Source organism: Candidatus Enterococcus leclercqii, assembly GCF_009933135.1.
Lineage (GTDB): Bacteria > Bacillota > Bacilli > Lactobacillales > Enterococcaceae > Enterococcus_C > Enterococcus_C leclercqii.
Map to the genome: position 1 here is coordinate 1 of NZ_MAEH01000015.1, position 115,343 is coordinate 115,343.

Annotated in this window: 94 protein-coding genes, 1 other RNA gene, 2 pseudogenes and 1 other annotated feature (1 of these 98 running past the window's edge); of the genes and pseudogenes, 17 read left to right on the forward strand and 80 right to left on the reverse strand. The window is 44.2% G+C overall.

All coding sequences use genetic code 11. The features are described 5' to 3' along the window. Window positions 1–477: 477 nt before the first annotated feature. The 6 genes from ffs to BAU14_RS09625 all read right to left on the reverse strand — a co-directional run bounded on the left by ffs (window position 478) and on the right by BAU14_RS09625 (window position 8,001). Window positions 478–562: signal recognition particle sRNA small type (ffs, locus tag BAU14_RS09600), an RNA gene on the reverse strand. Window positions 563–622: 60 nt separating this feature from the next. Then, window positions 623–1,210, reverse strand: a complete 588-nt coding sequence (gene tadA / locus BAU14_RS09605) for a tRNA adenosine(34) deaminase TadA (RefSeq protein ID WP_161899895.1) — start codon at window positions 1,208–1,210, stop codon at window positions 623–625. 267 nt (window positions 1,211–1,477) lie between these two features. Further along, the gene (gene nifJ / locus BAU14_RS09610) at window positions 1,478–5,014 is read right to left on the reverse strand and encodes a pyruvate:ferredoxin (flavodoxin) oxidoreductase (RefSeq protein ID WP_161899896.1); all 3,537 of its coding nucleotides are present in this window, start codon (window positions 5,012–5,014) and stop codon (window positions 1,478–1,480) included. 210 nt (window positions 5,015–5,224) lie between these two features. Then, a complete protein-coding gene (gene gltA / locus BAU14_RS09615; protein ID WP_161899897.1) occupies window positions 5,225–6,634 on the reverse strand; it encodes an NADPH-dependent glutamate synthase in 1,410 nt (469 codons plus the stop codon). Next, on the reverse strand, window positions 6,627–7,463 hold the full coding sequence (locus BAU14_RS09620) for a sulfide/dihydroorotate dehydrogenase-like FAD/NAD-binding protein (RefSeq protein WP_161899898.1): 837 nt from the start codon (window positions 7,461–7,463) through the stop codon (window positions 6,627–6,629). Before BAU14_RS09620 ends, gltA begins: the two co-directional genes overlap by 8 nt. An 88-nt stretch (window positions 7,464–7,551) precedes the next feature. Next, window positions 7,552–8,001, reverse strand: a complete 450-nt coding sequence (locus BAU14_RS09625) for a flavodoxin (RefSeq protein WP_161899899.1) — start codon at window positions 7,999–8,001, stop codon at window positions 7,552–7,554. Between the two features lie 381 nt (window positions 8,002–8,382). On the opposite strand from BAU14_RS09625, the gene BAU14_RS09630 reads away from it, so the two are divergent. Next, window positions 8,383–8,952, forward strand: coding sequence for an ECF transporter S component (locus BAU14_RS09630; protein ID WP_161899900.1), 570 nt, complete (start codon window positions 8,383–8,385; stop codon window positions 8,950–8,952). A gap of 184 nt (window positions 8,953–9,136) precedes the next feature. On the opposite strand, the gene BAU14_RS09635 is transcribed toward BAU14_RS09630, so the two are convergent. The 3 genes from BAU14_RS09635 to BAU14_RS09645 are packed head-to-tail and all read right to left on the reverse strand — an operon-like array spanning window position 9,137 to window position 13,324. After that, window positions 9,137–10,885: an NADH-dependent [FeFe] hydrogenase, group A6 gene (locus tag BAU14_RS09635; RefSeq protein WP_161899901.1), complete on the reverse strand. Its 1,749-nt coding sequence runs from the start codon at window positions 10,883–10,885 to the stop codon at window positions 9,137–9,139. Between the two features lie 14 nt (window positions 10,886–10,899). After that, window positions 10,900–12,780: an NADH-quinone oxidoreductase subunit NuoF gene (locus BAU14_RS09640; RefSeq protein ID WP_161899902.1), complete on the reverse strand. Its 1,881-nt coding sequence runs from the start codon at window positions 12,778–12,780 to the stop codon at window positions 10,900–10,902. 34 nt (window positions 12,781–12,814) lie between these two features. Beyond that, window positions 12,815–13,324, reverse strand: coding sequence for a complex I 24 kDa subunit family protein (locus tag BAU14_RS09645; protein WP_161899903.1), 510 nt, complete (start codon window positions 13,322–13,324; stop codon window positions 12,815–12,817). 470 nt (window positions 13,325–13,794) lie between these two features. Between BAU14_RS09645 and BAU14_RS09650 the strand changes: the two genes are divergently transcribed. From BAU14_RS09650 to BAU14_RS09660, 3 genes are all read left to right on the forward strand, one after another. Then, window positions 13,795–15,201 carry a hypothetical protein gene (locus BAU14_RS09650; RefSeq protein ID WP_161899904.1) on the forward strand — a complete coding sequence of 469 codons (1,407 nt, stop codon included), beginning with the start codon at window positions 13,795–13,797 and terminating at the stop codon, window positions 15,199–15,201. A gap of 120 nt (window positions 15,202–15,321) precedes the next feature. After that, the gene (locus tag BAU14_RS09655) at window positions 15,322–16,683 is read left to right on the forward strand and encodes an RsmF rRNA methyltransferase first C-terminal domain-containing protein (protein WP_161900032.1); all 1,362 of its coding nucleotides are present in this window, start codon (window positions 15,322–15,324) and stop codon (window positions 16,681–16,683) included. 311 nt (window positions 16,684–16,994) lie between these two features. Next, entirely contained in the window at window positions 16,995–17,330 is a 336-nt protein-coding gene (locus BAU14_RS09660; protein ID WP_161899905.1) for a hypothetical protein, read from the forward strand. A gap of 626 nt (window positions 17,331–17,956) precedes the next feature. Here BAU14_RS09660 and BAU14_RS09665 read toward each other — a convergent pair. From BAU14_RS09665 to BAU14_RS09675, 3 genes are all read right to left on the reverse strand, one after another. Then, window positions 17,957–18,598 (reverse strand): YczE/YyaS/YitT family protein, encoded by a 642-nt coding sequence (locus tag BAU14_RS09665; protein WP_161899906.1) that lies wholly within the window; start codon window positions 18,596–18,598, stop codon window positions 17,957–17,959. Between the two features lie 150 nt (window positions 18,599–18,748). Continuing rightward, window positions 18,749–19,459, reverse strand: coding sequence for a zinc metallopeptidase (locus BAU14_RS09670; protein WP_161899907.1), 711 nt, complete (start codon window positions 19,457–19,459; stop codon window positions 18,749–18,751). A 142-nt stretch (window positions 19,460–19,601) separates the two neighbouring features. Continuing rightward, entirely contained in the window at window positions 19,602–19,940 is a 339-nt protein-coding gene (locus BAU14_RS09675; protein WP_161899908.1) for a zinc ribbon domain-containing protein YjdM, read from the reverse strand. Between the two features lie 390 nt (window positions 19,941–20,330). On the opposite strand from BAU14_RS09675, the gene BAU14_RS09680 reads away from it, so the two are divergent. Both BAU14_RS09680 and BAU14_RS09685 read left to right on the forward strand, forming a co-directional pair. Beyond that, complete coding sequence (locus BAU14_RS09680) at window positions 20,331–20,753, forward strand: hypothetical protein (RefSeq protein WP_161899909.1); 423 nt, start codon at window positions 20,331–20,333, stop codon at window positions 20,751–20,753. Window positions 20,754–20,794: 41 nt separating this feature from the next. Further along, window positions 20,795–22,195: pseudogene (locus BAU14_RS09685) on the forward strand (flotillin family protein); the annotation flags it as partial. Window positions 22,196–22,388: 193 nt separating this feature from the next. Here BAU14_RS09685 and BAU14_RS09690 read toward each other — a convergent pair. From BAU14_RS09690 to BAU14_RS09730, 9 genes are all read right to left on the reverse strand, one after another. Further along, the gene (locus BAU14_RS09690) at window positions 22,389–23,045 is read right to left on the reverse strand and encodes an MIP/aquaporin family protein (protein ID WP_161899910.1); all 657 of its coding nucleotides are present in this window, start codon (window positions 23,043–23,045) and stop codon (window positions 22,389–22,391) included. Window positions 23,046–23,349: 304 nt separating this feature from the next. Beyond that, entirely contained in the window at window positions 23,350–24,360 is a 1,011-nt protein-coding gene (gene gap, locus BAU14_RS09695) for a type I glyceraldehyde-3-phosphate dehydrogenase (RefSeq protein WP_161899911.1), read from the reverse strand. Between the two features lie 528 nt (window positions 24,361–24,888). Beyond that, window positions 24,889–25,581: a Crp/Fnr family transcriptional regulator gene (locus BAU14_RS09700; RefSeq protein WP_237580443.1), complete on the reverse strand. Its 693-nt coding sequence runs from the start codon at window positions 25,579–25,581 to the stop codon at window positions 24,889–24,891. A gap of 102 nt (window positions 25,582–25,683) precedes the next feature. After that, the gene (locus tag BAU14_RS09705; protein WP_237580444.1) at window positions 25,684–26,223 is read right to left on the reverse strand and encodes a ferritin-like domain-containing protein; all 540 of its coding nucleotides are present in this window, start codon (window positions 26,221–26,223) and stop codon (window positions 25,684–25,686) included. 69 nt (window positions 26,224–26,292) lie between these two features. After that, on the reverse strand, window positions 26,293–26,520 hold the full coding sequence (locus BAU14_RS09710; protein ID WP_161899912.1) for a heavy-metal-associated domain-containing protein: 228 nt from the start codon (window positions 26,518–26,520) through the stop codon (window positions 26,293–26,295). Window positions 26,521–26,694: 174 nt separating this feature from the next. Beyond that, the gene (locus tag BAU14_RS09715) at window positions 26,695–28,605 is read right to left on the reverse strand and encodes a heavy metal translocating P-type ATPase (protein ID WP_161899913.1); all 1,911 of its coding nucleotides are present in this window, start codon (window positions 28,603–28,605) and stop codon (window positions 26,695–26,697) included. 197 nt (window positions 28,606–28,802) lie between these two features. After that, window positions 28,803–29,648 carry a hypothetical protein gene (locus BAU14_RS09720; RefSeq protein WP_161899914.1) on the reverse strand — a complete coding sequence of 282 codons (846 nt, stop codon included), beginning with the start codon at window positions 29,646–29,648 and terminating at the stop codon, window positions 28,803–28,805. Next, window positions 29,645–29,977, reverse strand: coding sequence for a PadR family transcriptional regulator (locus BAU14_RS09725; protein ID WP_161900035.1), 333 nt, complete (start codon window positions 29,975–29,977; stop codon window positions 29,645–29,647). The genes BAU14_RS09720 and BAU14_RS09725 overlap by 4 nt, the downstream gene beginning before the upstream one ends. 312 nt (window positions 29,978–30,289) lie before the next feature. Further along, entirely contained in the window at window positions 30,290–30,967 is a 678-nt protein-coding gene (locus BAU14_RS09730; RefSeq protein WP_161899915.1) for an HAD family hydrolase, read from the reverse strand. A gap of 215 nt (window positions 30,968–31,182) precedes the next feature. Between BAU14_RS09730 and BAU14_RS09735 the strand changes: the two genes are divergently transcribed. Genes BAU14_RS09735 through BAU14_RS09750 form a run of 4 tightly spaced genes read left to right on the forward strand, consistent with a single transcriptional unit; the run spans window position 31,183 to window position 33,713 of the window. After that, the gene (locus BAU14_RS09735; protein ID WP_161899916.1) at window positions 31,183–31,497 is read left to right on the forward strand and encodes a rhodanese-like domain-containing protein; all 315 of its coding nucleotides are present in this window, start codon (window positions 31,183–31,185) and stop codon (window positions 31,495–31,497) included. 2 nt (window positions 31,498–31,499) lie between these two features. Continuing rightward, window positions 31,500–33,161, forward strand: a complete 1,662-nt coding sequence (locus BAU14_RS09740) for an FAD-dependent oxidoreductase (RefSeq protein WP_161899917.1) — start codon at window positions 31,500–31,502, stop codon at window positions 33,159–33,161. Beyond that, window positions 33,154–33,453 (forward strand): rhodanese-like domain-containing protein, encoded by a 300-nt coding sequence (locus BAU14_RS09745; RefSeq protein ID WP_161899918.1) that lies wholly within the window; start codon window positions 33,154–33,156, stop codon window positions 33,451–33,453. The genes BAU14_RS09740 and BAU14_RS09745 overlap by 8 nt, the downstream gene beginning before the upstream one ends. Continuing rightward, entirely contained in the window at window positions 33,450–33,713 is a 264-nt protein-coding gene (locus BAU14_RS09750; RefSeq protein ID WP_161899919.1) for a metal-sensitive transcriptional regulator, read from the forward strand. Before BAU14_RS09745 ends, BAU14_RS09750 begins: the two co-directional genes overlap by 4 nt. Before the next feature lie 160 nt (window positions 33,714–33,873). On the opposite strand, the gene BAU14_RS09755 is transcribed toward BAU14_RS09750, so the two are convergent. The 8 genes from BAU14_RS09755 to BAU14_RS09790 all read right to left on the reverse strand — a co-directional run bounded on the left by BAU14_RS09755 (window position 33,874) and on the right by BAU14_RS09790 (window position 41,933). Beyond that, window positions 33,874–34,749, reverse strand: a complete 876-nt coding sequence (locus BAU14_RS09755; protein ID WP_161899920.1) for an AraC family transcriptional regulator — start codon at window positions 34,747–34,749, stop codon at window positions 33,874–33,876. Between the two features lie 14 nt (window positions 34,750–34,763). Next, complete coding sequence (locus BAU14_RS09760; RefSeq protein WP_161899921.1) at window positions 34,764–35,897, reverse strand: C45 family autoproteolytic acyltransferase/hydolase; 1,134 nt, start codon at window positions 35,895–35,897, stop codon at window positions 34,764–34,766. Between the two features lie 137 nt (window positions 35,898–36,034). Then, the gene (locus BAU14_RS09765; protein ID WP_202622203.1) at window positions 36,035–36,592 is read right to left on the reverse strand and encodes a GNAT family N-acetyltransferase; all 558 of its coding nucleotides are present in this window, start codon (window positions 36,590–36,592) and stop codon (window positions 36,035–36,037) included. A gap of 110 nt (window positions 36,593–36,702) precedes the next feature. After that, window positions 36,703–37,650 (reverse strand): PTS sugar transporter subunit IIB, encoded by a 948-nt coding sequence (locus tag BAU14_RS09770; RefSeq protein WP_161899922.1) that lies wholly within the window; start codon window positions 37,648–37,650, stop codon window positions 36,703–36,705. Between the two features lie 167 nt (window positions 37,651–37,817). Next, a complete protein-coding gene (locus BAU14_RS09775; RefSeq protein WP_161899923.1) occupies window positions 37,818–38,288 on the reverse strand; it encodes a GNAT family N-acetyltransferase in 471 nt (156 codons plus the stop codon). 273 nt (window positions 38,289–38,561) lie between these two features. Next, window positions 38,562–39,440, reverse strand: coding sequence for a diaminopimelate epimerase (gene dapF / locus BAU14_RS09780; RefSeq protein WP_161899924.1), 879 nt, complete (start codon window positions 39,438–39,440; stop codon window positions 38,562–38,564). Window positions 39,441–39,446: 6 nt separating this feature from the next. Further along, window positions 39,447–40,745 carry a diaminopimelate decarboxylase gene (lysA, locus tag BAU14_RS09785; protein WP_161899925.1) on the reverse strand — a complete coding sequence of 433 codons (1,299 nt, stop codon included), beginning with the start codon at window positions 40,743–40,745 and terminating at the stop codon, window positions 39,447–39,449. Window positions 40,746–40,775: 30 nt separating this feature from the next. Beyond that, entirely contained in the window at window positions 40,776–41,933 is a 1,158-nt protein-coding gene (locus tag BAU14_RS09790; RefSeq protein WP_161899926.1) for a M20 metallopeptidase family protein, read from the reverse strand. 241 nt (window positions 41,934–42,174) lie between these two features. On the opposite strand from BAU14_RS09790, the gene dapA reads away from it, so the two are divergent. From dapA to dapD, 3 genes are all read left to right on the forward strand, one after another. Next, a complete protein-coding gene (dapA, locus tag BAU14_RS09795) occupies window positions 42,175–43,056 on the forward strand; it encodes a 4-hydroxy-tetrahydrodipicolinate synthase (RefSeq protein WP_161899927.1) in 882 nt (293 codons plus the stop codon). Window positions 43,057–43,163: 107 nt separating this feature from the next. Next, complete coding sequence (gene dapB / locus BAU14_RS09800; protein WP_161899928.1) at window positions 43,164–43,922, forward strand: 4-hydroxy-tetrahydrodipicolinate reductase; 759 nt, start codon at window positions 43,164–43,166, stop codon at window positions 43,920–43,922. A gap of 42 nt (window positions 43,923–43,964) precedes the next feature. Then, window positions 43,965–44,681 (forward strand): 2,3,4,5-tetrahydropyridine-2,6-dicarboxylate N-acetyltransferase, encoded by a 717-nt coding sequence (dapD, locus tag BAU14_RS09805; protein ID WP_161900037.1) that lies wholly within the window; start codon window positions 43,965–43,967, stop codon window positions 44,679–44,681. Window positions 44,682–44,814: 133 nt separating this feature from the next. On the opposite strand, the gene BAU14_RS09810 is transcribed toward dapD, so the two are convergent. From BAU14_RS09810 to BAU14_RS09835, 6 genes are all read right to left on the reverse strand, one after another. Further along, entirely contained in the window at window positions 44,815–45,333 is a 519-nt protein-coding gene (locus BAU14_RS09810) for a GNAT family N-acetyltransferase (protein ID WP_161899929.1), read from the reverse strand. Between the two features lie 71 nt (window positions 45,334–45,404). Continuing rightward, window positions 45,405–47,360, reverse strand: coding sequence for a beta-N-acetylhexosaminidase (locus tag BAU14_RS09815; protein ID WP_161899930.1), 1,956 nt, complete (start codon window positions 47,358–47,360; stop codon window positions 45,405–45,407). Between the two features lie 434 nt (window positions 47,361–47,794). After that, a complete protein-coding gene (locus BAU14_RS09820) occupies window positions 47,795–48,301 on the reverse strand; it encodes a nucleotidyltransferase family protein (RefSeq protein ID WP_161899931.1) in 507 nt (168 codons plus the stop codon). A 195-nt stretch (window positions 48,302–48,496) separates the two neighbouring features. Continuing rightward, window positions 48,497–49,459: a DHH family phosphoesterase gene (locus tag BAU14_RS09825; protein WP_161899932.1), complete on the reverse strand. Its 963-nt coding sequence runs from the start codon at window positions 49,457–49,459 to the stop codon at window positions 48,497–48,499. Window positions 49,460–49,573: 114 nt separating this feature from the next. Then, complete coding sequence (locus tag BAU14_RS09830; protein ID WP_161899933.1) at window positions 49,574–50,905, reverse strand: DRTGG domain-containing protein; 1,332 nt, start codon at window positions 50,903–50,905, stop codon at window positions 49,574–49,576. Between the two features lie 101 nt (window positions 50,906–51,006). Further along, the gene (locus tag BAU14_RS09835) at window positions 51,007–51,690 is read right to left on the reverse strand and encodes a metal-dependent hydrolase (RefSeq protein WP_161899934.1); all 684 of its coding nucleotides are present in this window, start codon (window positions 51,688–51,690) and stop codon (window positions 51,007–51,009) included. A gap of 260 nt (window positions 51,691–51,950) precedes the next feature. Between BAU14_RS09835 and BAU14_RS09840 the strand changes: the two genes are divergently transcribed. Next, window positions 51,951–52,967 (forward strand): NADP-dependent oxidoreductase, encoded by a 1,017-nt coding sequence (locus BAU14_RS09840; protein ID WP_161899935.1) that lies wholly within the window; start codon window positions 51,951–51,953, stop codon window positions 52,965–52,967. 78 nt (window positions 52,968–53,045) lie between these two features. Here the strand turns inward: BAU14_RS09840 and BAU14_RS09845 are convergent, their stop codons facing one another. From BAU14_RS09845 to BAU14_RS09920, 16 genes are all read right to left on the reverse strand, one after another. Beyond that, window positions 53,046–53,384, reverse strand: a complete 339-nt coding sequence (locus BAU14_RS09845; protein WP_161899936.1) for an ArsR/SmtB family transcription factor — start codon at window positions 53,382–53,384, stop codon at window positions 53,046–53,048. Between the two features lie 364 nt (window positions 53,385–53,748). Then, window positions 53,749–54,942 carry a tryptophan synthase subunit beta gene (gene trpB, locus BAU14_RS09850; protein ID WP_202622204.1) on the reverse strand — a complete coding sequence of 398 codons (1,194 nt, stop codon included), beginning with the start codon at window positions 54,940–54,942 and terminating at the stop codon, window positions 53,749–53,751. Window positions 54,943–55,369: 427 nt separating this feature from the next. Beyond that, complete coding sequence (locus tag BAU14_RS09855; RefSeq protein WP_161899937.1) at window positions 55,370–56,446, reverse strand: Gfo/Idh/MocA family oxidoreductase; 1,077 nt, start codon at window positions 56,444–56,446, stop codon at window positions 55,370–55,372. Next, window positions 56,443–57,495 (reverse strand): Gfo/Idh/MocA family protein, encoded by a 1,053-nt coding sequence (locus tag BAU14_RS09860; RefSeq protein WP_161899938.1) that lies wholly within the window; start codon window positions 57,493–57,495, stop codon window positions 56,443–56,445. The genes BAU14_RS09855 and BAU14_RS09860 overlap by 4 nt, the downstream gene beginning before the upstream one ends. Window positions 57,496–57,507: 12 nt before the next feature. Then, on the reverse strand, window positions 57,508–58,170 hold the full coding sequence (locus tag BAU14_RS09865; RefSeq protein WP_161899939.1) for an aquaporin: 663 nt from the start codon (window positions 58,168–58,170) through the stop codon (window positions 57,508–57,510). Next, the gene (locus tag BAU14_RS09870) at window positions 58,167–59,798 is read right to left on the reverse strand and encodes a glycoside hydrolase family 43 protein (RefSeq protein WP_202622205.1); all 1,632 of its coding nucleotides are present in this window, start codon (window positions 59,796–59,798) and stop codon (window positions 58,167–58,169) included. Before BAU14_RS09870 ends, BAU14_RS09865 begins: the two co-directional genes overlap by 4 nt. Before the next feature lie 24 nt (window positions 59,799–59,822). Next, the gene (locus BAU14_RS09875) at window positions 59,823–63,308 is read right to left on the reverse strand and encodes a glycoside hydrolase family 2 TIM barrel-domain containing protein (protein WP_161899941.1); all 3,486 of its coding nucleotides are present in this window, start codon (window positions 63,306–63,308) and stop codon (window positions 59,823–59,825) included. A gap of 196 nt (window positions 63,309–63,504) precedes the next feature. Beyond that, complete coding sequence (locus BAU14_RS09880) at window positions 63,505–64,827, reverse strand: ABC transporter substrate-binding protein (RefSeq protein WP_161899942.1); 1,323 nt, start codon at window positions 64,825–64,827, stop codon at window positions 63,505–63,507. A gap of 19 nt (window positions 64,828–64,846) precedes the next feature. Then, entirely contained in the window at window positions 64,847–65,536 is a 690-nt protein-coding gene (locus tag BAU14_RS09885; protein ID WP_161899943.1) for a hypothetical protein, read from the reverse strand. A 15-nt stretch (window positions 65,537–65,551) separates the two neighbouring features. Next, window positions 65,552–66,436: a carbohydrate ABC transporter permease gene (locus tag BAU14_RS09890; RefSeq protein WP_161900039.1), complete on the reverse strand. Its 885-nt coding sequence runs from the start codon at window positions 66,434–66,436 to the stop codon at window positions 65,552–65,554. Continuing rightward, window positions 66,436–67,311, reverse strand: coding sequence for a carbohydrate ABC transporter permease (locus BAU14_RS09895; protein WP_161899944.1), 876 nt, complete (start codon window positions 67,309–67,311; stop codon window positions 66,436–66,438). Before BAU14_RS09895 ends, BAU14_RS09890 begins: the two co-directional genes overlap by 1 nt. A 26-nt stretch (window positions 67,312–67,337) precedes the next feature. Continuing rightward, entirely contained in the window at window positions 67,338–68,498 is a 1,161-nt protein-coding gene (locus BAU14_RS09900; RefSeq protein WP_161899945.1) for a GDSL-type esterase/lipase family protein, read from the reverse strand. Continuing rightward, window positions 68,491–70,449, reverse strand: coding sequence for an alpha-glucuronidase (locus BAU14_RS09905; protein ID WP_161899946.1), 1,959 nt, complete (start codon window positions 70,447–70,449; stop codon window positions 68,491–68,493). Before BAU14_RS09905 ends, BAU14_RS09900 begins: the two co-directional genes overlap by 8 nt. Before the next feature lie 12 nt (window positions 70,450–70,461). Further along, window positions 70,462–72,075: a glycoside hydrolase family 43 protein gene (locus BAU14_RS09910; RefSeq protein WP_161899947.1), complete on the reverse strand. Its 1,614-nt coding sequence runs from the start codon at window positions 72,073–72,075 to the stop codon at window positions 70,462–70,464. Between the two features lie 442 nt (window positions 72,076–72,517). After that, the gene (locus BAU14_RS09915; RefSeq protein ID WP_161899948.1) at window positions 72,518–73,147 is read right to left on the reverse strand and encodes a GNAT family N-acetyltransferase; all 630 of its coding nucleotides are present in this window, start codon (window positions 73,145–73,147) and stop codon (window positions 72,518–72,520) included. After that, window positions 73,144–73,590, reverse strand: a complete 447-nt coding sequence (locus tag BAU14_RS09920) for a GNAT family N-acetyltransferase (protein ID WP_161899949.1) — start codon at window positions 73,588–73,590, stop codon at window positions 73,144–73,146. The genes BAU14_RS09915 and BAU14_RS09920 overlap by 4 nt, the downstream gene beginning before the upstream one ends. A 292-nt stretch (window positions 73,591–73,882) precedes the next feature. On the opposite strand from BAU14_RS09920, the gene BAU14_RS09925 reads away from it, so the two are divergent. After that, the gene (locus tag BAU14_RS09925; protein ID WP_161899950.1) at window positions 73,883–75,283 is read left to right on the forward strand and encodes a M24 family metallopeptidase; all 1,401 of its coding nucleotides are present in this window, start codon (window positions 73,883–73,885) and stop codon (window positions 75,281–75,283) included. Window positions 75,284–75,429: 146 nt separating this feature from the next. Here the strand turns inward: BAU14_RS09925 and BAU14_RS09930 are convergent, their stop codons facing one another. The 7 genes from BAU14_RS09930 to BAU14_RS14435 all read right to left on the reverse strand — a co-directional run bounded on the left by BAU14_RS09930 (window position 75,430) and on the right by BAU14_RS14435 (window position 80,618). Next, a complete protein-coding gene (locus BAU14_RS09930) occupies window positions 75,430–75,846 on the reverse strand; it encodes a DUF1801 domain-containing protein (RefSeq protein ID WP_161899951.1) in 417 nt (138 codons plus the stop codon). Between the two features lie 162 nt (window positions 75,847–76,008). After that, window positions 76,009–76,335, reverse strand: a complete 327-nt coding sequence (locus BAU14_RS09935) for a nucleotide pyrophosphohydrolase (protein ID WP_161899952.1) — start codon at window positions 76,333–76,335, stop codon at window positions 76,009–76,011. Next, window positions 76,332–76,832, reverse strand: coding sequence for a YbaK/EbsC family protein (locus BAU14_RS09940; protein ID WP_237580445.1), 501 nt, complete (start codon window positions 76,830–76,832; stop codon window positions 76,332–76,334). Before BAU14_RS09940 ends, BAU14_RS09935 begins: the two co-directional genes overlap by 4 nt. After that, the gene (locus tag BAU14_RS09945; RefSeq protein ID WP_161899953.1) at window positions 76,825–78,264 is read right to left on the reverse strand and encodes an MFS transporter; all 1,440 of its coding nucleotides are present in this window, start codon (window positions 78,262–78,264) and stop codon (window positions 76,825–76,827) included. Before BAU14_RS09945 ends, BAU14_RS09940 begins: the two co-directional genes overlap by 8 nt. A 384-nt stretch (window positions 78,265–78,648) precedes the next feature. Beyond that, entirely contained in the window at window positions 78,649–78,834 is a 186-nt protein-coding gene (locus BAU14_RS09950; RefSeq protein WP_161899954.1) for a hypothetical protein, read from the reverse strand. 337 nt (window positions 78,835–79,171) lie between these two features. Beyond that, window positions 79,172–79,756: a hypothetical protein gene (locus BAU14_RS09955; RefSeq protein ID WP_161900041.1), complete on the reverse strand. Its 585-nt coding sequence runs from the start codon at window positions 79,754–79,756 to the stop codon at window positions 79,172–79,174. 730 nt (window positions 79,757–80,486) lie between these two features. Further along, window positions 80,487–80,618, reverse strand: coding sequence for a hypothetical protein (locus tag BAU14_RS14435; RefSeq protein ID WP_272927980.1), 132 nt, complete (start codon window positions 80,616–80,618; stop codon window positions 80,487–80,489). Between the two features lie 452 nt (window positions 80,619–81,070). On the opposite strand from BAU14_RS14435, the gene BAU14_RS09960 reads away from it, so the two are divergent. After that, a complete protein-coding gene (locus tag BAU14_RS09960; protein WP_161899955.1) occupies window positions 81,071–82,558 on the forward strand; it encodes a helix-turn-helix domain-containing protein in 1,488 nt (495 codons plus the stop codon). 501 nt (window positions 82,559–83,059) lie between these two features. On the opposite strand, the gene BAU14_RS09965 is transcribed toward BAU14_RS09960, so the two are convergent. The 16 genes from BAU14_RS09965 to BAU14_RS10040 form a co-directional block, all read right to left on the reverse strand. Next, window positions 83,060–89,944 (reverse strand): Cna B-type domain-containing protein, encoded by a 6,885-nt coding sequence (locus tag BAU14_RS09965; RefSeq protein WP_161899956.1) that lies wholly within the window; start codon window positions 89,942–89,944, stop codon window positions 83,060–83,062. A 587-nt stretch (window positions 89,945–90,531) separates the two neighbouring features. After that, window positions 90,532–91,383 carry a transporter substrate-binding domain-containing protein gene (locus BAU14_RS09970; protein ID WP_161899957.1) on the reverse strand — a complete coding sequence of 284 codons (852 nt, stop codon included), beginning with the start codon at window positions 91,381–91,383 and terminating at the stop codon, window positions 90,532–90,534. A 17-nt stretch (window positions 91,384–91,400) separates the two neighbouring features. Beyond that, complete coding sequence (locus tag BAU14_RS09975) at window positions 91,401–92,144, reverse strand: amino acid ABC transporter ATP-binding protein (RefSeq protein ID WP_161899958.1); 744 nt, start codon at window positions 92,142–92,144, stop codon at window positions 91,401–91,403. 2 nt (window positions 92,145–92,146) lie between these two features. Next, window positions 92,147–92,818: an amino acid ABC transporter permease gene (locus BAU14_RS09980; protein ID WP_161899959.1), complete on the reverse strand. Its 672-nt coding sequence runs from the start codon at window positions 92,816–92,818 to the stop codon at window positions 92,147–92,149. Next, window positions 92,790–93,458 (reverse strand): amino acid ABC transporter permease, encoded by a 669-nt coding sequence (locus BAU14_RS09985; RefSeq protein WP_161899960.1) that lies wholly within the window; start codon window positions 93,456–93,458, stop codon window positions 92,790–92,792. Before BAU14_RS09985 ends, BAU14_RS09980 begins: the two co-directional genes overlap by 29 nt. Window positions 93,459–93,641: 183 nt before the next feature. Further along, window positions 93,642–93,878, reverse strand: a binding site (T-box leader). Window positions 93,879–94,167: 289 nt separating this feature from the next. Then, window positions 94,168–95,118, reverse strand: coding sequence for a D-2-hydroxyacid dehydrogenase (locus BAU14_RS09990; RefSeq protein ID WP_161899961.1), 951 nt, complete (start codon window positions 95,116–95,118; stop codon window positions 94,168–94,170). Between the two features lie 31 nt (window positions 95,119–95,149). Beyond that, window positions 95,150–96,565 (reverse strand): NADP-dependent phosphogluconate dehydrogenase, encoded by a 1,416-nt coding sequence (gene gndA, locus BAU14_RS09995; RefSeq protein ID WP_161899962.1) that lies wholly within the window; start codon window positions 96,563–96,565, stop codon window positions 95,150–95,152. Between the two features lie 5 nt (window positions 96,566–96,570). Further along, window positions 96,571–97,293: an HAD family hydrolase gene (locus tag BAU14_RS10000; protein WP_161899963.1), complete on the reverse strand. Its 723-nt coding sequence runs from the start codon at window positions 97,291–97,293 to the stop codon at window positions 96,571–96,573. Between the two features lie 139 nt (window positions 97,294–97,432). Beyond that, on the reverse strand, window positions 97,433–98,068 hold the full coding sequence (locus BAU14_RS10005) for a bifunctional 4-hydroxy-2-oxoglutarate aldolase/2-dehydro-3-deoxy-phosphogluconate aldolase (protein WP_161900042.1): 636 nt from the start codon (window positions 98,066–98,068) through the stop codon (window positions 97,433–97,435). A gap of 22 nt (window positions 98,069–98,090) precedes the next feature. Next, the gene (gene uxuA / locus BAU14_RS10010; protein ID WP_161899964.1) at window positions 98,091–99,164 is read right to left on the reverse strand and encodes a mannonate dehydratase; all 1,074 of its coding nucleotides are present in this window, start codon (window positions 99,162–99,164) and stop codon (window positions 98,091–98,093) included. Window positions 99,165–99,182: 18 nt separating this feature from the next. Next, on the reverse strand, window positions 99,183–99,629 hold the full coding sequence (locus BAU14_RS10015) for a PTS sugar transporter subunit IIA (protein WP_161899965.1): 447 nt from the start codon (window positions 99,627–99,629) through the stop codon (window positions 99,183–99,185). Between the two features lie 28 nt (window positions 99,630–99,657). Further along, window positions 99,658–100,518, reverse strand: coding sequence for a hypothetical protein (locus BAU14_RS10020; protein ID WP_161899966.1), 861 nt, complete (start codon window positions 100,516–100,518; stop codon window positions 99,658–99,660). An 81-nt stretch (window positions 100,519–100,599) separates the two neighbouring features. Then, window positions 100,600–101,106, reverse strand: coding sequence for a PTS system mannose/fructose/N-acetylgalactosamine-transporter subunit IIB (locus tag BAU14_RS10025; RefSeq protein WP_161899967.1), 507 nt, complete (start codon window positions 101,104–101,106; stop codon window positions 100,600–100,602). A gap of 30 nt (window positions 101,107–101,136) precedes the next feature. Then, window positions 101,137–101,991 carry a PTS system mannose/fructose/sorbose family transporter subunit IID gene (locus tag BAU14_RS10030; protein ID WP_161899968.1) on the reverse strand — a complete coding sequence of 285 codons (855 nt, stop codon included), beginning with the start codon at window positions 101,989–101,991 and terminating at the stop codon, window positions 101,137–101,139. Between the two features lie 18 nt (window positions 101,992–102,009). Then, on the reverse strand, window positions 102,010–102,852 hold the full coding sequence (locus BAU14_RS10035) for a PTS mannose/fructose/sorbose/N-acetylgalactosamine transporter subunit IIC (protein WP_161899969.1): 843 nt from the start codon (window positions 102,850–102,852) through the stop codon (window positions 102,010–102,012). Window positions 102,853–103,046: 194 nt separating this feature from the next. Beyond that, on the reverse strand, window positions 103,047–104,054 hold the full coding sequence (locus BAU14_RS10040; RefSeq protein WP_161899970.1) for a D-isomer specific 2-hydroxyacid dehydrogenase family protein: 1,008 nt from the start codon (window positions 104,052–104,054) through the stop codon (window positions 103,047–103,049). Window positions 104,055–104,313: 259 nt separating this feature from the next. Between BAU14_RS10040 and BAU14_RS10045 the strand changes: the two genes are divergently transcribed. Then, window positions 104,314–105,165 (forward strand): MurR/RpiR family transcriptional regulator, encoded by an 852-nt coding sequence (locus BAU14_RS10045; RefSeq protein WP_161899971.1) that lies wholly within the window; start codon window positions 104,314–104,316, stop codon window positions 105,163–105,165. A gap of 707 nt (window positions 105,166–105,872) precedes the next feature. On the opposite strand, the gene BAU14_RS14360 is transcribed toward BAU14_RS10045, so the two are convergent. The 6 genes and pseudogenes from BAU14_RS14360 to BAU14_RS10070 all read right to left on the reverse strand — a co-directional run. Then, window positions 105,873–107,372, reverse strand: coding sequence for an LPXTG cell wall anchor domain-containing protein (locus BAU14_RS14360; RefSeq protein WP_272927985.1), 1,500 nt, complete (start codon window positions 107,370–107,372; stop codon window positions 105,873–105,875). Next, window positions 107,349–111,533, reverse strand: a pseudogene (locus tag BAU14_RS10050) (Ig-like domain-containing protein); the annotation flags it as partial. The gene BAU14_RS14360 and the pseudogene BAU14_RS10050, both read right to left, overlap by 24 nt. A 13-nt stretch (window positions 111,534–111,546) precedes the next feature. Then, on the reverse strand, window positions 111,547–112,512 hold the full coding sequence (locus tag BAU14_RS10055) for a hypothetical protein (RefSeq protein WP_161899973.1): 966 nt from the start codon (window positions 112,510–112,512) through the stop codon (window positions 111,547–111,549). 552 nt (window positions 112,513–113,064) lie between these two features. Beyond that, window positions 113,065–114,066: a siderophore ABC transporter substrate-binding protein gene (locus BAU14_RS10060; RefSeq protein ID WP_161899974.1), complete on the reverse strand. Its 1,002-nt coding sequence runs from the start codon at window positions 114,064–114,066 to the stop codon at window positions 113,065–113,067. Between the two features lie 36 nt (window positions 114,067–114,102). Then, on the reverse strand, window positions 114,103–114,861 hold the full coding sequence (locus tag BAU14_RS10065) for an ABC transporter ATP-binding protein (protein WP_161899975.1): 759 nt from the start codon (window positions 114,859–114,861) through the stop codon (window positions 114,103–114,105). Window positions 114,862–114,970: 109 nt separating this feature from the next. Continuing rightward, on the reverse strand, window positions 114,971–115,343 hold the 3' end of the coding sequence (locus tag BAU14_RS10070) for an iron chelate uptake ABC transporter family permease subunit (RefSeq protein ID WP_237580450.1). The gene runs 587 nt beyond the window's last position; the window shows 373 of its 960 coding nt (coding positions 588–960); its start codon lies beyond the right edge, outside the window; its stop codon occupies window positions 114,971–114,973.

Genomic DNA, 115,343 nt, shown 5'->3' on the forward strand with positions numbered 1-115,343 from the left:
TTCGCCGTCAACTTTTAAATCATATCACGTTGCTTTTTAAAAGTCAAACACTTTTTTGAAAAAGTTTTTTCGCGACTGGCGCGACTTTTTCAAAAACAGGTTGTGCTTTCAAGCGGCAACTTCGTTAGTTTAACAGGCTTAGTTACCAGTGTCAACTACTTTTTTGAATTGATTTTCAAGAAGTTTTCTACGAGACTTTCTCGTCGTCAACGTTGATTAATTTACCATTTCTTAAAGAGCGGGTCAAGGCTTTTCTCTTTCTTTTTTTCATGGTTCCTACACGCATACAACTCATCACTTAGACTTTGTTCGTCATTTCAGATCATTCATCCGTCGATTTCTTTATTTTATGGAAGAATACATTAAATACCGAACAAACAGCTTTGAAGATCAAACAAAAGATTGTATAAAAAACTTTTTTCACTTTAATGAATGATGAATGCACAAAAAAACCGACTCGAAAGTCGGTTTTCAGCATATGTATCGGACACATGGCTGCGCTCGCTTAGTGCTGCTTCCTTCCGGATCTGACACGCTTCACAAGCCAACCATTGTCCTAGCCTTTCGGCAAAAACTAGTATACCCCAAAATTTCGGTGCTGGCTAGTCTTTTTCGCCACAAATTATTCTGAAACTTTTGGGTCCTCTTGTATCTTCAACTGGGAATTGTTGGCTTGATACGCTTTTTTGGCTGCAATTTCCGCCTTACGGGCCTGCTTGCGGGCTTTTTGCTTTTCTCGAATTTTACGAAAAAAATCTGATAATAATTGTCCGCAGGCCGCTTCCAAGATTCCACCTTCCACATACGACCAATGATTAAAGCGTTGATCTTCCAATAGATTCATAAATGTTCCAGCAGTGCCGCCTTTGGGATCATAGGCGCCAAAATATACTTCCTCCACCCGAGATAAGAGCATTGCGCCACTGCACATGGGACATGGTTCCAAAGTGACAAAGAGCTGTGCGCGCTCCAACCGCCAGCTCTCAATCCACTGGCAGGCTTCTCGAATCGCATACATCTCTGCGTGGGCGGTAGCATCTTGTGTTTCTTCTCGGCGATTGTGTCCTCGCCCAATCACTTTTCCGTCCAATACTAGTACACAGCCAATCGGAACTTCACCGATGGCTTCGGCTTTGCGTGCCTCTGCAATTGCCAGCTGCATAAAGCTTTCTTTTTCTGCTTGCGTCAAGCTACTGACTTTTTCTACCATTTCAACCTCCGCTGATCCTTCTGTTCTTTGGGTAGTATATCAAATTTTTCAGAGCAACGTGCAGCTGTTTTGAAAATGAAACCTCTGACATTCGGTACCGCTGGATTTTTCATATTGCTAGAAGCTGACCTCGCTAAAGACGTGCGGTCTGTCACTCTTACCTGTCGGCTTTGCTCTTTTCTTCTATATATGAGACAAAAGAACCGACCTAAAGCAATACGCTTTAAGGCCGGTTCGACTGTAGTTATTGAATCCTAAAAAGTTGCTTTATTTCTTCAAGTCTGCCAATTGGCTGTAGACCTGTGTCCGTTCTTCCATGTCTTTAACGGTTTGGTCTAGCATTTCATCTACTTCTCCCTCGGAAGGTTTGATGTTCCGCAACGCAGAGAAGCGCACTTGATTTTCCATAAAGGCGGTCATCTTGCTGAAATCTTGCTTCTTGAAGTCGATACGCATCGGATCTTTGCCTTTGTCTCGCAGGCGTGGATCGTAACGATACAACTGCCAATAACCAGATTCCACTGCTGCCTTGGCATTTTCGATGGATTTAGACATCCCGCCTCTAATCCCATGGTTGATACATGGTGTGTAACCGATGATTAGTGAAGGTCCCGGATAAGCTTCAGCTTCCATAATGGCTTTAATAGTCTGCATCTGATTGGCTTCAATAGAGATTTGCGCCACATAGACATCTTGATAAGCAATAGCCATCATCCCGAGATCTTTTTTCTTATTCTTTTTCCCGCCGGCTGCAAACTTGGCAATCGCAGAAGTTGGCGTTGCTTTGGACATCTGGCCACCTGTATTGGCGTAAAGCTCATTGTCCATTACAAAGATATTGACATCGGCACCAGTAGCCAGTACGTGATCAATACCGGAATAACCGATATCATAGGCCCAGCCATCGCCCCCGACAATCCATTGTGACGGTTTGGCAAACATGTCTTCATGCGCCAAGAGAGCTTGCATATCCGGATCAGTCTCCGCTTTTAAAGCTGCAATGACTTTTGCTGCCCGCTGCTGAGTGCCTTCTCCTTCATGAACGTGTTCTAACCAGTCTTCCAATAGATTTTGTGTTTCAATGGTGCCTTTTGCTTCGGCTAAAACTTTGGAAATTGCCGTTGCTAAGCGTTTGCGTTTGGTTTCATTGGCAATGTACATCCCCAACCCGTATTCGGCGTTATCTTCAAATAGCGAGTTACTCCACGCGGGACCACGACCATCGGCATTGGTTGTGTAAGGTGTTGCTGGAGATGAGCCACCCCAAATAGAGGAACAGCCGGTTGTATTGGCAATCATCATGCGGTCGCCGTAAAGTTGGGTTAACAGCTTGATATAAGGTGTTTCGCCACACCCTGCACAGGCACCGGAAAATTCCATCAGCGGTTGTTCCAGCTGTGAACCTTTCACTGAACCCAGTTTGAATGGATTGGCTTTTTGACGCAAGGTCATTGCAAATGCCCAATTCATCGCTTCGTCTTTCATCGCATCATAAGGCTTCATGACTAAGGCTTTTTCCTTAGCCGGACAAGCTTCCACACACAGACCGCAACCAGTACAGTCTTCTACCGACACTTGGATGCGATATTGGATACCGTCTGCACCTTTCATATCACGGGTGATAAAACCAGCAGGCGCTTCCTTCATTTCCGCTTCATCTGCCATAAATGGCCGGATGGCCGCATGAGGACAAATAAACGCACATTCATTACATTGGGTACAGGATTCCGGCAGCCATTCCGGCACTTCCAACGCAATGCCGCGTTTTTCAAAAGCAGCAGTTCCCATTGGCATTTCGCCACCCAGCATCCCATTATCAATCAAATCCCCCACAGACAAAGCATTGCCTTCTTGGCGATTGATTGGATCTAAGATATTCTTCACATAAGCAGGCCGATTATCTGTACCTGCTGCTTCTTCAGTCAAGACGATATCCTTCCATTCTGCTGGAACATTAACTTTCACCAACGCAGCAAAAGTTTCATCGATGGCTGCCCAGTTGGTTTCCACGATTTTGCGTGATTTTTTCCCGTAGGCTGCTTCAACTTCTTGCTTCAGAAGTGGTAAGAAGGTGTCGCGATCCATGATATCTGTCACTTCAAAGAAGGCAGCCGAACACACGGTATTGATCCGGCGTCCCAAACCATTTTTCACGGAAATATCCATCGCATTGATGATATAAAAATTGATATTATGCTCAGCAATGTATTTTTTCAATTTCTTCGGCAAGTGCTGTTTAACTTTTTCTTCATCCCAAACCGTATTCAATAAGAAGGTTCCGCCATCTTTTAATCCCTTCAGCAGGTCATACTGATGGATATAGGCGCTGTTGTGGCAGGCAATATAATCAGCCGCTTCCACATTGTAGGTGGACAAGATCGGTTCTTCACCAAAACGCAGGTGAGAAATGGTGATCCCGCCGGATTTTTTGGAGTCATAAGCAAAATAGGCTTGCGCGTACATATCGGTATTGTTCCCGATGATCTTGATGGCTTGTTTATTAGCGCCGACTGTTCCATCAGAACCAAAGCCCCAGAATTTTGCTTGGAAAGTGGAAGCCGGAGTCAGGTCCATGGTTGGCAATTGCGGCAAGCTCAAATGAGTCACATCATCATTAATTCCCAATGTGAAACGATAGCGCAGCTGATCTGCCGGCACTCGTAAATGATCATACACGGCAATGATTTGGTCTGGGGTCACATCTTTTGAAGCAATTCCGTAGCGGCCGCCGATTACGATTGGACGGTTTTCATGACGGAACAAGATGGACTGTACATCCAGTAATAATGGCTCACCGTCGGATCCTGGTTCTTTGGTACGATCCAATACAGCAATGCGTTCAACAGTTTTCGGCAGTTTTTCCAAAATATTTTCTGTTGGGAATGGCCGATACAAGTGGATATTGATGTGTCCAACTTTCCGTCCTTGTTCATTCAAATAAGCCACGGTTTGTTGAATCGTCGGTGAAGCTGAACCCATGGAAATGATGACCTCTGTTGCTTCAGGATCGCCATAGTAATCAACTAAATCGTAATTGGTGCCTCGCAGCTCGTTGATTTTGCCCATGTATTTTTGAACAATTGCCGGCATGGCATCGTAATAACGATTGACAGTTTCTCTTTGTTGGAAATGGATATCCGGATTTTGTGCAGTGCCGGAGACTGTCGGATGATTCGGATTCATCCCCCGTTTACGGAATTCTGCCAAAGCTTCCCAGTTCATCATATCTTTGAGATCCTCGTAGTCTAGGACTTCGATTTTCTGCAATTCATGAGAAGTGCGGAATCCGTCAAAGAAGTTCATAAAGGGCAAACTGCCTTCAATTGAAGCCAAATGTGCCACTGCCGACAAGTCCATAACTTCTTGCACACTGCTTTCAGCCAGCATACAAAAGCCAGTCTGGCGGGCAGCCATCACATCGCTGTGGTCGCCAAAGATCGACAGCGCATTGGTGGAAACAGCACGAGCTGCTACGTGGAAAACAGTCGGCAATAGTTCCCCTGCAATTTTGAACATGTTGGGAATCATCAACAATAACCCTTGAGAGGCAGTATATGTTGTGGTTAAAACACCGGTCTTTAATGACCCGTGAACGGTACCGGAAGCCCCCGCCTCTGATTGCATTTCAACTAAATTAACGGTTTCCCCGAAAATATTCTTTTGTTCGTGGACACTGGCCCACTCATCCACGACTTCTGCCATGGTAGAACTTGGTGTGATTGGATAGATGGCTGCGACTTCGGTAAAGGCATAGGAGACATACGCTGCTGCCGTATTCCCATCCATCGTTTTCATTTTCTTCATGTAACCTGTCACCTCGCTTGTGATTTGCAGTCTTTCGGCTGATACCGTCAGACTGAGCGGTACTATCAAAGTCAGTGCTGGCTTATTTTGACTACACAAGCCAGTAAGCGCTTACTCCACTTGACTCTCTAACTCCCCATTTATGCATTGCGGTCAGAGAAGATCACCAGTTGTCCCAGGATCTTCTCAGCCGCTAATCACTGCCTGGACTCAGACAGTGATTTTTGCTTTTTGTTCTTGAACATACTTGTCAATCTGATCCGCTGCCACTTTCCCGGCACCCATGGCTAAGATAACAGTCGCTGCCCCAGTCACGATATCTCCGCCGGCAAACACTCCCGGAATCGATGTTGCGCCAGTTTCTGGATCAGCCTCAATGTAGCCCCAACGATTCAGTGCCAGTTCAGGGAAGGTATCCAAAAGGACCCGGTTGGCCCCTTGCCCGATTGCTTCAATTGCAGTATCGGCTTCCACGATGAATTCACTGCCAGGAATTACTTGCGGGCGACGGCGGCCGGACGCATCCGGTTCACCCAATTCCATTTTGACACATTTGACAGCCTGTAATTTCCCAGTACCGTCATTGATGTATTCCACCGGATTGGTCAACCAGTGGTAATTGATGCCTTCTTCCACAGAGTGATGATACTCCTCTTCCCGAGCCGGCAATTCTTCACGGGAACGGCGGTAGATGATAGAGACGTTTTCTGCTCCTAATCGTTTAGCAGAACGAGCGGCATCCATCGCCACATTTCCGCCGCCAATCACGACGACATTGCGGGATTTTTGGACGGGTGTATCATATCTTGGAAATTCATAGCCCTTCATTAAGTTGATGCGGGTCAAATATTCACTGGAGCTATAGACACCGTTTAGCGATGTCCCAGGAATTCCCATGAAATTCGGAGCACCTGCACCTACTGAGAGGTAACAAGCATCGTATTCAGCCATGATTTCATCCATCGTGATGGTTTTTCCTACCACTACATTGGTCTCAATCTCAACTCCGGTAGCTTGAATGCGTTCAATCTCTTTTTGAACAATCCGCTTAGGCAACCGAAATTCCGGAATCCCGTAGGTCAATACCCCACCGGGAGCGTGAAGGGCTTCAAAGATTTTAACCTCATAGCCCAACTTCGCCAAATCACCGGCTGCGGTCAATCCAGAAGGTCCGGATCCGATGACCACTACTTTGCCTTTGTCATGAGCGATATCTAATTTTTCGATGGGCTGTTGCAGCGCCCAATCGGCAACTAATCGTTCCAGTTTCCCGATAGCTACAGGCTCAAATTTCTTCGATTGTCCCAGGCGACACACCATTTCACACTGCTTTTCTTGTGGGCAAACTCGTCCACAGATAGCTGGCAGGTTGGTATATTTGCTGAGGATCTCGGAAGCTTGCTGCATGTTACCTTCTTCGATTTGTTTGATAAAGCCTGGGATATCGATCATCACCGGACAGTTTTGAATACAGGGCGCATTTTTACATTGCAGACAGCGACTTGCTTCTAACTGTCCTTCCTCCAACGTATAGCCCAAAGCCACTTCCGAAAAGTTTTTGTTACGAACGTCGGGTGCCTGTTCTTTCATGGGCGTTTTAGTATAACTGCGCTTAGCCATGTTGTGTCACCTTCTTTTCATAATCTTCGTTAGCTACGGTCTCTTCGTTTTTATATTGGCCCATCCGGTTGACGAACTCGTCCCAGTCAACCCCGGCACCGAGAAATTCCGGACCATCCACACAAGCAAACTTGATCTGGTTGTCCACCGTTACCCGGCAACCGCCGCACATTCCCGTGCCATCCACCATGATTGGATTCAATGAAACGTAAATTGGTACGCCGGCTTCTTGTGCTGTCAAGGTACAGAACTTCATCATGATACTTGGACCAATCCCCCAAGCCATATCAATGGTCTCAGTTGCAAATACTTGCTTCATGGCATCGGTCACCAGACCTTTTTGGCCCAGTGAACCGTCGTCAGTCATCAAGATCAGCTGATCGGAATAGTTGCCGCATTCTTCTGCCAAAATCATCAAGTCGCGATTTTTAGCTCCTAAAATGCTGATGACTTTGTTTCCCGCCTGTTTCAAAGCTTTAATAATCGGAAACAAAGCCGCAATCCCCACACCACCGCCTACTAAGAGGACGGTGCCGTAGTTTTCAATTTCTGTCGCCTTGCCCAATGGCCCTACCAGATCGGCGAGGCTATCACCGGCCTGCAATGCAGCCAATTCGGCGGTGGATTTACCGATTACTTGGAAGATCAAACGGACCAAGCCCGCTTCTGGATCAGTATCCACCACGGTCAACGGAATCCGCTCCCCATGTTCGTTGATGCGCAGGATCACAAATTGGCCGGCTTTGGCCTTTTGTGCAATCCGAGGTGCCTCCACGTAGATTTCAAATTCAATTGGATTCAACTCTGTCTTTTCTGTGATTTTAAACAAGTGAAAAGTTCCCTTTTTTCTCTGTGTGACTGCGCTAACCGTTCGATACGTCGAACCGTTCCCCCGACAGTCGTATCTTTATTAAAAGTTATGCGATAGCTTCAACAATTGCTTTGACGAAAGCTTTCAGTCCTTCTTCGTCTTCATCGTCATAGGCGTTTTCGATTTTCACGACTTCTGCGCCTTTTTTCGCACCAGTTTTGCCAAATGCTTCATCGAAATCAATAGCTGCTTGGCAGAAGTAATCCGGGTACAGTTCGCTGTCTCCTGAACCAACAACACCGAAGACCTTGCCTTCCAATTCTTGTTCTGGCAGTTCTTCAAAGAAGTCTTCCAGATCGAAGGGAATTTCGCCATCTCCATCCGTATATGTTGCGACTACACAGATTTCAGCATCTTCAAAGGTATCTTCATCGGCATCATCAGCTTCCACCAATTCCACATCGACATCCAATGCTTTGAATTGTTCTTCCAAAAATTCTGCGATCCCTTCTGTGTTTCCTGTTGCACTTGCGTAAACGATTTTTGCTACTGTCATTTGACTTTTCCTCCTTGAATTTTCTTTCACGGCTTAAATCAGCCAGATTTAAAACATAAAATAGAATTAAGTAGATTTTACCTGATTCTATAATACTTCATTTCTGTGTATAACTGAACAGATTTTTTGGGTATTTTTTGCATTTTTATCGAACTTTCTTTTTCTGTTTGCCGAAATCCGCACTGGGTAGAGGAGCACAACTTTGAAATAAATTTGTTTATTTATTCACATGAAGGCGCTTTTATTTGATACAATAGTGATGTTAAAAAACATTTCGGGGGTGCGCCTCCGCTAGTAGGGCCGGACACTAAGGTCGTCCGACACCTGACAGAAAGGAAGTGAAAGACATTTTTCTTGCCCAGCAAGAAACTGTCGCAAGCTATGAACAAACGTACTAAAAGCAACGCTCTGTGGGTTACTCAGACTGCCATCATGATTGCATTGATTGTAGTTGTCCAAGCGACAACTGGCGGCATGGGTCAGTTTGTCACCGGAAGCCTAGTGAATCTGCTCTTGATTCTAACCGTCACACTGGCAGGGCTGACTAGCGGCTTGACTGTCGCCTGTCTGTCACCAATCTTTGCTTTTATCTTTGGAATCGGACCACAATTTCCTCAAATCATCGCCTGCATCATGGCCGGCAATGCCGTTTTGATCGTGGTATGGTGGCTGCTGTTAGGTAAGCTGGGCCATCAGCAATACCCTCGGCTAATTGCTGCTGCGGTGGCGGGCGCACTATTGAAATTCACTGTGTTGTGGCTATTAGTGGTGCAAATCGTCGCACCGATGTCTGACAATATTCCTGCACCAGCTAAACAAAATCTGGCGAAGATGTTCAGTCTCCCACAATTAATCACTGCCCTGATTGGCGGCGGGGTTGCTTGTTTGGTGATTCCACAGTTGGCTAAGATTTTCAAAAGACAACCAGCCAATAGAAAAGCCACAAATTAACCCGCAATTATTGAAATTGATTACAAAAGACGCGGCACCGGCGGATTATACTCCGACATGGTGCCGACAGGTCTTTATCATGGAAGGTGAAACGACCCTTAGCGGTGGTTTCACCTTTTTTAACTTTTCTTGAACTAGCAGCCACTAATGCCAGGCCTGATTGCGCAAATTTTCGATTAAGAGATTACTGAACTTCCATTCGTTCATGGTAACTCGTGTGCAGCAGGTGATGGGCTTTCAAGCTGCCAGGTGCCCCCAGATATTCTTCATACAGTCGTTGGACTACTGGGCTTTCATGGGAACGCCGCAGTTTCTTTCGCTCGTCTTCTGTGTAGAGTGCTTGTGCCCGCAGCCCTTGCAAGTCGACAAAATTACGAACCGAAGCGGGTTGGACTGGTTGACCACCACCGTTGATGCAGCCGCCCGGACAGCCCATGACCTCCACAAAGTGATAGGTTTTTTCACCAGGAATGATCTTTTCTTCAAGCAGTCGTTTGGCATTGCCAATTCCGGAAGTGACAGCGATATTGATATCTTCGCCGTTGATGCGATACGTGGCTTCCTTGATGCCGGACATGCCTCGAACCTCGGTGAAGTCCAGCGGCGCCGCGTGTTCTCCGACTAAGCGTTCGACAGCCGTCCGCAATGCAGCTTCCATCACGCCACCAGACGCGCCGAAGATATAACCGGCACCAGTCGCTTCTCCCAGTGGGTTATCAAAGTTTTCATCAGGTAAATAAGGGAATTGAATCCCGGCCTTGTCGATCATGCGAGCCAACTCCCGCGTAGTCAATGCGACATCCACATCAGGAAAGCCCGCTGCTGCTTCGTCTTCACGGGTTACTTCGAATTTTTTAGCCGTACAAGGCATGATGCCAACCACGAAAATATCTGCCGGATTCAACCCCATCTTTTCGGCATACCAGGTCTTGGTCAGCGCGCCAAACATTTGCTGAGGAGATTTACAGCTGGAAAGATTCGGAATCATTTCCGGATGATAAGACTCACAATACTTGACCCACCCTGGTGAACAAGAGGTGAACAGCGGGAACGGGCCATTATTTTTCACACGTTCGATAAATTCGTTGGCCTCTTCCATGATAGTAAAATCAGCTGCAACGTTTGTATCAAATACCTTGTCAAATCCTAAACGGCGCAGTGCGGCCACCATCTTTCCTTCGACATTGGTCCCGATTGGCATTCCAAAAGCTTCCCCAAGGGTCACACGAATGGACGGCGCTGTTTGCACGACTACGTATTTCCGAGGATCTTCTAAGGCTCGCCACACATCATCCGTCTGGTCTTTTTCGTGAATGGCACCGGTTGGACAAACGACAATACACTGTCCGCAAGAAATGCAAGCCACTTCTCCCAGTCCCAGTTCATAAGCCGAACCAATATGGGTGTTAAAGCCTCGATCGTTGGCTCCGATGACTGCGACTGCCTGACATTTGTCACAGGCCGCCACACAGCGCTTGCAGAGGATACATTTATTGTCATTTCGCACCATATGGACCGCAGAATCATCAAATTCCCATTCGTTATTTTCACCATTGTAGTAATCTTCGTCATCAACATTGAACTCTTTACAAAGTTTTTGCAGCTCACAATTGCCACTGCGAATACAAGATAGACACTTGCGTTCGTGGGTGGACAAGATTAATTCCAGTGTCAGCTTGCGAGAATCAAAAACGCGTTGGGAGTTGGTAACGATTTTCATACCTTCTCTGATGGGATACACGCAAGCCGTAACCAGGTTCTTGGCTCCTTCAACTTCTACGACACAGATGCGACAAGCACCAATCTCATTAATTTCCTTCAGATAACATAACGTTGGGATATCGATGTTGTTTTCCCGTGCTGCCTGCAAAATAGTCGTGCCTTCTGTGGCATAGCAGGATTGCCCATTGATGAAGATTTCGATTTTATTCATAGCAGTGCTCCCTCCTAATGCACGTAGATGGCATCAAAACGACAGGTATCTTTACACAAGCCACACTTGATACAGGTCTCTTGATCGATCTCGTAGACTTTTTTGACTTCACCAGAGATTGCCGACACTGGGCAAATCCGGGCACAAGCGCTGCAGCCGGTACATTTTTCTGGCTCGATACTATATTGAATCAAGTTCTTACAGACTCCTGCTGGACAACGGCGGTCCTGCACATGAGCCAAATATTCCTCTTTAAAGTAATGATAGGTAGACAACACCGGATTTGGCGCAGTCTGACCAAGACCGCATAGGGAATTTTCTTTAATGTGGTAGCAGAGCTCCTCCATCTTGTCTAGATCTGCCATCGTCGCTTTGCCCATCGTAATCTTGTCTAAGATCTCCAAAAGACGTTTGGTCCCGATTCGACATGGCGCACATTTTCCACAGCTTTCTTCTACAGTAAATTCCAAGAAGAATTTGGCGATGTCCACCATGCAGTTGTCTTCGTCCATCACGATCAGTCCGCCAGAACCCATCATCGAGCCGATTTCCATCAGATTGTCGTAATCAATGGGCACGTCGTAATGCTCTTCCGGAATACAACCGCCAGAAGGTCCCCCCGTTTGGGCAGCTTTAAAGGCTTTTCCGTCAGGGATTCCACCACCAATATCTTCCACAATCTCCCGCAGTGTGGTCCCCATTGGGATTTCCACCAAGCCGGTATTTTGAATCTTGCCACCGAGGGCAAAGACTTTTGTTCCTTTTGATTTTTCGGTCCCCATGGCTGCAAACCATTCCGGACCTTTGACAAATATTTGGGGAATATTGGCCAGAGTTTCCACATTGTTGACAGTTGTCGGCTTGCCGAAAAGTCCTTTGACAGCCGGAAAAGGTGGTCGCGGTCGTGGCTCGCCCCGCCGACCTTCAATACTTTCTAAAAGGGCCGTTTCCTCTCCGCAGACAAACGCCCCAGAGCCTAACCGAATATCCAGTTGGAAGGAGAAATTGGTGCCGAAGATGTTGTCGCCTAACAGGCCATACTCTCGGGCTTGTTGGATTGCAATTTCCAGACGGTTGACGGCCGTAGGGTATTCTGCCCGTACATAGACATAGCCCTGATTGGCGCCAATCGTATAACCTGCAATCGCCATCGCTTCAATCACCGCATGGGGATCTCCTTCCAAAACAGAACGGTCCATAAAAGCACCAGGATCTCCTTCGTCGGCATTGCAGACGACATATTTTTGATCACCCGGGCTATTTTTAGCAAAGGTCCACTTCATATAAGTTGGAAAGCCAGCACCACCACGTCCTCTTAGACCAGAGACTTTTAGTCGCTCCAAGACATCTTCAGGTGAATATTCGTGAACGACTTTAGCCAGTGCCTGATACCCGTCAAAAGCGATATATTCCTCGATTTTTTCCGGATCGATGCGCCCACAGTTTCTCAGCGCCACCCGTTCTTGTTTGTGGTAAAAAGGCGTATCCATCAGTTTACGAATGACTTCTTTGGTTTCATGATCATGATAGAGCATCTTTTCGATGGGCTCACCACCAATCAAATGCTTCTCCACAATTTTTTTGGCATCCTTGGGCTGGACCTGATGATAAAATGTGCCTTCTGGATGAACAATCACGATGGGCCCTTGCGCACACAAACCAAAGCAGCCAGTGGCGACTACGCTGACCTCCTCTGATAATCCGTGAGCCATAAGTTCATTGTTCATGGTGTCGATGAAATCCCGACTCTTGGAAGACAAACAGCCAGTCCCGGCGCAGACGACGATCTCTCTTTTTTTAGTGTCAAGGGCAGTCCCTTCCCCTTCATCCAGACGGATCGCGACCTTTTGTCGATAGTGTTTTTGCAGTTCATTCAATTCCTGCCAATTTTTCATAATCGAATCCTCGTTTTCTAGATTTATTCGGCGCTCAGGCCTGGCTCTCTTTCAGATAGGTCGCCAACACTTTATCGCCTTTTTTTGTGGTCAGTCGGCCGTAAACTTCTTCATTGACGGTCAATACCGGGGCCAATCCGCAGGCACCGATGCAGCGACAAGATTCCAGAGTAAATAGCCGATCATCGGTGGTCTCGCCAGCTTTGATACCCAGACTGGTCTCATAAGAATCCAAAATATTTCCGGCTCCTTTTACATAGCAGGCAGTTCCCATACATACACTAATAGTGTATTTGCCCCGCGGGATAAAGGTGAACTGAGAATAAAAGGTCGCTGTGCTGTAAAGTTTTTCCAAAGGCACTGCCAATTCTTTGGAAATCCGCTGTAAGACTTCAATCGGTAGATAGCCATAGATGCGTTGTGCCTCCTGTAGCGCTGGCATCTGTCCACCCGCCTGGCTCTGCAGCCGCTGCAGAACTTCTTGTAGCTCATCGAACTGACTTTGCGTCTCGATGAATTCAAAAGCAACTGTTTGTCCGCTCATCGTGAAATAGTCCCTCCCCGTATAAATAAAAATCTGGCTAACGATATTTGTAGCGCTTTCAAAATTATTTTATCAAATTTCCCAAGAAGAATGTGCATTTCATCACAATTTGTCCTCCATTCTCAGTGATAATCATTTTCAGTGGCAGAGTGGCATCAAAACAGCTGATTACGTGTTTTTCAGTATTCCTACTTTTTTCGTGTGCTACTGCTTTTTTTAGAAATTAAAACGCCCTCACTTGTAACGGACGTTTTTTTAAGAAAAGGTTCGCCACATTTTCAGAACCAATTTATCCTCGCTTGTTTCTCTCTGTGATCGTCTCAGTTGGAACATAGCATCTTTTTTTATCTACCGAAGCAGGCGTCTGACGTGGACAGGCTGCAGGTACAATGCTAAACTTAAGAAAAATTTAGAATTTGTCAGAAACTTTTGCAATCGTTGAACAGCAGCATAAAAGGAGTCACCTATCAATGAACTATCTCAAGGATTTTCTGCGGCTGTTTTCCCGCAGCACCCCTTTTCTTTTAGGAAACACACTAAGCTTTCTGCCTTACCTGCTTTTTTTGAATTATAGCGATGGCCTCACTTGGGGCAGTATTTTGCCTTTTGTCTTGTTCTACACCTTGCGAATGACCGGCATCTTTTTGTTGCGGGTATTACCAACTGGAGTCGACAGTTACACCTTGTGGATGATTGCCATTTTGTTGGGCTGTGGTGGCTCGCTGGTAGGTACTTTAGGCTTTTTGTTTCCGGCTCTCTATTCAGTTGCAGCCATTGCGCTGGGTCTGGCTGCTGCCTGGTTTTTACCCGCCAAACTGACAGTGGATCGTTATGAAAAATCAAATGGCAGTCCGACAATGCGTGCTGCCTACTATTTTGCTGGTTTTCTGCTGGCGCTCTTATTATTTCTGACTTTGTCGGTAGGAAGTGTGGCGGGTCGCACGTTTTCTTTTGGGCTTTATACTATCTTTTTTGTCGCCTGTTATCATACGGTGACTCACTCCCCTCATTTTGATCTGAAATTTGCCGGTATTCGGCTACGGACTTTGCGTAAACGAGAATTACTTTTGTTTGTCGCTTTTTTCCTGCTCTTGTTCTTTCTGCGGGTCGGTCGCAGTTTGACCCAGATTACAACTATCGACTTAGCATTAATTGGCTTTTGCGGCTTGTTCATATTGCTTTTGATTGCTGGGACCCTTCGTCGACCTCATCGCAAGCTGCCTTTTTGGCTCAACAGTTTAACTTTTGTCAATGGAATGATAGGTAACTTTTTATTCCTTTTTGGCTCTATGTATGTAGGTACCGTTTTTGGTGGTTCACGAGTTCCGACTGTTGTTTTTCTTCCTTATATTTTGGGTATGATGGTGGGGCTTTTAGTACGAGGCAGGCTGTTGCGGCGATGGGGACGCCCTCGTGCACCGCAGTTGTTTCTCGGTGGACAGATGTTGGGCTTCCTACTGATTTTGTGGCCGCCAACATTGTGGGTGGGGTTCTTTCTTTTAAGTTTCTTTCGCAGCATTTGTTCGGCATGGCTCAACGAACAGCACTTTGCTATACCTACACTACCTTTTAGTCAGCGGTTGATTGCCAAATCCATGGTTCAAAATGAGGGTAGTCTCCTGCATCAATTTGCATTGATGCTGATGTTGTCTGGGTTAATCTTTTGGCGCGGCTTACCTCAAAATACGCTTTTGTCCATCACCACGTATATCGCAGCTTCTCAGAAAGAAAAATGGATTCTAGAAGCAGCTAAATTCCTGAATGTTGGGCTACTTTTAATTATTCTATTGATTTTATTCGTCATCTTTAGTCGCCGACAGCTGCCGATTTATCAGCCACAAAATACGATTGCCACAGACAGCGACGAAGAAATGTGAGCGCGATTATTGCCGCTACTTGCCAGACTGCAGTTGATATTTTATGATGTAACACGACAATGGCCTCTTCTTTTGCCGGAAGAGGCTTTTTTGAAGGAAAAATCAGGAAGGAATGAGTCGATGCAACTGCCACAAGCATTCGTTGAAAAATATACTGCTCTTTTGGGAGAAGAAGCTGCGCCTTTTTTTGAAGAACTGACACAAGGAAAACCGATCAAAGCCTACCGAGTCAACCCTTTGAAACCCGATTTTGAACAGATGCTAGACAAATACGGGCCACAAGAGAGAATTCCCGCCCCCTTTGGAGAAAATAGCTGGCTGGGGACAATCAGTGGGCACAGTCTGCTACATCAGGCAGGCTATGTCTACAGCCAAGAACCCAGTGCCATGATTGTCGGTCAAGTGGCAGCAGCACGCCCCGGTGAAAAAGTATTGGATTTATGTGCCGCTCCTGGTGGCAAATCTACACAACTAGCTGCGCAATTACAAAACCAGGGGCTCTTAGTTTCAAACGAAATCTTCGGCAAACGAGCTAAGATTCTTTCGGAAAACCTCGAACGTTGGGGTGCCGCCAATACCATCGTTACCAACCATGCTCCGGCAGAACTTGTTCCGCATTTTAGTGGCTTTTTCGATCGAATCGTTGTAGACGCTCCTTGTTCCGGTGAAGGAATGTTCCGCAAAGACCCTATTGCGCTCACCGAGTGGCAGGCAGACACCCCCAGCTTGTGTGCTGCTCGTCAAAAGGAAATTTTAGCATCCGCGATCCAAATGTTAGTCACTGGAGGCGAACTCATCTATTCCACCTGTACCTTTGCTCCAGAAGAAAACGAGGAAATCATCAGTTGGCTTGTGACTAGCTTCCCATTGACCATCGAGCCGTTGACGATTGCCGGAACCTCAGCAGGACGCCCGGAATGGGGAAATGTTCCGGGACTGGAAAAAACCATTCGCTTATGGCCCCATAAAGGTCAAGGAGAGGGTCATTTTGCTGCTAAGCTCAAATTTCATGGCGATAACCCCCCCACCAAGCCGCAAAAAAAGCCGGGCAAAAAACTTTCCCCCGGCTTATCCAAAGATCTGCAGAAACTTTGGGAGAACTTCACCAAGGTCTTCCCAGCCCCCAGTGTTGCCGGCAGTCCCCAGCTTTTCGGAGAGTACCTCTGGTGGATACCGGAAATGGCGCCGGATTTGACAGGTATCCGAGTTCTTCGCAGCGGTGTTCAAATGGCTGCTGTCAAAAAGAACCGACTGGAACCTGCTTACAACTTAGCCCTGGCTATTGAGCCAACTGCGACTGAAAAACGTCTAGCTATCACTCTTGCCGACTGGCAAAAATACGTAGCCGGCGAGACTTTTCCAGCTACCGGCAACGACGGTTGGGTACTGTTGACAGTTGATTCAGTTCCGGTTGGTTTTGGTAAACAAGTCCAAGGTGTTGTCAAAAATTTCTTTCCTAAAGGACTGCGCTTTACTCCGTGATCCACTTTCTCTTTGGTTAAACCCCCGAAAACATTCTGCTGATAAAGCGTGTTTTCGGGGGTTTTTAGTTGCAGCTGCTATTTAAAATTTATTAATTGACCCCATTCTCCCTAAGCGTAAGAAAACCAGTCAGTGGAGATACCTGCTTTCTTGTCAACATGCAGCTTGTCTTTAAAAAAGGCTCAAGTGCCTATCGTTATCCTAAAAATCCCCCCTATGCTATCATAAAAGAGTAGGTAAACTGGTCGCAGAGAAACATTGTATTTAACTGTAATCGCTGCGACAAAACAGATCATTTAGGAGGTTTTTTCATGAAAACATCGACAAAAGTAGCTATCGGTTTAAGTGTTGCAGCTGTTGCCGGCATCGTCTCGGCAGCCATCGTTTCCGACAGTCTGGCAGATGTGATCCGTCACAAGAAGAACCGGCACCAAGTAAAAAAATTCGTTGATGATAAGTTTAATGGTAACGAAAAACTGATGTCTGTGGTGGACGACCTCTCCGACGATGACTTGGACTCACTGATGAATGTCATGGGCAAGATCAAAGACGGCCGCAAACAAATTTCCGTCTACGGAGAAAATGTCAAAGAAGCTACTGACAGTTTGAAGGGCAAGCTTGAAAGTTTCATCGGCAACGTTCTTTAATAATAACCGAACCTCCGGAATTGCCGGAGGTTTTTTGCTGGTTTCACGACTACAGCCGCCGCTTTTAGCAATAAGCAAACCACTTAAAATCTGCTTCCTCAGCAATCTAATAGCGATAACCCTTCGAAAAAATCGATAAGTCCCTCGTCTTTAAACTCGTTTGACAGCGCTTTATTACGAGAGTATACTCAAGTAAAGCACTGTCATTTATCCTGAAGTTATCTGGCTGTTTCTACTTATGAAAATGGAGGCAATCTTATGAAAAGTAAATTGGTCCTTTTAGGGAATTGCGTTTTTTTACTGCTCCTTTTGGCACTGATTATAGTCACCTTTATGAAGAACAGTGACGAAAATTCCGCCGTCACCCTGCTATTGGGTCTTTTTCAATGTGTTGGTTTGTTATTCAACTGGTGGCTGTTCAACAAGTTCGCTCCAAAATTTACAAAGAGCGACCAATAATTCAATTCAATAATTGAAAAAACCTTCCGCTATTCCATAAAAAACACCAACCACTATTGGACACGGTCGTTTGAAGACTTTCGCTTCTCCTTCAAAGACTCGGTCAAATAGTTTGGTTGGCGTTTTTTTGATACCTGCTTTTTTGATACTCAGTCAGTGAGTGGCTTTCATTTCTTATCGATAGCTGCCAAACTTTTGGCAATCAATGGACCAGTTACTTTTTCGTTCCAAAACGTAATCAATGGCCCGGTCAAAAAGGCATTGATAAAGGTTCCAACTCCGATTGGTCCTTTAAAAAAGAATCCGATCAAGGTAAAGGTGACGTCCTGGATGATACGCACAATCCGGTAAGGCCAGCCCGTGTGATCCACGATGGTAGGTGCACAAGCATCGTAAGGCGCAGCTCCCAGATTGGCACCGGTATAAAGTGAAACTGCAAACGTAAAGATCAAGGTCCCTACTACCAGAAAGACGATTTTCATTGGCAAAGTCTCCGCGTGAATGCCGAATTTATCGAAGAGAGCTGTAAACATGTCAATGAAGAATCCGGTAAAGACCATGTTTACCACTGTTCCAAAGCCGATGTACTTGCGTCCGAAAATAAAAATCACTGCCAAAAAGACCAAATTGAGGCCCAGCTGATAGACCCCTAGTGAGAGACCAAATAGTCCCCCGATGGCAATATTGGCAGAAGTATATGGATCCATCCCCACATTTCCTTCTCTTAAAATCGTCGCACCAAAGCCCAAAATCAAGACCCCAACTGTAGCATAAACTGCCCGCAGCAATAAACTTTTGCTTATTTTCATCCTTCACTCACCCTTTCTCATACTATCTGCAGCAAAGTTAAAATCAACTTTTCGCCACGATAACCCTTTTGCCAAACGGCCCCAGTTGCTGTTTAGCTATGTAAAAAGGCTCCGACACCCCTAGAGGTACCGGAGCCACAGGTGACTATCTCAACGGTCGTTATTGCGACCACCGAAAAGTAAAACGAGACGCAACAGTTGCAACAGGGTACTGATTGCTGCTGCCACATACGTCAACGCTGCTGCTACCAGTACTTTGCGTGCTTGGGGCAGCTCTTCTGGTGTCAGCAAACCGCCTTCTCCCAAAATCGCCAACGCACGGCGAGATGCATTGAACTCCACCGGTAACGTTACGACTTGGAATAAAAAGGCCAGCGAAAACGCGACTAAGCCGATTTCTACCAATGTCTGGGTCCGTAGCAAAAGTCCCACCAATATAATCGGCATCGCTAAAGAAGAACCAATATTTGCCACGGGAACGATAGCAGCCCGCAACCGCAATGGAAAATAGCCTTTAGCATCTTGCACTGCATGCCCGCATTCATGGGCAGCTACACCGATTGCAGCTACTGATGTCGATTGGGCGGTAGCCTGAGACAAGCTCAGCATCTTGTTGCCAGAATTGTAATTATCTGTCAAATCGCCGGCAATCTGCTGAACACCGACATTCGTAATCCCTTGGTTACGCAGGATGTATTGGGCAGCCTGCGTTCCCGTGACGTTGTGGGCACTTTTGACTTGGTCATACTTGCGAAAGGTGCTGTTGACATAGGCAGAAGCCGCCATGGAAAGCGCCATTCCGATAAACACTAGCACAATGGTCGCATCGAAAAAGCCAAAGCCATATCCCATTCCATACATGATTGAACACCTCATCTTTTTGTTATTGGCGAATCAGCAGGTAAAAGTTTTTGTAAACTTTCGCTATTTCAAAACTAGCATAAACTTTTTCCAGTGATCCGTTACTGTCAGTTTACAATTGGAAGATGAACTTTTTGTGAAATCAGTTTTTCTTAACAAATTCCGATTTTAAAGACATCGCACCGAAGCCGTCGATCTTGCAATCAATGTTGTGATCGCCTTCTACCAATCGAATGTTTTTTACTTTTGTTCCTTGTTTGATGGGACCTGACGCACCTTTGACCTTCAGATCTTTGATAACCGTCACGCTGTCGCCATCTTGCAACAGGTTTCCATTGGCATCTTTGACTACCAGGCCGCTCTCTTGTTCAACTGACTGCGCCTCACTCCACTCGTGACCGCATTCGGGACAAACGAACAACCCGCGATCCTCGTAAGTGTATTCTGAGCCGCATTGGGGGCAGTTTGGTAATTGTGACATCTACTTCATTCCTTTTTGTTTATTTTTTTATGACAGTTCCCATTGTATCTGAAAAAAGTCTCCCTGAAAAGCTGGTTTCCCCTTTCCACCACTTTCGTCAGCTTTGGCACTTTCTTTAAACTTCCATCGAAAAGAAGTAAAAAGCTGAAGAAAAAAGATGCTTCCTATATTATAAATCATTTTTCCATGAAAGGCTTTCAATGACAAAAATTAGGGATTCATTAAATCAGACCATTTTCTATAAATTCCCGTCAGATTTTACTTGAAGCGTCGTCATAGTTGTCCTATCATATTGTTAAACATAACGGGAAACTGTTACAGGCGCAAAAAGGATTCCCCGGAGTTTTTTTAACTACGGGGAGATTTTTGAAAAAACGAGGTGTATATTCCATGGGAAATCTTATCGAATGGATCAATAGTCAAATCGCTTGGTTGCCGTCTTTTGGTCAACTGCTGGTTTGGCTTTTATTGGTCCTACTTTTGGCTACCGTCGTTTACCTATTGTTCAGCCTGTTGCTAGCACCTTTTATGTTGTTGTACAACCGCCTTACCGACAAAAACACGAGCAACGTCCCAGCAAGTGACGACTATTTACTGGGTGAGTTGACCGAAAAAATCCACGGCACCGCCCTTGGTGAAGTGATGGAAGTTGGTTCTGGTGAGGCACGGTCGGTTCATCCAGCCCGTTTGTACAACGAAGCAGACGCCCAAAACGGGCTGCTGCTCCCGGTTGGTACCAAGGTCCTGATCATTGATTTTGATGAGCGGGGCATCGCTTTGGTTGTGCAAAGCAAGAGTTTTATCGCTGATTAGCTTTGGCTTTTCAGTTAGAGAAAAGAAGGAGTGAGGAAGAAATGATTTTAAATCCAATTTTGTTGATTATCATCCTGATCGTAGCGCTATTGGTCTTTTTGATGGTCCGCTACCGCATCGGAAAACCCGACGAAGCACTAATCGTCACTGGTTCTCTTCTGGGGAAAGAGGGCATCAAGATTTTGAAAAACAGCGGGACTTTCGTGATCCCCATCATCCAAAAAGCCCACAAACTGAGCTTGCTGACCCACAAGTTAGAGATTGGCACGCCAGAAGTTTATACCGAGCAAGGAGTTCCCATCAAGGCTTCTGCGACTGTCTTGGTGAAAGTCGGCAACTCGACTGAAGCTATCAAAACAGCCGCCGAACAATACCTGGGCAAATCCACAGATGAATTAGAAGACGAAGCAAAAGAAGTATTGGAAGGTCACTTGCGGGCGATTCTCGGAACGATGACCGTCGAAGCCATCTATAAAAACCGAGATGACTTTGCCGAACAAGTCCAAAACGTAGCTTCTACTGACTTGAAAAAAATGGGGCTGGAAATCGTTTCTTTCACCATCAAAGACGTATCTGATCCCAATGGTTACTTGGATGCATTAGGTCGACCACAGATTGCCGAAGTGAAGAAAAATGCAGAAGTCGCCGAATCCAATGCTTTGCGTGAAACTCGGATTAAGCAAGCAGAAAACGAACAGTTGGCTCAGCACGAAGAAATTCGCCGTAAGACAGAAATTGCGGAAGCCAACAAAGATATGGCCTTAAAACAAGCCCAGTATCAACAAGAGCAAGAAGTCGCCCAAGCCCAAGCGGAACAAATCGCAGTGGCAGAAAAAATGAAGGTCAACCTCATCGAGCAAGACAAGAACATCGAAATCCAAGCCAAACAAGCGGAATTGGCAGAAAAAGAATTGACTGCCACTCTTCGCAAAAAGGCTGAAGCTGATAAGTACGTTGTAGAACAAAATGCCCTGGCTGACAAAGCTCGTGAAATCGCCCATGCGGAAGCCGAAGCCGAAAAAGTTCGCCTGGCTGCCCATGCGGAAGCTGAACGGATCGAGAAACTGGGGGCTGCTGACGCTGAAAAGATCGCCAAAATCGGTCAAGCCGAAGCCGAAAGTCGCGAAAAGATGGCCATCGCCCTTACCAAGCTCAACGAAGCAGGGATTTTGATGGAATTCATCAAAGTTCTGCCGGAAATCGCCAAAGAAGTCAACGCACCACTGTCCAACATCGACAAAGTGGTCAGCTTCGGCTCTGGCGACGGACTGCCTGAAATGGGCCAAGCTGGTTTGGCTCGAACCTTTGACACAATCAAAGAAACAACTGGACTGGATCTCGTCTCTTTAATCAATGATTCCATGTCCACTCGCAGCGGCAACCGAGAACTAGTAGCCGCATTGGAGGAAAAAGAAACCCTGCCAACTTCTGCTACACCAAAATCTCCTACTGTAAAACCGGAAGCAGCCGCTGAACCTCGTCATGCTGCACCAAAAGCACCGGCTGCAAAACCTGCCCCCGATCAAGAACCTGCAAAGCGGGGCACCAAATACGATATTTAAGTTACGCCGGCAAACTGATTGCAAAAAAACACCGTCGCCTTTTTCAGGTCGACGGTGTTTTTTATTTCATTAATTAAGCCGGATCTTCTGAACCAGTCACTTTTGCGACAATTGAGGCCAATGCTGACCCTACCAGTGGCGCAAATAGATAGACCGGATAATGTTTCAACGCATCGCCGCCAGCAAAGATTGCCGGACCAAAACTACGGGCCGGATTCAATGAACCGCCGGTGAGATTCAATGCCACGATAATCAAGAAGCCCAAAACCAACCCAATAGAAAACGGTGCTAAATTGCCGTTACCATATTTGGCACTGGTGGACATCAAGATTACGAAAACAAAGATAAAGGTGATTACTACTTCAACGATGAAAGCATCCAACGCACTGATATTGGTGAAATCAGTTTGTCCCATCGCATCTTTAGCCAAGCCCAACATACTGCCAAAGTAGCGGATCAGTGCCGCAGCAACTGTTGCTCCTAGAAATTGTGAAATCCAGTAACCCACAGCATCTTTTAATGCCAAACGTTTGTTGAGCACCATCGCTAATGTCACGGCTGGGTTGAAATTCCCACCAGAGACACCTCCTACCGCAATTGCCATGATGGTGATTGCCAAACCAAAGGCCAAACCAATCGCCAAGGTATCTCCTTTAGCAATTACGACTGTCCCAGTTCCTAAAAAGACCAATAAGAGCGTTCCCATAAATTCTGCAATATATTTTCTCATCTTATACTCCTCCTTTCCTTGTTTATAAAAAAATTATAGCACGCAGCGCCTCGTTTCACTGTTTTAACGTCTCGGACAGCAGAAAATTTCTGAAAACAATCGGGTGAATCTGACTTTTCCTGATCATCCTAACCCTCTGAAAAAAGGGTCGAAAAAAAGCCCGCTTGTCTGACAGCCATTAATTTCTCTGTCAAAAAAGCAGAAGAAAGATATCCCTCACTTTCCATCCATTTCAAAACTGTTTCTTTGCTACTTAAAAAAGCGGCAGCGCTGATGGGCGCTACCGCTTCAAATACCTATCGACTTACAAGTTAGCAAATTTTTCCAACAAACGAATCATTTGGCAAGTAAAGCCGTATTCGTTGTCATACCAAGCAACAGTTTTCACCAGTTGGAATTCACCAGCTGAGGTCACTTCAGTTTGTGTTGGGTCAAAAATTGAACCTTGTGTCGTACCAATTACATCACCGGAAACGATTTGACGATCGTCGTAACCAAATGATGGGTTGTCAATGGTGTGTTTTTTCATTGCTTCGTTGACTTCATCAGCAGTTACTTGACGATCCAAGATAGTTACCAATTCAGTTAATGACCCATCTACTACTGGCACCCGTTGTGCATGACCTTGCAGTTTGCCATTCAATTCAGGAATAACCAAACCGATTGCTTTGGCTGCACCAGTAGAATGTGGAATAGTATTGTCGGCTGCTGAGCGGGCTGCCCGCAGATTGCCGCCGCGTACTGGGCCGTCCAACAGCATTTGTGTAGAAGTATACGCATGAACTGTGGTCATTGTCCCAACTTTGATACCGAATTCGTTATTCAAGAAATAAGCCATCGGTGCCAAACAGTTTGTTGTACAAGAACCGGCAGAGATGATCTTGTCATCTGATGTCAGAGTATCATCGTTGACATTGTAAACGATGGTCTTCATTGCACCAGCTGGAGCTGAGATAACAACGCGTTTAACGCCGGCATCCAAATGGGCTTTGGCTTTTTCTTCAGAAGTGTAAAAACCCGTACATTCCAAAACGATATCCACACCGTTTTCTTTCACCCAAGGAATCTTGCTGGCATCCGGTTCAGCATAAACACGAGTTGTTTCCCCATCAACTACGATAGAATCTTCTGTCGCAGTTACTGTTCCAGGATAAGTGCCATGAGTGGAATCGAATTGCAGCAGTTGTGCCAACATCACTGGACTAGTCAAATCGTTGATTGCGACTACTTCAATATCATCAGAAACTTCTTTGATTCGACGGAAAGCCAAACGACCGATACGTCCAAAACCATTAATACCTACTTTTACTGTCATGTGTTGCTTCCTCCTTTTTTCACTACGAAAATCAGATAAACTTACAGCGTGGTTCACTTATGATTTTCTATCGAAAACGCGGGTTTGTCAAAAGATTGGGCTCGGACTGCCGCTTTTCAACTTAACAGTCGCGCCAACCACATAGGACTGGGAAAAAAGCTGCGACAACAACCTTGTCCCCCAAACGAGCAACATACCAAAAGTGAGCTCTAATGAAGAGCTTCCTTGATTTTCTAAAGGGGAATCAGCATAATTCACTTTTTCTCTTATTCATGCGGAAATGCTCCTTCTCCGGACTTTAACACAAGGATTGTTGTAACTATTTGCCAGCAACTAGCATCTAGTTGGTTGCTTAGGTGATGCCATATCCTCCGCCACTTGCTGCTTAAAAGAGGGAATATCACAGTCTTGTTATCCAAAAAAATGCTCAGGCAAGCAGGTTCCTTGCTCTGAGCCAGCCATTCTTTTATTTTTGACGGTTGAAAGACTTCCCAGCTGAACAATCAGCACTTGTTTTAGCTTTTCCGCCTACAACTCCTCCAACCCCTCCACATCCAAGATAGTGACGTTGCTACTTTTACGACGAATCAGCTTTTTTTCTTCCAATAGCTTGAACTTTCGTGACAAGGTTTCTGGCGTTGTACCCAAGTAAGCCGCCAACTCCTTCATCTTCATGGGAATTGTAAGCTCAAGACTACCCACGGCTACCTGTAAATCTGTCAGGTACTTGGCTAGTCTTTCCTCGACTTTTTCCATCAGCAGAAATTGAGTCTGTTGTTCCACTGCAGTCATCTTATTGGCAGTCAATTCCAGTAACTTCAAGCTCAGCTGCGGATAATTCAAAAGTAAACGTTGAAAATCTGCTTGTTTCAAGAGACAGACTTCAGTTGGTTGTAGTGCTTCAGCAAACAAATCGTTATTTGAAGCTCCGAAAAGCTGACTCTCCCCTTCATAGCCACCAGGTGACACCACTCGTAACAATTGTTCCCGACCAGCTGCTGAAAGCTGATAAACTTTGAGATTTCCCCGCGCCACAATTACAAGCTGAGGCTCACCATCCGGGGTCAAAACCTGTTCCCCTTTTGAAAAATGTCGATGATGTACCAACTGATTAATCTTCTCTTGGTCAGCAGTATCCAAATGATTGAATAACGGTACCAAGGTCACACACAGGTGTTGATGCGAGGTGGTAGTTTCCAAATTTCCGGTTGAATGTGGCACGGTTTTCACGACCTCTCCGATATTGTATTCTCTCACAGTGCGAGCTGTTAAAAAACAGTAGCTCGGCCTTATTTCATCAGCAAGAAACTTTTGCAGTCAGCCTTAGTCGTCATCCTCTTCTTCCAGTCCCTCAGTCACTTCATTACCTAAATAACTCTGTAAACAAAAAATCTGATGTTTGATCCAACCGTAAAGCTCCTTCAAAAAAGTAGCTAAGGCATATTTTTCCTCTTTTTCTGCCAAGGCGATTCCCCGGGTGATAAATAGATTTTGGGTTGCAAAATCTTTGACTGTAGACAAAATCAAGGTATCTGCTGCTTCATACTTCAGTTGCCCATTTTCTTCCAACATACTGTATTGCGTAAATTCCATTGAAGTAGTGGGGATAACTTCCCCTTCATCTAACATCCGCTGATTCAATTGGTCAAACAACTTGCTTTCTTCTACTAAAACCTTTGGAAAGTGTTGGGTGATGAAATCACCCTCAACTCCCTTGGCATAATAGATGATCTGGCGCAATTTGTGCTGTTGAATCATCAAATTACTGATAATGTGACCAGTCATAGCCCCAGCGGTTGGGGTGTGATGATCCCGTTCTGATTTTACTAATTCCGCTTGGTATTTTTCTTCTGCGACTGTCATAAGGCCCTCTTCTTTCTTGTATAACTCTAATTGTAGTTGCTCATTTTTCATGTCTGTTGTTTTTAATTGTTACAACTCTTTAACTTTGACTGATTGGACATCATAACCCAACTTTTCAATGACGGTTTTCAGCTGTTCACCACTGGTAGCTGCTGAATCAATTTCTGCCTTGACTTTACTAGCGTTGAACAATACTTTGACATTTTTCACTCCCGGCTGACTGGCCACACCAGCCTCAATTTTTTGCATACAGCTTGGACAAGTGAGTGCGCCTAATTGCAGAATAACTTTTTCCATGATGATTTTCTCTTCCTTTCATCTGCCATATAACTATTGGCAGCTTTTATTTTGCTTAACTGATTTGCTTAAAAATCACAATACTTTTGACAACTACGAAGCTTTCTTACATTTCCAGTCTAGTTGCTTTTTTTAAGAAAAAAATTGATAGCAATCAAGTTTTATAAAAAAGATTTACTCTAATAAAGTAGCTGTCAAGTCTTTCTCTGAGACAGTCACTTGGTCATGTTTAGTTCGGTAGCCGAGAAGACGCATGCCATTAATTACCACTACTAAAATACTCAACTCATGGACCAGCATGCCACTAGCCATGTAGATATAGCCAGCCACTAAACCGATTAGTAAAAACAACACAGTTCCAACTGCAATGGCAATGTTTTCCTTCATATTCGCCACTGTCTTTTTCGTGAGGCCATAGCCTTGAACCAAATTCGCAAAATTTGATTGCATCAAGACGATGTCGGAAGTCTCTACAGCGACATCTGTCCCATTTCCCATGGCGATGCCAATATCTGCCAAAGCAATGGATGGACTATCGTTTACCCCATCACCAACAAATGCGACTTTGTGCCCAGAAGCCTGCAACTGACGAACATAGGCTGATTTTTCCTCTGGCAAAAGGCCGCCTTTTACTGTGTTCAATGCCAACTGCTGACCTACAAGATCTGCAGCTGCCTGATTATCACCAGTCAGCATGACCAGCTGTTTGGCACCCATTTTGCGTAACTGTTGCAACGTTGACGCTGCTTCTTTGCGAATTTGATCTTTAATCCCAATCAATAACGCCAGCTGCCCATCTACTGCAATTAGTACAGTAGAATTCCCTTCTCTTTGTAATTGCGACAGCTCCTTTTGCAAAGCAGCAGAAAGCTGTACATTGCCAGCTTGCAATAATTTTTCGTTACCTACTAATAGCTGATATCCAGTCACGCTTGCCATGAGACCTTGTCCTTTGATCACTTTTGTCTCTGTCACTGCAGGATAGTTTTCCAAAGCTGCATATCTAGTAATGGCTTGTCCCAAGGGATGATCGCTCTCTCGTTCTACTGCAGCAGTCAGCATCAGGAGTTTCTCTTCACTTAATGAATGATTATAACTTCTAACTACCGCCACAGTGGGTTTTCCTTCTGTTAAGGTGCCGGTTTTATCAAACACAAAAGTATCAACTTGGCTGAAAGTATCCAACACCTGCCCGCCTTTAATCAAAATCCCGTTTTTAGCGCCATTGCCAATTCCTGCTACACTGGAAACTGGCACACCAATCACTAGCGCACCGGGACACCCCAACACCAAGATCGTGATGGCCAACCGCAAATCTTGCGTAACAACACCGACGACTAAGGCTAGGAGCAAGACTGCTGGCGTATAATATTTGGCAAATTTATCAATCACTCCTTCAGCGTTAGACTTAGCATCTTGTGCTTCTTCTACCAACTCAATAATCTTGCCAAAAGTTGTATCCTCCCCCACCTTTTCAGCTGTGACTTTTAATGTGCCGTTTTCTAGAATAGTTCCTGCAAACACTTTGTCACCGACACTTTTAGCAGCCATTTGTGCTTCGCCGGTAACACTGGCTTCATTCAAATGACCTCGCCCTTCGCTAATTACACCATCCACCGGCACTTGTGCGCCAGTCTTCACCAATAGCAAATCACCTGCAACTACCTCGTCGATATCCACCTTTTCAATGGTTCCTGCTTCATCTAAAAGTAAGGCTGAAGCCGGAGCCATTTTCGTCAACTGGCTGATGGCAGAGCGGGTTTTTTCTAATGTCTTTTGCTCCAGCAGCGCGCCAAATAAAAATAAAAAGGTCACGATTGCTGACTCATTGTATTCACCGATAACAAAGGCTCCCAATACTGCGATTGTTACCAAAAGTTCGATGGAGACGACTTTTACCCGCAATGCTTGGTACGCTTGAATTGCGATAGGTAGAAAACCTATAATTGAAGCTGTGACCATCGCTACTTGCCAACCTAATTGCCAATGAGCAAGCCATTTTGCTGCAAAAGCTACAGCGATTAAGATGCCACTTGCGATTGCAATCTGATTTTTGTGCTGCAATATGATTCGTTGCGTTTTCATGTTTTTTTCCTCCTAGCAAATGTGTACGAGTCGCCTCACCAGCAACTTTCTTCTTATCGGATTTTCCAGACAAGACGACTTCATACTTCTTAAAGACAAGCTCAGTTTACCCCACGGCTTCACAGAAAGAATTGACAGCTATCAAGAAAAAAAGAGACAACAGCAAAATTGCTGTCATCTCTTGACTCGTCGGTTATTCAACTTTCTTCTAGCTTTTTCCCCTGAATCCAAGTCCAAATGATGTAGGCTACTCCTGCAAGCACTAGGGCTATCACAGAAAACCACTTTTCCCAAAACATCCCAGTGAGTAGCTGAGCCGCGTTCAAGCGCCGTACCACTCCGATAAGTGCGAATACGTACAAGACCATCGTCATCGGATAAAAGGCGGGATCACTTGCTTTAATCAGCCAAACGGTCAATGCTATCAGCAGGATACTCAATAAGATTAAATCTGCCGGGTAGAAAATTTCAATTAGACCGTCATCTACTAACAGCATTCCTGCTGCCAGTTGTCCACCGACAACTAGCAGCAAAATCAGAAAAATTCCGAAAAAGACTAACTTATTGTCTTTCTTTTGACGTTTGAAGATTCCCCATTTAAGAAGCCCAAAAATTCCTGCCACCCCCAACACGCCCAATAGACCACTGAGGAGGTACTGGGGAAGAGAAATCTTCATCACACCACTGCTGCTAAAATCACTGATTAGGTTGATTAGCCACAAAACACCCACCACGCTTCCTACCAGAGACAGCTTGGTTTTTATGTCAGCTTTGGTGGTGTTGGCCAAAAGAGAATCTGCTAGCCCTTTCGGATCATTTCCAAAAAAATCGACAGCAGTTATCCCGTCTGCTTGTGCCGCTATTAAATCTGTCGCTATCTGATACAATTGTGCGTTCAGTTCTCCTTCATCTACGAGTAGTCCGCCAAAAGACATGTACATTCGCAAATCATCAAAATAGTCCTTATTTGTAGGGGTCAACTGGTCTTCCAGCTGATTCAGTTTCTCGCGATAAATTGCTGCAAGTTTGCGGTTCTTTTTCATAGTTTTTCAACTCCGATCAAAAGATTGACTTTCTGCTCCAATTGACGCCACTGTTGAGTAAAGTCTGCCAATGCCGCCTCTCCGGAAGCTGTCAGGGTAAAATATTTGCGATCTGGTCCTTCTGGTGATTTTTTCATGACACCAGCAATTTGCCCATTTTTTTCCAGCTTTTGCAATAATGGGTAAATGGTTCCTCCCACAATAGTTGTAAATCCAGCTGCCTTCAACTGTTGAACCAATTCATAGCCATAAATAGTCCCATTGCCCTGTTGAATCAGTGTTAAGACACAGCCTTCTAGGACTCCTTTGAGCATTTGGGTCTCTTTCAATGTCAGCCCTCCTTTATTTTCGTCTTTTCTGTCAAACAAACCTTCTTGTAGCTTCATTGCTGGAACCTTCTACTTGATAGGCTCCCTTCAAGCTCGTCAATTTAACTCTTAACTAGTTTGTTTTACATACTACTGGAACAACCACACTATACACCGACGCAGCTAGTTTGTAAAGCATACTAGTCATTTTTTACTCCTTTCTTCTCGGAATTTCTTACACACAGTTTCAAAGACCGCTGCTGTCTTGTCAAAGCCAGCACAAAAAAACCGACGAAAATGAAATCGTCGGTTGAAATACAGCCTTATCTTTTCTTATGCAAACAAGTTTCTGACCCGCGAATCAGTAAAATCATCAATCACTGCATCAACATTTCCCAAATAAGACAACATCGCACCATTACCATCAGTGGTAATGGCAAAGATTTTTTTAGCAGCCGCATTATGGGCAGCTTTGATGCCGGAGACGGAATCTTCAAAAACCACACATTCTGAAGGTTTTAGACCAATTTTCTCTGCCGATTGCAAATAGAAATCCGGGGCGGGTTTGCTCTTCATCTCGCCATTATCATAGATTACTTTTTCATAGTCGAACCAGCGACCTAGATCAAAAGCTTCAAAATAAAAATCTACATTGCCTTTACCAGCGGCGGTAGCAATGTTGAAAGGCACCTGCTTTTGTTTTAAATCATCCAAAAATTCCGAAAGCCCTGCTGTCAAATGGGCTGCATCAGGGTGACTGCGGACTAGCTCGCGGTAGATAGCTTCTTTTTTCTCCCCCCACTCGATGGCCTCTTCCTTCGTGAAGGGGCGCTCAAACAGATACTCCAGCACTAGACGATTATTTTTTCCGTGGACATTTTGGTCAAACTCATCGCGAGTCAGTTGCTTATGGGCTTCTTTTTCAGCAAACCTCAGCCACGCTTCTTCATTGAAGGGCGAATCTTGGAACATGGTCCCATTAAAATCAAACAGCACACCTTTTATCATCATAGACACATCCTTCTTGGCTTATTCTTACTCTATTGTGCCTAAAAAAAGGTTCCTTGGCAAATCAGACCTTGCCCTACTATACCTATATGGGTATCAATAACAATCTGCCACAGCCTCAAATACTTTTGTGTCTTGTAGGAAAACAAAAAGATTGACGTTGTTGGAATTATCGGTTTAAATATACCCGTATAGGTATATAAAAAGGAGTGGCACCAATGTTGACGTTATTCAAGAAGACACCGAGTATCTCTGTGTCGCAATTACAAGAAAAGCTTCGCAGCACAGTCCATCTACTGGATGTGCGCAGTTCAGCAGAATACCAGGGAGAGCATATTCTCCAAGCTGAAAATCTCCCATTGGAACGGGTAGAACGTTTTTCTGCTAAAACTACTGAACCCATCTATGTGATTTGTCAATCGGGGATGCGTAGCAAAAAAGCAGTCGCTATCCTGCGTAAAAAAGGAATAGACGCTGTAAATGTCCGAGGAGGCATGAACGCATGGCAAGGTCCTGTGAGAGGAGGCAAATAAGTATGAAAAAAGTAATAATTATCGGTGGTGTGGCTGGCGGAATGTCGGCAGCTACTCGCTTGCGGCGCCTGTCTGAGGATACTGAAATCATCATCTTTGAAAAAGGCCCCTACGTTTCTTTTGCAAACTGTGGGTTGCCCTACTACGTCTCCGGTGAAATCACTGAAAGAGACGACCTGTTAGTTCAGACACCGACAAGCCTGCGTGCACGTTTTGGTTTAGATATCCGACCGGAGCAAGAAGTGGTAGCTATCGACACCCAAAAGAAAGAAATTACGGTACAACACGGAGAACAGCTTTATCAAGAAAGCTATGATCAATTGCTGTTGTCTCCCGGTGCCAAACCTTTTGTCCCGCCAATTGCTGGTCTTGCAGCCGCTGAAAACGTCTTTGTTCTGCGAAATCTGCCAGATCTTGACCGGATTATGGCCCCCCTTGAAAAAGACCAGGTCCAACAAGCGGTGGTCATTGGTGCGGGATTTATCGGTCTGGAAATGGCGGAAAATCTTGCCAAACGAGGCTTGGCAGTGTCAATCATAGAAAAAGCACCGCAACTTTTGCCCCCGCTAGATGAAGAAATGGCAGCCTTTGTTGAAAGAGAACTTCTAGCAAAAGGAATCCGGGTCATTACCGGGCAATCGGTGGCGGCTTTTGAAGAAGCTGGCAAACAGATTCGTTTAGAAGATGGCAGTTATCTTGCCAGCGATTTGACAATATTGTCTGTCGGCGTTCAACCGGAAACTTCCCTTGCTCAAAAAGCTGGTCTCAAACTAGGCTTGCGCGGAGGGATTTTAGTGGATGAAAACTATCAGACCAGTGCCCCAGACGTCTACGCTGTCGGAGACGCCATCGTGGTCAAACAACAAATTACCGGTGAAGATGCCTTGATTTCACTAGCTTCCCCGGCAAATCGACAAGGACGGGAAGTCGCCGATGTATTAGCCGGAATACCCCGAAAAAATCAAGGCAGTATCGGGACAGCAATTTTGCGGGTTTTTGATCTGACTGCGGCCTCTACGGGTCTTAGCGAGCGCAATGCCGTAGCTGCCGGCTTGCAGCCAGCAGCAATCCATGTTTCTGGAAAAGACCATGCCGGTTATTATCCTGGGGCGTCGCAACTAACTTTGAAGCTGGTGTTTAATCCGGCCAACGGAAAGATTTTGGGTGCACAAGGGATAGGAAAAAAAGGGGTAGACAAACGCATTGATGTTCTTGCGACTGCCATTAAAGGCGGTCTCACCATTTTTGATCTGCCGGAATTAGAATTCACCTATGCCCCACCTTTTGGCTCGGCAAAAGATCCCGTGAACATGTTGGGTTATGCTGCGATGAACTTAGTAGAGGGTCTCAGTCAAAATGTCCAATGGCACCAATTAAACGAAGCGTTGGATCAAGGGGCCATCTTGTTAGATGTACGAACCCCCCAAGAATTAGCAGAAGGCGGTCACTTTCAAAGAGCCGTCCACCACATTCCCCTGCACGACCTGCGTTGTCGCCTTAGTGAACTTGCAGTTGACCAAGAATATATCGTCACTTGTCACAGTGGGCTACGCAGTTATCTGGCCGAACGAATCTTGAAACAAGCTGGCTTCCATGTCAAAAATCTCGACGGCGGCTTTTCATTGTACAGCACCGTTAAACCGGAGGAAATCAATCATGTATAATACAATCTCAACAACCGAACTAAAGCAAAAGTTACAGACTGAAACACTCGCGCTTTTGGATGTACGAGAAGCTTACGAGTTTGCTGAAGGGCATGTTCCCAAAGCTCAGAATCTGCCATTAAGTGAGCTTGGAGACACTGTGTCAAGCTTAGATCCTGCGACTCACTATTATCTCATCTGTCGCTCTGGTAATCGTTCCGCCAGCGCCTGTGAGTACCTCTCGCAAGCAGGTTTCCAAGTCACTAATATCGCTGGTGGCATGAACGACTGGAAAGGAGCAATCAGCCAATGACAAAGGCCTGTGAAAAATCTATCCTAAATCGCTTAAAACGAACAGAAGGTCAACTGCGGGGAATTCAAAAAATGATTGAAGCTGAACAAGACTGTAGTGATGTCATTACTCAGTTGAGTGCGGTTCGCTCCAGCGTGGATCGAATCATGGGGATTATCGTCGCGGAAAACTTAAAAAGCTGTCTCGAGCATCCTGACAAAGACGCCGCGAATCAAGAAGAAAAAATCCAGCAAGCGATTCAAATGATCATCAAAAAATAATCGTTTCAATCATTTAAGGACCGTGATAGTGGATCTTTCGTCTGAAAATGGCACAGATTTTGCACCACTGTCAGTATTCAACATGTGGCAGATAAAGAGTGTTCGTTTCCGAGATTGTGCCTTTTTTTCAAGTCAACGTTTCCGAACTTACTTTCCGAACTTACTGTAATGGAATGTATAAATCAACTTCACTTTCCGGATGGTCATACCCTAGAAAACGTTGATCATAAACTTCAAAATCCTCTTTATCTGCCAACTTCTCGTCTGTTGTCAAAAACCAAGTCCCCCAAATATACTCAAAGGTTTTGGGTAACATCCGCAACGTTCCTCGGTGAGTAAAAACGGCATAGCGGCCACTAGGAATAACCTTTGCAACAAATTCTGCCGGCAACCCTTCAAAAGAAGTCACTTCTACCCCGGCGACTTCAGTAAACAATACGTCTTCATGCATAGTATATAGAGTATTTTCATGGCAAGCTTCACAGATGCCGAATCCTCGCCCATTAAAAACACGATGAGGAATCTGTGTATAACAGGCGTTGGCTCGATCCCAAAGCTGACGCAGACGATTGTCCTTCAATGTAGTTTCTCCTCTGAGTCCCGCAACTTTGATTGATGCCAGCTCCACAATTTTGGGACGAACAGTCACATTAGCGGTTAGGTGATCCAACAAGCCGTTGTCCAGTCTTTCCTTAGCACCCACAAAGGTCGACAGTTGATTCTTCCGATAGTCTCGGGGACTCGCTTGATAAACTTGCTTAAAAGCGCGACTGAAGGCTTCGGCTGATTCAAAACCGGCGGTCAGTGCAATCGTAATTACCTTGTCTTGACTGTGCAACAATTTTTGGGCAGCCTCAGCTAAGCGCCTTTTTTTGATATAGCTCCCCACACTTTCCCCCAGGATTGCAGAAAACTGGCGCGTCAAATGATAGTAGGAATAGCCCGCCGCCTGTGCGACTTCTTCCACTGTAATTGCTTCAGTCAAATGGTTCTCAATGTAGCTGATTGCTTGTTCCAATGCTCGGCGGTAATCCATTCCTCTTCCCCCTTTTATCCAACATGAGGCGCTGACGATTGTTGCCAGTCAAAGGTTCCCCGAGGGGCTTTTTGCGGGTAAATCTTAATTTTTCCAATTGCTGTTTCTAGCGGCTGACCAATATCGTAACGCCGCCAACCATTTGCAGCTTCACCACCCCAAAGAAGTTGAACTATCCCTTCTGCCGGTGAAAAAATCATACTTTTGGTTGTTCCAAAAAATTCATCGAAGAAAGGACAACAAAGACCATCGGGATATTTTGCCAACAGCATTTGTTCTAGTTTGCTGCAAGAGATATTCTTTTGTCCCGTCAACTGTGCTTCAATAAATTGGTACCTGACATCTGAATGTTGCATCCGCTGTGGTTCAATGCGACTAAGTTTCGGCAGGACTGCATGATTTGTAGCAAAGAGCACCTGCTGCTCAGAAGATGCATCAATGATTTTTACTTCTCGGTTCCCATCCAACGTTTCAAACAATGCTGCCTGACCTGATTTGTCCACAAGCATCAAGTTAAGGTTGTAGGCAATAGGCATTTCTTCTAAATAGTCTAACGCTTCCGTGACATTTCGACAGTTTTCCAATACTCCCCGAATCACTGCCCAAAACTGCAGCCCTTTTAACTTTGGCCCACGCATATAGCTATCGGCCCCCACGGGAAACCCACAAGAGCTCATGGTGACCGCCAGTCCCTGCTCGTTGAAACCGTCATCGCGCCCAAAATGAAGAACACTGGTGCCCATATGTGTATAGCGCCCATTCACCGCTGTCTTGATGAAGCAGAAATCTTCAGTCCGGTGACTAAACTCATAGTTTCGGGCTAAAAGGGGTAGTCCGTTCTCACTAATTTTTGGTAAAACCGCAATCTGGCTACATCGGGGAATCAAATATGTCATGCTGTAAAAAAGTAAATTCTCTGAAGGTATCTGTAGCGCATCTGCACAACCGGTTAATTCTTCATTTAAACCAGGACACCAGCGATTAAAAAGTGCAATCGCCTCTTTTGTCTCTTGTCGACTGAAGTTTGGTCGTTTTTTGGTTTGCAATGCCAAAAGTGACGGTATTTTACTAATTTGCTTGCCATATTGGTAACCAATTTCATAGCTGCTTCCTGCTAGATCCATCGTATAGGTAGTTAGCCGTTCCATGCTGTCTTTCCCTCCTTCTGATAGAATAATTCATATCTTATCTTACTATCAGTTTAACAAGGGACAACGCCGACTACATGATATTTTCTGCGGTTTTCGTAAATTATCGAGTCGTTTTTCCCAGCAGCCTAAGCCCATCAAATCTCGTCAGCAATGATTTGCTCCCAGGTGAGCCAATCTTCTTTTAGCAGGCCATATATGAAAGTATCCTGCCAAAGGGGGTCCCCTGCATCATCAAAGAAAAAGTAGATATTTTTTCGCAAGTGTCCTTCCCGATAAAACCCGCTGCGCTCTAGAAGACGCCAAGAGGCTATGTTCTCAGGGTTGCACTCTGCAAACACCCGCTGCGCTTTTTCTTCAGAAAAGACCCAGCTCAACAATATCTGAACTGCTTCAGTTCCATATCCTTTTTTCTGATAGGCGCGGTTAAACACATAGCCCAGTTCCCAGTTTTGATGACTCTGTGGAGCCAGGTAGACATTGCCAATTAGTTTGCCGGTAGTTTTCAAGCAAACAGCATAAAACTCTGCTGATGATTCCCGCAAACAAGCCGCTTGTTGACATTGCTTTTTAGTTTGGACTGGGTAGGGCTCATACTTCACTACCTCTTTGTCAGACAACATTTCGTAAAGATCCTGCCAATCTGTTTTACGAAACGATCGAATCAACAGTCGCTCAGATACCAATGAGGCCATTATCCTTCTCCTTTTTTAGTCAAAATAATAAAATATCCAGACAACTTTTCTAAAATATTCTCCAATCGCTGTTTCTTTTAGCATTCAGAAAACTTGGGTCTGTCAAAAGATTATTTCTTTGCGGCCTTTTCAGCGACTTCCCATGAAAAAATCCCCAGAAAGCTCTTGCGCTTAGGCATTGGTGGAACTTCTAATGCCGCCACTTGAATCTCACTGCGGTATTCAGTGTGGACTTGAACTTCCAACAAAAATGTCAACCAGTCATCAAACTGCGGTTCCAGATTGCTTTCCCCTAAAACCTCTAAATCTGCTATGAAGATTGGAATGTGATAGGCTTTTAGCCACTGGCTGATTGTCGGTGAAAGTCCATTGATTCCCGGAAACAAAACCACGCCGTCGATGCGCCGAGCGATTTTTGGCAAATCTTCGGTCAACTCTTCTTGCCGCCCAAACAAAAGTCGTAAATCAAAATCTGCTTCCGGCTCCTGATACAAGACAGGAATCGAGAAGCGCTGCTTTATCGTTCGAATATCCCAACGACTCAAATAATCGGAAAACTCCCCCATTAGACGACTAGTCGAAGCCTGACCTAAAATGAGCAGTTCCATATTCTTGTCTCGACCTTTAGAGGCCTTTTTATAGCCCGATTGAGCGGCTCGTTCTTCATCTAAAATAATCAGTTCATCTAAAAGCTGGGGATACGCTTTAGAAGCCTCCATATTGCCAAAAATCCGCATCGGAATGTCTCTTACCAAAGTCGGATAAGGGGTTAACAGCTGTCGAAGTGCCGGTGTCATAAATCTGACTTGCGGCGCAATATAGACGACATCAAAGAGATTGCCAAATTCAAAGGCTGTATACTCACGAATTTCACCGGCACCACCATACGCAAAGACCAAGTCATAGGCACCACTGTAAGCTGCCGCATGTTTGGCAATGCTTTGGACATCGGCAAAAGCCGCCCGCAAATTTTCGTCATGCTGCTGAATTTCTTTGACCATTCGCTGGCAGAACATACTGGATGTCCCACCACCGGCACATCCTACATAAATAAACACAAGGCTTCATCTCTCTTCTTACTTGTTACCGGAACTACCGGAAGGTGAAAAGCGCGCTATAAATCCTTTGCCGAGGTCAGAATATTGTAGTTACTTAAAAGAGACCCTTCATCAGATTAACGCACTTCAACGCTTTGGCTACAAGATCTTGCTACGCTTTATTTGATTTAGCCGGACTGTGACGCAGTTTTTTTTAAACGAAATTCATGGTAAGTGACGTCGTTATAGGTATAGGAGAACTCCTCCAACGTGACAAAACCGAATTTTTCGTAGAGTTGCTGCGCTACCCCATTACTGATAGAAACACTGGTGTACAGTGGTACGGATCCATATTTAGCATAAAAATAATTCAGAAAAAGTTGCAGGGCCTGCTTGCCGTAGCCTTTGCCTTGATGCTTTTTGTCAATCATAAAACGGCTCATGCTCCATCCCGGCAATTCACTGTCAAAATCATAGAGTAAAAAACCAACCATCGTTTCCTCGTCGTAAATCCCCAAAGGAAACAACTCTGGCTCATAGGCAGCTTGCACGAGTGAATAGGCATTGGGCGCGACAAATTTCTGCTGTTCCGGTGCTGTTGCTAGTTGCAGACAAGACTCATAGTTTTCTCGGTCAATGGCTTTTAGTGTGATTATCAACTGGTTCACGGTCCTTTCGGTTGGCTTGCAGCCTTTTTTCATGAATGTAGCGAAAAAGGACAGCTCGCGCGCTTGGCTTTCCTCCATTCTAGATAACCAAGACAGCGGTGTCAAAGAAAGAACTATAATGAGCTTTTCAAAAAATTGACAACCTGGATTAATTCGGCTTTGATGTTGCCACGATAAAAAACGGCCCTGCCTTTTAGCGGCAAGGTCGTTTTATTAGCACTATTTTCACGCCAAGTGATGCAAAGAGTCCCTCTTGTGTACCAATCAATCGAAGTTGAGGTCCTCATCCGTAATGAGACCCCGCAAAACGATATTGGTATCCCCAATCAAGTTGAGCGCTGTTCCTTTAACTTCGACTTCCAATAAGCCACCAGGAACTGCTAAAGGAATTGGGCCGTCAGTCGGATCCACCAGAGAACGCTGCGCCAAAACATAGGCTACGGAACCGGAACCGGTCCCGCAAGCCAGGGTAAAATCTTCCACACCTCGTTCAAAAGTCCGGACTAAAATGGGCGCACCGGGTTGCTCCGGTAGCGCAAAGAAATTCACGTTAGCTCCTTTTTCAAGTAACGACCACCAGCGAAAAGCCGTTGCCACTTCCCGCAGCTCCTCTGTGGTTTTTTGAAGAAGATTTGGACAACTCACCACCAAATGAGGGATTGCGGGATCTCCCAAATCTACATGGTCTGCAAAATCAATACCAGTGGTGGCAACGCTGGCCCCTTTTTTATCCGTCAACGCTTCAAGCGGCAAATTTTTCTGATAGGCAGAAGGCGGATTCAGACGCACTTTGTAGCGCCGTTCTCCTAGCCGCCAAGCGGGGACCGGGCCAGCCATTGTATCAATAACCATCGCCGCCCCCGCAATTTTCTGTTCATATGCATAACGAGCCAAGCAACGGGCGCCATTGCCACACATTTCTGCTTCACTGCCATCAGCATTGAAAAAGCGCATACGCAGATTGGCTTGTGCCGAGACTGGTGCTTCAACAACCATCAAGGCATCCCCGCCGACAGAAATTTTTCGTTGACAAACTCTGCGAGCAATCTGTTGGAGCTGTGTTTTCGTGTAGTTGGTCCTGCGATTATCCATCACAATGAAGTCATTGCCGGCTCCTTGCATTTTAAAGAAGGCCAGTTCCATCTGCCCTCACATCCCTTCTGGTAAGCACTCATTTTGAAGTATTTGTTCGTAGCTTTGGCGTCTGACAATCAGTTGATCAACCCCATCTTTGACCATCACTACTGCTGGAATCGGTAGTTTATTGTAGTTGGACGCCATCGAATAGCCATAAGCGCCAGTCGCAAAGGTCACAAAGATATCTCCTGCTTCAACCGGTGCTGTCGCCAGATTCTTCACGAGAATATCCGTACTTTCACAGGCTTTTCCGGAAATCGTCACAACCTCTGTTAAGGACTGATCGGCTTTGTTGGCAATCAGTCCCGTATAATCAGCCTGATAAAGCCCGGGGCGAATGTTATCCGTCATACCACCATCAATCGAAGCGTAAGTCCGAATCCCTGGCAATTCCTTAATACTGCCGATGGTGTGCAGGCTGATACCGGCTTCAGCAACAATGCTGCGGCCGGGTTCAATCACGATTGTGGGACGTTTCAGATTATTTGCAGTACAAAACGCTTCTGTCAATGCCATCAAGGGTTCTAAAAAATAGGCATAGGGCTGTCGCACATCCCCTTCTACGTATTTCACTCCAAAGCCGCCGCCGTAATTTAGTTCCCGGATCTCGAAGTCATAGCGTTCTTTGACAGCGAGCGCCAGATGCAAGGCTACTTTTGCAGCTGCCAGATGGGTACTATTGTCTGCCAGTTGGCTTCCAATGTGAAAATGAAAGCCAAGAAAATCGGCGAATGGTGAGGCCATCGCTGCTTCAATCTGGGGGAAAAGAATTTCCGGATTTAAAGGGATACCGAATTTGGAATCCTTTTGGCCTGTAGAAATAAAATCGTGGGTATCTGCTTTAATCTCCGGGGTAATTCGAAATAAGATTTGCGTTTTTTTGCCAACTGCCTGACAGATGTCTTCAATCAGCGTCAGTTCTTGCAGTCCATCCACGATGATCCGCCCAACACCATATTCGATGGCCATTGTCAATTCTTCACGAGATTTGTTGTTGCCGTTAAATTCGATATGCTCCCCGGGAAAATCGGCTTTGATGGCCGTGTACAACTCACCGCCAGACACCACATCCAGAGCAAGACCTTCTCTTGCCATCAAGCGACACATCGCCAGCGTTGAGAAAGCCTTACTAGCATAAGCTGCCCGCACGTTGTCATATTTATCTAGAAAATCCCGATGCAACTCGTCGGTTCGCGCTAAGATAGCATTTTCTGAAAGTACATACAGAGGGGTTCCATATTTTTCAGCCAGTGCCACAGTATCACAACCGTCCCAATACAAATGGCCGTTTTCGATTGTTTGAATCGTCATCTCAATCGCTCCTTTTTTGATGGTACCTGTTTAGTTTTCATTTATTCGCTGCAAAAGCTCTCGGTAACACTGGATTCCCCCCAACAGATCCGCTTCATCAAATTGCAGTTTTCCGCTGTGAAGAGGATGAACCCAATCTTTTTTCTCATTGCGAATTCCCACAAAGAAAAATAGTCCCGGAACCACTTGTTGATACATGGAAAAATCTTCTGCCAACAAATACGGTGGGGTCTCTTCATAACTAGCACCGGCAATATCTGCCAGCATAGCCGCAAGTTGTGGGTCATTGTCCACGACCCGATACATGTGGTTAAATACGACCTCTGCTTCACAGCCGTATCCGGCAGCCACTCCCGCAGCAATTTCTTCGATCCGCTTCACCAACGTTTCATAGACCGCATCAGAAAAGGCCCGCATCGTTCCTTCTATCGTCACCTGACCAGGAATGATATTCATGGCTTCGCCGCCGTAAATCTTACCGAATGTCAAAACCGCTGCATCCAATGGCGACAGATTTCGGGCAACGATTGTATGAAGCGCCTGAACGACGCCGCTCATGGCTAAGATGGCATCTTGCCCTTGCTGAGGCTGCGCCCCGTGGGCACTCACCCCGCGAATAGTGATGGTGACTTCGCCATTTCTTGCCATCATTGCTCCTGGCCGACAAGCAATCACACCAGAAGGAAACTCCGGAAATACATGGAGACCGATAATCTGCTCCACTCCAAGGTCGGTTAAAACACCAGCATCAATCAATAATTGCGCTCCACCGGGGCCTTCTTCAGCTGGTTGAAACAATAAGACAATCCGGCCACAAACTGTTTCAGGATGTTCGATTAAAAATTTGGCAAAACCAAGCAAGGTTGCCATATGCCCATCATGTCCACAGGCGTGCATTTTTCCTGAATGGCGAGAAGCAAAGTCTGCCCCCGTCATTTCAGTCACCGGCAGTCCGTCGATATCTGTGCGGTAGGCGATTGTTTTTCCCGGTTGGCTCCCTTCCAGTACTACTACTAGTCCAGTCGTCAGCGGCTGTCGAATATCGGTAAATCCCAGTTGTTCCAATTCTCGCTTTAAATATGCTGTCGTGGCGAATTCTTCCAGGCCCAACTCTGGAATCTGATGCAGTTCTCTGCGCCACCGAATCACCTCCGGCAGGTATCCTCGGATTGTTTCTTCGATTTCCATACTGCCGCCTCCTGTGAAAAAATTGTGTTTTTTTTCGTTAAATGGTGATATTTCATCCTATTATATTGTATAATCCATGTAATATCGAGATTTTTTGTAAAAAAAATCATTTTCAGAATAGTTTTCAAATTTATTGATGAAAATTTGCAGGCGCTGCTGATGCATCGGTGGCACTGAGCAAACATGGCTGGCGTTGTCTTTTACGAAACCTAGTCAGTAGAAAAAGAAAGGTTGGGTTACAATGGGGATTTTCACAGGGGCGGGCGTGGCGTTGGTCACACCGATGAATGCAGACGGGTCCGTCAATTTTGAACAACTGAAAGCATTAGTGGAATGGCATGTGCAACAAGGTACCGATGCCATCATCGCTTGCGGTACGACAGGAGAAGCATCAACACTAAAAGATGAAGAACACATCGCCGTTATCGAAGCCGTGGTCAAACAAGTTGCTGGCCGAATTCCCGTTATCGGCGGGACTGGCTCTAACGATACTCAGCACGGAATCCACCTGTCTGTGGAAGCCGAACGTGTGGGGGCCGATGCACTTTTAGTGGTGACTCCTTATTACAACAAAGCCACAAATAAAAGTCTGATCAAACACTACGAAGCCATCTGTGAGAAAGTTTCGCTGCCGGTGATTCTCTACTCGATTGCCGGCCGTACTGGGCTGAACTTAACACCGGCTATGGTGGCCCGCCTCAAGGAGATTCCCAATGTCCAAGGAATCAAAGAAGCCAGTGGCAATATTTCACAGATTGTTGAAGTTTGTAAATTGGCAGATGAAAACTTCCAAGTTTATTCTGGCAATGACGACCAAGTCTTGCCGCTTTTATCAGTCGGCGGCAGCGGGGTAATTTCAACCATTGCCAACCTGTTACCGGCAGAAACCTCTAAAATGGTCCATGATTACCTTGAGGGAAACTGGGAAGCAGCTAAAAAGACACAGTTGGCGCAACTGCCATTAATTCAAGCGATTTTCAAAGAAGTCAACCCGGTACCGGTTAAAGCGGCGGTTTCCTTATTGGGCAAATGTGACATGAACTACCGCCTTCCGCTGGACACACCTGAAGAAGATACGTTAGACTTGTTGAAACAGGAAATGACGGCATACGGTCTGTTGTAATTTTGGAAAACACAAACTCTTTGCAGCAGACGGAACTCGCTGCCGAGCGTGCACGCGCCCGGGCGATCCGCCTGCTGTTTTTTTGATAATGAAACGGAGGAATTCACATGAAGAAAATCATTTTAAGCGGCGTTCACGGTCGGATGGGTCAGGTTTTACAAGCCCAGATTGCTATTGATCCGCAGTTGACAGTGGTTGCGGGGATTGATAAGCATCCAGAAATTCCGGCAGATTTTCCAGTTTATGCCACAGCTGCCGAAATCACAGAAGAGGCGGATGTCGTGATTGATTTCTCCCATCATTCCGTTGTACCTGCGCTGATTAATGCCTGCGTGGATCGGGAACTGCCACTGGTTGTAGCTACTACCGGTTTGGATACCGACACCAAAGCTATGTTACAAGTAGCCGCAAAAATTATCCCCGTCTTTGTCTCGGCTAATATGTCAGTGGGCATCAATGTGTTGATCAAAGCGTTGCAATCTGTAAGCCCGGCATTAGAAGCCGACTTCAACATAGAAATCATCGAAAAACACCACAATCAGAAAAAAGATGCCCCCAGTGGTACTGCATTGCTCTTGGCTGATGCTATCAACGATTCTCTGCTCCAGCCGAAAACCTACATTTATGGCCGTCACGGTCTGGAATTAGAAAATCCGCTGAATGAGATGGGCATCCATGCGGTACGCGGAGGCACGATTCCAGGTGAGCATACCGTGCTGTTTGCTGGTCCGGATGAAATCATCGAGCTCAAGCATACCGCATTGTCTCGAGATATTTTTGCTAACGGCGCATTGAAAGCTGGCGTCTTTTTAGCAAATCAAGCTGCCGGCCTGTACGACATGCAAGACCTGCTCAATCAAAGCTGACTCAGGTCTTAATCTAACCTGATCTAAATCTTGAAAATGGGAGTGATCCACATGGAAATTTCTGATCCTTATGAACTAGCCCGCTACATCAAAAATGCTGAAAAAACGACCCCCATCAAAGCCTATTTGCAAGGAGATCTTAGTGAAGCAATACCAGTAGCCAACGTCAAACTTTTTGGTACCGGCACCTTTTGGTTTGTCGTCGGTGACCAAAAGCCCGTGCAATCTTTTCTGGAAATAAACGGGGCACTAATCAGTGAAAGTTACCTGGAAAATGATCGCCGCAATTCAGCCATTCCATTGTTGGATTTCACCACCGTCGATGCCCGCATCGAGCCTGGCGCTTTTATTCGTGATCAGGCAGTAATTGGTAAACATGCGGTCATCATGATGGGAGCGGTTATCAATATCGGTGCCGGCGTCGGTGAAGGCTCCATGATCGACATGGGCGCCGTTCTCGGTGCTCGAGCCACCGTCGGCAAAAACGCTCATATTGGTGCCGGCGCTGTCTTGGCTGGCGTCCTCGAGCCGCCATCAGCTGCTCCGGTCATCGTGGAAGACGACGTCCTGATTGGGGCCAATGCCGTGGTATTAGAAGGGGTGCGAGTCGGTCAGGGAGCGGTGGTCGCTGCGGGTTCCGTCGTCACCGAAAATGTTCCAGCTGGCGCAGTTGTCGCCGGCTCCCCTGCCAAAATCATCAAAATGAAAGACGAAAAAACCGCCGCTAAAACCGAATTTTTAGATGATTTACGAGGATGACTCACGCTTTTTAATAAAAAATCTGATTTACCGAAAAAAAAGCAGCAGTCGCTACCGCAAAACGGTGCAACTGCTGCTTTTTTAGCAGGGTGGCCTAAATAACGGCTGCCTTTTAAAATAAGAGCTTTTTAATTTACCTTGATTTAAAACCTTCTAGCTGCAAAATCAGCAGCAGTTCATCATAGAAGTGCCCTTCAACCAATAGTCCAGCCGGTTCCCTTCCATAGACTACAAATCCCATTTTTTCGTACAAGGCTTTTGCTGAAAAATTTTCTGCATTGACTGCAACATGAACCTGTCGCAGACCTGTTTGTCCGGTAGCTTCTGCTAGTAAAAACAAAAATAGTTTAGTCGCAATCCCCTGTCCACGAAGCTTCGGATGCACATACACTCCACGAATATGGCCTTTGTGCGCTGTTTTACGATTTGTTTCCCGAAAAAAACGCATGACTCCCAACAGTTTTTCCTGCTCATCAAACCAACCGATAGCAAAACTGCCGGCTGATTCCCGGATACTTTCGACTACCCGCTGTTTCGTATAGCTTTCTTCTACGATGGGATCGGCACCAAAGGCCATCGGTGCTTCTCTAAGACCATAAAGCCGCAATACTTGATACTTTTCCCAGTCAGACTCAGTTAATTTTCTGATCATTTCTTGCGCCACCTCTGTATTCATCGAATGAACAGCCGCTGATTAGTCCAGCACTCCCCCACCGATTTTCATTAATTATAGCCGGTAACAGATCCCTGGCGGTAGCCAAAGCCGCTGATTTCGATAGGATTGTTTCCCTCACAAAAAGGTAGCCGTTTTTCCAACAATTCTGCCAACTCATCTGAACCCGCAAGATAATCTGACAACCGACGAGCTGTAGTTTTCAAACGATGGGCAGTGCCGGCGTAGCGATGCTCCAATTCTTCCCAGCCAAAAGTCTTGTAGGTGGCAGACCAAATTTTTTCGTGGACAAAGCAGAGGCGTTCAACTTTTTCTGCTAAATTAGTGAGCGCTGTGATCATCTGATGGAGCTGGTTTTGATCTTCTGCCAAACGGGCTGCCCTCAATCGCAAACCCAGTTCCGCCTTGTCCGCTAAAACTTCTGCCAGCAACTGATAGCGTTGACGGATTAATTCCATGAAAGGAGTAGTTTGTGAGGTGCGGGTTTCATGGATCGCTGTTTGCCCTTTCTTAACAGAATTTTGGTCACTTGCTGTAGTCAATTTCTCAGCCAATTTTCGATAGTAAGCTCCCAAAGTTTGTGGGGCTTGTTCATTGTGAGCCGCAACATGCCAATCATAGATCCCTGTCAGCGGATCTTGCCACAACAATAGCTTACTGATGTTTGTCATGTTCGGGTTCCCGGCAGTTACATTATCCACTTCATCGAAAGCATTAAGCTCCGTCAACAGTTGGCCCGCGCCGGCACTCAACAAATTGTCAAGAAGCGTTTCTACAGTTCCACTTTTTTGATTGGCATAAACACCTTCAGCAAACGCCACTGCGCCTGGCAGGGCATGCCAGTGCTCTGTTTCTTGGCCGTCATCTCCCCAGGTGGTGAGCATCACCTTTTTAATCTGCTGTTTACGAGCTGCCGCCAATGCCGCAGCAATGATTCGCTGGGTTTTTCCGTGATTTGGAGCGATTCGATTCCAAATATGCGTGCCACTCGCCAGAACATAGTGTTCCCGATCACAAAATGCCAAGTGCTTTTGGATCACCTGCTCATATTCAGCCACTGATTCTGAACCGTAATCCCAATGAACATAGGTCAATCCCTGCGGCAACCGGCTCATTTCCTGAGGATCCATTTGGGCCAAGGGGTTATAATAGCGGTCAGCCTTGGTTTTATCCAAGAGCTTGTATATAAAATCGCTCCAAATTTCAGCTTTCAATTGATGCTTCACTGACAAGTCCAATACCCGTTTCATATGCTCTAACATCAGAGTGACACGATCTTTGTAACCATGTAGTGCCAAATAACGGCCCAGTCCGGCCTGGTAAGCTTCATCCATTCCCAGATGAATCCGGTTTGTCTGGTACATGTCTTTGCAGGCGGCCAACATTTGATCAATGGCTTCATACGTTGCCTCTTCTCCGATTAACATCGTATTGGCATCATCTTTTAGAGCTTCACTTGCCGGCCACTTCAGAAACTGAGTCAAGTGAGCCAATGTCTGGATTGCCGGTACCACTTCCATTCCAAAATCAGCAGCAAAGCTTGTGATTTCCTTGATTTCATCAGCGGTGTAGGCCCCTCGTAAATATCCCAGATAAGGTAGACCAGGTACTTGATAGGTATCTTCCGTATAAAGATACAGGGTGTTATATCCCAAAAGTGCCAGCCTTGCAATAAATTCCTTGACGACAGCGACTTTCATCACTCCGTTGCGAGAGGCATCCAATGAAAAACTGGTTTCCACAATAGAAGTTCGTTCCTCATAACGACCTTCTTTGGACTGCGCCAATCGTGGCAAGCCGATAAATACGGCCCGATAGAAAAGAAATTCCGACGACAACTGAATTTTCGTGATCCCTGCTTCTGTAGTAATCAAAATCCGCTGCTCAACTGGCAACAGCGTTTCATTCTGAAACAAACCAACTTCCACAGTATCCAAAGCCGGCAGTTGAATTCCCAAATTTTTGATATAGGCCAAGTTGCGAGCCTGACTTGCTGTTAAATGCATAATGCCCTCCATCTCAGAAAATCTGCAGTAAAAGCTGACTCTTTAGACAGACTCAGCTGTTTGCTAATTCCTCATGTATTAATTATTTGCCCATCCTAGGCCTAGACATGCCAAACTATAAACGGCTCTTTTGTTCTATCTTTTCTCCGCTAACAACTACAGATTGTCCATCAAAAGCTGAGAAAATCAGAAGAATCTCGATCCGTCCTTTCCCAAGCTGTGCTAATCATTCATTTCAGTGAAGTTCACACCTCTTTTTTAAACCGTAATAAAAGCCGCAGAAACTAGTACTATTGCCCGGAGCCATTGTACTACTCCATGACCAAGCCGACCACCTCAAGTGAGATCGCCGGCTCTATGAATCACTTCTTATTGCTGAACTTTTTTATAAAAAGCCGCGCTAATACAAGGAGTATCTCGCGGTCGCAAAGCCATTACCGTTTTCCTAATACTTCTTCTAAAACGGTGATTTTCCCCAAATCTTTGTGGTTGTTGCGATCTTGGCGGTAGCTGTCTTCAAGCGATGACTGATAAAGCTGTAAAAACTGCTGCTGGGTGGGTAGATAAAAATGAGCGCCGGTATCGACTTTTTCCGGCAACTCTGCCAAAGGAATGCCCGCAAATCCCGGTAAGGTCTCGATCACGCCAAAACCAATCTTGACCTTATCTCTGATGAATTTATGTTCATGAAGATCTTCCAAACGATACCCAAGCTTCGCCATGAGGGCAACGATGGCCTCCCACTGCTGAATCATTTCTTCTGCAGAAACCTCATCGAAGCCCCGAGGATCTCCCGGCACCAAAATGTCGATGTCATCTGGATAAAAATCAACGCCGGTAACCTGCTCCACCCCTAACGATCCAGATAGCAATGGGATAATCCCCTGCTGATTCAATGTTTTGGCCACCTCTAAAAACTCATGATACAACTCAAAATCCATAACTACCTCCATTATTTTTTCTATGTAGGAAAGACAGCCGCTACCGTTACCAGCTGCTGCCCTTTTTTGTCATTTTCTTAACGATAGACGATCGCTCGTTTATCAGTGGCAAAGCAATGGAACCATTGGAAAACAGCACTATTTTACCTGAGACACAACGACAGAATCAGAACTAAACCAGCTTTTTACTAATCCTTATTTTGTGCTGTTTCTAAACTCACGACACGCTGCTTGAATTTCACCATAAATTTCGGCAACTTCCTCCAGATCACGGGCATTCGCCCCGGAAGCCAGCAGATGACCACCACCATGGTGACGTTTGGCAATTTCGTTAATCACCGGACCTTTAGAGCGCAGACGTACCCGATAGTAGCCCTCTGGTTGCCAAACAAAAATTGCCCAAGCTAAGAGAACATCGATGGTTCCTGGCAACGAAACCAGATGTGAGGTCTCTGAGTCTGCCACCCCGTATTCCTCCAGCAATTCTTTTGGCAAAATCACTTTGGCTGCGCCGTTTTCATCTGCTTCGATGTTTTGGTACAGGTAGCCGGAAAGTCGTGCCACCTTCATAGAAATCTGCTGCAGCTGTCGATTTAATTTGGCAGCGTCAAATCCATAAGACAATAGCCGACCGGAAAGCTCCAATGTCTGAGCTGTAGTAGCTGGGTACAAGAAACGTCCAGTATCACCAACAATACCGGCGTAAAGCAGTCGTGCCGCTTCTTTTGACATCACTAAATCATCTGGGAAAGAAAATGCAAAATCAGCGATAATTTCACTACAGCTGGAAGCTTTGGTGTTTACCCACACGATATCCCCATAAGGTTCGTCGTTAGGATGATGGTCGATTTTGATTAGCATGGCTCCCCGTGTAAAACGGTCATCAGAAACCCGGGGGGCATTCGCAGTGTCTGTCACAATCACCAACGCACCTTCGTATTTTTCGTCAGCAACCTCATCCATCACTGCCAAATAATCCAGTCCTTCCACTGGTCCGCCAGCTTGGTAAATTTCCTTTTCCGGGAAACTGGCCCGCAAAACTTCTGCCAAACCTACTTGGGAGCCGATGGCATCGGGATCTGGCCGCATGTGGCGATGGATGATGATTCGGTCATATTTTTTGATTGCTTCTAAAATCTCTTGTCGAATACTGCTCATACTTAATTGCCTCTTTTCAAATATTTGCTTAGCTTGTAAAAACAACTGTCGGAAAAATTTACTGTTTACGACTGTTGCACTTGATTACGAACTTTTCGTCAGACTGTGGGAAAATCAAGGCCGCTCCAACACTTGGCAGACCACGATTGCTTTTGCTACCAACGTATTTTCGATATAAATCTCGATATCCAATTTACCGGAACGACGACCCAACTCAAGAATCCGCGGACGAATCACCAGTTGGCTTTCCAACTGAATCAAACGGAAATAATACAAGTTCACCTGCTCGATCCAAGTATTGCGGCGTTGGTTGAGATACAAGGTTCGTTTTGCGGCATTGGCGACGACTTCGTTCAATACGCCAAATGCAATCGTCCCCACTTCATTGACCATCTGTGGAGAAACCGTAAAGACGAATTCCGGCATTTCTTTTTTGCGACCCTCTGCATCGTGATCAATCATTTGGATTTCTCCGGTAATCTGATCGCTGATGGTATCGGACATCTGAGTCTGCCGCTGTACCAGCTGCATCGCCTTCATAACGTCTTGACGAGACACCAGCCCTACCAAACTCAAATCATCAGAAACTACCGGCATCACTTCCAGGCCGTCCCAAATCATCTGATGACTGACAGAAGCTACACTCATCTCCCGTTTGACGAAGTTGGGATCTTTGGTCATGACTCGTTCAATCAATGTCTTATCGGGTTTTTCCAGCACATCTTTTGCAGTCACAATTCCCACTAAGCGCATGCTCCGATTGACGACTGGGAAACGGGAATGGCTGGATTTTTCAGCAAGTTTTTTGTATTCCTTGACAGTTTCTTGGCTGTTGAGGTACAAGGTCTTCTCAAGGGGCACATAAATATCTGAAACCAGCATGATGTCTTTTTTGATCAGCTGATCAGACAAGGCTCGGTTAATCATAGTAGCCACCGTGAAAGTATCATAGGTGGTGCTTAAAACCGGCATCTCCACTTTATCTGCCAGTTGGGCAATTTCTTCAGAAGTGCCGAAGCCCCCGGTAATCAACACCGCCGCACCGTCTTCCAATGCCAGACGATGGACTTCTTCTCGGTTACCGACAATCATCAAAGAGCCGGGGGTAATATACCGTTCCATAGCTTCTTCTTTCATCGCACCGATGACAAACTTGTTCAAAACTTTGTTCAGTCCAGCAGCGCCCCCCAGGACTTCCCCTTCGATGATTTGAACCACTTCACCGAACGTCAGACGTTCGATATGTTTTTTTAATTTTCGTTCGATTCGGATAGTTCCTACCCGTTGAATTGTGGAAACCAGACCGATGTTTTCTGCGTCTTTGATGGCCCGGTATGCCGTGCCTTCACTAACGCTCAGCGCTTTGGCAATTCCGCGCACCGAGATACGGTCGCCGATAGGTAGGCTTTCAATATGGTTTAAAATAAGGTCGTGTTTCGTAGCCAACTGCTTCAACTCTTTTCTCTTATATAGATGGTTGGCAAGTCCAGCATTGAAAAGCTGCTTCAACGCCAGACGCCGCAATGGAGGGGATCACCACAAGATGATTATAGAATCAATGTTTCCCCTGGGAGCATAATCTGCCCGACTCCTGAAGGCAACAAATCCAGAAATTGGTGAGGATCTTGCTGAATCACGGGAAAGGTATTGTAATGGATTGGCACGACCTTTTTAGCCTGTACGCTAGTCGCAGCCATTGCCGCTTCTGCAGGTCCCATCGTGAAATTGTCGCCGATAGGTAACAAAGCCAGGTCAATAGCAAATGCTTCGCCCAGCAATTCCATATCACGAAAATAAGCAGTATCACCGGCATGGTAAATTGTCTTTCCGTCGATTTCCAGAATCAAGCCCGCAGGTTCGCCCATATAAAGCATCTTCCCGCCGACTTCCAAACCGGAACTATGCAGAGCCGGAACCAATTTGACCCGACCAAAGGGAAAATCAAAGCTCCCGCCAAGATTCATGCCATGAGTCTTTTGAACACCCCAAGATTCCGCATAGTGACAAATTTCTACCATCCCAATAACTGTCGCCGACTCTCTTCTGGCAATCGCCACCATGTCGCCAATATGATCTGAATGTCCGTGAGTGAGCAAGATATAATCGGCACCCACATCATCAGCCGAGATATCGGCTTTGGGGTTACCACTAAAGAAAGGATCGATAACTATCCGCGTACCAGTTGCAGTAACAATTGAGACGGCTGAGTGCCCGTGATAGGTGACTTCCATAATCATTGCCCTCCGTTTTTAAATTTTTAATTGACAGGAAAAACAGCTTTACGCTTCCGCCAGCTCCTGTTACTGTCGGGTAATGTAACAGATTTATTATAACAGATAAAACAGAATTTGCGGACAGGAAAACGCTTTTTCTACTTGCGGCAGTGAATCAGAAACCGTTGACAAGTTGCCTTGGTTGACTTATTTAAACCAAAGAAATAAACTACAGCCATCCTTCGTTTAAAAATATAAACCAAAAGAGGCAAACTTATATGACACAAACTATGAAAGCCGCTGTAATCTCTGCTTACAAGCAAGAATTCCCCGAAATCGTTGACCTGCCGCGTCCTGCTCTACAAGCTGGTGATGTGCTGATTCAAGTGGCGGCAGCCTCTATTAATCCCATCGACCTAAAAACCAAAGACGGTGGCTTAAAAATGTTGCTTCACTATGATTTTCCGCTGATCTTAGGCAGCGATTTTGCCGGTACTGTAACTGCCATCGGTCCAGCGGTAACTCGTTTTAAAGTTGGTGATCGTGTCTATGGTCGTGTTCAAAAAAATCGAATTGGTACCTTCGCTGAATATTTAGCCGCAGCACAAACAGACCTCGCTTTAATTCCAGACATGCTTTCCTTCACGGAAGCTGCAGCATTACCTTTAGTAAGCCTTACCAGCTACCAGGCGTTGCAAGAAATCATGCAGATTAAGCCCGGTGAGAAAGTTTTGATTCAAGGCGGTTCTGGTGGAATCGGTACTGTCGCAATTCAGATTGCAAAAGCACTGGGGGCGTTTGTCGCCACCACGACTAGCAGCCACAACTTTCAATTAGTAAAAGAGTTAGGCGCAGATTTCGTGATTGATTATCGCCAACAGGATTTTTCTGAGGTAATAACAGATTATGATTATGTTTTCGACACACAAGGCGGCAAAATTTTAGAAAAAGCATTTACCATCGTCAAACCCGGTGGCAAAGTCGTCAGCATCACCGGCTTGCCCAACCACCGTTTTGCAAAAGCATACGGATTGTCCCTCTGGAAAACCGGAGCGCTCCGGCTTGCCAGCCATCGTTTAAGCCGCTTGGAAAAGGATACCGGTGTTGGTTATGAATTTCTATTTATGAGACCTGACGGCGACCAGCTGACTCAGCTGGGGGAAATGATCACAGCCGGCAAGCTGCGGCCAGTGATCGACCGTGTCTTGCCCTTTACGAAAATCAAGGAGGCCTTTACCTATTCTGCTTCTGGAGGCGCTCGTGGCAAAATCCTTCTGCAAATGATTCCTGATTAAGAAAATAGACATGTTGCTCCCAAAATAGCGTGATTTGACGCATCCAACAAAAGCAAGCCAGCTAATCTTGCAGCATCTTCATTGAGTCTCGCTACCCTCTGACATGATTTTCATCACATGCTGCAAAAGTGTCATCAGCTTTTTTAACTCCGTCGTGTCATGGTTGAAATAATAGTAATTTTTCGTACCGACACTATGGTAATCCACTAATTTTGCATCCCTCAGAATCTTCAAATGGTGAGATACCGCCGGACGTGATAACTTGGTAGCCTCCGTCAGCTCTGTCACCCGTAGACCCTCACGGGATCCTTTTTCCAGTAAGGTTAAAATAATCGCCTGGCGTTTTTCATCTCCCAAAGCTACTAAGAAATCAGCGGCATCAATAAATTCTCCTTGCAACTTTTTAAAATCTGCCATCGTCGCATCTCCGTCCATATTTTTAAACCATTTAATCACCCGCTGCCTGACTTGTCAAAGAAAAGGTCAAACAGGAAATGTCTGGCTTCTATTAGACTGCTGTCTACGTTGCTCCCTTAAGAGACAACAAACCACCGTCTCTCTGTCATTTGCAGAAAGTGCGGTGGTTTGTTGTTGGTTTGTTATCAAAACTCCGGAGTTTCTTGGAGAGTTTCTCCTGGAGAATGGAACCTCTTTTACTGATTTAAACAGAGCTGCTCTGCTCTGTGCACCCTCTCAAAACAGTTTTTGCAAAGCTGGTCCTTCGAGGTCACTTGCTCTCTGCCTTTTAGACAAGCTGTTCGTCGTACTATTGGGGAATTGATCAAAGCTCGATACCCAGATATTTCGCAATTTGTTCGACGTCTTTGTCCCCACGGCCAGAAATAGTGATCAGCACGATTTGGTCCTTGTCCATTTGTGGGACACGTTTGACTGCTTCGGCTACCGCATGGGAGCTCTCGATAGCAGGGATGATTCCTTCTGCTTTTGAAAGAGTCAAAAAGCCTTGAACCGCTTCTTCATCAGTGATTGGCACATATTCTGCACGGCCGCTTTTCTTCAGGTAGGCATGCTCAGGCCCGACCCCTGGGTAATCCAAACCAGCAGAGATAGAATAAACCGGTGCCACATTACCGGCATCGTCAAACATCCCATAAGTGTTCATGCCGTCCAATACCCCAATCGTCCCCATAGTCATAGTAGCCGCATGACGGTCTGTATCAATGCCTTCACCGGCAGCTTCGGCACCTACCAACTGCACATCTTTTTCATCAATATAATCTGCAAAAGAGCCGATTGCATTGGAGCCACCGCCGACGCAAGCAATTACCATATCCGGTAGCCGCCCTTCTTTTTCAAGAATCTGGCGTTTGGATTCTTCACTGATGACTTTTTGAAAATCTTTTACCATCATAGGATAAGGATAGGGACCTACAGCAGAGCCCAAGATATAAAAGGTATCCTCGAGGTTTTCCACGAAATCGGCGAAAGTCGCATCCACTGCATCCTTTAGTGTTTGCGTTCCTTGCGTCACTGGATAAACTTTCGCGCCCAGCATTTCCATCCGAAAAACATTCAGCTTCTGGCGCTCCACATCTTCTGCTCCCATATAAACGGCACATTCAAACCCAAAACGGGCAGCCGCGGCAGCTGTTGCCACACCATGTTGACCGGCACCAGTCTCCGCAATCATCCGTGTCTTACCCATTCGTTTTGCCAACAGCATCTGCCCCAAAACATTATTCAGCTTATGAGCCCCCAAGTGATTCAAGTCTTCTCGTTTCAGATAAATTTTTGCGCCGCCTAACTGCTTTGTAAGTTTTTCCGCATAATACAAGGGTGTTTCCCGCCCTGAATATTCTTTTAGCAAGGACCGATATTCCGCTTGAAAAGCTGGGTCCTGTTTTGCTTCTTCATAAGCCACCGCGACTTCATCCAATGCTTGCTTGACCTCCGGCGACACGAATTGTCCCCCAAATTCTCCATAAAAGCCCTGCATTTCTTTGATTTTCTCCATGATTGATTCCCCCGTTTTAGTTTTGTTTTTTACTGGATTGAATACTCATTACTTAATGGCTCGACGCAGCAACAGTCTCTCTTCTCCAAAACGACTACCGGAATCTAGAATCAAAAAGGACCGGCAGGCTTTTCAGCGCTCCGGTCCTGGAAAATCGTTATCGACCGGCATAGATGACTTTCGCGTACGCCAAAGCTGCATCTATGCCCATGCATACACGCAACTTCAACTATGCCAGTTCCACCAGTATGTAAAAGTTTGACGTGCATTCATGTGTGTTTCCCCATTTCTTCAAGAAGTTGCTTCAAAGTATAGCAAGATAAATTCTGAATTGCAAGAATATTTTTTAATTTGTTTGATAAAAAACTAATCGAATTTTTCTAATATAATGACCACCTTGTGCTAACATCTATAAAAAAACAAACAACTAACTATCACTTTGCGGAGAATTCTTGATTTTCTCAACTTGACCACTCTTGATAGATGCTTCTAATAAAAGAGTAAAGGTCATGTCTTCAATGGCTTCATCGATACTGTAAAAACTTTCTCCAGTCTCACAAAATTGCGCCATTGCCAGCATGACTTCTGCCGTTGCGATATCGTCGTCAGAAAATGGCAAATCTGAAAAAGGATTTTTATAAAGCCATTCACCCTGGAATTGAATGCCTTTTAGACCGCTCCCTTCCATATTTTCATTGATGCCTCGCTGAATTCGCCAGAGTTTGTCGTATGAAGGTATACCCGGTTCGGATACATATCGAATCTCTTCATTATTGATTTCGCCTTTATCACCTCTGATGGACAAATGTGAAAAGCGCGTATAGCTGCGGTGCTGATCTCCTTCAAAATCATAAATGCCCACAGCACCTTTTTCAAAAGTGGCAATACCAATCGTACGTGCCTCTGTGACCAGGTTTTTTCCATCAGTATCTTGATCTCGCAAAAAGCCACTTCTCGAGTCGACCGTAAAACGATTGCCTTGAACTGAAAGTAGTTTCCCAGGATTTTGCAAGTAAGCTTTCAGCAAGCTAAAAGCATGGTAATTATTAGTCAAAGATACTTGAGCTGATTGTGGAACGCCGATTACTCCTTTACGGATTAATTGTAACTGTGCTTTTTGCAACGGTCTCATCGCATATTGCTCGGCTATTTGAGTGTATTGGCGGCTTTTAGGATGTCGACTGATCATTTCCAGTTGTGACCCATTGATACCTAATGGAGTCTCCACCAAAAGTGGCAGTTCCAAAGATAATAATTCAAGGAGCTTTTCTGCTTGAACATTCATGTTGATACACAGCAGAATGAAATCCGGACTTCCAGTTGTCAATGCCTCCGAAATATCTGAAACACATACTACGCCCAACTCATGATATAGACGCTTTTTTTCGGGATTTCGTGTGACAACAGCCTGTACAAGAAAGTCTTTTTTCAAATGAGCAAGAATCCTCAAATAATTTTCTACACGCCAACCGCTCCCTACGATAACAATCTTTTTTTGACTCATTTGTTGCTATCCTCCTTCATATATTGCCGAAAACCTTCACAATACTCCTCATTTTGTAAAGGTAGATGGATCCATTTCCGTTGCCAACTTGATAACCAAGCTCCATGAATTAACATTAATGCTCTGAGATTTACTGCAACTGGTACTTGAGATTGTTGTGAACCTCGAGCAGCTAATTCAAAATTACGAATCAGCTCATGGCGATTTTTTTCCCATTGCTTCGGTTCATCAAACGTTTCAGTAAAAGTCTCCCCTGAAATCAATTGGCAGGTTAGCCGATTGCCCACTACCTCTAAGCGCCCATTTTCTCCAACAAGCTCCACAGACTCTTTTCCCAGAGGCTCAGCGAAACTGGTCATAAAGGTTCCCGTCAAACCATTCGGATACCGCAAAATAAGAAAAGCTTCATCATCGACTTCAATGTTACGATATTTCCCAAAAGAGATGCTGCTAACCAGCTCATTAGGAGAACCAAATAGAAAATCGAGTAAATCAATTTGATGGACAGCTTGGTTCAAAAGTATGCCCCCACCATCTTGCACCCAAGTCCCACTCCAATTTCCCTCAAGAAAATAGGCGGCATCTCGGTAATACTGTGGATTATTCCATTGAAATCGTTGAAGTCTACCCAATGTCCCCGATAATTCTTTCATTCTTTTCACCAGAGGATCAAATCGCGATTGAAACATCACTTCGCATATTAGCCCACAGCTTTCACTCAGGTTGGTCAGTTCCATAATCTCATCTTCCAAAATTGCTGCCGGTTTTTCCACTAAGACATGTTTATTTTTTAATAGGGCCTCCTTGGCCATAGCAAAGTGAAACCGATTCGGCGTTGCAATTAAGACACCCTCCACTAACGGATCCTGCAGCACCTCTTGAAAAGTTACAAACACCTCCAGTCCAGGCCATTTCCCAATAATGTTCGCAGCTTTTTGAGAATTACCGGTCTGTACTCCGTAAATTCGAACATTTTCTAAAGGTTCTTCCATCAATTCGTTGACATAGCGCTGTCCCATATTGCCATAACCAATGATTACCAATCGCATACCTATTTCCTCCTACTTAAAAAAGCTTATAAATAAAACACCGCCAAGAACGGGAGCCACTGTTGAAGAGACTAGACTGTTTTTTATTTCTGGCCAGCGGTTACTTTTTTTGACATACAGCAATCGGGGAACCAAGTCTCTAACCGGGTTCAAAGATGCTCCAGTCAGTGGACCAACAAAATATACAAGTCCACCGATAAATAGACTGACAATAAAAAAATTGGTCCATCCTGAGGTAAAAGAGGCTGCTGTCTTGCTGACCCACAAAAGAGAAAAAGTCGCAGCTGCTTCAAAGACTATCGCTTTTTGGCAGCTGATTGCTCCTGCAACAGCTGCATAGTCCTGCAATTGTTTATTTTTGGCTGAAGGAAGCCCTAGTAAGATGATAACGGCTACCATGGCCCCGAGCATTTCAGCAAAAATGCCAAGAACAAAAGCCAACGCAGAATGCTGTTTGAGAACCGTATCCTGAAATAAAAAGATGGGATTCATATTTGCTGAACCTAGACGATGCCCGACAACGTTTCCAATGAAAACAGCAATCACCCAGTAACTAGCAGTTTTCTTTTGGGTTGCTTGCGAATCAAATTGGGTCAGTCCGAGTCCCAGAAAAAGCAGCAAAAAGGTGCTCACGGCCTCTCCTATAATCAAATGCATCATTCCTAACAAACTCATCCGTCGCCCCTTTCTTCAAGCGCTATGGTTTCCTCATATCTAAAATAATCAAAGTCGGCTGCTTTGCGATCTCCAGTCAAATCAACACAATGTATTCCCACAAATGCCCCGGTAAAATAACCTCCTTGTTGAATATAATCATCTGATAGTTTCCAACTGTCAAATACAGGTGTCAAACGAATCCACTCAAATCCATCCAAAGAATATGAAAAATGATAGGTTAATTCTTCCACTTTAACTTTAAGATAAATTCCTGTTAAATCCTCTGGCAATAGGAGTTCTTCTGTCATCGGAGCAGATGCTTTAAAATGCTCACATGCTATTATAGATAATACTTTTTGCCCTTCATTATTACAGGTCAAGTGACAGCTGACCCAGTTTTGGGTATTGTAGTAGCAAATTAAACCAGCAAACTGTTGGAAAAAAACGGGTTCAAATTCTAAATAAGTTTCTGCTTCAAACGAAAACGCCTGCCAGCGACGAGCTACTAATGCTTGATAAAATTGTGAGTGCAACGATTCTCGACCGAAAAGTCGCAGAAATCCTATGCGTTCCGTCAAACTGCCAATCTCACTACTAAAAGGCAGCCGTAAAGTTTGAAATGTAGGATTGAGCCTTTCGCTGTCAAAGTGATCGATAGTTTTTTGATCAGCCCGCCAGCTGACTTCTGGAATATTTGGCGCTTCGATTTCTAAACTTGGAAATGGACCATCAACTACATAGGGCCATCCTGCATGCCACTCAATTTTTTGAAGTGCCGTTTCTCGACCTAACGGACAATAGCCACGGTTTTCTAATAGTTTGAATTTCTCCGGTTTTATGGGCCTTCCAATCAAATGAGCTAAATACCAATCGCCAGTCTTTGTTTGTACCAATGACGCATGGCCAGCCTTCTGTAGCGGATTGCGAGGATCTCCCCATGAAGTTAGGAACGGATTGTTTGGATGAACTTCATAAGGTCCTTCTATGCTGCGGGAACGAGCGATAGTAGCAGCATGGTCGTATTGGGTTCCCCCTTCTGCTGTCAAAAGATAATACCAGCCATCAATCTTGTACAGATGGGGAGCTTCCGTCAAACCAAGATCAGTTCCTTTAAAGATTACTTTACGTTCTCCGACCAGACTCTTTTCCTCCTGCGAGTATTCTTGAAGTACAATTCCAAAAAAGCGGTGGTTATTTGGCCGAAAATCCCAGACCATATTCACGAAATATTTGCGACCATCTTCATCATGAAAAAGTGACGGATCAAATCCGGATTGGTTCATATAAATGGGATCGGACCATTCGCCGTCAATACTTTCGCAAGTTACTAGGTAATTCGTAACATCTTTAAACACATCCCCTTCAACCACTTTTACATCCGAATAAATCAACCAAAAGCGCCCGTTCGCATAGGATAAGCAAGGAGCCCAAACACCTCCAGAATCCGGATTTCCTAACATATTTAACTGTGAAGTCCGTGCTAATGGGCGACTGATCAAATGCCAGTTAACTAGATCCTTTGAGTGATAAATCTGAACCCCTGGGAACCATTCAAATGTGGATACCGCAATATAGTAGTCATCCTCGACACGACAAATACTTGGATCCGGATGAAACCCTTTTAAAACAGGATTAATAATTTTCATAACATTTCTCCTCATCTACACTCACTAAACATCGGCATGTTTTTTCATAGCGACATCCGTTGGCATAAATCGGAACCATTCAAAATTAAAGAATGAGCCTGGTAAAAAAATGAATTCGACTGTCTGTTTGCCTTTTAGTAAATGTTCAAAGGCCAAGCTCCTCACTTGAGATAGACTGCCAGCAGGAAAATCCAATAAATAGCGTTCCGTTCCCTCAGCAGAACTTACTTTGATTTGGATTGAATTATCATTTTTCGGTGCCTCACCACGGATTTCTATCGCTGATGCCCCACTCTCACCAAAGTTAAAATCTGTAAAAGTCAGCGTCACATTATTCCCAATCTGTTCAATAGCCCGTTCACTGATTACAAAGCTGTCTCCATAAATCCCATCATTTTCCAAAACAGAGACTTTTTCAAAGCTTCGCTCATATGGTTCAAAAACAAATTCTTTGAAATGAACTTTCTGCTTGAAAGAAAAGGTCATTGTTTGAACTCCTGAAAGGCGATTAGGTAGTTGGTAGGTTTGCTCTTGATACGTGTTCCAAACAGACCCTCTATCATAAATCACGGTTGTCATAAGTTGACTGTCCGAATCAGTCGGATAGCCTTGATATATCTCAATTTCAAAAGGATTCGGTTCCAAAGGGAATAAGGAGAGCGTCATCTGATTCGCACCTCGTTTGCCGAAGTCAATATCATCAAAAACTACCCAGCTAGTTCCATCCCGTAAAGTTGCGATACCTCGCTCATTACCATTTGTGAGCTGTACATTACTGCGAGTATAACGTCCACCAGAAATTGGTTTATAGGGATTGAGTTTACTATCCTTCAGACCAGAAAAAGCCAATGGCAACGTCTCATAAAAATCAAGATGCTTTTTGCCATTTTTTACGCCACATCGAACAATTGCAGTTCCATTAGCTTGTGGCTTGACGATTAGCCCGTCCTCTTGCTCGATTACTTTTCCAATATCGCTATCAATTCCCTTTTCATCCGTCAGTCGCCAAAAGAGCTGCGGCTTTTGTGCAGCTTTTGGTAGACATTCAGCAGTAATGAGATAGGTGCCATCAATACGTTCTGCTTTATCTAAAAGGATCTTACGTACTGGAACCTTCTCTAAGCTTGGCAAGGTTTGGGTCAGTAATTCAGTGAAGTAGTCGTTTGCGCCCTCCTGAATGACTGCTTTTTTGACAGTCAAATCTATCTGTGCCTCACTCAAACCTACACTTCGAACAGTAATGCTGATGTTTCCAGTTTTGTCATAGGGAGCAATGATTGCCAGCAACTTTCCTCTAAACATTCGCTTACGACTACCTTTATAGGCGGTAAAATCAGTGCTATCCCCATTATCCAGCCCGACTAAACGGCCCGCACCTTGAACTTCAACAGTCACTTCATTATTAGCATTTTTGACCAGTCTTCCCGTTTTGTCACTTGCATTGATTTCAATAAAACATAGGTCACGGCCGTCTCCCATTAGCCATGTCTTATCTGGTTTCATCTGTAAAGCGTAGGCATCATGAAATGTTTCTTCCCAGTCTTGTGCGATGATATCCCCCTCATAATCGTAAGCGACTGCCTTCAATTGTCCGGGTCGGTATTCAAGTTGCCAATCATGTAATAAACGCTCCCCATGAAGTGGGTCATTTTGTCGTTTTCCCAGCGATTTTCCATCAAAAAACAGCTCAATTTCAGGTGCATTACTGCAGACTCGCACATCAATAAGCTGCCCTTTCGTAAAATCCCAGTATGGAAACAGATGGATCATTGGAGCCTCTTTATAATCTGTCCAAGCGGCTTGAAAAGTATAATATGCGTCTTTAGGAAAACCCGCGGTATCGATCTGTCCCAAGTAAGAATTTTTAGTATCATAAGGAGTCGGCTCACCAATATAATCAAATCCCGCCCAAATGAATTGTCCCAGTGAGTACGGAGTGTCACGATCGTCTAGTATACAGCGTTCTACGCTATCAGCTCCCCAACTGGTTCGACTATTCCCCAACGCTGAGCATTGATAATCATCATCTGCCAACATGCTTTGTGACAGCGGAAAGTGATATACGCCTCGACTTTGTACTACCGAGCATGTCTCGCTTCCATAAATTACCCAGTCTGGATATCGTTCATGATGTGTAGCATAAATCTTTTCTGCATAATTGTAGCCGACTGCTTCAAGCAAGTTCGCTGCCTTTTGACTGTTTTCCCAAAGTAGATAGTTAGATCCGAAGGTAATGTAAGCATTATGAAGCGGATCATATTTTTTTACCAAGCGAATCAGTCGTTTCGTTGTAATCAGACCATCCTCACGCCCATGTGTATCATAAATTTCGTTACCAATACTCCACATAAATACGCTAGGATGATTGCGATCTCGTTTAATCCATGCTGCGACATCCAGCTCCGCCCACTCATCGAAGAAACGGCTATAGTCCTTCTGATTCTTAGGATGCAACCAAATATCGGTAAACTCTGACTGTACCAAGAATCCCATCTCGTCTGCTAGCTGGTAAAACTCGCGAGAAAAAGGATTGTGCGCCGTTCGAATAGCATTGACACCCATAGACTTTAGAATTATCAATTGTCGGCGGATTGCAGCCTCATTGGCCACTGCACCCAACGCGCCTTGGTCATGGTGTTGGCACACTCCTCGAATTTTCATATGCTGCCCATTTAGAAATAATCCGTCATCAGAATCAAAACGAATCTCGCGAAAGCCTGTTTTCTGGTCTAGCGTCTGCAATACACAATCTGTCGCAGATTTCCCGAAAAATGCTGCATCCTCTGCTAAAGTTGTGCGAAGTTCGTAGAGTTGCGGTTCTTTTGGTGACCAAAGAAGGGGATTAGTCACCGATAATTGTTGGTGAACCGTTTGCTCTCTATCAGTAAGGGTTAACTGTCTCGTTTCTTCAGCGACTACCTTGCCTTCTTTATACAATTCAATTCGTAAAGCTGCCGAGCCAGGTAGATAGCTTACCTCCTGCTGTCTGAGTGTAGTCTGTACCGTCAATTGCCAAGTATCCGATTCAGGGGTTACTCGCTCACTATGAAGATATTGGCCTTCAGGCGGCACATGAAGTTGCGGCACCTCGTGAAACCAAACATTCCGATAGATTCCTGCACCAGAATACCAACGAGAATTAGGCGAATCATGTTTTACTCTGACATAGAGGGTATTTAATCCGCTGATCAGATTTCCTAACGGTAAAATGAGTGGGGTGTACCCATATTTCCACTCCCCAATTTTTTGATTATTCAAGTAGACTTCTGCTTCCATATAAATGCCGTCAAATTCTAAATAATAGACACGCTCCGACTGTTTAGTCAAAATGAACTCTTTTTTATACCAGCCTTCACTAGCACGGTACAGATTGTTTACGTCATAAATCAACCAGTCATGAGGCATTTCAACACGTTGATAACCTTCATTTACCACCATTTCAGTAAAAGAAAAATCTTGCTGCAACTCTCGCTCTTGAAATAACCAACCGTCTAAAAAAAGTCTTTTCATGTATAAAGTCCTTTCTCATTTAAAGTACCAAATCATCCTTCTGCTATTTTATGATCTATGGATGTTAACTCAAATACTATGTGCAGTAGAAGTAAGCAACCCTAATTTGTAAAATCCCCCGGCAAACTACAATTGCCGGGGGATTTTCTTAGTCACTGCTCCCCTTATTAAGTCTAGCCTCAGAAGACTTGCAAAATCAGTTCAGCTTATAAGTGGATTTAAGTTTTTCAGCTTGTTCTTGTGTCTTGGTGTAAACATAATCAGTTGCATCGTCTAAAGACAAACCATTCAGCTCCATATTTTCCAAAGCATCTGATAAAATCGTTTGCAATGTTGCATCTTCATAAAAGACAGTTTCATTCAATGATTCAACGTTTTGAGAGTATTCATAGCCTTGTTTGACAGCCCCTTGGATCATATCTGCATCAATCAAAGTCTGTGCCGCATCTTTAGAAGCTGGTACCCCGCGTGTAACACCAAGAATCTCATTGGCTTCTTTACCATTGATAAAATCATTGACGAATTTTCCAGCTTGTTCTGGATTTTTTTCAAATTTGCTTATTGCTAATAAAAATGTTGGTTTTGCAATTGAAAAGGCACCTTTGGCATCGTCATTTTTCAACATATCTGCCACGATTAATTCCTGATCTGCATCTTTTAATGCTTGCTCGTTCCCAGCAATTCCACCAGTCCACTCCAGCACACCAGCGTATTCGCCCTTGATAAACTTGGCATTTTGTGCCAATGAAACAGGTTCAGTTCCGACATTTTCCAGGTAATCTTTTCGTGAATTAAAGGCACCGGCATCCACCATTTCCATGTACCATTTCAAAGCGGCTTTATAGTCTTCTTTGTTGTAATTCATATTTCCTTTTTCGTCGAACTCGGTTTCACCAGTCATCTGTTGCAAATAAATACCGGTTCCAAAGCGTGGTGTTGGTAACACTAGCGGATATGATCCGTCAGGGAACTTCGCAGCGGCTTCTTTTAATTCATCCCAAGTCTTAGGAATTTCTACCCCCAATTTGTCAAAAGCAGTTTTATTAAACAAGACAGAAACTACATTTTTCCCCAGAGGAATCCCGTTTTGAACACCGTTAAATTGACCAGTTTTCAAAAATTCTTCGTCATAAGTAGACAGATCGATTTCTTTAATCTTGCTTAAATCATAAAAACCATCCCCATCCGGAGAGAAGCGAGCCACTTGCGCACGATCCAATTGGATGATATCCGGAGTGGTCGCTTCTCCGCCAGTAAGCATCGTTGTTACTTTTTCTTCCAAAGATCCGAATCCCACATACTCTGCTTTGATCTTTGTATCTGGGTTTTCTTTTTCGAAGTTTTTAATCATATTCAAAGTTGCTTGGTGGCGATCATCATTTCCCCACCACCAAAAGCGTAAAGTAACGTCACCATCGGAGGATGCATTGTCTTTTTTAGCGGATCCACAAGCAGTCAATGCACCAGTCATCGTCAAAGCTGTCAACAAAGTAATCCCAATCTTTTTCCATTTTTTCATGTTCTCTTCCTCTTTTCTTTCATTTTTTATTTTGAACAGTAATCTGTTCAAAATATAATGCTAAGGAAAATCTTCTTTGAAGATTTTTCCATATAAGCAGGTTCAAAAATCCGCCTATAAACACAACATAATAAACAGCAACAAATTGGATCGATAAACATGCAATTCCGATATAAAACATATTCAAAAGAGTAACTAATGGCAAACGGTAACTCAGCAATAGTCCAGATTGAATCTTTTTGGCTAGCGATAACTCCTCAGCTTCTTTCCTCGTTTGAATCAAAAGTACAAACAAAATACAGTTAATTAAGAAGAAAGACGTAATCAACAAACCGGCAATTAAAAATTGGGTATCTTGAAACGTAGTCAGGATATGAATATCCGCTATGATTAATAAGATCGCCGCAGTAGCTATCGCCAGTACTTGCCAATTTTTCCTCAAAACTCGTGGGTACATTTTCATATATCGCTTAAGTGAATAGCTCTCTAATTCGGGCATAATCTGAAACTGCATCAGAATACTTTGCAGCAGCAGAAAAAGTGGAAGAACAAATAACACCAAATTATTGATTGTCATCTGAAACAAAAGCAGTGTCAACAGACCTAACAGATTTGACAAGATAAAGTAAGTGTTCGCAATCAAAATATGATAGAACCCTGTTACCCCATTCACTGTCCATTTTGTGATGTTATCCATAACTGATTTCATAAACTCACCTTTTCTTTATCCTTTGATACCGGAAGAAGTGACACCTTCAACAAAATATTTTTGAGCACTGAAAAACAAGATCAACGCTGGTAGCAATGAAATTAAAGACATGGCCAAAATCTGATTCCACTCCACTACACCAGAGGAAGTATCAATACTCATCTTCAATGCCAAAGCTACTGGGTATTTGTCAACAGATGAAATATAGATCAACGGACCTAAGAAGTCATTGAAACTCCATACAAATTGGAAAATGATACATGAAATTAATGCCGGCTTCAATTGTGGCAACAAGATTCTCCAGAGAATTTGGAATGAGTTACAACCATCGATAGTTGCTGCCTCGTCTAAATCTTTCGGAATTGATCGTAAAAATTGAATCAGCATAAAAACAAAGAATGGTTCTTGAGCAAAGACTGTCGGGGCAATCAACGGAATGTAGGTATCCAGCATGTTAAATTGTTTCCAAAAGATATACAGGGGAATCCGGGTAACCACCGCTGGTAAAAACATGGTTGCCATCAACAGTGCGAAAAGGACATTTTTAAACTTAAAATTGAATCGTGCAAATCCATATGCAGTCAAGGTTGAAGAAATCAGACAGAAAATAATCTTTGGAATAACGATTTTGAAGGTATTGGCAAAATAGGTTGTAAACGTGTACTCAGTTCTCGTTCGCCAGCCTTCAATATACGGAGTGAAATCAATTCGTTTTGGAATAAAACCAATTTCTGTGAAAATCTCCGTATTGGTTTTGAATGATGCACCCACTAGCCATAGAATTGGATAAATCATAACCACTGCGACGATTGTCAAAACCAGATAGCGAACTGCGGAGGACAACCGTCGTTTACGCCGCTCAGCTTTTTGTCGAGGGCTATATTGAATCTTACTTTCCATCATTTACCACCTCCGTCAGAGTAATATACCCAACGTTTTTGAGAACCAAATACCACTAGCGTAACAATTACAATAAGCAAGAAGAGCACCCATGACGCTGCACTGGCATAGCCCATTTCGAAGGATTTAAAAGCTTTATCGTAAATGAACATCGATGTCAGGTAAGTCGAGTTTAGTGGGCCTTTCCCTGTAACCAGATAAGGACCGTTGAATTCTTGTAATGCATTGTTCAACTGCATTATTAAATTGAAGAAAATCGTCGGTGTAATCAACGGAACAGTAATACTGAAGAAGGTTCTAAATTTACTTGCTCCATCAATCGATGCTGCTTCGTAATAGTCTTGCGGAATTTCTTTAAGTGCTGCCAAAAACAGCAACATTGAGGAACCGAACTGCCAAACTTTCAGCAAGACGATAACTGCCATCGCACCTCCTGGGGTAGATAACCAAGAAACTGGTGAAATCCCGAATGTTTCCAAAAATGTATTGATAAAGCCGTCTGGTTGAAACATGAATCGCCAAAGGATCGCAATCGCCACGTTCCCCCCTAAAAGTGAGGGAATATAATACGCTGTCCGATACAAGTTAATCGCTTTCAACTTAAAGTTCAAAATGAAGGCGATGAACAATGCAAACGCAAGCTGAACCGGCACCGTGATTGCTGTATACTTCAATGTTGCAATCAGCGAATTCACAAATTCCTGATCACTAAATAGTTTCAAGTAATTTTGTATTCCTACAATACTTGGTTCAGCAATCATGTTGTAATCGGTAAAGCTATAGTACAAAGAACTGACAAACGGCCAAATCGTTAATAGACAAAAACCAATAATCCAGGGCAATATGTAAACATACCCCATTTTTTCATTTTTCATTCTTATCTGCTCCCTTCTGATCCACCCTACTGCTGTAGTTTATCTATATCTATTGCGGCGGCTACTTTTTGGCCACCGGACATGTTCAAATGAATACCATCTCCAGAGTCAAAACGTAAATCCAAATTTTGCGGGTTACCCGCTTGTGCCACTGCCAGGTCTAAATCAAAATATCCATCTGCAAATTTTTCTGTTCGAATCCACTCGTTGACAGACTGTCGCAAGGTCTCCAATTTGTCAGAGTAAAAAATTGATCGTCCAAAGGGCATTAACGTACATAGCTGACAAGCTGCTCCATGGCTATGAGCAAGTTTTACATATTGTTTCAATCCAAAGATTACATTTTCCAATGAAAAATGTTCTTTTCCAGAATCATTATATGCCGTGAGAATATCGTTGATTCCATGCAACACGATCACACTGTCCACTGCGCCGGTGGAGAAAGTATCGGTCTCGAAGCGTTCCAACCCAGAACGACCATGCCGCTCATATGGATCTATATTTGGATCGGATGCTGTTAAAATCCGACTACCCCCGATCCCACGATTTACTAAAGCTATGTTTAGATAGTCATCTTTTGGTATACGTAGTTGTAGGCCATCTGTAATAAACCCTTGCTGAACTAGAGAATCTCCAAAGAAAACGACTTTCTTTTTCACAATCTTTTGCGGCAAATCAATGCCTGCAACCCCATAAATGAATTGCATTTTGGGATTTTCTGCTACCATGCGAAACAAGTGTTTTTGCGAAACTTCTTTTTCCTTACTAATGTTTGAAACCTTCGCGATTTGACGAGAATACATAACCAGTCCACTGGTAAGGGCCACCGGTTCAGCAAGTTTTGTCTCAATTCTTATGACAGTATCTGCTGCTATCTTTATTTCAACAGGATCGCTGATAAGTTGATAACCGGGACAAATTTTAATCTCTACTTTTCCATCAATCAGAACCGGCACTTTCGCTACTTCACCTGTACTCGGTAGAAGCACAGAGAGCAGCACAGATTGAAAGTGAATTGGCTCTACACCGAAACGATTTGAAAAACGAATCCTGATCTGTTCGGTATCTACTGACAATTTCAATGTAATCAGTTGTTGATCTTGCCAAATTTTCGAAGGCCACGAGCGATAATCCTGCTGGCAGCCGCTCCAAAAATCCGTCCATTCCTCTTGCACTGGCTTATGCATAAATCTTACGTCCCTGATTGTCGGCAATCCCGGATTTTCGGTAGAAGTAAGTATTGATCTGATCTCGCCACTCAATAGCCATGCGGTGTTGTTCCTTCAAAAGTTCTTCTACATTTTTAAAATCTGCCGGTGCAATTTCATTTTTCAGTTCCGACCAAGTCTTTTGATAGGCTTCAACTCGTTCGACTCCTTCAAAATGATTGTCATAAATATCCTGAATCAGCGTTTTACCATTTTTTAGTCGGTGTTCGTACCCTACATGATGGAACCACAGTAGCAATTCATCCGGGCAAGTCGTCAGCTCGTTAAACTCGTGGCAACGAGCAGGTGCATATTGTTCAACAAAACCGGTTCCCTGAGTAGTACGATCATTTCCGATCCCATTTCGGTCTGCAAAATGATATGTTCCCCAGCGGTCGTATTCGTAACCATCGATATCCGGTCCATAATGGTGATTCGGACGGCACATGAAACCTACGCCATTGGGTGCGTTATACAGTGCATAGGTTTCGCGAGAAGTCCCTAAGAGTTCACTAATCTTCTCTTGTGCTTTTTGACTGCTGGAAGTAAATGTCAACTGGGTCCATCGCTTGGCTAACAACTCACTAGTCAGCTGATTATTCCAAGCTAACCATCCATAAGAGTAAAGATTACTCTGCATTAGTTTGTGATGCGTCCAGTTACGGTCCATCCCTACGACACCAACAGCACAGATCCCGGAATATTCTGGTACTGGTGAGTTAGCCTTTATCAATTGTTTCACTACACTAGGCTCGTAGTCATGGTGAGTATCAAAGTCAAGCGCTTCTTTCCAGACAGGCACTTGGTAATAAATAGCTTTTTGCTGACCGGTATACTCCTGCGTCAGCTGAAATTCAATAATCTGATTCGTATTTCGTAAAGCACCGAACAGTGGTGAGATTGGCTCTCTTACTTGAAAATCTAGCGGTCCTAGTTTGATCTGAAGAACCACATTATCTTCAAATTTACCGTCTAACGGCAAGAAGTGGTCGTATGCCGCACGAGCGCGGTCGATGCTGCGGTCTCGCCAGTCTTGAGCACAGTTATAAACAAAGCAGCGCCAAATGCACAATCCCCCATATTCTTTCAGTATACTGCCGAAAAGATTGGCGCCATCGTCATGTCCTCGTCCATAGGCAAAGGGGCCAGGCTCTCCTTCAGAATCAGCTTTCACAACAAAACCACCAAAGTCTGGTATCACACGATAGATGTTTGCCACTGTTTCTTTCCAAAATGCGACTACACCACTGTCCAGCGGATCGGCTGTATCCAAGCCACCAATCTTTTTCGGAGCGGCAAAATTGATGGACAGAAATGTCTTTATTCCGTATGAAGCAAAAATATCATTAATCATTTTTACTTCTGGAAGATGTTCTTCGGTAATTAAGCGGGTTTCTAGTCGATGAACATTTACATTGTTAATACTTACACCATTGATTCCTACAGAGGCCAAGAGCCGTGCATACTGTCTGACCAAATTGAAATCTCTACGGAAGCTTCCATCTTTGAAAAAGATCGAGTCACCAGCATATCCTCGTTCAATCGATCCATCCATATTGTCCCAGTGATTGATCATTCGAAGGGCTTGGTCTGGTACGCTGTGAAAATCTTGGTAAATTCCCCCCTCACACCGCAATTTCTCGTAAACTTGAAACATCCCGTAAAGCAAACCTATTTCAGTTTGAGCTTGGATGTTCAATTTTCCTTCATCGGAAACAGCAACTTGAAAGCCTTCCTTGCCCAACTGCTGTGCTTCAATGAGTTCAAATGAGAGCTTTCCCTTATCCGTTTCGTTTATACCTTGGAACAAATGTTGCATCTCTTCTCTGATTACTGCCGTTACCGGAGTTTTTCCGTTGATTGAAAAGCTGTCAAAACCAGGCAACGCTACCTGTGTCTCTAGCCAACATGCATCACGATTCAGCTTCATGACTTCCTCCTGTTACTTTTCTTCATATTTGAAATAATCAAAATCAGCCGGTAATTCGTAACCTGAATAGTCAATGTTGACCATACCTACAAACGCACCGGTAAAGAACCCTCCATAAGTCTGCAGCACATAATCATCCGAGAGCACAGCTGCATCCAAATCAATTGGTAATTTTTGCCAAGTAATTCCATCAAATGAATAGGCATAGTTATAATGGTCCTGCTTGATGATTGCCTTAAACCATACACTTGCTCCTTCAGGAACTTGAATTGCGTCATTTTTTAAATAGCTGGTAAATACGCCCCGGTTATTCTCCGTTACCTCGATAACCCTCCCAAGGGTCTCGTGCCAAGTAACTTGAATCATGGACCAATGTTTAGAGTTATAGTAGTTAGCCAATCCTGCCATTTGTTGGTAAGTAAATGGTTGGTAGTCTACCTTCGTTTCAGCTTCAAACTCAAATGCCTGCCATCTACGCGCCACAAAGCTGACTTCATGACAACTACTCAATGAATCACGACCAATTAATCTCAAGTGGCCGGGGTTTACATCCAAAGATCCCATCCTTTCAGAAAAAGGAATCCTTAAAGTATTAAAGTTGATATTTAGTGTACACTCGTCAAAATGGTCTTGAATTGGTTGAACCTCTGGATAAGGTTGGAAAACAACTCCCTTCGGTGCATCAACTTCCACTGAGCCTTGTTTACCACCTACAATCATCGGCCACCCGGCTTCGTTCCAAATTACTTTTTGAATAGCAGTTTCACGCCCTAGCGTGCACCAACCTCTCGGATCATGATGTGATTCAGTCGCATGATGCCAAGGTCGCCCAGTCAGATGTGCGAAATACCATTCTCCTTCAGGTGTTTCTATCAGCGAGCCATGACCACATTTTTGTAACGGGTTATCCCCATCGAAAAAAGCAGTTAGAAAGGTTTCAGGCTGCGTTTCATACGGTCCATACAGATGATTTGAGCGAGCAACTACCTCTTGATGACTGTAAACTGTGCCACCCTCAGCCGCAAAAAGATAATATTGTCCGCGTATTTTGTAGAGATGCGGACCCTCTGTTAGTTTGACAGCTGTCCCGGTATAAATGATTTTTGCTGTTTCTGGAAGTAACCGTTGTTCAGCAACTGAATACTCCGTTAGTTTGATGCCATTGAAAGGGTGATGGTATTCTCTGTGATCCCACTCCATTTGCAATAAATACTTTTTGCCGTCATCATCGTGAAATAGTGAAGCATCAAATCCGACTCCGTTTAACCTAATTGGTTCAGACCATGGTCCGTGAATATCTTTTGCCGTGGTCAAATAGTTGATGCAATCTTTGAATGCCCCCTCTGTTACTTTTACATCAGTGTAGATTAACCAGAAAAGACCATCCGCATAAGAAAGATCTGGTGCCCAAATTCCACCTGAATCTACATTGCCTTTCATATCAAGAAGACTAGTCCGATCAAGAGGATGAGTGATTAATTGCCAGTGAACTAAATCTTTAGATTCATGAATTTGTACTCCTGGGAACCATTCAAACGTTGAGTTTGCAATATAATAGGTATCTTTGACGCGGATAATCGAAGGATCAGCATTGAAGCCTTTCAATACAGGGTTGGTAATTTTCATTTCACATCTCTCCCAAGTGTTGGATTCCTTTATCTCATTAAAAATAGGTAAACCTGTTATTCGCCTTTCATCAAAAATGTCGTTTGCTTCATAGCCGAAGATGTAAGAAAGTCACAAACAGGTTAATTCGTACGCTAAACTAACTTACATCCTAATATATAAGTTTGTTGGTAGATTGTCAAGCGCTTTCAGCGATTTTAATCTTGTTCCTAATAGATTATTTCAATTGTTTTTTTACTTTGACCTCTTGTTTACTTGTAGCCGTTTCGATGATTTTTTCATTTTCAGATATCGACTGAAGACTATGATTACGCAAAAAAAGAGCAGAGATTATTTCTCTCCGCTCTTCTAGCCAATACACTCTTTATTCCCATTGTTATAGTCTTTAAATTATAATTTCCAATAAAATGCAAGGTAATTAAAAACTAGCTTTTCTCTAATGTTACACCCCTTCAATAAAATGCTCTGGGTAATGATTCCAATAGCCTCGATAGGTCCAATCTTGTTGATGAAAGTTTTTTTGATACAAACGGAAAGTCACCCGCTTATTTTTAGGCAGCCATTGTTCATTGTACGAATAACGATAACTCAATCCTAGTTTTTCCATTACACGACCGCTGGCAGGATTATTAATGTCGTGGGTAGCCGTAACGTATTGCCAGTGATGACTCGCCATTTCTTTGATAACTGCCGCTGCGGCTTCGGTTATCAATCCTTGATTTTGCCAAGGAGGTAGTAAGCCGTAACCCAAATCGTGGCTGTCATCGGTGCTTGACACAGTCACGTAACCGATGGGCCTGCCGGAGGGATCTTCCTTTAGACACACTGCGTAATATGCGCCTATCTTCTCATCATAAACCGGCACCATTCGCTCCTCAAAAAATTGCTGTGCGGCTGCGAAGTTTTTCACAGGAAACCAAGGTAAGAAAGTGTTGATTTCCTTGTTTCCGAAGATTTTCTGAATTGCTTTTATGTCCCCTTCAGTTTGTTGAAAATGGCGCAAGTGCAGTCGTTTAGTAACCACCTTGTCTGGCAAAGGAGCGGGTCGTTCTTCTATCTCTGTACTTGTCATTTTTCATCTCCCATTTTTAGTGACAGATGCAACACTGGATAAGGACGGCCCTGTTCGTCTTCTTCAGAGCGGCCAGTTACGATAAACCCATTTTTTTCGTAAAAATGAAGAGCCTGGCGGTTAGCCTCATTGACAGAAACTTGTTGAATACCGGCTTTATCTTTCAATCGACTGATAATCTGGCTGCCCAGCCCTCGATTGCGGACTGTCGGATCCAAAAACAGCATTTCCAAACGGTCATCAAGGGTTCCGGAAAAGCCAATCAGTTCTTCTCTGTCATACCACATCTGCAAATCTACTTGCAAAAAATAGCGTGGCAGTTCTAGACGGATTTCTGCCAATACTTCTCTCGAAATAAAGTCGTGAGTCGCGGCTACCGACCGTTGCCACAATTCTATCAGTACCGGATAGTCCTCTTGCAGCGCGTCTTTTTTGATTAGCATTTATATACCTCCTATTTTGCGGCAGGGTTAGTTACATATCGACAAAAGGAGCAAATTTACTGCAGTTTCACTCGACTGTCATTGTTAAAAAAACTTGTCCGATTCCTCCCCTTGATTATACGCTAGTAGAGCAGAATATAGAAAATGTTGTGCTGAGGTGTAATAGGCGGCTGCATCGAAACCAAAAAGAGCAAAATTTAGCTTTGGACTCTTCCTCCAGGCTCCAAAAACCATCGCCAAGTTTTTCACAGCATGGTATCTTTAAGATAAGAAAAAAATGAGGAGGCTTTCTATGAGGACCCCAAAATTGAAACAAGTTGCCCCACCACCGGCTTTCTCCGAGATTGCGCCGGTACCCTTGACTGAGGCGACCATGAAGCAACGGCTGGAAAAAGTTTTGCGGCAGATGCGCCAAGCAGAATTTGAAGCATTGATTTTTTATGCGGATAAGGAACATGGAAGTAATTTTGAGTATCTGACTGGCTTTTTCCCTCGGTTTGAAGAGGCATTGCTGGTCTTACATGCAGATGGAACGGCCCATTATATTATGGGCAACGAGAATCTCAAAATGGTAAAGCACGCTCGTCTAAAAGGAGAGCTTCACCACTATCCGCTATTTTCATTGCCTAACCAACCAATGGATGGCCCAGTGGATTTAACAAAAATCTTACAAGCTTGCGGGATTACCTCACAGTTGAAAAAACTAGGCTTAGTGGGTTGGAAAATGTTTACAGCACCACAACAGACCAAAAACGAATCTGCTCTACCAATGTTGGATTTGCCCTATTTCATCGTAGCAGCAGTGCAACAAGCTGCTGCTACAGCTGAACTCAGCAATGGAATACACTTATTGATTGGTGATGGTGGTGCTCGCCGCTGCAATACCCCAAATGAAATCGCCCATTACGAGTACGGCGCCCAACTGGCTTCCAAAGGGATGTATGCGGCTTTATCTCGATTGGAAGTTGGCGTATCAGAGAGACAGTTAGGGGCTCTTTTAAATCAAGAAGGGCAGTTGAACAACGTTGTAACGATTGCTGCTACTGGTCAACGTTTTGAAAATGCGAATTTTTACCCCACTGATAAGCAAGTACGTATCGGTGATCCCGTCTCTTTGACAGTCAGCTACAAAGGGGGCTTATCCAGTCGAACCGGATTTGCGGTAGAAAATGTTACACAATTGCCAAAAGCACAGGTAGATTACTTGGAAAAAATGGTTTATCCATACTTCACAGCTGTAAGTGCTTGGCTAGAGTCTGCTAAAATCGGTATCACCGGCGGGCAGCTGTATCAACAAGTAGAGACTGTCTATCCGAAAGCCGTCTATGGCTGGCATTTAAATCCTGGCCATTTGACAGCCGATGAAGAATGGTTGGCTTCCCCAGTGTATGAAGAATCGACTGAGAAGCTGCAAAGCGGCATGCTGATGCAGCTAGACCTCATTCCGTCAGTGGCGGGTTACCAGGGAACAAGTACGGAAGAATGTCTCTTATTGGCCGATGAACAGCTGCAAAGCCAATTACAAAAGGAGTACCCACACCTCTGGCAGCGTATCCAGCAACGTCGTAACTATCTGATCAATGAACTAGGCATTGCCATTCACGTAGATTTATTGCCTTTGTCGAATCTGGTAGCTTATCTGCCGCCATTTCTTTTGGCCCATGATCAAGTGGTGGTTTGGCAAGCACAGTAGTAACTAAAAAGGTTAGTCTCTTTGGTTTGTACCAGTTACGTACCAAGGAGACTAACCTTTCTTATTTTTTATAAAGGATATGCTTTGACCAGCAAAGCCTGCATAAATCCAGTTTCAGCTGGCTCAATAAAAAAGTGTCTTAACTGTCAGCCATACCTTCGCAATGTTTCGGCAGTGGAAGCAACCAACAATTCCCGCAAAACAGCTAAATCAATGTCTGCTAATTTATTAACATAGATGCAACCAAGAGAGGCTTTATATTTCCCCAAACGTGTGAGAAGTTCCTCTTTTTCCGGAAATTTTGGTTCTACGTAAATACTGTGCCGCACTTTGCGGGGAGCAAAAGCTGCCAGGGGAGCATCCCCTTCGCGCCCGGAATCATAGCGGTAATGATACGTTCCAAAACCAATAATCCCACCGCCCCAAAGAATCGGTTCAAATCCGGTAACTTCAGTAAACAGCGCAGTCAACTGCCAAGCTTCCTCCTGCTTGCGGGCATGTGCAATTTCCTCGATGAAAGTTGCCGGGTCTGCTTGCAACGGACGCAATACCGGTTCTGTCATTTGCCTCTCCCCCTTTTATAACCAGTATACCGGGTCTTTATAGGGCTGCGGTAATTATTAGCTTACTCGTCACAAGTTTTTTAAGCCAGTATTTACGGCAGGCTACAAAAAAGCACCTTGCTGTCAAGTTAGTGAAGAAACTACTGGCAGCAAGGTGCTTTTTCAACGCTCTATGACTTTTTTGTTTGCAGGCGCCGGATATTTCACGGCATTTTTTACCAGTTTTTCAGCGATGATGGCATCGATATCGAGGGCTAGATTGTCAGCCATCATGTAGGAATAGATCAGAACGTCTGCCAATTCTTCTTTGACGCGCTCCAGATCAGCGACTCCTTCTTTTGCAGTCTTCCATTGGAACAACTCCAAGAGCTCAGCAGCTTCCAGCGAAATAGATAGCGCCAAGTCTTTTTCATTGTGGAAAGGACGCCAGTTGCGTTCATCTCGAAAGGCATTAATCTTGGCCATGCTGGTAGCAGTATCTTCTGTCATGCCTTTGCCTCCTCCTGAGTCAAAATATCTGCCACTAGTGGTTTTACCAGAACGATTAGTTCATCCACGGCGACTCTGACACTGACGCCGATTTCGCCAGCTGATACTAAGATTTCTTGATGGTTTTTGACAGAAGTATCGAAAATCTGGACATAATCTGGATGTTGCATTCTTATGCCGATAGGGGTGTTGGCGCCATGTTCATAGCCGGTAGCCTCTAAAACGTAATCCATCGGTGGAAAGCCAAGTTTGCGATTCCCGGTGGCTTTCGCAGTCTTTTTGTAGTCAAGTCGTGCATCTAATGGTACCAAAGCAATCACAGGGCCTGTCTTATTGCCTTTGAGCACTAGTGTCTTAAAGATAGTGCTCGTGTCGATAGCAAGTTCCTCGGCTTTCAGACGCGCCACTTCGTCTTCCATCGTCCAGGGAAATTCCACGCGTTCATACGCAGCTCCATTGGCTTCCAAAAATTCTTCAACAGCAGTTTTTTCAGACATTTTTCTGAATACCTCCTTGTTTTTTGATACGCCAGATAGTCAGGAAAAAGGCAACAAAACACAAAACAAAGCTGCCTAAAAAGGTAATCTTCATTCCATATAAAAAGACATCCGGCCGATCTGCGATATAGTTAGTTACTCGTTGGCCCATCTTAGCAGACATCGCTTGATATAAGACCGTCGTAGAAAGCGAAATCCCGATAACCATCCCCAAATTTCGGGCAAAGGAATTCATGGAGCCTGCCAGTCCCAAATTTTCGATAGTGACCGAGCTCATAACCATCGTATTATTGGGGGACTGGAACAAGGCATTGCCGGCACCCATGATAGCAGTAGCGACAATGTACAGCCACAAAGGAGAGTCTACTGACAAAAACATATACATAACCTGGGTCACTGACAATAAGCCCAAGCCTACTAATACCAAAATCTCCGGGCCAACCCGATCGGTCAGGTAGCCGCTTAAAGGCGCCCCGACGACCATCATCAAAGGAAAGACCATCATCAACAGTCCGGCATAGCTAGGACTCAACCCGCGGGCATTTTGCAGATAAAACGGAATCACTACATTGACAAAGAAATTGGAAGAAAAAATCAACAAGGCTGTAATCAAGCTCATGGTAAAAATCTTGTTCTTAAAAATACCGAAAGAAACCAATGGAAAGGCTGCTTTTTTTTCAACTTTTAAAAAGCTGATAAAGGCAATCACTGAAATTGCGAACAGTACAAGGGGGACTGGATGGAAAAAGCCACTTTCTTGCCCCAAAAAGATTGCTCCGAAAAAGCTGATAATCGTAGCCGCAATGGCAGCAAAGCCCCCTCTGTCGATTGCGTGGCCGCTCATGGTGATATCTTTTGGTAAGAATTTTTCAGCAATCAACATCGTTATGATTCCCACTGGAACATTGATCCAAAAAATGTACGCCCAAGAAAATTGGGACAAAATCACACCGCCAAGACCTGGTCCGGCAATCGAGCCTAATGAAACAAACGCACCGATGGCACCCAATGCCCGACCACGTTCATGTATGGGGAAGACTTCTGTGATAATTCCGGTATTTGTAGCCATGGTCATGCTGGCACCGATGGCCTGCACCACCCGGGCGAACAATAAAAACCCTAGCGAATGATTGAACCCACACAACAGCGAGCCCAAGACAAAGATCAGCGTACCGATCCGAAATACTTTGATTTTCCCACGGCTATCGCCAATTTTACCAAACAGCAGCAAACAAGAACAGACGATCATCAGGTAGACGGATACCACCCATTCCGCTTGATTCATTGGCACGCCCATGTCATTTGAGATGGTAGGCAGTGCAATGTTGACAATGCTGCCGTCCAGCGTAGACATGAAGGTAAACATGGATACGGCAATCAAAATCCACCAGCGATTTTTTTGAACTTTCGCATCTTCTTGATAACTATGCATAACAGGACTTCCTTTCTATTGACCGTGTAGCTAAGAACAGTATAGCTTATGGCCACAGCCCTGCAAACTACCCCCGCTCCACGTCATACTCGTGAGACTATGTATCATGAGCAGGTTATAGTATAGTTTATTTCCAAGAAAATTTCATATGTTTTCTCTTAGCATTGATGAAAATGAATACTAAGATTTGACCATCAAAAAAGAATACCCGGAAGTCGCCGCCTTTTTGACGGGTTCTTCCGGGTATTCTTTTTCTTTGTGCCAACCATTAATTTCGTCAGCTGAGGCTACTAAGTATTTTAAATCAAACGTTTTTTCTCTTGTGGCAACCTATTTTCGTGTTTAGTAAAACTGGTCATCTCGAAACTCATCATCCTTTGACGATCACTTATCCGGCGGTCCTATGAAGAATTTTCGAACTCCCGGGATAAACCACAAGATGGCAAAGAAAAAGGCGAATGCACACAAAATTTGTACCAACAGATTCATCTTAGGAAATAGCAAAGACAAAATAAAGTAAAATAAAATCCCTGCGATAACCGTACGAACAGTATATTTCGTTCCTTTCACAAAGACACTTCCTTTCACTCGTTTTTATCAGTGTACTGGACAATCCTAGTGATGGCAATGAAAGCAGCGCAGCAGCGACCAATTTTTGGAAGATGGATTGATGGATTTTTTGTGAACAGTGAGCCGGTAGACGTCTTGGCCCACATATCTCTTTTGCCAGATTGCTTACAACGTCTCGCCTCCTGATGCAGGACCACGACTTTTATGAAAAGAACAGCAGGAACCTTCCGCCTGTTCATTTCGTCAGCGACTCTTACTATTTTATCGTCAAATCCAAGTGTTTTTGCTACTAAGCTGTCTCATTTATTGCATCGACTCTATAGAAACCCACAGCAACTCAACTGGCATCTTTTTGTGATTGTTCCTTTTGAAGATAGGGTTCAAAGTATTTTCTTTCAGCATTTTTGCGTTGACGCACGGCTTCCTCTTTGTCATCGAAGAGACCCAATGAGTGACGAGTACCTTTAAACGTGAGATAGGCCGCCCATCTACCGTCGCGAGTTTGACTGATACCAGTGACACCGCTAGTATTGTTTTTGGGCATTTTTCTTCTCAAAGCACAGGTAACTACACCGTCAACTCGGGGAAGATTGTCGGCCAATGCCAAATGCCCACAGCTTTTGGTATGTCCTCGTAGCAAGTTGCCTTTGCCAACCCACAGCTGTTTCCCACAGCTGCACCTGCAGAATACTTCTTCGCCATTCTCGCTGAATTTTAAAACAATCAATTCATTGAAACGCTGACCAATTAGCTGTTTTAATTTATGGTGTGGGCAAGCGGTAACATAGCCTCGGATTAACTGTCTCCGAGAAACATAGATTTCCTCACCACAGCTGCAGCGACACTGCCAGACGATGCAGCCTTCTTTGCGGTGCATTGTTTTTCCAAGGACCGTCAACTCACCGAACTGTTGTCCAGTCATCTCGATGCAGCTCTCACGGTATTCCCGTTCCAAATGTCCACAACTACGGGTCCGACCCGCCTTTAAATTAGTATAAAAGCACTCTTTTTGTCTTCCGCAATCACATTGTGTAAGACATTTGATTCGGCTCTTCTCATCACGATAGGCCGATATGACCGTCAAATGGCTAAAACGGCTACCGACAATCTCCCTTAACGACAATGTCACCGGCTTGTCCCCCTTGTGCCTTTTCGGGCAACACCACCAGATACTTTGATAATTTCCGGACGTTTCGGCTCTGCTGGTTTTCTGTTTTTCAACTGAAGTTTGACTGCTTTGAACATTTATTGCTTCCTCCAAATTTCTCTATCAGCCGTCACTTACGGGATAGTGTGACAGCTATGATTTTTAAGCATTGAGAACAGTTATTAATGCTTACATTATGAAGACTTGCTTTTGTATTAGCGGATTTCACAAGGGGCCCCTCACAAAGAGAGAGACATTCTTAAGCTCAAGATATTTACTGAATACGCTGGATACTAGGTTGCTATTTGTAAGGCTTCTTACTCTATTCTCCACTTCTACTGATTTAAAAAGTTGATATCATTCTCAACTGCCTTTCATTGAATCAAAACATACGCCAGCAGCAACAGTCCCCCATAAATAGACCACAGTGCCAGCTCATAAACGATCCATTTTCTATCAGCAATTTTTTTCACAAGCAGGTACCCCCTTAGCTAAAGTCTGATAGTTAACCAAAACTGCCCGATTCTCCTTGCTTTTTATCCATATCTTCTCGGTTGGTGACTTTGCAAACAGCACTCATCCCACTAGAAATCTTTCTCACTAAAATGCTTAGTTCATTGCCCACCATTTTTTTCATGGCTTGCTTTCAGTTGACTTATGTACGCATTTTTATGGAAAATAATCGTTCTATCAGTGGCGGCGGCCTCACTTAAACATAAAAACAGCTGTCAGCTGGGGAATCGCCGACAGCCTTGTCATCTAGCCGTTAGGGTATCAGTAGTAATGGGAGACTGAAAGGTAAATAACGGACTAGCTTCATAGGTAATGCCCTGAGGTCGGGTATCTGATATTAGAATAGCTTCTTTTCCCCCCTTTTTTTTATCAAATATTTTCCAAAATCAATGAATTCAAAATAGATTCCACTGTTCCATTTTTTAACGCCAACAAGTCCAGCTGCCAAATATCCGATCATTTCAAGAATTCAAAACTTTGTCTAAAAGAATAGCAAAATGCTTGGGAAACAGGTAACATTTTAAATAGAGTATGGTTACCGACAATGACCACCATAAACAGAAAGCAGGAATGCCAATGAATCTAATCCAATTAATCGAAAAGAATGATCGCATTCAAATCTCAATCCTGCAATATCTATTAGATAACGGCCCGGAACTAGCTTCCCAAGATATAATGGATGCACTATCCATTTCTCGCTTCGTTTTTAAAAACAATATTGAAGGGCTGAGAGAACAGCTTCAGAACCATAACATTCCTTTATCCATTCAATTACAGCCTGAAAAAGACCTCATACGCTTTGAAAAGAGTGATCATGCTGATTTACGACCACTGTATTACGCTTATTTACAACGATCGGCGGATTACCAGCTACTCGTCTATCTTTTCAAACACTCTCGCTTTTCAATTCTTGGTTTGGCAGATACCCTTGCTCTCAGTGAAGCAGCTGTCTATCGTAAGATTGGTCGCCTGAATCAAAGCCTGGCAGAATTCAATATCACCATTAAAAAGCGGCAACTGGCCGGCGAACCATTACAAATTGCGTATTTCTTTTTTCAATTATTTTGGCGCGGAATCCCAGCTGAACAATTAGATTTGCAACTGGTAGATCGTGAAAGCTACGCATTTCTTAACTTGTTGGAAACGCGACTGGATTACCGCTTTTCTGAAAGCAATCGGATTAAACTTTTTTTGTGGATTAGAGTGTTGAAACAGCGTCAACCGTTCGCTGAGGATAGACCTGTTTTTGTCGAACAGTGGCAAGAATCTGCCAAAACTGATCCTCTTTACCATATTGTCGGACAGACGGCAAAAGACTGTCTTCCTTCACTAATCGCTAGCAACCATCAGAAACTCACACAGTTTCTTTACCTTTTTCTCACCTCCATGTCGGTCTTTTCACCGGGTGATTTGCCAGCTTCTCCAGAGAGCTACTGGCCAACCTTTGATCCGAAAGTACGTCTGCTCAATGATTTAGTAGTTGACCAAGTGAAGACAGCCTACCGCATCGAGCTTGCTGGGATCGATTCAAACTTCCTTCGCAGTTGGAAATATTACTTGACCCAGATTCACAGCAGTCTCTGCCATTTTTCTGGGATCATGACCTTCTTTGAAGAAGAATTTCTGTTCAGCTATTTTATCAATAACACCATCGCCAGCCCCAATCTTGAACTTGCTGAGGCCATCACTACTCAAATAGAACTTTTTTTGGAAACACCATTGCCTCCAGCTAACCGTCTATTTATTGTACGTAACCACTTATATTTCATTAACCAGATGGAAAAATTTTCGGAAAGAACCCTCAAAATCGGCGTTGTTTATGGTGTAGATCCCCTTCAAGAAAATATCGTGACAGAGCGTATTCGTAATGTATTTTCCGGTAAGTTCCAGCTTATTTGTGAAAATGCCAAACGAGAGACTTTCTATGATTTGCTAATTACCGACAGTATGTTATTTGCCACTGACTATGATTACAAACGACTTTACCTAGCCAATGAGTTGAGGACCACGACTGATCTAGCGGCGCTAAACCGACTGTTGACGGAGTTGACAAATTTTACTTAAGTCGCTAAAAATCTGCTCAGTAAAAATAGATGATAACTCTGTTTACCTCTTCTTTTAAGGCACCATTACCAAACGTGAACCATAAGCAAAAGACAAGCTGATTTTTTTAAAGCTCATTGGCAGCGGTTGGCTTTGTTAGGCTCAGTAGTCTGCTTATTAGTCCATACTAAAAAAGGAATGTAACATACGTAATTTCCAAGTGCTAAACAGCTTATGTTTAACCACAATTAACAATAAAGTATATGAATGAGGAAAATTTGTGACACTCTTTATGCCTTAGTCCAAAAAGAGAACATCCCCAAAAAAGTGAATGACACTGACTTAGCTTGATGAAATCAAGGAAAGTCTACATTTGAAATTTTTAGCAATGAAAAGCCGACGATCTTCCAATAGTTTTAATGGAAGGTCGTCGGCTTTTGGGATCTCACATTTGGTAGTGTTCGTGTCAGAGGACGGTGACTCAACTTATTGGCATCGCTCCGTTTCTAATACTTCTTAGCGTTATTGAGAATTCTTTTTGCGTTTAACCATTTTCAAGCAAATAGCCAAACTCACCAATATAATACCGGTAAGCAGCAGCCAATTGCTGTTTGCTTCACCTGTTTTAGGTAAGGTCAAACGTCCTTTCTTACCTGCCGGCGTGTGGGTATTGGTAATATTGAATCCATCAACTGTTGCCTGGTAACCATTTGGAATACTTTCTTCAATCACTGTATACTGATACTTCTGACCGTTTTGATCATAAGTAGGCAACTTCCCGAAAGAGTAGCGCCAACCACTTGTCTCACTTGCTTCCGTTCGCTGGATAATCTTATTATTTTGTAGTAGCGCCACTGTGATTTTAGTTGGTCGCAGTCCATCTACATCTTGTTGATCCTTCCAGGTCTTTTCTCCAGAAATTTCGGTGGTGACCAGTGTGTTGATTAGGCTCATTCCGTCTGCTGATACTTGGTAGTTTTTAGGGGGATTCACTTCTTTAACAGAATAGCTATATTCTTTACCTGCACCGTCCATTTTTGGCAGATCGGTAAAGCGATATTTCCACCCACCATTTTGCCCTTTACTTACCTCTTGAAGATAGTCTGTACCTAATGATTTTCCGTTTTGATACAGTTGCACATAAATGCTTTCTGGTCGGGAAGCAAACCGATTTTCTTCATCCTGCCAAGTCTTTTCTCCGGTAACCTCTGTCGTTACCAGTCGATTTACCATGATTGTTCCAGATTCCTGACCCGCATAATTAGGCATAATTTCTTGCCCGCTTTCGTCTGTACGGGTCTCGTGAACCAAGTATTCATACTCGGTACCTTGGATATCAAATTTTGGCAAATTCGTAAAAGTGTACTGCCATTGGCTGTCTGATATAGCTGTAGTTTCATCAATCACCTTTTTGACTGGTTCACCTTTTTCGTTGAGAAATGGTTTTTCTTCAGCGGTCCCCACTTTGTAATAAAGTGAAAACTCAATAGACTGCGGTCGGGAACCAAAATCGTTTCCGTTATCCTGCCATTGCTTGATAACAGGCACGTCTGTCACCAGCAAACTGTTTTTGACCGTTAAGGCTGAAAGCTGGTCTTGTTGGTAATTATTTGTGGTGGTGAGTTCTTTAACAGAATAAATGTAATCGTGCCCTAACTTATCTTTTCGAGGCAGATTTTCAAATGTCACCTGCCAGTTTTCAGCAGTAGAACCAGCGGGGATTTTCCGGGTGTAGTCCGTCCCGAGATTGTCTGCCATAAGTGCTGGTTTTTCTCCTTGGATATTTCGATAAAGTGCCAGCGTAATTTCAGGACGATTGCTACTTGAGTTTCCTTTGTCATCCCACTGTTTGTTAATTGTAATATCCGTAGTCAATAACTCATTAACAATCGTCAGATCCGATCCATCAGTTTCATAACCTGGCGTTTGAGAATAATTTTCTTGTATATTGACCTCTTCAACCTTGTAATGCATCTTATTGCCTTCTTGGTCGTATTCAGGCAATCCGGCGATGGTCAGCGGTTCAAAGTTAGGACCGGCAATATCGAAAATTCCGGAATGGTTTGTCGGTGTTCCAAAAGCTTTAGCCATTGCTTCAGACTCACCTTCGTGCCAAGCATATAACTGAAAGGCGATTCGATCCGGGCGACTGTCAAAGCGATTGTCAAAATCTGACCAGGACTTTTTGACTGTTATTGAAACCGTCGCTAGATTATTGGTGAACAGACTAGTTGCCCCTTGGGCTGCTTCTTCAAGCTGTTGGCTATCTCCTTGTTTCCCGCCATTTGGAATATAGACATTTGTTAAACCAGATAGATTTTCTTTCACACCATACTGGATTAAGTTACCTGACTTGTCATATTTCGGTAATTCTTTAAACGTCCCCTTCCAGGTAGTCGAAGACCCCTTCAGATGAATGGTTTTATCGCTATGGAAGACTTCTGCAAAACTCTTCCATTTGCCACCTTCTTTCACCATCAAGGTAAAATCAAGCGCACTTGGTCGAGTGCCGTAATAGTTATCAGAATCTGACCAATATTTGTTAATCGCAATTGAGGTTGTTTCCATTTTATTATAAAGGTTTTGCCCATCTTTTGACTCTGGTGTAAAGCCCGGCACATCAATTTCTTGTACCTTATAGGTCAAGCTGTCACCACTGCCGTTATACTTCGGTAGATTGTCAAAGTGGTACTTCCATCCTTCAGTGGCGGTAGCTGAATAGCTGAGCTCCTGTCCATCTCGGAAGAAAGGTTGCCAAGAAGCTCCCTGATCCTCACTGTAAAGTAACTGAATGGTAACGGCATCTGGAATCACGTCGAATGTTTCTGCTAAAGGATCCCAGGTTTTTTCTCCTGAAAGAGAAGTTGTCTCCAGTTGGTTGATGAGGTCATAAGGATTGTCCCCATACTTTGTCGTATAGCCATCCACCTTGTCAATTACCTTGTAAACATAGTCTTTTCCATCTTTTTGATTCACTTTTGGTAAATCTGTAAACGAATATTTCCAATTTTCGGCTGCAGTTGTGATGACTTCTTTATAAACTGTGTCATTTTGCAGTAAAGTAACTTTTAAACTGGCAGGCAAAACTAACGCAGCATCGTTTCCAGCCAATGCCCACGTCTTCTCACCCTTGATATCTAAGGTAAGCAAGTTGTTTGTCACTTTGAGCGGATTAGCAGGGGAATACTCGACAGCAGGTTCGCCATAGACAACTTTCCCGTCTGCTACTACACGAATATTTTCTAGTTTAAAACTACCTGAATAGCCAGTCGGATTTGTTGTTTCTGTAATGGTGTACACTTTATTTGCTTCCAGATCAAAAGAGACCATCCCATCTTGTCCAGAAGTCTTTATCACGTCATTTTTTGGATTACCATCACTTAACGTAAAACTTGCTCCAGCTAAATTATGACCGTCTTGATCGACTTTTTGAAGCTGTATACGGCCCTTATTCAATTGATTTTCGATAGTGATTTCCGTCGTTTCACCAGGTGCAACTGTGCTCTGAGTGTCTACTTCAGTCCAATGATATCCGTCAGGAGCACTAATTTCTTTGAGCAAATATTTTCCCGGAATCAAGTTTGTGATCGACAAAGTACCCTCTGCATCCGTCGTGAAGGTGTGTGCTTCTCCTTCACCGATTGCTTGTCCGAGACCATTCGTTGTGACTTGCGTCGTTGCATCTGCATAATAAAGTTTGAATGTGGCATTTGCCAACACTTTATTGGTATCTTCTGCTGCTACTTTTGTTAAATGAAGCGAGCCTAGTCGCTGATTGACTACTTTCATGATCTGACCGGCCTTAGGATCAGAGCTCTCGTCGATAGTTACCACGATTCCTTTTTTCAGCTCGTCACTAATATAGTACCCATTTGCCGGGGTCTCTTCGATAAGGGTATAGTCATCAAATGTTAGGTTGTCAAAAGTCGCCTCTCCCTTTTTATCGGTTTGACAAGTGGCTACCAATTTACCATCAGATACTGGACCACGATACAATGCCAAAACAGCATCTGATATTGCTTCGCCACTATCTTGGTCGACTTTTTTTATCAATAAGGAACGTACTTCACCTTGCGCCGTCCCGCCGGCATCTGGTACTTTGACAACCAACTCTTCACTGTCTGAGCCAGACTCTTTGTCGATATTATCCCCAGTGATTGTAGCTGTATTTTTTACTGGAACGTTCTCACCAGGATTTCCAACAAAATTGATTTTGCTATCATAGGTCACCCTATAGTGCTCACTGATATTGCCAAAATCAATTTCAAATTGCTGTTCAGCAAAAGTCGTTTTAAACTTGTCCGTGACATCGTTTCCTTCACTATCACTAATTTTCAATGTCGAAGGAATAACTTTGACATTCACCCACTTGCTGTCCACCAGCTTGACGTTTTTCAATGTCAGTTTTCCCGGGTTTACCTCAATAGCGTAATGAACCGTGGATAGGTCTTGCTTGCTATCATAATTATCCGTTTTGCTTACATAATCGGCATTTTTGGTGTAATCCACACTGGCAGATACTTGCAATTTTTTATTGAGATCGTCTTGGTATGTTGCTGTGTTCTTGGCGCTTCCCACTGCAATTTCGCCATTTTCCGTTGCAACAGTTGTAGTAAATACAAACTCGTAAGCTGCTGTTGATCCTTTTGGAAAACCAGTGACTACTATTTTACCCGCTTCTTCCAAAACAGAAAATCCTGTTGCTTGGGTCTGACCATCTTCTTTGTAAACTTTTCCGTCCCCATTGTAGGTTTGACCGGCTGGAATCGGATCTGTTAGCTTCGCTTGATCACCTAAAGGAATATGACTCGTGTTGAGTTTGATTCGCCAAGTAACAGTATTATTTATGGCGTTAAACTCGCCCCCTTTGCTTCCTTGCACTTGCGCCCGCTGATCTCCCGGTGTCTTAAAACTGCTGTCATCACCGCTAGACCACGTCTTATCTCCTTGGGTAAAGTTATAGGCAGCATCATTTGAAACATTCAGGTCCCACTTATTCTTGTCATATATGCTTTGGAAACGAATTACAAACTCACTTGCCGTTTTCTTATCATAAGCGAGGGTGAATCCCGTATCCGTTATTTCAGTCAACGTATATGTTGCGGGGTCTACTTCTTTTTCTACACCCTTCACGATTTCAAAAAGATGAACATCAGTCGGCTTTTTGCTCCATGTCGAATTTTTTAGTTTATCTGTAAGCTGCCATTTGTCTAAGGTTGCATGTTCTGAATTTATCTTAATCGTCCAATTCACGATGCCGTCATTTTTATCTGAAGAAATGACGCCTCCAGCATTTTGTCCTTTGTCATTTTCTTTGACTATGCCAGATTTAGGCTGCTCAACATTGTTTTCGCCATGGGAGTCATTCCCGTTCCAAGAGATACTATTGGTATATTGGTGTGCATCCCCCTTAGCAGAAGTAAACAGTGTCAAATCAAAGCTGTCAGCAATCCCTTCTGGAAATTCTAATCGGTAAGAACCATCTGAATTTTTGCTGACTTTGATTGTTTTACCCGCATTTTTACCATTTTTGGTGAATTCTGCTTGGAGTATGTCCTGTAGTTCACTGACTGAAAGTTCACGGCCATTTTGATCAGTCATAATCTGTCCCTGCCCAATTTTGTCGATGAAAGTCGTACCTCCAGGAATGTCAATTCCCGATTTTGTAAACGTAATCTGCCAAGAAGCAACTCCATCTTTTATCCCAGTCCCACTCTTTTTAATTACACTTGACGACCCAAAAGTAGCACTAGCTGAAGCATCCACTTCTTTTGTTTCTTCTGAAGTTAGGTTTGCTTTATTTGTAACTGTCGCACTGAGATCTTCGGGATTCACGGCACTTTCGTATTGATCCAAATCAATGGCCGTATCAAAAGACACCTTATATGCTTTTTTAGTCGGAGACGGAAATTTGAATACCGGATTGCCATCACTATCAAAGCTCGGGGTAAGGGTAATGGCCTTTCCTGGTTCAATCAGCTTTCCTGTCGCTAAATCCACATCATATTCCATCACTGTTAGATTACCTTTATAGGTGGCACCTTTTGGTAAGTAGTCAGTCAGTTGACCATTAGTCATTGTATTTGCTGTTTGGTTGGCAATTATTTCCCAACGAACCATGGCCTTGTTGTCGACAATTTCATCGTTCTTAGACTGAGAAACGACTTTTTTAGAGATAGCTTTTGTATTTGGAACGACGATGTTAGGCGTCTCATGATCACTTCCATCAACAAAGGGAACATCGATTTCTGTGTCGCCGGGTCCATCAATTTTATTCTTATCTACTTTTCCGGCGACATTCAATTTCCCTTTAATTCCGGAATTTTTTTCAACTTCATCAGTAAACGTAATTCTCACGCTACCATCTTTGTTAATGACAAAGGTTCCGTAAACACGCCCTTCACTATCAGTCAGTGATCCAGTAAGCTGTTCGGCGTTAATAACGAATTTGTCAGGAAGTTTAAAATCAAAATAGTCGCCAGCTTGGATATGTTTTCGCAGCTCTTCTGGCAAACTCCATTCATATTGCAAAAGCAGATTATCATCTACTTGGATATCCATCCCGTCAATGGGCTGACCATCCTTTGTCAACTCCTCCTCACTAAAAATTGTCTTGCCTTCCTCGGAGTCAAACAAGGCTTCTGCTCCTGGCAATTCAGTAATGTCTCGACCTTCAGCTTTTGCAATTACTTCAGAAGCCGGCGCAACTGAATCTGCTAACTCACTTGAACCAGTTTCCCCTTCCTGTTCTCTTTTATCCTCAGAAACACGGGTCTTTGGGCTCTCAGGAGATTTTGATGCGTCCGTTGCTTGTTCCTGTTTTTCAGAAATGGCAGTCGTTTTTGACTCCTCTGTTATCAATTCTTTTGTTGTTTCCGTTGTTGACTTGGAGGATGTTTGCACGTTTGCAGACGAAATCACTACCTTCACCGGATTTTGATCCGCTAATAAATTGACTTGTTCTCCTTGGTCATTTTTTTGCCATATAGCTGAAGAGATATTTACTTCTTCAACTAATTTAGTTTTAAAGTGAACCACTTGCTTCGTCAGCGCTTCGAAAGTCGGCTGTTTTTGTGTTAACCAGCCATCTTTGACTTCGTAGTTGCCATCTTCTATTTGAAGAGCTTGAATCGGAACGGTTTCACCAGCAGATACTAATTTCATTCCGAACTGAGTCGGTGTCGTTTGTGCTGTTTTTGTCACTGTATACTGCCAATCAATCTCTTTTTCATCGGTATTCACTTCATAGCGCAATGCCGTGGCTCCATAATCATTGTGAATAAGCGCGATACTTTCCAGAGCTGTCTTAGTTGCCGCAATCGCAGTGATCCCAGTAAATAGATTCTGGATAAATGGAATCATCAATAGAATTACCGATAAAATAGAAATGCTTTTCTTATTTTTCACCTTAATTCATCCCCTCTTTGTTTTGAACCAACAGTTTTCATCATAAAACGCTCTCCTCTCATCTTGTTCTTTTTTAGAAAGTAAAAAAGATGCCACTGCTCCCATTGACCCAAATAGCCAAGATGAGACTAGCATCTTATGAAAACCTGCTACATATCATATATATCGCGATTTCAACAATTGTTTTTATCGGAAATTTGCATGTTTAACTAAAAAAAGTATAAAAAAACAGCCCCGAGAAAATTGTAGCTTTCTCGGGGCCAACTCAATCTGTACAAGCCAGGAAAAGGCTGTCTCCTGACTTTCTAGATAGCCTTACAACACAAAAGAAACCCCTAATCCATAACACGACAAAACCACTTACTATTCAAAGGAAATAGCAAAATTATCATCTTCTATTTGCTTCTCTGCTTTGTTTCATTAAAAGCAGTTGAATTAGCTTCCTACAAAAAAACAGAGCCCTCCACTCTCACAAGTGGCAGCTCTGATTTTTATTATTAACTGGACTCTTTTTTTCACCACAGTGGTTATTTCAGCCTGTATTTCAGCCATCATAAGCCAGCTATTCATTAAGCATTTGTTAGTTACTATTTGGTAATAATGACGTCTGAGGCCTTGATATCTGCTCCAAAAAACGGCTTCAACGTCGCGTCATAGGCTGTTTCAAAGAAATTGGCATCGGAAAGTTTATCAAGGTCTTCATTGACCCATTTCAAAAGTGTCTCATTGCCTTTTTTCACTGCAGGATTGATGGTAGAGACTTCGCCGATTTCTTTGATTCCCACTTCATAGTCAGGATTTTCTTTGACCCAAGCATACAAGTAGGTGTTGTCATCTGCCAATGCTGCCCCTCGACCATCTGTCAGCGCTTGGAACTGCTGGCTTTTAGATTCGTATTTTTCCAGCTGGACGTCAGGATATTCCTTAGTAAAGTAGGTTTCAGCAGTCGTTCCTTTGGTCACGATCAGCTCTTTTCCTGACAAGGCATCTGGAGAAGTGATAGCCGCTTTTTTCAAAGAGACCACGCCGATGCCGACTTTCATATAAGGATTAGCAAAATCCACGACTTTTTCTCGCTCGGGTGTTTTAGTGAAGTTGGCCAACACGAGGTCAACCTTGTTAGATTTCAAAGCGTCTACTCGTTCTTCGGCGTTGACGACCACAAATTCAACTTTATTTTCATCTCCCAGCAGATCTTTGGCCAACTGCTTAGCCAAGTACACATCATAGCCTTGGTTTTCACCTTTTTCATCCAAGTATCCGTATGGGGAAAGGTCTCCAAAAACAGCAACTTTCAGCTTGTCCCGTTTCTTGATAGCAGTCACAGACGACGCTTCTTCTTGATTGCTTTTGGTGGCTTTGGCAGTACTTGACCCACAGCCTGCCAAACTTCCGATGGTGAGGATAGACAAAATACTCAACAATACCTTTTTCTTCATATTCATTCGCTCCCTTTTTATAAGTTTGTATAGTCAAGACTTTGGAGAAAGTCTCGCGCCCGTTTGGTTTGTGGCCCGGAAAAAAAGGCCGGTGTTGCTGAATTTTCGATAATTTTGCCTTCTGCCATAAACAGAACGCGATCGCTCACTTGCTGAGCAAATGACATCTCGTGGGTTACGATTAAAAGTGTTTTATCTGTTTTTGCCAGCTCCAAAATGACTTCTAATACTTCTCGCACCATTTCTGGATCTAAAGAAGCTGTTACTTCATCAAAAAGCATCAGACGGGGCTTCATGCAAAGACTGCGTATGATTGCGACCCGCTGTTTTTGACCGCCGGAAAGTTGGCGGGGATAATCCTGTGCCCGTTCTTTCAGACCAACTCGTGCCAGCCAGTCTAGCGCCTCTCGTTCAACTTCCTTTGGCTCTCGTTTTTGTACTTTTACTGGTCCCAGCAGGAGATTTTCCAACACTGTTTTGTTCGGAAAAAGATCATAGCTTTGAAAAACCATTCCGATTTCCTGCCGTAGCTGTTGCCAATTCTTTTCGCTTCGTTCAATCTTGTTTCCATCAAAAAACAGTTCACCAGAAGCAATCGTTTCTAGCCCATTCAAGCAGCGAAGCAAGGTACTCTTACCACTGCCGGAAGGACCCAGCAATGCCACGACTTCCCCTTCCTCGATGGCTAGATCCACTTCAGAAAGAATCACCTTATTGCCAATTTTTTTTGTGATGCCCTTGCCAGACATGATTTCTGCCATGGTCAGCCCTCCTCTTTTTCTAACCGTTGCGCCAACCAACTCAGTGGGTAACACAGCATAAAATATAAGATAAAAATGACACCATAAATCCACAGACTAACCGTCGGAATTGTAACCGTGTAATGTTCAATGATTTGAGTACCTACTCGAATCAGCTCTGCCACGCCAATCATCATCAATAAACTAGTAGTTTTGATCACCCGGGTCACTAGATTTAACGTCATGGGAATAATCTGCTTTAGCCCTTGGGGTAGCAAAATATAGCGGTACAGCTGTCCTCGAGAAAACCCTAGTGAACGCCCACTCTCGACTTGAGAAAGACTGACCGATTGAATGCCGCTGCGAACGAGGTCACTCATTTCCGCTGATATCCATAGAACGAAGACCAAAAGGGAGACGACTTCTTTTGAAATCGAGCCTCCGGTAACTTCCGGCAAGATGTAATAGAAAACAAAGAGCAACACCAGCAATGGCACAATTCGAAAAATTTCCAGATAGATTTTGAGAAGCCCTTTAACCACGGAATTATTCCCTGTTCGGAGGATTCCCAGAAAAACACCTAGCAGCAGTCCAATCACAAGCGAAATTGCTGACAACTTGATTACTTCTACCAACGCCAGTAGCAAGCGCTGAAGATTGTTTCCTTCAAAGAGTATCCTGATTCCCTGTGGCATGGCGGACCCTCCTTTCCCACAAATGCAGCGGTAAAATCAGCGGCAGCAAGATTACGCCATAGCTGACCACTAGCAAAAAGAGAAACTCCCGCGTCATGTAGTACATGCCAATAAGATCTTTTGCAGTATTGGTCAAATCCATGATAGAGATGGCGCTAAAAACCGAGGTTTCTTTCAATAAAAAGATGGCGTTGGCACCTAAACTAGGAATTGCTAAGGGAAGTCCTTGCGGTAAAATCACTTGGCTAGCCAGTTGCCAGCGGGAAAATCCCAGAGACTTTCCCGCCTCCACTTGAACTTTAGGAACTTGTTGAAAACTCCCGCGAAAAGCTTCTGCCATATATGAACCACCTAAAAAGGTGAGTCCAATAACGGCAGCGGTGGTTTTCTCCAAAGAAATTCCGATTTTTGGCAGACCGTAATACAGAAAAAACAGTTGGATCAATAATGGCGTGTTGCGGGAAAGCTCGGTGTAAATAGTGCCCAGCCTAGCCAAAATCGGGAGTTGGAAAAAGCGGCTGACGGCTACGAAAAAGCCTACCACTAAGGATAGGAAAATCCCCGCCACTCCTAAACTAACCGTAAGAACTAATGCTTTTCCAAACAGTGGTATCTGTTGGAAAATGAGTTGAAAATCCATGTTCGACTTCCTTTCTAAGCTGGCATTTGTCTATAGCCCGCCGTCTTTTTAAAACTAGATGAGTACCGACTTCTTGTGCATCCAACATCCAACTAGCTTTTTTAATAGTAGTTTTAGGCAATTGACCTAACCTATCTAGCCAGTCCCCTTGCAAAAAAACTATAAAAAAAAGACCCCCTTATCTAAAAGGGCGATCTGGTCGCGGTACCACCTTTGTTTGCCGCAAATACTGCAGCCTTTGTGCCGAACTATGCGACAACTTCTAGGGATAACGGCCCTTCCGCTTTTCGCTCAAGCAACGTGCTCTTACGAAAAAATGCTCCCAGACCATCTTCCAAGAAATGCCTTTGTTTTCTTTCAGCATACGAAAACTCTCTGTTAAAAGGCTATCTCTTGTACTCATCTGTTCCCTGCGATTGCTATTTGGATTGTGAAGTTATTATATAATCCAAGTATTTTAAAAGCAACGCTCTGGGGGATTGGTGTTTTTTATCGCTGGTGATAGTTTTTGCCTATCATTAAGTTCTGTCAAAAAATCAGCGCAACATCTAAAAGAAATAAAACTGATTTTCCTAATTTCTCCTTCGATAATAACGCAGCCCCTCTTTTTCTTCGGATATAAAAAACACCGAACAACTGCTCTAGAAACGAGCGATTGTTCGATGTTCCTTGGTTTCATTTTGAAAAAGCACTGCTACCACACCGCTTACTAACTGTCGCGACGAATCACGTTTTGGAGTGCTGCTGGTTCGGTGAAAAATGCTTTGAGATTTCCTGCTGCGATTTCCAAGAAGAGTTCCTTGGTCTTATCCAAGTGAAAACCACCAGCTACGTGGGGTGTCAGGACTAAATTGTGTACATCCCAATAAGGGGAATCCTTAGGCAATGGCTCTGGATCAATCACATCCAAGGCAGCCATAAAGTCACTGTTTTTTTCCATATGGGCAATCAAAGCTGGGGTATCCACCAAATCGCCTCGACCCACATTGATCAAAATCAAATCAGCCTTGGCTTGATTCAAAAGTGAGGTGTCTACCAAGTGATGGGTTTCTGCAGTTGCAGGAGCACAAAGGATGAGAACATCCAGATCAGCTACCGTTTCACCAATAGTTGCCATGGGACGAACTTCGGCAACTGCTTCTAGTTGAATTTCAGAGTCGATATCATAGCCAATCACTGTCGCCCCTAAGCTGTAAAAACGAGTAGCGACGTTGCGTCCGATGTCTCCTAATCCCACTACTCCGACACGGGAACCAAAAACCGATTTTACTCGGCCTTCTCTGGCCCAATCGTGGGACAGCTGATCTCGCAAATACAGATGCAGTTTGCGCATAAGCATTAGACACAAAGACAAGGCATGTTCAGAAACCGTCAAGCCATAGGTGCCTCGCGCATTTGAAAGAATAGTTTGTGGCGGCAAAACTCCCGGCTGCAAATATTCATCGTAACCGGCACTATTCAACTGCAGCCACTTCAAATTCGTCAACTGATCTGAAAGCAGGCCCACTGGCGGATTACCGATAATGATCGTTGCCTCTGCCAGCTGTTCTTTCGTTACACTAGTCTTATCAGTGAAGGTGAAGTGGGCTTGCGGAAATCGTTGCTGGAAGTCAAGCTGCTGGTCTTCATCAATACCGAGTAAAAAGAGAATATTTTCCATAGTTACCTCCAATTTTTTGATGATGGATTATTTACTCAGTATACCAGTTATAGTGGAAAATACCTTCCCGATCGGTTCGCTGATAGGTGTGTGCTCCAAAATAATCCCGTTGAGCTTGAATCAGATTGGCCGGTAATTGTGGGGCACGGTAAGAATCGAAATAAGCAATGGCACTGGAGAAAGTCGGCACCGGAATACCCGCTTGAACAGCTAGGGCAACCACATCTCGCAAGGACTGCTGATAGTTGGCGGTGATTTGACTGAAATAATCATCTAATAATAGATTTTCCAGATCCGGTGTCGTTTCATAAGCTTCCGTGATTTTTTGCAAAAAACGTGCCCGAATGATACAACCGGCCCGCCAGATTTTGGCAATCTCTCCAGGCGCCAGTTCCCAACCATAGTCCTTCGAAGCGGTACGTAGTTGAGCAAAACCCTGAGCATAACTCATAATTTTTGAAAAATACAACGCTTGGCGGATTTTTTCAATCAATTCTTGTCGGTCCCCTTCATAGCCTTTCGGTGTCGGGCCTGTCAGCTGAGTGGCAGCATTCACTCGTTCCTCTTTGTAGGCAGAAATAAAGCGGGCAAAAACAGATTCTGTAATCAACGGCAGTGGCACTCCTAAATCCAAAGCCGACTGGCTGGTCCATTTGCCAGTGCCTTTGTTACCAGCGGCATCCAAAATCAGCTCAACAATTGGTTTACCAGTGCCTAAATCGTCTTTTCGAGTCAAGATGTCAGCGGTAATTTCAATCAGATAGCTGTCCAGTTCCCCTTGATTCCACTCGTTGAAAATCGGAGCCATTTCAGCTGCCGATAAGCCTAAAATTCGTTGCAGCAGGTCGTAAGATTCAGCAATCAACTGCATGTCGCCATATTCGATACCATTGTGGACCATTTTGACGTAATGTCCTGCCCCATCAGGACCGATATACGTGACACACGGACACCCGTCTTCGGCTTTAGCAGCAATCTGCTCCAAAATTGGCGCTACTAGTTCGTAGGCCGCTTTTTGTCCGCCAGGCATAATCGACGGTCCCTTCAACGCACCTTCCTCGCCGCCGGATACGCCGGTACCGATGAAATTGATGCCCGAATCTGCCAGCTCTTCACTGCGGCGAATGGTATCTTGGAAAAAAGTATTGCCGCCATCGATTAAGATATCTCCTTTATCGAGATAAGGCAGCAGTTCCTTAATCGTGGCATCAGTAGCAGGTCCCGCCTTGACCATCAGCAGAATCCGCCGCGGTTTTTCAACAGACTGAACAAAATCTGAGATACTGTATGTTGCTTTGAAACGTTTGTCCGGATGCTCTGCGATGACTTCCTCGGTTTTTTCGTTACTGCGGTTGTACAATGCCACTGAGTAGCCGCGGCTTTCAATATTCAAGGCCAGATTTTTCCCCATTACGGCCATCCCTACGACACCAATTTGTTGTTCCATTTTCTTCACTCCGTTTCGTCAAATGTCTTTTGCAATAAGTGCGTTACCTCATCCAAGTCTTCAAAAATGTAATCGGGAACAGCTTCATAGACCATCGCTTGGGCCAAATCCCGCTGCAGTCGATAGCGTCCTTTTCGTACCGGCAGATCGGTGATATCGTCTTCAATCAATACTGAAGCAATCCCGGCAGCTTTGGCGGCTTTGATGCCAGCCCGGGAATCTTCCAATACAAGGGCGTGTTCTGGTTTTACCTCGGCTTTTTTACAGGCCGTCAAGAAAATCTCCGGGTCCGGTTTGCCTTTTTTAACTTCATCCCCTGAAATAATCAAATCGACATAAGGGGCTACCTCTTCAATCTCAAGATAGTTGCGGATATTTTCTAAATGGTTGGAAGAGGCCACTGCCACCAAGCGACCAGACGCTTTCGCATACTGTAACAATGATACCAGGCCTTTTTTCTTGAAGACTCGTTTTTCTTCGGCAAAAATCAGGCCTTTGTTGATGTTCATTTCCCCACGCCACTGCTGGTAAGGCAGCTCTTCTCCATAAAGAGCCGCCATCTCTTTAAGGATCGCAGCTTCCGTTCGACCGGTTAGGTGGTAGTAAACTTGATGATTCATCTCGTAATCGTATTTTTCTGCTGAGCGCAGGTAGGCTCGATAAGCCAAGCGGCCGGTCTCAAACATCAAGCCGTCCATATCAAAAATCAATAAGTCGATTGCTTTCATCTGTTCCTCCTTTATGCAGCAAAAGCAGCGGGGCAGAATCTGCCCCACTACTATCAAGTCTGATGGTTCACTAGTCATCTGAGGTTAAACTTATTACAAAGACTCGCTGATTCGACACTGTCAGCCAATCATCCTCTGCCTAATTGGTTTTAGTCAGCTGCCGCAATTCTTTAATTGTAGCTGCGGCTTTGACGCCACCATCAGCGGCCACGAGTGCTTCAGACAAGATAAAGGAACCGCCGACTGCCAGAATTTTTTCAAAGTCGAGGTAATCTTGCAGATTGCCTTGATGAATACCACCAGTGGGCACAAATTCCATTTCAAAATATGGACCCGCTAAAGCTTTGATTGCCTTCAAACCGCCGTAAATATCCGCCGGGAAGAACTTCACTACATCTAATCCCAGCTCGTAAGCTCGCTGAATGTCATTTGGTGTGGCTACGCCGGGAAAGACCGGAATCTGCTGTTCTTGACAGTAACTGATAACATCGGGAACAACTGCCGGCGATACGATAAATTTGGCGCCGTTTTCGACAGCCGCTTTAGCCTGCTCAAGAGTTTTTACCGTTCCGGCACCTACTAGCAGCTTGCCAGATTTCGCCAAAATTTTGATTGCTTCAACAGCTAACTCGCTGCGGAAAGTGACTTCAATTAACGGTAACTGATTGTCTACCAAAATTTTTTCTACCAGCGGCAACAGGTCAAGCTGAGTGACAGTATAAAGAGGCAGCAATCGTTTTTCTTTCATCTCCAGATACACTGGATGCTGTTTCATATCAAACAATGTCTTTTCCTCCTTATGCCTTTTCTTTGGCTTTGGTCAATGCTTCATGCAGCCCTTGTGCATAGGTCAGGCCCATCGCCCGATCGTACAAGCCATAACCTGGCCGAGCCACTTCCCCCCAGACTGTTCGCCCGTGATCCGGACGCAATACTCCGTCAAAACCGACCTCCACCAAAGCTTCCATGATTGCTGCCATATCCAACGAACCTGCTGTTGACAGATGAGCCGTTTCGATGAAATCCCGTTCGCCCAAAAAGCCAACATTACGGAAATGAACAAAATTGATACGATGACCGACTTCTCGGATCATTTGCGGGATATCGTTATTGGGATCAGCTCCCAACGCGCCAGTACAGAAGGTTAAGCCATTGTAAGGTGAATCCACTGCTTCGATGATGCGTTTCAGGTCGGAGAGATTTTTCGTAATCCGTGGGAAATCGAAAATTTCCCAAGGTGGATCATCCGGATGAATCCCCATTTTGACATCTACCTCTTCACAAACGGGAATGATGCGTTCTAAAAAGTATTTCAAGTTTTCAAAGAGGACTTCTTCAGTGACACCGTCGTACATTGCCACAAGACTATTGAATTTTGCAAGGCGTTCTTCTTCCCAGCCGGAAATTTGAAACCCTTTGGACTGGCTGGCAATACGCTTGTATAAATCCTGCGGTTGCAATTCATCAATCACTGACTGATCAAATTGCAATGTCGTACTGCCGTCTGGTAACCGGTAGTTCATATCCGTTTTGAACCAGCCGAAGATTGGCTTGAAGCTGTAACAGATCAAGCGTACATCGCAGGCCGCCAAATTGCGGATCGTTTGAATATAATTGTCGATATATTTATCCCGCTCAGCAGTCCCCGCTTTGATGGCATCATGAATTGCCACACTTTCAATCCCTAATAGTTCCAAATCGCCAGCTGTGACTTCCTTTTTCAATTCTTTGATTTCATCAATTTCCCAGACATCTCCGGGCATTTTGTTCAACAGTGTCCCTACGACACCGGTGATACCGGGAATCTGTTTCACATGCTGAATTGGAATCGGGTCTCCCTCAACGCCATACCATCGAAAAGCCCACTTCATAGCATTCTTCCTCTCTCTTTAAAATTCGTCTTCTTCGTCTTCTTCATCAGCTACCAGCGAAACATGCCACAAGCCAAGACTGTCGGCTCCTTGTGCCAAAACAGCCTGCGCTGCCTCAGCTGCCGGTGTTGACAAAATCTGATGATTGATGGTTTCCAGAAGCATCGGCAGGTTGACACCACCAATGACGTACGTATTTTCTCGCAATTCAGGGTCCAAAGCACTAGCCACCATCAGTGATTGATTATAAGGACTGGCACTCACGACATCTGTCAAAATCAAAATACCGTCTCCTTGATCCACCTCTTGGACAGCTGTGTGAATTTTAGCTCCCAGCTTTTGGATATCTTCTCCATGATTCAAATTGACGGTGGCGATGTTATCAGAAGAGCCGATGATGACTTCCGCCGCGTCTTTCAATCCGTCACTCAATGTTCCGTGTGTCGCGATTACGATCCCTAACATTGCAAAACCTCCAGTTTTTAGTTTGCTTCTATGAAAGTGCTGTGATCAATTGCTCAATATTTTCCATGTTCATTTCTTTGCTTCTCAAAAGTTTTTTGGAAAGTGTAAAACCCTCTGTGCCCGGCTCGCCACTGAAAATATAGCGTACTTGATCCTTCGTCTTTGCTGCGACTGCCTCTTTGGAAAAGAGCGTAGTTTCACGATCTTTGATGTACAGCGGTGCTTTGGCTGCGACAGCCTCGAGAAAGTAAACCGGCGTTCCCTTTGGCAATGAGGATTGCAGTACCTCCAACCCCCGTTCACCGAAAGTGCCCTCGTCAATGAAGGCATAGGCTACAAAAGGATTCCGATTGGCTTCAATCATTGACAGCAGCAACAAAACTGAACCGGTATTTCTCACCAAGTTGCGGCGGTTGGCCAAGCCCTTCGTCACTCGTCCCAAGAGTAGGAAAAAGACCAGTAGCGCGGCCATGCTCACATAGGTCAGCGGGCGCGTAAAGTCTAAAGAAAACCAGCTGTTGCTCATCAACCAAGCTAAGCCCAGACCACCTAGTGAGAGAAGCGCCAACGAACCCATTAAAATCGCCAGAACGGTCTGTCGCGACTGTCGCTTGCGATCAAAGAAAACGTAATCTCCTATAGAAATCGGCGGCGTATCATAGTAGGTGCAAATGACTTTTTTAGCTCGTTTCAAATCCCCCACGTAAACATTACGCGAGGCACTCTTTTTCTGTTGATCGTATTCGATTACTTGCGGCGCAGCTCCCATTGCAGCCAGGTCAGCTACCAAGGCACCGATGAAACGTTTTTTGCTTTTGTCGCTGCGACGGATTCCATACAAGTATTGGTAACGAAACAGCCAATCTTTGAAATTTTCCGTTTGTGCCATGGTAAGCCCTCCTGTTTTCTCGGCTTTTGCCGCTACTGCCGGTCGCCGTCGTCTTGACGACAGCCCCAAGTGCTGGTTTTCTTATAAACCAAATTGTTTCAATACATCTTTTAGACTAGATTTTGGTGCAGACGGTGTTGCTTGGAAATAGATGTCTTTTACACCGTAGTTTTCATTCAATTCTTTGAGTTTCAAGGCATCCTCTTTGTTTAGGTAAACGGATTTGGTTACCAACAGGTCTTTTTCTGGATCCTTTTGCGCGATTCCGCCGATGTTGAGCTCTTCCATTGGCAATCCATGTTTGACCAGATCATAGATTACACTAACTGTTTTCGTAATCAAAATGCAGTTGTAATCTTTGAATTCGTATTCATCCCAATAGAATTTTGCTTTTTCCGGTGTGATGACGATCGTTTTTTGCCCAGTACGACTACCCGCATTCTTGTAGAGATCGCGCATGAACTTGTCCTTAGCAACGACTTCATCGACTACAAAAATCGAGTTGACACCACTTTTTTGTGATAAGGTCACCATGACTTGTCCATGGATCAATCGTTCGTCCACCCGTGCTAAATTTACTTTACCCATTAGAGAATCCTCCTTTTAATTATGCAGTTGTTATAAGATCCCAATTCCTGCTAAAACAATCAAGATTGCCGTCAGCCACAGTAAAGCTTGCGTGACTTTCAATCCTTTTTTCGTATAGAACAAGTAGACACCCATGACGACCGCCAATGGCAAGATACCCGGCACAATCTGGTCTAAGATGTCTTGGATGACAAACTCACGTCCTGAAATACCAAACTTCAATGCGGAAGTGACCTTAACATAATTTCCTGCCAAAATCCCCATCATGAACAGCCCTAAAACTGACAGTGTTTCAATCGCAGTCTGAACACCGGTACTTTGCATCAATCCAGAAGCATTACGCCCCATAGTGAAAGCTTGGCGGGCAAAGAATACCCCCAGAATCACTTGGTACAAGGCAAAGCAGATGAATGGGAAAATTGCTCCCAGCGGACTACCTTCTTGTGCCCACGGAACAGCGATTGCGATAAAGATGTATTGCACCGTTCCAGAGTCAATGGCATCCCCAATTCCTGCCAAAGCTCCCATTAAACCGGCTTTGGTGTTATACATCAAGTCGTCTTGCATCATGACTTCTTTGTTTTCATACTCTTCTTCTGCCCGCTGTTGTTCCATTGAAGACATCAGCCCAGTGATGACACCCCCACCCCAGCTTAACTGAGTGTTGAAGAACAGCAACTGCCGTTTATAAGCCGCCTTTAATTGATCCGGATCCTTGTAGAGCTTGCGCAAGATGGGCATCATCCCATACAAGAGAGACGGCGCCAAGTAACGCTCGAAAGAATGCGGAATCTCGTTGGCAAAGTGCCAGCGGAGATAGGCTTTGGTCACGTCTTTTTTAGTGATTTCTTCTGGTGCAGCGGTATTTTTTATCATTTCAGCCATTGTTTTTCCTCCTTGTGATCAAAACCCGTCGTCATAGTCATCGTCATCATCGTCGTCACTGACACTGCCGCCACCAGCTGCTTGTGCTTGTGGGGGAGTTCCTTTGCCTTTTTGTGACTGCACGAAGATCAATGCAATCAGCACACCGAAGACTGCGTAAGTTACCATCGTGATCTCCAGTGATTTGAAGACAACACTCAAGAAGTAAGCCAAGAAGAAGAAGACCAGATAGTCTTTCCGTCCGATAACATAAACCGTCGTTGCAATCCCGATTGCCGCCAAACCACCACCGACAACTTCCAGAATGTGGATTACCACTGTCCCTTCCAATGCCGTAATTACATCAGCAATCACAGGTGCACCAAAGTACAAAGCAATAAATACCAATGGCACAAACAACAAGAAAGAAGCAATGGTCGGATACCAGATGATGGACCGCTTGATGGCACCGTCGTTGAGTTCGTCTACCGCTTTATCGGTATACTTCCCTAAGAATGTATTAATGAAGAAACGGAATTGATACAAATAACTGCCTAAAAGTCCTACCGGTACAGCAACTGCGATGGCTGCTTCCGGTTTCAGATTTCCCAATAATGCGACAGATACGGCAATGGCTGCAGCAATGGAAGGCTCTGCCGGCATCGAACCACCGGGAGAAAAGACCCCCATATAGATCATTTGCAAGGCTGCTGTGACGATCATTGCCTGCTTGACATCTCCCATTACAATCCCTACTACCAAACCAGTCATCAGCGGGGAAAAGCGCAAGGTCAAGGTAGCGCCACCACCGAGCCAGCGTGACATGACCGCTGCCACCCACAGTGCGATCAACAAACTTTGTACTACACTTAATGTTTCCATATGTCCTCCTCTTGAAACGTTGATAGTTGCGCGATCCTAAGATCCGGGGCATTTTTTGAAAGTGGCGACACCAGCTGCTTATGGGTGCTTTTTTAACGAGAGGTGGTCTCCACGTAATTCTTTAAAATTACGTCCTCACCACTACGCTTTTGCTAAGCACTCCAGCAACCGGCATCGACAATTTCTATAATGACCTAGATGGATACCGTAATAAATTTACTCTCCGGCTGCACGGCTCTTTCCGGCAATCGGCCTTCGATGATAGCTTCCACGTCACGAACACATTTCTCACCCATCTCTTCTAAACATTCCATCGTGTAAGCAGAGGTATGGGGCGTCATGACAACATTGTCAAATTGCAGGTAGGGATGATCTTTGCGACCAGGCTCTTCTTCCAAAACATCCGTCGCCAGCCCGGCTAATTTACCGCTTTTCAGACCCGCCACCGCAGCATCTTCATCGATTAATGCTCCCCGGGCACTGTTTGACAAGTAGACCCGGTCTTTCATTTTGGCGATAGCAGCAGCATCAATCATATGATAGTTGCCTTCATTTAGGCTGGCACATAGACAAATGACGTCAGCTCTGGCTAATAATTCATCGAACTCGACTTTTTTGGCACCGTAACTTTCGATGTGCATCGCCGACTTATATGGATCGTAAGCTAGTACTTCACAGCGGAAGCCATTACGAATCGTCTCGACGACACCGCTGCCGGTATTACCTACGCCGATGACACCAACAGTTTTGTTGTACAGTGTATTGCCAACAAAACTTGCCCGGTCTTCCCAGCGATCAGCGATAACTCGATTATGTGCTTGCACCGTTTTTCTCATTAAAGCTAGCAAGTTGGTCACATTGTTTTCGGCGACAGCATCCCGCTCCACCAGGGCTGGAATGATGGTTACCACCGTATCATGAGCTTTGGCTGCTGCGAGGTCCACGTTGTTAAAACCAATGCCGTGACGGGCGATCAAAAGCAATTCATCTTTGTATTGAAAGAATTCCTCTGTGAAAAACGGGGTCACGCTGGCAATAACGATATTGATTCCTGCCAGAGCTTCCGCTAACTCTTTACCGCCAATCTCTGAATCAACCGTAATATGCACGACTTCTCCGATTTTTTCCAAACGCTCCAAATGCTGAGGAAAGACCTTCCCAAAGCTGCTTGAATTCACGATTCCGATCTTGTAGTCTGTCATGTTCATCCTCCATTTTTTCACTCGGCTTAATGACTTTACCCTTTTTTGATTTTTGTTAGCGCATTCAATCTATACTGTTATTATACAAAAAAATATTTTTTTGTAAAGGGAAATAACGAAAAAAATATTTTGTTTGCTTTTTTTGACGTTCCCCTTTATTCTAATAATAAATAAGAAAGCGCTGCAGAGAGGACCTGCAACAACTTGATCACAACAACTTAGCACTTCAAAAAACGCCGCATTAAAGGAGGCTTATCCGATGTCCCCATCGATTCGTTTGACCATTAAATCTATGTACAAAGACTTCACTCCAAAAGAACAAGCGATTGCCGACTATATTTTGAACGATCCCCAAAAAGTGAGCCGCAGCTCCATCAGTGATATCGCTAAGGATCTGGATATCGCCGACTCGACTTTCTTTCAATTTACCAAGAAGATCGGTTTTTCCGGCTTCAAAGAATTTAAAATGGCGCTGTTAACCAATGATTTCGATTCCAGTACAGTCACTACGATTCATGAAAGCATCACTCAAGATGACGATGAATTGCAGATGGCTCAAAAGATCTTTGACTCCAACATCTCCACATTGACAGATACAAAAAATCTACTCGATAGACAAAAACTTAAAACCGCTGTCGATCTCATTGATAATTCTCAGCGCCTCTTCTTCTTTGGGGTCGGCGGGTCGGAAATCGTCGCTGCCGATGCCTACCACAAGTTTCTGCGCAGTCCTTTAACCGTAGTCCACAGCGCCGACTATCACATTCAATTGATGGAAGCTTCCATGATGACTGCCAACGACTGTGCGATCTTAATTAGTCATACGGGTCGCTCCCGGGAGACAATCCATCTAGCGGAAGTCGTTAAAAACAGTGGCGCTGCAGTAATCGTTGTCACCAGCCAAATGCAATCCCCTCTTGCGAAACTGGCAGATGTCACTTTCATCTCCATTTCTGCTGAGACTGCTTTTCGTTCCGAGGCTTTAGCTTCCCGCATTGCCCAGCTCAGTCTATTAGACGCTATTTTCACCATCTTGATGTTCCGCAACCACGACCGTTCGCAACTATCCATCGGTAAAATTCGCGAAGTCATCAACGCAGTCAAGGATTGAAGTTGACCGCTTTACCACTGGAAGCCGGCTTTGTTTCAAGGACTGCCAACATCTAGAAAAGAGTACTTCCAGCCCTGACAACCTATTGCCCTGTAAAAAAGTGTCTCAGCAACAGCCTTACAAAAGGTTGTACGGGACACTCTTTTTGTTTAGCCATTTTCAGAAGTGAACTGTATTTTTTCTATTGAGAGGTTGTACTGTGTTGCTCTTTACTTTTTTAGTCGTCCTAGCAGGAATCGCCTACAAGATCCACCAACGATCCTTTTCCTACATAACGGTTACTGGCAATATCACGGAAATACATGGGGCTGTCGCTGCACGAACCCTGCATATTTTCGCTGAAGATGACGATTGCTTTTGCTTCACAGCACCAGAAAAGAATCTCACAAAATTTGCTGATGAGCTTTCTTTAAACCAGCCCCTCAGTCTAGAGCTCAAAATCCCTTAGACATTTCGCCAGCTTTTCCTGCACAAATGACGGGTAAACTTTTAGCAATTTCTCAAAAACTAATTAGGGGGGCGAAAATAATGGGATGGATTCTGCTCCTGTTACTGTACGTGCCCATATAGGAGAATACTTCCGTTTCCTGAAAAAACGAAAAAGCTGCAGAGCCAGGTCATGATGCTGACTGGCTCTGCAGTTTACTTATTAGCAAACATGAGAGTTTACTGTTTTTTGCTGTGTTCTCTAGTCCAGCATTGATGGACTACTTGTTTTCTGCATGTGCATTTCTTCTGACTATCCAGATACCCACTACACTCAAAAGCAAGACACCGATTAATACAAGAGCATAGGAGGTCTGCTCCCCGGTTTTAGGAAAGATCTTACTCTTTGAGCTATTGCTAAGATTGCTTGATTCTACTTTAATCTTTCCAGCATTAATTCCAGTACTGTTTCCAGATTCTTTTCCTTTTTCTGGTTCTTGCTGTGGTTCACTGGTTGGTTTCAAAACCAATTGAGAGATTCCTTTTTCCAAATCATCGGCTGCTTGATCAATTTCACCTTGAATAGCTTGCTCATTTTGGTAAACGGATTGAGCTGTCTGTTGTACCTCCTGCAATTTTTTCCAACTTGCAGATGTATAATCCGACTCTTTTTTGTCTTTAGCTTCAGCTAAAAGTTTTTCCAAGCGTCCCTTATCAACTTCCTGGAATGTCTCTTTTTCCAGTGCGTTGATAGCTGCGGATAGCTCCGCTGTTGCCTGATCGACAGCTTCTTGGCTGGCCGTTGGTAAGTTCAGATACAGCTTAGCCTGAGCCAAAGATTCACTCAAAATGGCCCAGCTACTTGGTGTATAGTCGCCTGCTTCTTTAGTTTGGGCTTTGGCAACTGCTGCCTGTAAGGCCCGCTTATCCACGCTTGCCACCAACTTATCCATCGCAGTCTGCAATTCTTCCACACTTTGAGCGACTTTTTCCTGGGTCGCTTCCACATCTGCCAAAACATCAATTCCCTGCGCTAATTTTTCACCAAAGACTTTCCAACTGGCTGTGGTATAATCTGCTGCCAGTTTTTTCTGAGCTTTTTCCACTACAGCTTGTAGTGCCGTTTTATCTGCTTTCACCACCAGCTGATCAATTTCAGCTTGTAGCGCTGTTGTTATCTGATCTACTGACTCTTGATCAGCTTGCGGATCTTTTTGAAGTGCCAGTGCTTTATCCATGACTGCCAAGAAATCTGCCCAGCTACTCGGTGTATAAGTGCTCTCCTGCAGACTACTTGCTTTAGTAATGGTCGCATCTAATGCCGTTCGATCAATAATTGCCGCCAGATTATCCATCGCCGCTAACAATTTTTGACTCGCCTGATCAACCAGCACTTGTGTCACCCCGTCAGTTTCAGAAATAAGAATGGCTTGCTCCAAAACTTCACGGAATGCAGACCAACTTTCCGGGGTATAGTCGGCCGCCACTTTGCTTTGTGCCACTTCAATCGTCGCAAGCAGCGCTGTAAGATCTGCTATAGGAATCAGTTGGTCAGAAGCAACCTGAAGTTCAGCCAAAGCATGGTCAATCTCCGACTGGTCAGCATCTGCTTTACTCAAAACCGCTTCAGCTTGCGTCATTGCAGTAGTCAAATTACTCCAACTTGCTGGGGTATAGTCACTTGCCTCCAAAGCTTCACCAGTGGCAACTGCTTCTGCAAGTTGTTTTTTATCTGATGTCGCTTCACTTGCAAAAACTAAATCAGCGATACTTTGCTGCAAGTTGACTACAGCATCAGTAATCATTTGTTCATCGGCCTGCTCATTTTCCCAGACGTTTTTTGCTGTTGCCAATGCAGCAGTCAACCCATCCCAGCTAATCAGTGTGTAGCTATCCGCTTTTTTTAACTGCGCTTCCGTCATGGCCACAAGCAATGCTTGTCGATCAGCGACCAGTTGCTTAAGCTGGAGACCACTTTGTGCTTCATTCAAGTCTGCCAATGCTTGATCCACTGAGGTCTGGATTGCAGAAGCGTCTGCCAACACTGCTTTTCCTTGAGACAACGCTACTACAAACGTCGCCCAACTCTCTGGTGTATAATCTGCGGCTTGCAGTTTGTCAGCAGCAGCAACCGCGGATTCCAAGGCAGATTTATCCACGACGACGGGGGCATTCACTTTAAAATTGAAAACTTCTCTAACTGTTGGCAAAACGTGACTTGTCACCAACACTTCGTAGTTTCCCGGCTCTGTCCCCTCAGGTACTGAAATCTTACCAGTAGCATCTACACTTGGCAAAATGGATCGCCGAGCTGTTGCACCAGTCAGACTAAAGTCCAGCTGACTGCTCCATTCATCTAACTGCTCATAGCTGCCTTGTCCCTTAACAGCCACGGGAATTTGATAATCCGTCCCCGCCTCAATTGAAATGTCTTGTTCTTTGAAAATGATCTTTTCAGGAATCGGATGGGTAATTACTTTTTGGAACACTTTTAGATCTTGCGGATTCGAGACTCCCACTTTTTCTTCCAAACCGGCTGGGAAACTGTATTCTCCCGGAGGACTGGAAGGAGAGTAGTTGCTCACATCATCATCCCAAGAAGTTACTTTCAGAATGGTCTCTTCACCGCTCTCCAAAACAGCAGTGACTTCAGTCGGCAAGTCTAGTTCTCCCCGAGAAGTTCCCATCAAGCGGTTTAACTCAGGTAGCTCTCTGAAAGTAGCAATCTTTTCTGTAGTAACCTTTACGTTAGCAGTAATTGGCATGGATACGCCTGCCGCTTGGCCGCGAACCTCGAACGAGCCTTCTTTTTGATAGAGACTTTCTGGAAGCTCCGGCCAAGTAACAGCTACCGTCTTACTAGTCCCGTCAGAATATTTGACTTCGACATTTTTCGGTAGCTCTGGGGCAACACCTGCCGCAGTAGTAATCTCGATTGCTTCGTACCCAGTTTCATAGACATTGGATAAGATGATTTTTGGCGCCAGTGTATCTTTTTCCAATACTGAATGATTTTCCGGCAGCTTCAGTTTGCCGGCCTGATAGTCTTCATATGCTTTTTGAGCGCCTTCTTTTGAAAAGGCATCAAAACCAGCATTGTCTGCATTGTAACCAGGCAGCTTACTATCACTGATTGCCAGTAAGAAGCTGATTTTTTTGGGAACTTCACCTGAAGCCATCACTTTTCGAATATAGCTACTAATATCTACATTGACGACATTTCCGTTAGCAATGATCTCTGAATTGGTGAAAGAATTTCTAGCGATAAAGGTTTCATTAGGTACCTCTGCATTGCCAGGTCCATTGTTCCAAGTCACTTTATTACTCTGCCAATCTGAAGCAACAGCATACACATCCATTTGAAATTGCGTATTTTTCAATTGGTTTTCCTTACTGTCCCCTGCGCTGCTCCAAGCATCGTAGCGCATAACACTCAATTGCAGGTTAGCCCGTTTTAAATCATTTGTCAGTGCCAGATCAGTCGTATCTATCTCAACAAAAATACGGCGATTATACCCAGCAGACGTGCTATTTTTGAGCTTCAAAATGTAATTATCTCCATAATTCACACCATATGGATATTTGTACTCATCCCCACTGCCAATCGCTCCTACCGTTCCGGGAGTTGCCGAATAGGCTTTATTCCCATCACTTTTTTGCACAAAAGCCGTCTGATCTGCTGGATAGACAGCCGTAGTTTTTCCTTCTCCTAACTCACCTGAAAAAGTGACTTTTGCTTTGATACTGATTTGCGAATCATTTAGCCCTTCCTCTTGCCCTTTGACTTCAACCGTCCCAGCCTTACCTACAGCTTTTTGAGAAATAGTCTCCCACTGAACAGCAAATTCCTTTGTGCCTTCAGCAACAACTTCTCCGTCAGCCAGTTCTTGATAGTTCACTTTCAAACGATCCGGCAGCTTCGGATAAACACCGGTTATTGCAGAGATTTCTAAAGAAACGTCTTCATATTTCGTCAGTTTTTCAACATTTGATGCTTGTTGTGCACCGATATCCAAGATTTTATTCGCTAAAGACGTCCCAAAGAAATCCTCTGTCGCTGCATTATTTTCAGACAATGCTTTCCCCAGAGCAGGAGAGTCCGCTTGCAGAGTAAAGAGATTCGCCCGTTTTCTCAAACGTTCTTTGCTAGTGAAATCAGCTACATTTCCATCAGCCAACTGTGTAAATTCCTGTTGGGCTAATTGTGTTGCCAATTCCTGATTGCCACTGATAGCCAATTTTGGATCGGCAAAGATATTATTTCCACTTGCCAATTTTTCAACAGTGGCACCACTAGTTTCAGAAGCGATGTCTTTTGGCCAGATCACATTATTCTTAAAGTATTTTTCCGGAGTATTGCTCATCTTTCTTTCCACAGGATTGGATCCATTTGGTGCATAGTTCGTCAAAAATTTCAGCGAACCTGAACCTTCTTTGTAGAGAATATTGTTGTGGAAGTTGGCGATGGTGCCACTGTTATCTGAGCTGTTTCCCTCCCCAAATAACGAAGTAGAAATCCCATCTCCGACATAAATGGTGTTGTTGTGAATCAAAGGCATACTAGCACCATCATTTTTCACCCAGTAATGAAAGATACTCTGGGTTTGGAAAGTGTATCCCCCTGCTCCACCAGGATTGTCAGCGCCCGTCCCTCGATTGCCAGCACCATCATTGGCGGAAATATTGTAACGAACAACGGAATCTCGTTGATCAGACATCAATAGCAAAAAGCCACCAGTGTTATGATGCGAATAATTGTACTGATAAGTGACTCGATTGGACTGCATATCAATGTCATAAGCTTCAGCATCGTTATAGCCGTATTGGATTCCATAGACCTCGTTGTATTGGAATAAACCATCATCAACAGACATTGCCCAGACACCGGCATAGTTTTGCGTACCATAGTCAGCATTACAAGCGCGAACGGCAACGTTACCTTCTACCAAACCTCCACGGGCAACTTCCGACAAAACAATCCCGTCTCCAGCAATATCTTCCAAGTAATTGTTACGAATCACAATGTTAGAAAATGTTTTATAAAAGGAATTACCTCGCGACGTATCTGCATCCGCCTTCGTTCGAATTCCTTCCAGACCGACCCGCTGGACTACGTTGTTTTCAATCAAAACATCGTTGAATCCTGTAGTGGAACGGTGATCTCCTTCCGGCAAAACGATTGTTCCGTTTTCATCTGACCAGTTGCCCAGTACAATGATTCCTCCCACACATTTGGAACGTCGTGTGTCAGCGCTGCCACTAAAATTCAAATAATATTCACTTTGAACATCATGAACATAATTATTACGGACCTTAATGCTGTTAAATACTCGTTTTTGTTCGTATCCTAAGATTAAAATTCCAGCACGTTGCGCATCCCCTGGTTTTTTGTAGGCTTCGCTATCAGAGAGTTCCGGTGAATTCGTGACTTCCAAATTGGAGATTTCCCAATACTCTTGATTGACTAATTGGACACCACCAGAAATCGAGCGTTTGAAAGTCCCCGTGCTGTAAGTTCCGCCACCATTGATTACTGGCCGACGATTCGTCTCATACACTGCTTTTCCTTGAGCATCCGTGTCATAAATATCCACAACAATGGATTTTCCTGAGACACCACTGCCCTTTGGATATAGGCGCTGATTGTTCCATGTGCTCTGAGCATTCAATAAGATATGATCACCGGGTTGGAAGGTTGTTTCATTAACCTTTTCTAAACTCTTCCACGCAGTTTTCGGAGAATGACCATCCGCCTGGTCATTTCCTTTTTCACCATCAACAAAATAAGTGCTTCCACTAGTTGATTCACCAGCAGAATGAAATCTGCTTGCTTGAACCTGCTCTTCCGCATTTACCGGTAAAACTGGAAATGAGAATTGTGCCATAACAACCACTATGGCAAAAAACAACCTTGCTAATGTAACAAATGATTTCTTCTTCATTTTCTACTCCTTATCAATTTTTATTTTGATAACTGGTACGAAATGATGCTGCGATTTTTTTGGATAAACTGACTTTCGCCTTTTCTTGCCCTTCAGCGATCCGCTCTTCAAAAAGATCATTGATATATTGATTTTCGGCAAGTTTCGGCGCCTCCTCAACTGTCAAAAGCTGCCCTCCCTTCACTTGGACTATATAAAAAAATTGCTGTTTCTGATCCCCAGCTACGACAGTTCCCGTTTTTTGGCCGCTCAAAAAAGCCCCTGCAGCCTGGCGATAGAGATCATCTTTTTGAAACTCCGAGCTTTTCAAAGAGAGAAGAGTCACCATTTGTCGAGGTAATTGTTGTTGCCACCAGCTTTCTGCTGCTGAAGCATCCAGCTTTGGAGGAATCTTTTGGGCAATTTTTTGTAACTCTGCTAAGGTCCCCTTAAACCCGGGGATTTCAATTGCAGAAACTTCATAATCAGTTTGCTTGTACTTATCCTCTAATCGATCAAAAGCATTCGCAAGCTGCTGCTTATTAGGTGGTGTTTCTTGTAACCAAGCTTTTTTGATTCGATCAGAGAGCTGGGCCTCCTGTGCAGCCAAATATTGTCCTAATGAGACATTAGACCCTGTCTGCTTCCACTCTTGCTGCTCCTCCTTAAAAGAATGCTTTTCTATCAGATTCAAAGAAACAGCCGCTTCCTCAATCACATGATGACGAATCAGGCTCACAACGGCTTGTTCATAAAGTGCCTGGATAGGCTGTTCTCCATGATAGGTACTCTTCCAAAAATCCTGCCCGTAAGAAGTAATCTGGTATTTATCAGCGAATTCACTTGCCACCTGATTGGCACACTCGTCAGCATAAGCCTCCAACTCCGGTACTGTTACAGGTTGACCATTGACTGTATTCGATGACTGTACTCGAAACAAAAACGCCACTAAAAAAATTACTAAAATAATAGCTGAAAAAGTAAAAAAAAATTGCTTCATTTGGCACTCCTTTCAATAATCTTATTAAAATTCCAAGTTTACAGATGCATTATAGCGTATTTCCACTCATTAAGAAAGCGCTTTATTACTAGAAAAAATGAAAATACTGTTTTTTTACTGAAATTATCGCTAAAATATACGACTTTTTCAGTCTTTTCAACTTCTAATAAACGCTGTATATTCGGTTTTAACGAAGTATATTCTTTTTCAGTTACTAACTAGTTTTCTTTTCTAAGGAAGTAGAAAGTTATGCGAAAAGTAATTATTTTTAGTATATATCGCTGTCCTTTTACACAGTTTTTTCGTTTATAGATCACTTTTCAAAACTCCCTTAAACTTCATTATTTATGTATACCATTTTTAGATTTATTGAAACCAATAATATTTTTTTGGAAGACCGACTTTCAAAGGGAACTCAATTTGGTAATCGTTAGACTACAAATAACAAAGAACTCCCATTTATCTGTTATTGCTTGCATCATAGTCTGGCAACAGAGTAGATACAAAAAAACCGCCCAGAGTTTTTTCTCCATGGCGGTATCCTGCTTCAGGCTACTTATTATCAGCAAACGCTTTGGCTACATTATCTGCCATGATATCCACTGATTCAATTCCGGCGCCGGCTAAATACCAGACATCCGGATCTAGTGAGATGACCTTATTGTTTTTGCCTGCCGTGGTCTGTTTAATCAGCTCATTAGCAGCAACATTATTTTGTGAATCATCGCCGCCGATTGCCTGGGTACGATCTACTACAAAAATGACATCAGGATTTTTTTCCAACACATATTCATAAGAAACACTTTGTCCGTGAGTGGAGGCCTCAATCTGATCATCTGCCTGAGAGAAGCCAAAGGTATCGTGAACTATTCCGAAACGAGAACCAGCACCGTATGCTGACAGACTCCCTTCATTCACCAGCATGACAAGGGCTTTCTCCTTGGAAGTCACGGCTTTGCCTTTCAAGCCATCGATTTTAGACTGCAATGAAGCAATGGCTGCTGTGGCCTCCTCTTCTTTGCCGAAAATCGCACCGATACTTTTAATCTGATTTTGAATGGAAGGCCAGGTATCCGTGTTGTCAGTGGACAAATACAGTGTCGGTGCAATCTGAGCCAGCTGGTCTTGGAAGTCTTTTTGACGCCCCGAGATGATGATTAAATCTGGTTGTAGCGCATTAATTTTTTCCAAGTCAGGTTCCTTGATTCCACCAGCAGAGGCAACCTTTTTATAGTCACTCAAGAAAGTTGGCAGATTATCTGTGGCAGCTCCAATCACTCGTTCGCCAACACCCAACCGGTTCATCGTATCCAACGCACTATTATCAAAAACTACCACTTTCTGAGGATTCGTTGCCACAGTCACCTGTTTTTTATCACCATCCATGATACTTACTTCAGCCGGTAGACCCGACTGACTATCCTTCGTTGTACTGGAAGCGGATGTGGCAGCAGTCTGACTTTCATTTGTTCGATCCTCGCCGGTTGCCTGACCACAAGCTCCTGCGGCAAATAAAACCGCCAATAATCCCATACTCAACATCATTTTTTTCATCTATCTTTTCTCCTTCATTGTTTTTTATTAATCCTGTCAATCAAAATACATGCAAAAAGGGCGTCCGTTGTAATCTATCACATTGACCTTCATCTCGTATAACTCACCAAGTACTGCCGGCGTGATGACTTCAGGTGGTGTACCTATTTTAAACAGACGTCCGCCCTTCAACGCCACGATTTTATCAGCAAAACCGGCTGCAAAGTTGATATCATGGATCACCAACAAAACCGTTTTCCCGAGCTTAGCCACCAAGCGTCGCAGCAAGTGCATCATTTGATTGGCATGGTTCATATCTAAGTTATTTAATGGTTCATCTAGTAAAATATATTCCGTATCCTGAGCCAAAATCATAGCGATATAGGCTCGCTGTAACTGGCCTCCAGACAAGGTCTGAATTTCTTCTTCTGCTAGTTCCGTTAGACTCATCTCCGCAAGCGCGTCAGCAATCAGCTGCTGATCGGCTGTGGTTAGACGTCCGCGGCTGTAGGGGAAGCGTCCAAACGCTACCAATTCAGCCACAGTGATGCGAGCCTGTACCTGGTTGCTCTGCTTCAAGATTGCCAACCGCTGGGCCAGCTCTTTGGAATCCCAAGCACGAATCTCACCGTCATCGATATACAACTGCCCGGAAAACGTGCCCTGCAGGCGGCTCATGATGGAAAGTAAGGTGCTTTTCCCGGCACCATTTGGACCGATAAATGCGATTAGCTCTCCTTTCGGCAGTGACAAATCAATTGCTTGCAGCACTTGTTTATCAAGATACTGTTTACCGATTTCTTTTGCCTCGATCATTACACTCCTCCTCGTAAACACTGCTGCGAAAAATACCTGTCCTAACTTGAAAAATTAGCAGCCGCTATCCTCGCAGATGATAGTTAATGGTCGTTACTGTAATTTTTAGTCAGTCAGACTGCTTGCCAAATTGCCAACGGTTTCGCAGCGGACCCACAGTCAGCTTGCCGATGAAAAAAGCACCTCCAGCAAACTGGATGACAGTACTGATAGTAGCCTTTAAGCCCAGGAGCTGTTCAATAACAAATTGACCACCAATCAAAAACAGAATCCCCAATAATGTACTTCCTATAAATAGCTGTCTGTGGCGATATACCGGAAAGATTTGATAGCTGACCGTCGCAACGACAAAGCCTAAAAAGACAGTGGGGCCCACCAATGCCGTAGCTATCCCCGTGGCAGCTGCGATGAGAAACAAGAGCAGCTGCTGTAAAGATCTGACTGACAGTCCCAAGTTAAGTCCGTGATCAAATCCCAATAAC

What these genes read in the sequence shown, in the direction of transcription:
- tadA (WP_161899895.1), bottom strand. Translation starts at nt 1,210, where the DNA reads ATGGTAGAAAAAGTCAGTAGCTTGACGCAAGCAGAAAAAGAAAGCTTT.
- nifJ (WP_161899896.1), bottom strand. Translation starts at nt 5,014, where the DNA reads ATGAAGAAAATGAAAACGATGGATGGGAATACGGCAGCAGCGTATGTC.
- gltA (WP_161899897.1), bottom strand. Translation starts at nt 6,634, where the DNA reads ATGGCTAAGCGCAGTTATACTAAAACGCCCATGAAAGAACAGGCACCC.
- BAU14_RS09625 (WP_161899899.1), bottom strand. Translation starts at nt 8,001, where the DNA reads ATGACAGTAGCAAAAATCGTTTACGCAAGTGCAACAGGAAACACAGAA.
- BAU14_RS09630 (WP_161899900.1), top strand. Translation starts at nt 8,383, where the DNA reads ATGAACAAACGTACTAAAAGCAACGCTCTGTGGGTTACTCAGACTGCC.
- BAU14_RS09635 (WP_161899901.1), bottom strand. Translation starts at nt 10,885, where the DNA reads ATGAATAAAATCGAAATCTTCATCAATGGGCAATCCTGCTATGCCACA.
- BAU14_RS09640 (WP_161899902.1), bottom strand. Translation starts at nt 12,780, where the DNA reads ATGAAAAATTGGCAGGAATTGAATGAACTGCAAAAACACTATCGACAA.
- BAU14_RS09645 (WP_161899903.1), bottom strand. Translation starts at nt 13,324, where the DNA reads ATGAGCGGACAAACAGTTGCTTTTGAATTCATCGAGACGCAAAGTCAG.
- BAU14_RS09650 (WP_161899904.1), top strand. Translation starts at nt 13,795, where the DNA reads ATGAACTATCTCAAGGATTTTCTGCGGCTGTTTTCCCGCAGCACCCCT.
- BAU14_RS09655 (WP_161900032.1), top strand. Translation starts at nt 15,322, where the DNA reads ATGCAACTGCCACAAGCATTCGTTGAAAAATATACTGCTCTTTTGGGA.
- BAU14_RS09660 (WP_161899905.1), top strand. Translation starts at nt 16,995, where the DNA reads ATGAAAACATCGACAAAAGTAGCTATCGGTTTAAGTGTTGCAGCTGTT.
- BAU14_RS09665 (WP_161899906.1), bottom strand. Translation starts at nt 18,598, where the DNA reads ATGAAAATAAGCAAAAGTTTATTGCTGCGGGCAGTTTATGCTACAGTT.
- BAU14_RS09670 (WP_161899907.1), bottom strand. Translation starts at nt 19,459, where the DNA reads ATGTATGGAATGGGATATGGCTTTGGCTTTTTCGATGCGACCATTGTG.
- BAU14_RS09675 (WP_161899908.1), bottom strand. Translation starts at nt 19,940, where the DNA reads ATGTCACAATTACCAAACTGCCCCCAATGCGGCTCAGAATACACTTAC.
- BAU14_RS09680 (WP_161899909.1), top strand. Translation starts at nt 20,331, where the DNA reads ATGGGAAATCTTATCGAATGGATCAATAGTCAAATCGCTTGGTTGCCG.
- BAU14_RS09690 (WP_161899910.1), bottom strand. Translation starts at nt 23,045, where the DNA reads ATGAGAAAATATATTGCAGAATTTATGGGAACGCTCTTATTGGTCTTT.
- gap (WP_161899911.1), bottom strand. Translation starts at nt 24,360, where the DNA reads ATGACAGTAAAAGTAGGTATTAATGGTTTTGGACGTATCGGTCGTTTG.
- BAU14_RS09705 (WP_237580444.1), bottom strand. Translation starts at nt 26,223, where the DNA reads ATGACAGTCGCAGAAGAAAAATACCAAGCGGAATTAGTAAAATCAGAA.
- BAU14_RS09710 (WP_161899912.1), bottom strand. Translation starts at nt 26,520, where the DNA reads ATGGAAAAAGTTATTCTGCAATTAGGCGCACTCACTTGTCCAAGCTGT.
- BAU14_RS09715 (WP_161899913.1), bottom strand. Translation starts at nt 28,605, where the DNA reads ATGAAAACGCAACGAATCATATTGCAGCACAAAAATCAGATTGCAATC.
- BAU14_RS09720 (WP_161899914.1), bottom strand. Translation starts at nt 29,648, where the DNA reads ATGAAAAAGAACCGCAAACTTGCAGCAATTTATCGCGAGAAACTGAAT.
- BAU14_RS09730 (WP_161899915.1), bottom strand. Translation starts at nt 30,967, where the DNA reads ATGATGATAAAAGGTGTGCTGTTTGATTTTAATGGGACCATGTTCCAA.
- BAU14_RS09735 (WP_161899916.1), top strand. Translation starts at nt 31,183, where the DNA reads ATGTTGACGTTATTCAAGAAGACACCGAGTATCTCTGTGTCGCAATTA.
- BAU14_RS09740 (WP_161899917.1), top strand. Translation starts at nt 31,500, where the DNA reads ATGAAAAAAGTAATAATTATCGGTGGTGTGGCTGGCGGAATGTCGGCA.
- BAU14_RS09745 (WP_161899918.1), top strand. Translation starts at nt 33,154, where the DNA reads ATGTATAATACAATCTCAACAACCGAACTAAAGCAAAAGTTACAGACT.
- BAU14_RS09750 (WP_161899919.1), top strand. Translation starts at nt 33,450, where the DNA reads ATGACAAAGGCCTGTGAAAAATCTATCCTAAATCGCTTAAAACGAACA.
- BAU14_RS09755 (WP_161899920.1), bottom strand. Translation starts at nt 34,749, where the DNA reads ATGGATTACCGCCGAGCATTGGAACAAGCAATCAGCTACATTGAGAAC.
- BAU14_RS09760 (WP_161899921.1), bottom strand. Translation starts at nt 35,897, where the DNA reads ATGGAACGGCTAACTACCTATACGATGGATCTAGCAGGAAGCAGCTAT.
- BAU14_RS09765 (WP_202622203.1), bottom strand. Translation starts at nt 36,592, where the DNA reads ATGGCCTCATTGGTATCTGAGCGACTGTTGATTCGATCGTTTCGTAAA.
- dapF (WP_161899924.1), bottom strand. Translation starts at nt 39,440, where the DNA reads ATGGAACTGGCCTTCTTTAAAATGCAAGGAGCCGGCAATGACTTCATT.
- lysA (WP_161899925.1), bottom strand. Translation starts at nt 40,745, where the DNA reads ATGACGATTCAAACAATCGAAAACGGCCATTTGTATTGGGACGGTTGT.
- BAU14_RS09790 (WP_161899926.1), bottom strand. Translation starts at nt 41,933, where the DNA reads ATGGAAATCGAAGAAACAATCCGAGGATACCTGCCGGAGGTGATTCGG.
- dapA (WP_161899927.1), top strand. Translation starts at nt 42,175, where the DNA reads ATGGGGATTTTCACAGGGGCGGGCGTGGCGTTGGTCACACCGATGAAT.
- dapB (WP_161899928.1), top strand. Translation starts at nt 43,164, where the DNA reads ATGAAGAAAATCATTTTAAGCGGCGTTCACGGTCGGATGGGTCAGGTT.
- BAU14_RS09810 (WP_161899929.1), bottom strand. Translation starts at nt 45,333, where the DNA reads ATGATCAGAAAATTAACTGAGTCTGACTGGGAAAAGTATCAAGTATTG.
- BAU14_RS09815 (WP_161899930.1), bottom strand. Translation starts at nt 47,360, where the DNA reads ATGCATTTAACAGCAAGTCAGGCTCGCAACTTGGCCTATATCAAAAAT.
- BAU14_RS09820 (WP_161899931.1), bottom strand. Translation starts at nt 48,301, where the DNA reads ATGGATTTTGAGTTGTATCATGAGTTTTTAGAGGTGGCCAAAACATTG.
- BAU14_RS09825 (WP_161899932.1), bottom strand. Translation starts at nt 49,459, where the DNA reads ATGAGCAGTATTCGACAAGAGATTTTAGAAGCAATCAAAAAATATGAC.
- BAU14_RS09835 (WP_161899934.1), bottom strand. Translation starts at nt 51,690, where the DNA reads ATGGAAGTCACCTATCACGGGCACTCAGCCGTCTCAATTGTTACTGCA.
- BAU14_RS09840 (WP_161899935.1), top strand. Translation starts at nt 51,951, where the DNA reads ATGACACAAACTATGAAAGCCGCTGTAATCTCTGCTTACAAGCAAGAA.
- BAU14_RS09845 (WP_161899936.1), bottom strand. Translation starts at nt 53,384, where the DNA reads ATGGCAGATTTTAAAAAGTTGCAAGGAGAATTTATTGATGCCGCTGAT.
- trpB (WP_202622204.1), bottom strand. Translation starts at nt 54,942, where the DNA reads ATGGAGAAAATCAAAGAAATGCAGGGCTTTTATGGAGAATTTGGGGGA.
- BAU14_RS09855 (WP_161899937.1), bottom strand. Translation starts at nt 56,446, where the DNA reads ATGAGTCAAAAAAAGATTGTTATCGTAGGGAGCGGTTGGCGTGTAGAA.
- BAU14_RS09860 (WP_161899938.1), bottom strand. Translation starts at nt 57,495, where the DNA reads ATGCGATTGGTAATCATTGGTTATGGCAATATGGGACAGCGCTATGTC.
- BAU14_RS09865 (WP_161899939.1), bottom strand. Translation starts at nt 58,170, where the DNA reads ATGAGTTTGTTAGGAATGATGCATTTGATTATAGGAGAGGCCGTGAGC.
- BAU14_RS09870 (WP_202622205.1), bottom strand. Translation starts at nt 59,798, where the DNA reads ATGAAAATTATTAATCCTGTTTTAAAAGGGTTTCATCCGGATCCAAGT.
- BAU14_RS09875 (WP_161899941.1), bottom strand. Translation starts at nt 63,308, where the DNA reads ATGAAAAGACTTTTTTTAGACGGTTGGTTATTTCAAGAGCGAGAGTTG.
- BAU14_RS09880 (WP_161899942.1), bottom strand. Translation starts at nt 64,827, where the DNA reads ATGAAAAAATGGAAAAAGATTGGGATTACTTTGTTGACAGCTTTGACG.
- BAU14_RS09885 (WP_161899943.1), bottom strand. Translation starts at nt 65,536, where the DNA reads ATGAAATCAGTTATGGATAACATCACAAAATGGACAGTGAATGGGGTA.
- BAU14_RS09890 (WP_161900039.1), bottom strand. Translation starts at nt 66,436, where the DNA reads ATGGAAAGTAAGATTCAATATAGCCCTCGACAAAAAGCTGAGCGGCGT.
- BAU14_RS09895 (WP_161899944.1), bottom strand. Translation starts at nt 67,311, where the DNA reads ATGAAAAATGAAAAAATGGGGTATGTTTACATATTGCCCTGGATTATT.
- BAU14_RS09900 (WP_161899945.1), bottom strand. Translation starts at nt 68,498, where the DNA reads ATGCATAAGCCAGTGCAAGAGGAATGGACGGATTTTTGGAGCGGCTGC.
- BAU14_RS09905 (WP_161899946.1), bottom strand. Translation starts at nt 70,449, where the DNA reads ATGAAGCTGAATCGTGATGCATGTTGGCTAGAGACACAGGTAGCGTTG.
- BAU14_RS09910 (WP_161899947.1), bottom strand. Translation starts at nt 72,075, where the DNA reads ATGAAAATTACCAACCCTGTATTGAAAGGCTTCAATGCTGATCCTTCG.
- BAU14_RS09915 (WP_161899948.1), bottom strand. Translation starts at nt 73,147, where the DNA reads ATGACAAGTACAGAGATAGAAGAACGACCCGCTCCTTTGCCAGACAAG.
- BAU14_RS09920 (WP_161899949.1), bottom strand. Translation starts at nt 73,590, where the DNA reads ATGCTAATCAAAAAAGACGCGCTGCAAGAGGACTATCCGGTACTGATA.
- BAU14_RS09925 (WP_161899950.1), top strand. Translation starts at nt 73,883, where the DNA reads ATGAGGACCCCAAAATTGAAACAAGTTGCCCCACCACCGGCTTTCTCC.
- BAU14_RS09930 (WP_161899951.1), bottom strand. Translation starts at nt 75,846, where the DNA reads ATGACAGAACCGGTATTGCGTCCGTTGCAAGCAGACCCGGCAACTTTC.
- BAU14_RS09935 (WP_161899952.1), bottom strand. Translation starts at nt 76,335, where the DNA reads ATGACAGAAGATACTGCTACCAGCATGGCCAAGATTAATGCCTTTCGA.
- BAU14_RS09940 (WP_237580445.1), bottom strand. Translation starts at nt 76,832, where the DNA reads ATGTCTGAAAAAACTGCTGTTGAAGAATTTTTGGAAGCCAATGGAGCT.
- BAU14_RS09945 (WP_161899953.1), bottom strand. Translation starts at nt 78,264, where the DNA reads ATGCATAGTTATCAAGAAGATGCGAAAGTTCAAAAAAATCGCTGGTGG.
- BAU14_RS09955 (WP_161900041.1), bottom strand. Translation starts at nt 79,756, where the DNA reads ATGACTGGACAACAGTTCGGTGAGTTGACGGTCCTTGGAAAAACAATG.
- BAU14_RS14435 (WP_272927980.1), bottom strand. Translation starts at nt 80,618, where the DNA reads ATGAAAAAAATGGTGGGCAATGAACTAAGCATTTTAGTGAGAAAGATT.
- BAU14_RS09960 (WP_161899955.1), top strand. Translation starts at nt 81,071, where the DNA reads ATGAATCTAATCCAATTAATCGAAAAGAATGATCGCATTCAAATCTCA.
- BAU14_RS09970 (WP_161899957.1), bottom strand. Translation starts at nt 91,383, where the DNA reads ATGAAGAAAAAGGTATTGTTGAGTATTTTGTCTATCCTCACCATCGGA.
- BAU14_RS09975 (WP_161899958.1), bottom strand. Translation starts at nt 92,144, where the DNA reads ATGGCAGAAATCATGTCTGGCAAGGGCATCACAAAAAAAATTGGCAAT.
- BAU14_RS09980 (WP_161899959.1), bottom strand. Translation starts at nt 92,818, where the DNA reads ATGCCACAGGGAATCAGGATACTCTTTGAAGGAAACAATCTTCAGCGC.
- BAU14_RS09985 (WP_161899960.1), bottom strand. Translation starts at nt 93,458, where the DNA reads ATGGATTTTCAACTCATTTTCCAACAGATACCACTGTTTGGAAAAGCA.
- BAU14_RS09990 (WP_161899961.1), bottom strand. Translation starts at nt 95,118, where the DNA reads ATGGAAAATATTCTCTTTTTACTCGGTATTGATGAAGACCAGCAGCTT.
- gndA (WP_161899962.1), bottom strand. Translation starts at nt 96,565, where the DNA reads ATGGAACAACAAATTGGTGTCGTAGGGATGGCCGTAATGGGGAAAAAT.
- BAU14_RS10000 (WP_161899963.1), bottom strand. Translation starts at nt 97,293, where the DNA reads ATGAAAGCAATCGACTTATTGATTTTTGATATGGACGGCTTGATGTTT.
- BAU14_RS10005 (WP_161900042.1), bottom strand. Translation starts at nt 98,068, where the DNA reads ATGAAACAGCATCCAGTGTATCTGGAGATGAAAGAAAAACGATTGCTG.
- uxuA (WP_161899964.1), bottom strand. Translation starts at nt 99,164, where the DNA reads ATGAAGTGGGCTTTTCGATGGTATGGCGTTGAGGGAGACCCGATTCCA.
- BAU14_RS10015 (WP_161899965.1), bottom strand. Translation starts at nt 99,629, where the DNA reads ATGTTAGGGATCGTAATCGCGACACACGGAACATTGAGTGACGGATTG.
- BAU14_RS10020 (WP_161899966.1), bottom strand. Translation starts at nt 100,518, where the DNA reads ATGGCACAAACGGAAAATTTCAAAGATTGGCTGTTTCGTTACCAATAC.
- BAU14_RS10025 (WP_161899967.1), bottom strand. Translation starts at nt 101,106, where the DNA reads ATGGGTAAAGTAAATTTAGCACGGGTGGACGAACGATTGATCCATGGA.
- BAU14_RS10030 (WP_161899968.1), bottom strand. Translation starts at nt 101,991, where the DNA reads ATGGCTGAAATGATAAAAAATACCGCTGCACCAGAAGAAATCACTAAA.
- BAU14_RS10035 (WP_161899969.1), bottom strand. Translation starts at nt 102,852, where the DNA reads ATGGAAACATTAAGTGTAGTACAAAGTTTGTTGATCGCACTGTGGGTG.
- BAU14_RS10040 (WP_161899970.1), bottom strand. Translation starts at nt 104,054, where the DNA reads ATGACAGACTACAAGATCGGAATCGTGAATTCAAGCAGCTTTGGGAAG.
- BAU14_RS10045 (WP_161899971.1), top strand. Translation starts at nt 104,314, where the DNA reads ATGTCCCCATCGATTCGTTTGACCATTAAATCTATGTACAAAGACTTC.
- BAU14_RS10055 (WP_161899973.1), bottom strand. Translation starts at nt 112,512, where the DNA reads ATGAAGCAATTTTTTTTTACTTTTTCAGCTATTATTTTAGTAATTTTT.
- BAU14_RS10060 (WP_161899974.1), bottom strand. Translation starts at nt 114,066, where the DNA reads ATGAAAAAAATGATGTTGAGTATGGGATTATTGGCGGTTTTATTTGCC.
- BAU14_RS10065 (WP_161899975.1), bottom strand. Translation starts at nt 114,861, where the DNA reads ATGATCGAGGCAAAAGAAATCGGTAAACAGTATCTTGATAAACAAGTG.